Origin of the sequence: Janibacter indicus, assembly GCF_900176385.1 — a bacterium.
GTDB classification, from domain to species: domain Bacteria; phylum Actinomycetota; class Actinomycetes; order Actinomycetales; family Dermatophilaceae; genus Janibacter; species Janibacter indicus.
In genome coordinates this window covers 1-110,327 of sequence record NZ_FWXN01000002.1, presented here as the reverse complement: position 1 = coordinate 110,327, position 110,327 = coordinate 1, and the positions used below count along the sequence as shown (strand labels likewise).

The window sequence follows — 110,327 nt, the reverse complement described above, 5'->3', positions numbered from 1 at the left end:
TTGTGCCACTGACCGGCTGGCACCATGATGATGTCGTCGTCGCCGACCTCGCGGTCGAAGCTCAGGTCGTCCTCGGCCGGCCCCATCTGGGCGCGGCCACGACCCTCCTCGACCCGGATGAACTGGTCGTGGTCCTCGTGGACCTCCAGCCCGATGTCGTCGCCGGGCGCGATGGCCATGACGGTCAGCTGCAGGTTGGTACCGGTCCACAGCGTGGAGCGGTAGTTGGAGTTCTGCAGCGTGGCCGACTCGATGTCGACGGCGTAGGGGGCGGGACCGTGGTCGGAGAGGTCGATCTGCTCGCTCATGCGCACTCCTGGTGTGGTCGAGGGGGGTTGAAGACGACGGTAGCGACCGGTCAGGCCGAGACGCCCACCGAGTCGGGCACGTCGATCTGGTCGCCGGCCTCGAGCGGACCGTCGGCAGCCTTGGTGGCGGCGATCGCGGCGTCCTCGTCGGGCGCGCTCGTGCGGATCAGGTGGTCGAAGGCGCTCAGGGACGCGGTCGACCCGGCACCCAGGGCCGTGACGATCTGCTTGTAGGGCTCGACCGTGCAGTCGCCGGCGGCGAAGACGCCCGGCAGGTTGGTCCGGCCGACACCGTCGATGACGATCTCGCCGCGCTCGGAGAGCTCGACCGCGTCACCGAGCCACTCGGTGTTGGGCAGCAGGCCGATCTGGACGAAGACACCCTCCAGGGCGAGGGTCTCGCCCTCGCCGCCGTCACGGGGCTCGACGACGATGCCGGTGACCTTGCCGCCGTCGCCGACGACCTCGGTCGTCTTGGTGCCGAGGCGGATGTCGACATTGGGCAGCGAGCGCAGCTTGCGCTGGAGCACCTCGTCGGCGCGCATCTCGTCCATGAACTCGACGAGGGTGACGTGCCCGACGATGCCCGCCAGGTCGATCGCGGCCTCGACGCCGGAGTTGCCGCCGCCGATGACGGCGATGCGCTTGCCCTTGAAGAGCGGGCCGTCGCAGTGCGGGCAGAAGGTGACGCCCTTGTTGCGGTAGTCCTCCTCGCCGGGGACGCCCATGGTGCGCCAGCGGGCGCCCGTCGCGAGGACGACGGTCTTGCCCTTGAGCGCGGCGCCGCCCACGAGGTCGACGACCGTCAGCCCGTCGTCGCCGGCGGAGAGGCCGGCGGCGGCCTGGCTGCGGATCATGTCGACGTCGTACTCGCCGACGTGGCGCTCGAGGTCGGCCGCGAGCTTCGGGCCCTCGGTGTGCGGGACGGAGACGAGGTTCTCGATCGCCATGGTGTCGAGCACCTGACCGCCGAAGCGCTCGGCGACGAGACCGGTGCGGATGCCCTTGCGCGCGGCGTAGATCGCAGCGGAGGCACCGGCGGGTCCGCCACCGACGACGAGGACGTCGTAGGGCTCGCGCGCGGAGAGCTCCTCGGCCGCCTTGGCGGCGGAGTCACCACCGGAGAGCTCGTCGACCTTGCCGACGATCTCGGCCAGCTCCATGCGGCCGGAGCCGAAGGACTCGCCGTTGCGGAAGACGGTGGGCACCGCGAGCACGCCACGCTGCTCGGCCTCGGTCGGGAAGACCGCGCCGTCGATGGCGGTGTGCGTGATGCCGGGGTTGAGCACGCTCATGAGGTTGAGCGCCTGAACGACGTCGGGGCAGTTCTGGCAGCTGAGCGAGAAGAAGGTCTCGAAGTGGTGCTGCCCGGTGAGGCCCTTGACCTGCTCGATGAGGTCCTGCGACGCCTTGCTGGGGTGGCCGCCGACCTGCAGCAGGGCCAGGACGAGGGAGGTGAACTCGTGGCCCATCGGGATGCCGGCGAAGCGCACCGACACCTGCGGGTCGGAGGTCCGGGTGATCGCAAAGGAGGGCACCCGCTCGTCGAGCTCTGCACCCTCGACGACGCGTCGGGTGATCTGCTCGCTCATGCCCTCGATCTCGACGAGCAGCTCGTCGAGCTCACGGGACTTGGGGCCCTCGTCGAGGCTCGCGACGAGCTCGATCGGCTCGCGGAGGTTGTCGAGGTAGGCCTTGAGCTGGGTGGCGAGGTTCGGATCGAGGGCCATGGTGCGAGCGACTCCTGCAGGACGAAGGGGGATGACAGTTGCGGGGTGTGGGTGGGGGCGGCGGGTCGCGCCGCCCCCACCAGAGATGCACCGTGCGTGACGGCGATCAGATCGAGCGGAGAGGCTCGATCAGATCTTGCCGACGAGGTCCAGGCTCGGGGCGAGGGTCTCGGCGCCCTCTTCCCACTTGGCCGGGCAGACCTCACCGGGGTTGTTGCGGACGTACTGGGCGGCCTTGACCTTGCGGACGAGCTCCTTGGCGTTGCGGCCGATGCCCTCGGCCGTGATCTCGAGGAACTGGATGACGCCGTCGGGGTCGACGAGGAAGGTGCCACGGTTGGCCAGGCCCTCGTCCTCGCGCAGGATGTCGAAGTTGCGCGAGATGGTGGCGGTCGGGTCGCCGAGCATCGGGTAGGTGACCTTGCCGACCGCGTCGGAGGTCTCGTGCCACGCCTTGTGGGTGAAGTGCGTGTCGGTCGAGACCGAGAAGACCTCGACGCCCAGGCCCTTGAGCTCCGCGTCGTACTCGGCCGCGAGGTCCTCGAGCTCCGTCGGGCAGACGAAGGTGAAGTCAGCCGGGTAGAAGAAGAAGATCGCCCACTTGCCGGCGATGTCCGCCTCGGAGAAGTCCTTGAACTCACCGTCGATGTAGCCGGTGGCCTGGAAGGGCTTGATCTGGGTGTTGATGAGGGACATGCGTTGGTCTCCTGTGCATCTCTCGGGGTCAGGTCGCTCCATCCGGCGCGGACTTGACCGCCCCGTTGATTGGAACTACTCCAGATTAGCCAAGGCCCCCCCTTCGATGCAACCCGGGGCGGTGACATCGACGTGAACCCTGCGTGTGAAGGGCGCGAACTCACCCGGCAAGAGGCCACTCGGGCTACTACCCGGTCGAGGGCGCGAGCAAGAACGCCGTCGGCTCCGAGATCTGCAAGGCCGGCAACACGACCGGCTGGACCTGCGGGACGATCAAGGCCTACAACCGCACCGTCAACTACGGCGGCACGGTCGTCTCCGGTCTCGCCGAGGCGAGCGTCTGCACGGAGGGCGGCGACTCCGGGGGCGCGTACATCGGTGTCGGCAACCTCGCCCAGGGCATGACCTCCGGCGGTCCGGTCGGTGTCGAGTGCGGTTGGAACCGCGGCTACGCGGCCGGCTCGTACAGCTTCTACCAGCCGGCCGTCGACGCGGCGAACTACTACGGCGTCACGATCGACACCGCCAACTGACCCCTGGCCAGCATCACCGGATGGGCGGGGCCTCACGGCCTCGCCCATCCGATGGTGGAGGCGGGAGGCCGCCCGCGGCCGAACCCACCCGCTGGTGGAGGCGCGAGGCCGCCCGCGGCCGAACCCACCCGCTGGTGGAGGCGCGAGGCCGCCCGCGGCCGAACCCACCCGCTGGTGGAGGCGCGAGGCCGCCCGCGGCCGAACCCACCCGCTGGTGGAGGCGCGAGGCCGCCCGCGGCCGAACCCACCCGCTGGTGGAGGCGCGAGGCCGCCCGCGGCCGAGCCTCGACACCACGGAACTTTCCGCCGACGCACCACGTCACAGGTGCATGAAGCCGCTCGCCCTCGCCGCCGCGCTCCTGCTGACCTCCGCCTGCGGGCTCGTCGGCGGGGGCGACGAGCCGCAGCTCGACCCGGCCACGGTCGTGGTGGAGGTCAGCTGGATCCCGCCCTCGACCCCCGACCGCTACCAGGACACCCGCTCGCTCCGGCTCTCCCAGGACGAGGTCGTCGAGGAGGTCAAGGGAGACGAGACGACACGGCCGATGGACGCCGACCAGTGGGAGGATTTCGTCGCCGAGCTGCCCGCCCGCCTCGACGAGATCGAGGGTCAGGACAGCCCGTGCGTCGGAGCGGGCGGCACCAACCTCACCGTGACCGGCGCCGGCAGCGCCGACCGAGAGATCGTCACGACCGTCTGCGGCGGCGAGCCGCACCCCTCCGCCGCGAAGATCGACTCGCTCGTCGAGGGCTTCTGAACCCGCATTGCCCTACGGCAATGCGACGTCGAACCAGCATTGCCGTAGGGCAATGCGGGTTCAGGTCAGGCGGAGTGGGTCAGTCGACCGCCGACGAAGGTCGCCAGCACCTGCGTCTCCCGCAGGTGAGCTGCCTGGGCTGCGGTACCGGGCAGGCCTGCGGGGCAGGGGTCCTCGACGAGGAGGGCGACGTCGCCTGGGCCCCCGAGCGCGAGCTCGGTGACCCCATCGGTCGAGGCGAGCAGCGCCTCGCGCGGCGTGATCGCCTGCTCCGGCGCCCAGGGCTCGCGCTCGTCGGCACTGCGGTGGACCGCCGCCGCCATGGCCAGCCACGGGTCGAGCGGGGAGACGGGAGCGTCCGACCCCAGGCGAAGGGGGATCCCCGCCGTCGTCATCGAGCGCAGGGCGAAGCACCGGTCGAGCCGGTCGGGCCACAGGGCCTCGGTCGAGTCGCGGTCGTCGAGCAGGTGCGCCGGCTGGACGCTCGCGATGAGCCCGAGGTCGGCGAAGCGACCCAGCGCCTCCATCCGCACCAGCTGTGCGTGCTCGATCGTGCCGCGTGCGCCGCTCTCGGTGTAGGCGTCGAGGGCGTCGAGCAGCGCCTGGTCGCCGATCGCGTGGACCGCGCCGTCGAGGCCGTGCGCGTGGGCGCGCCGCAGCAGCCCGGTGAGCTCCTCGGGACCGACAGTGCTCTTGCCGTGCGGGTCGCCGAGGTCGTCGTCGGTGACGAAGGGCTCGCAGCACCAGGCGGTGCGGGTGTTGAGCGAGCCGTCGGTGATGACCTTGAGCGGGCCCATCGTCACCAGGCCGGTCCCGTCGAGCACGTCGCCGGTCCGCACACCCGCGGCGATGGTCTCCTCGAGCCCCTCGGGGTAGGTCGCCGGACGCACCCGTAGCAGGTCGAGGCCGTCGGCGGTGCGCTGAGGCCACTCGAGGCGCCCCGCCTCGAATTCCATGTCGGCGATGCCGACGACCCCCTTCGCCGCGGCGGCACGCATCGCCGAGTCGAGGCTGGCGCGGACGACGGCCGGGTCCTCCGGCAGGTCGGCCAGGCGCTGGTAGATGGGGAACCACTCGTCCTCGTCGAGGTGTCCCTCGTGGACGGGCAGACCGAGGGCTCGGAAGGCCGAGCTGCTCAGCCACCCGGCGTGGCAGTCCCCGCTGATGAGGATGACCGGCCGGTCGCCGGCGACGGCGTCGAGCTCGGCGGTGCTCGGCAGGCGGTCCCAGCCGGCCACGCGCCAGCCGAAGCCCTGCACGACGGTCCCGGGCGCTGGTCGCTCCGCAGCGAGGTGGCGCGCGACCCGGGCCGTGACCTCCTCGGGGCTCGCGGTGTCCGCGACGTCGACCCGGCGGGACATCGCCGCCCACTGGCCGAAGTGCACGTGTGCGTCCCACAGCCCCGGGAGCGCGAGCGCTCCGCCGGCGTCATGGACCTCGGCCCCCGCGGTGGTGAGGTGCTCGCCGATCTCGGCGATCCTCCCTTCGCGCAGCCGGATGTCCACGGGTGCGGCGCCGGGTCGCAGGCGGGTGCCACGGATCAGCGCGTGCGGGACGAAGGGGGCCATGCTCGGCACGATACGACGGATACGGTGGCGCCATGCACCTGCTCGTCGTCGCCGCGATCCGGGCCGAGGCCGCCCACGTCCCCGAAGACCTCGAGGTCCTCGTCACCGGGGTCGGCAAGACCCTCGCGGCCGTGCAGGTCACCCGCGCGATCTGCGAGCACCCGCGCCGCGACGAGCTCGTCGTCGTCAACATCGGCACGGCCGGCGCCCTGCGCCCCGACGTCGCCGGACTGCACGAGATCGGGACCGTGCTCAACCACGACCTGTCGGCCGAGGCGATCCGGCAGCTCGGCCTCGACCCTCGCGAGCGGATCGAGCTGGACGCCGGCCGACCAACGGCGCTGGCGAGCGGCGACCTCTTCGTCACCAACCCGGCCGTGCGCGACGAGCTCGCCGCACGCGCCGACCTCGTCGACATGGAGGGCTACGCCATCGCTCTCGCGTGCACCGAGCTCGGCGTGCCCGTCCACCTGGTCAAGGTCGTGAGCGACAACGCCGACGAGACCGCGCACGACTGGTCCGCGGCCGTCGACGGTTGCGCCCGCGAGCTGGGCGCGTGGCTGGCGGACTTCGTCCGGCTCGATCGCGTGCGCTGAGCGTGCGACGGCCTGATGGGAATGGTTCTCACCCCGGCGGGGTTGAGGACGACATGACCACGACGACGCGCGAGCTGTACGGCTTCGAGCGCTACGAGCGCGCGAAGCACGCCTTCGACGATGCCCGCTACACCGATGCGGCGAGCGACCTCGAGGACTTCTTCACGGACCTCGCGGCCGCCCGCGCGGAGGGCGACGCCGACCCCGTCGGGCACGGCACCGCCGAGATCCACCTGCTGCTGGCGCGCTGCTACTTCCACTCCGCGCAGCTCGGGCGGGCCGAGGCCGCGGCCCGCGAGGTCATCGCCGAGGCTCCCGACGACGCCTACGCGCACCTGCTCCTCGGCCGCACCCTGCAGCGGGCCGGCCGGGCCGACGAGGCGCGCGGCCCCCTTCGCCTGGCGGAGCTGCTCGGAGGCTACGGCATCGCTGCCGGCCCGGCGGCCAAGGTCGCCGACGAGGGTTTCTGACCGGCCCGACGACTCCCGCCGCTGCTCAGCAAGAGAAACCTCCCCTTCGCAAGAGTTTGAAACCCTTGCGAAGGGGAGGTTTCTCGGGTGACCCGGAAATCCCGGGGCGGGTGAGGCGTCGTCAGGCGCTCGGGTGCGTCATGTCGGCCGGGACGACCCAGGCGTCGAAGTCCTCGCCGGAGATGTCACCGGAGGCGACGGCGGCCTCGCGCAGGCTCGTGCCCTCCTTGTGCGCCTTCTTGGCGATCGCCGCGGCCTTGTCGTAACCGATGTGGCGGTTGAGCGCGGTGACGAGCATGAGGTTGCGCGAGAGGTTCTCGTCGATCTTCTCGCGGACCGGCTCGATGCCGACGGCGCAGTTGGTGTCGAAGGAGACACAGGCGTCGGAGATCAGGCGGATCGACTCGATGACCGCGTGCGCCATGACCGGCTTGTAGACGTTCAGCTGGAAGTTGCCCTGGCTGCCGGCGAAACCGACCGTCGCGTCGTTGCCGAAGACCCGGGTGGCGACCATCGTCATCGCCTCGGCCTGGGTGGGGTTGACCTTGCCCGGCATGATCGACGAGCCCGGCTCGTTTTCCGGGATCGCCAGCTCGCCGATGCCGTTGCGCGGGCCGGAGGCGTACCAGCGCACGTCGTTGGCGATCTTCATCAGGGCGCCGGCGAGGGTCCGAAGGGAGCCGCTCACCTCGACGAGCGCGTCGTGCGCCGAGAGGCTGGCGAAGAGGTTGGGGGCCTGGACGAAGTCGTAGCCGGCCTCGTCGCTGATCTTGGCCGCGCAGAGCTTGCCGAAGTCGGGGTGGGCGTTGAGGCCCGTGCCGACCGCGGTGCCACCGATGGCCAGCTCGCGGGCGCGCTCGTCGGCGTGCTTGACCGCGTCCAGGGCGAAGTCGATCTGGGCGACCCAGCCGTCGATGACCTGGCCGAGGGTCACCGGGGTGGCGTCCTGCAGGTGAGTGCGGCCGACCATGACGATGTCGGCGAACTCCTTGGCCTTGGCGGCCAGGGTCTCGCGCAGCTGCGTGACGGACGGGTAGAGACGCTCGTTGAGGTCGAGGACGATCGCGATGTGCATCGCCGTGGGGAAGGTGTCGTTGCTCGACTGGCCGCGGTTGACGTGGTCGTTGGGGTGGACCGGGGTCTTGGAGCCCATCTCGCCGCCGGCGATCTCGATGCCGCGGTTGGAGATGACCTCGTTGGAGTTCATGTTGGACTGCGTGCCCGAGCCGGTCTGGAAGACGACGAGCGGGAAGTGCTCGTCGAGGTCGCCCGCGATGACCTCGTCGGCCGCCTGCGCCACGAGGTCGGCGACGTCCTGCGGCAGCTCGCCGAGCTCGGCGTTGGCCAGGGCGGCGGACTTCTTGAGGATGCCGAGGGCGCGGATCATCGAGCGGCCCCAGACGAAGGTGTCGCGACCGATGTCGAAGTTGCCGAGCGAGCGCTGCGTCTGCGCGCCCCAGTACTTGTCCGCGGCCACCTCGATGGTGCCCATGCTGTCCTTCTCCGCACGCGTCTGAGTCATGGGGACAACGCTACTCGGCGGCGGACGACGGCCCGTGCAATACCCCGGAAACATCCGCGCAGCAGGCTGGAAATCCTTGCGGCGCACCATCTCTCGCATGCAGCGCCACACCCGCACCGTCCGCCGCCTGACCGCCCCCGAGCTCACCCGCCCCGCGCAGGGTCCGCGCATCGTCGCCTACCGGTGCGGTGTGCACGAGACCTTCCGGATCCTGTGGCCGGAGGTGGACGCACCCCTGGTCCACCCGTGCCCCGAGTGCGCGGGATCCTCCCTTCGCCTCATCGGGATCCGCCCCGACGCCGCCTGACGAAGGGGGTCAGGTCACCGGCCGCAGCATCCGGTTGCCGGTGCCGCGCGCCTCGAGGCCGGCGAGCGCTGCATCGAGGTCGGGCGCGACGACGACGTCGTCGAGGCTCGCCTGCGACATGAAGCCGGCCTGCGAGATGCCGCGAAGGGAGTCGAGCAGCGGGGTCCAGAAGCCGTCGGCGTCGAGGAAGCCGACCGGCTTGTCGAGCAGGCCGATCTGCCGCCAGGTCCACACCTCGAAGACCTCCTCGAGCGTGCCCATGCCGCCGGGCAGCGCGAGGAAGGCGCTCGTCAGGTCCGCCATGAGCGCCTTGCGCTCGTGCATCGTCTCGACGACGTGGACCTCGGTGAGGTCCTCGCGACCCCACTCCCGCTCGATCATGAAGGAGGGGATGACGCCGACGACCTCGCCCCCTTCGTCGAGCGCGCCCTGGGCCACGGCGCCCATGAGGCCACCGCCGCCCGCGCCGTAGACCACGCCGATGCCGCGCCCCGCGAGGTCGGACCCGACCGCGTGCGCCAGCTCGACCCACCTGGGGTCGTTGCCGGGGGTGGAGCCGCAGAAGCAGGTCAGTCGCTCGATCACCCGTCGACCCTATGCGCGTCCGGACGGCAGGGGCCCACCCGCGACGAGGCGTCGCAGCGCCATCCGCGCGATCGGCGCGTAGGCGAGCGCGAGCGGTTGCGGCGCCGCGATCTCGACCCACGCGCTGCTCCCCCTTCGCCCCGGGTCGACGCCGTGCCGCATCCGGACCCGGACCGGGTCCACCCCGGGCATCCAGGCCCAGCGCAGGGCCTCGTCGTCGACGACCTCCACGACGAAGGGGACACGGAGCCCGAGTGGGCCGCGCACGACGCCGGCGCCACCGGCGACGACCCGACCCGGCGGGTGGTCGACCCCCCGGATCTGCGGCGCCCAGGCGGACCACAGCGAGGGCGTCGTGTACCGGCGCCAGACCTCGTCGACGGGCGCTGACCCGTCCGCGCTGACGCGAAGGGGACCGCCCCTCCCGCTCATCGTCCGCCGCCCGTGCGAGTGCCCATGCGCCGACCCTACGGCCGACCACGGCGACCTTAGACTGGTCTGGTGGCCCCGGATCCCCGTACCCTCGCCGCGCGGACGCTCGGCACCGCGCAGCGGCGCTTGGCGACGGCCCTGCGCAGTCGCGTCGCGGGCCCCGACGCGCACGAGGCCGCGACGCGCATCTGGGAGACCCCGGGGCCGCGCTGGTTCGTGCGCGAGGACCCGATCTGGCGGGTCCACGAGGACGCGTCCATGTTCACCGGCGGGGTCGCCGCCCTGCTCCTGCAGTCGCTGCACCCCTCGGCGATGGCGGGGGTCGCCGGGCACAGCGGCTTCCGCGGCGACCCGTGGGGCCGACTGCAGCGCACGAGCCACTACATCGCGACGACCACCTACGGCACGATCGAGCACGCCGAGGAGGCCGTCGACGTGGTGCGGGCGGTGCACGCGCGGGTGCGCGGCACGAGCGACCTGGGCGTATCGTACGCCGCGGACGACCCGCACCTGCTGCGCTGGGTGCACGTGGCCGAGGTGTGGTGCTTCCTGCGCGCCCACCAGCTCTTCGGCCAGCGGCCGCTGACGCCCGACGAGGCCGACACCTACGTCGCCCAGACCGCGGTCCCGGCGCAGCGCCTCGGCGCGCGTGACCTGCCGATGACGGTCGCGCAGCTCGAGGCCGCCCTCGCGGAGCACCGCGCCGAGCTCGTCGTGACCGAGGCGGCCAGGGACGCGGCGACCTTCCTGCTGCGCGAGCCCCCGCTCCCCGCCGCCGCACGACCCGGCTACGCCCTCATCGCGGCCGGCGCGCTCTCCGTCCTGCCGCCCTGGGCGGGCGAGATGCTCGACCTGCCGGCCACGAGCGGCGTCGGACGCGTCCTCGCCCGCGCGGTCGGCCACACCTCCACCCGGCTCGTCCGGTGGGGCATGGCCGGGAGCTGACCGGGGCTCACCCCCGCAGCGTGACCACGGCCAGCAGGCGGGTGAGCCGCTGCGCCATCTGCTCCGCGGTGTGGTCCTCGTGCTCCTGCCACCAGGCGACCGCGGCCTCGACGATCGACTCCCAGATGTGGTCGAGCAGGTCGTGGTCGAGCGGGTCGGCGAGCCCGGCCGCCTCGAGGACGTCGCGGGTGCCGACGGTCCCCATCGAGTGCAGCTGTGCGCGGTAGCCCTGTGCCAGCTCGGCAGCCGCCGACCCCTCGGGCAGGGTCTCGTCCTTGACGAGCGCCCACGCATAGCGGTGCTCGGCCATCGCCGAGAAGATCGCGGTGAAGGTGTCGAGGGCGCGCTCACCGGGATCGGTCGCCGTCTGGGCCTGGGCGATCGTGGCGACGAGGCGCGGTCCGACCTCCTCGAGGCAGGCCTGCGCGAGGTCGGCCTTGGACCCGAAGACGTTGTGCACCATGGCCTTCGAGACACCGGCGCGCGCGGCGACGTCGGCCATCGAGGCGCGGGCATAGCCCTGGCTTCCCAGCTCCTCGACGGCCTCGTGCACGAGCTGCTGCCTGCGCTCGGCGCGGGCCACGCCCTTCGTCCCGATGCCACTCACGGGTGCCTCCTCTGTGACGGGCCACATCTTGTCAGGCACGACAACTGACTCTATGGTCAGTTGAGCTCGTCCCCGGCAAAGGAGCCCCCATGGCACGCCCTGACCTGACCGTCCTCGCGATCCCTGCCTTCGTGGGCGCCATGGGTGCGGAGTACTGGTGGATGCACCACAAGCGCCCGGCCGCACCCGACGAGGACCGGCCAGGGGACTACGAGCTCAACGACACCATCGCCAGCCTCAGCATGGGGATCGGCAGTCTCATCGCCCCCTTCGTCACGGGACCGCTCGTGCGTCGTCTGGCGCCCGGGACCACGCGGGCGGGCACCGCGCTCATGGCCGTCGGCGCCGCGGCGGCCGTCGTGACGACCGTCGGCGACGTGCTGCGCCAGCGCCGCGCCCACGGGGGCGAGCTGCCCGAGGCCGGAACCCTCCCCTCGGACGCCCCGCAGCCGACGACCGTCCGCTCGCGCGTCGACGCCCTCGGCCTGCTCACCTCGGGCTCCGCCGTCGCCGCCGTCGGCTCGACCGCGGTCGCCGCGGCCTCGGTGTGGGCGCTGCAGACCTCCGCGACGCGGCTCGCCGCGATCAGTCCCTTCCGCCAGCGCACGGGGGCCGTCCCCTACCTGCTCGCCATCGCCGGCTGGGACTTCATCTACTACTGGAACCACCGCACGGCCCACGAGTCGCGCTGGATGTGGGCTGTGCACGTCGTCCACCACAGCAGCGAGCGCTACAACCTCTCGACGGCGCTGAGGCAGCCGGTCGCCGACGGCTTCACCCTGTCGGCGCCCTATGGGGTGCTCGCGCTCCTCGGGATCCCGCCGCGCTACATCGAGGACGCACGGGCGCTCAACCTCATCTACCAGTTCTGGATCCACACCGAGGCGGTCCGCTCGATCGGGTGGCTCGAGAAGGTGCTCAACACCCCCAGCCACCACCGCGCCCACCACGGCAGCCAGCGGCAGTACCTCGACATCAACCACGGCTCGATCCTCATCCTCTGGGACAAGCTCTTCGGCACCTTCGAGCCGGAGGACGAGCGGGTGCGCTACGGCCTGACCCGCAACATCGACACCTTCAACCCCGCCGTCATCGCCACCCACGAGTGGCGCGACATCGCCAAGGACATCGCGACGGCGCCGACCTGGTCGGACCGCTTCGGCTTCCTCCTGCACGGTCCCGGGTGGGCCTACGAGCGAAGGGAGCAGCTCGCCCCGCCGTCGGGTGCCCCGGTCGCCGCCGAGCACGTCTCGGAGCCGGTCGCGGGCTGAGTCCGGCGGGCCGGGCCTCGAGGCTCGGCGCTCGCACCTCCACCGACGGTCAGTAGTACACGGCGAGCGGGCCGCGGGGTCCGTCGACCACCTGCACCTCGGTCTCGAAGACCCTGGTGAGCACCTCGTCGGTCATGATCTGCTCCGGCGGGCCGAACTCGACGACCCGCCCGTCCTTGACCGCGCAGATCCGGTCGGCGTAGTGGCCGGCGAAGTTGATGTCGTGGAGCACGACGATGATCGTGCGGCCGAGCTCGGTGGCTGCCCGGCGCAGGTGCCGCATCATGTGCACCGAGTGCTGCATGTCGAGGTTGTTGAGCGGCTCGTCGAGCAGCAGGTAGTCCGTGTCCTGGGCGAGCACCATGGCGACGTAGGCCCGCTGGCGCTGCCCACCGGACAGCTGGTCGAGGTAGCGCCCCTCGAGCGCGGTGAGGTCGAGGAAGTCGATCGACCGGGAGATGACCTCCTCGTCCTCGACGGTCAGCCGACCCTGCGAGTACGGGAAGCGCCCGAAGCCGACGAGCTGGCGGACGGTGAGCCGGGTGATGAAGTGGTTTTCCTGCCGCAGGATCGAGACGATCTTCGCCAGGTCCTTCGACTTCGTGCTGGCGACGTCGTAGCCCGCGATCTCGATGGCACCCTCGTCGATGTCGAGGAGCCGTCCGATCATCGTCAGCAGCGTCGACTTGCCGGCCCCGTTGGGCCCGACGAGTGCCGTGACACCGCCGGCCGGGATCTCGAGGTCGACCGGCCCGATCGTCACCTCGTCGCCGTAGCTCTTACCGACGTCGGTCAGGGTGATCACAGGCGCCCCTTCTTGAGGATGACGAGGAGGAAGACCGAGCCGCCCACGAGCTCGATGATGATCGACACCACGCCCTGTGCGTAGAAGACGTGCTTCATCACGACGTAGGCGCCGCAGAGCACGACGAAGCCGGTGAGCACCGCGACCGGGAAGACCCGCCGGTGGTCGTGGGTGTCGGCGAACTGGTAGGCGAGCGTCGCGACGAGGAACCCGAGGAAGGTCATCGGCCCGACGAGCGCGGTCGAGACGGCCATGAGCACCGAGACGAGGAAGAGCGTCGCCATGAGCTCGCGCCGGTGGTCGAGGCCGAGGTTGGTCGCCGCGTCGCGGCCGAGGGCGACGACGTTGAGACGCCGAGAGCGCCACCACAGCAGCCCGGCCGCAGCCAGGCACAGCGGGATCGCGATGGGGAAGTACATCGGGTCGGCGTTGGTCATGGAGCCGAACATCCGTGCGGTGAGCACGTCGAACTCGCTCGGCGTGAGCATCCGCCGCATGAAGGAGGAGACCGACGCGAGCCCACCGCCGATGACGATGCCGATGAGCAGCATGATCTGCACGTTGGCGTAGCGCCCCGACAGCAGCCACCCGTAGAGCGCCAGCGAGAGCCCGACCATGAGCGCGATCTGCAGGACGAACTGCGGCAGCCCGGTGAGCATGCCGAGCCCGGACACGCCGAGGAAGTACACGGCCGCGGTCTGCACGGCGACGTAGAGCGACTCGAAGCCCATGATCGACGGCGTGATGATCCGGTTGTTGGTCACCGTCTGGAAGCTCACCGTCGCCATCGCCTGGCAGACCGCGACGACCGCCATCGCGACGAGCGAGCTGCCCCGCATCTGCGCGACGAGCCAGAACCCTTCGCTGCCGACCGGCATCGGGTTGTCCACCGCGAGGTGGGCGAAGCCCAGGCCGACGGTCAGCACGAGCAGGCCGACGAGCACGACCCGGTAGCGCCGGCGGGAGCGGGCGGTGGGAAGGGGGCCGGACTCGCGTGCTCCGCCGGTCGCCACGGGGGCGGTGACCGGCGGGGTGGTGCGCGGCTGCGCGGGTGCCTCAGCCACGACGACGCTGCCGCAGGAGGAGGGCGATGAAGACGACTGCGCCGACGACGCCGAGGATGAGCGAGACGGGCACCTCGAAGGGGGCGATGATCGTGCGCCCGACGAGGTCGCAGACGGTGACGATGGCGATGCCGAGCAGGCAGACCCACGGCAGGTTGCTGCGCAGGTCGTCGCCGCGCCACATCGAGATGATGTTGGGGACGACGAGCCCGAGGAAGGGCAGGTTGCCGACGACGACCGTGACGACCCCGGTCGCGACGGCGACGAGGACTGTGCCGATGAGGACGACCTGGTTGTAGTTGAGCCCGACATTCGTCGAGATCTCCTCGCCGAGGCCGGCGACGGTGAAGCGGTCCGCGACGACGAAGATCGCGATCGCGACGAGGGCGACGATCCACAGCACCTCGTACTGGCCGCGCAGGACCGAGGTGAAGCTGCCGGCGAACCAGATCCCGAGGTTCTGCAGCATGTCGGTCTGCAGCGCGATGAAGGTCGAGACGGACCCGACGACGGCGCCGAGCATGATCCCCACGATCGGGACGATGAGCGAGGACCGGAGGGTCACCCTTCGCAGGAAGAGGAAGAAGACCATCGTGCCGATGAAGGCCGCGATGATCGCCCCGATCATCCGCTCGAGGAGGCTGGCCCCGGGGAAGAGGATCATCACGGCGAGCAGGCCCAGGCCCGCCCACTCGGTCGTGCCGGTCGTCGTCGGCTCGACGAAGCGGTTCTGCGTCAGCAGCTGCATGACCAGGCCCGACATCGCCATCGCGGCGCCGGCGAGGACGAGGGCGACGGTCCGCGGGATGCGGGTGATGGCGAACATCTCGCCGCCCCGGTCGCCGTCGAAGATGTCGTACACCCCGGTGAGCAGCGACACGACGAGGAGCCCGCCCACGGCGAGGATGCCGAGGACGAGCTTCGCGTCGAGGAGGCGCCCCTTGGAGGCGACGCGTTCAGCCGTGGTCGTGCTCAGCTCTGCTCCTCCAGCGCATCAGCGAAGGCCGAGAAGATCTCGGTGTAGGTCTGGATGCCCTCGTTGGTGTAGGTGTCCGCAGGGGCGAAGACGACCTGCCCCTCCTTGACCGCGGTGACGTCCTGGAGCGCCTCGGAGTCCTCGATGAGCTGCTTGGCGGGCGTGTAGCCCTCCTCGTCGGCGGCGACGGCCGCGTCCCGGTCGAGGACGAGGATCCAGTCGGGGTCGGCCTTGGCGATCGCCTCGACGGACACCTCGTCACCCTGGTGGTCGTCGCTCGCGCCCTCGACCTCGAGGGCCGGCTCGAGATCGAAGAGGTCGAAGACCGGGCCGAAGGTCTGGCCGACGGTCGGCGCGATGTAGCCGAGCTCTCCGCCGGAGGTGTTGATCGCCATGACCGTGTCGCCGGGCTCGTAGGCCTGCTTCACGCGGGCGACCTGCGCGTCGAGGTCCTCGCCGAGGGTCTTGGCCTCGTCCTGCTTGCCGAAGACCTCGCCGAGCACCTCGGTCTGCCGCTTGAGCTCGGTGTCGAGCGGCTCGCCCTCGCGCGGGTCGAGGTTGAGGAAGGCTGCGTCCGGGGCGAGCTCCTTGAGCTTGTCCTCGTGCTGGGTGAAGCGCTGGCCGTTGATGACGAGGTCGGGCTTCGCGGCGACGATGGCCTCGAGGTCGGGCTCGCGGTGGGTGCCGAGGTCGACGAGATCCTTGTCCTTGGTGTAGGAGATCGTCTCGGGCATCAGGCTCACCGCGGCGGCGGAGAGCTCGACGTCCCAGTCGGCGAGGGTCTCGAAGGTCCGGTTGTCGGTCGCGACGACGGAGCTCGGCTCCTGCGGCACCTGCTGGGTGCCGTTGTTGTCCTCGACCGCGACGGTCGGGCCTGACGCGGAGTCGGAGTCGGACGATCCGCCGCAGGCGGACAGGGCGAGGGCGAGACCGCTGGCGAGAGCCAGCGAACGGGTGCGGCTGAGCACGATGAGGTCCTTTGCGAAGGGAGGGACCGCGCCGGGTGGGCACCTCGCCGCGGGTTGCCTAAGGATAGCCTCACCAACCTTGGTCACCGCAAGCGGGTCCCGTCCTGCGGAACGGCGGGCCGGCCCCCTTTGCCCTCGCCGGACGGCGGAGCCGGTGCGGCCGACCCGGGAATCAGTCGATCGACTGGCCGAGCACGCCGAGCAGCCGGTCGAGCAGAGCCTTGTCCCCCTCCATCTCGACCGGGTGGGCCGGCCCGCGGTGCCACAGCCACAGGTCGAGAGCCGCGGCGTCGGCGGTGATCGTCACGTCGGCCTCGGCATGCCCGTGGACGGAGCGGTCGAGCACCTGCAGCTCGGTCTGGTCGATCTCGTCACCGGTGCGCGGGTTGCGGCCAGTCACCCGGCCGAGGCCGACAAGGACGCGGTGGCCGGTGTCGGCCGCGTGGACGAGGACCCGCGACCCATCGTGCTCCCAGCCGGCCCAGCCGGGGAGGTTGCCGTACATCCACTCGAGGCACTCGAGCACGCCGTCGCTCGCGAGCTGCGGGTCGAGCGGTGTGACCGCCCCGACGGTCAGCTCGGCGTCGACGCGGTGGATCAGCGCCTCGTGCGCCTGACGCCGGACGGTGAAGCCGACCGTGTGCAGCGCCGGGTCACCGATCCACGACCACGCGGCGTCGGCCGGGTCGGCATTGCGCAGGCCGAGCATGAGCTGCTCGTGGGCGTGGTCGAGGTGCCGGATCAGACCGGCCCGGTCGGCGGGCCGCTCCGGCTCCTCGTAGACCTCCGGCACCTCGGGCCGGCGGGCGATGACCCAGGCCCAGAAGTCCTGCACCTCTCCCCCGACATGCCACAGCAGGTCGTCGGCGCTCCAGTCGGGGCAGGTCGGCACCCGCAGCCCCGGGTCGGCGTCGGCGAGGCACTCGCGGAAGCGGCGGGTCTCGCGCTCGATCGCGGCGAGGTAGGTGTCCACGGGGAGCCATGCGGCCGGCGGGTGAGGGGTCATGGGTGGAGACTTCCCCCCTTCGCCCGCCTCGGCAACCGAGTTGTCGGTGCGCCGGTGCACGATGTCCTCGTGACGACCACCGTCTTCTTCCACGCCCATCCCGACGACGAGGCCAGCGGGACCTCCGGGTCGATGGCCCTCACCTCCCGCGCCGGCGGCCGGGTGGTCGTCGTCTACGCGACCGGCGGCGAGCACGGGACCGTCCCCGACGACCTGGGCGAAGGGAGGACCCTCGCCGACCACCGTCGGCAGGAGGCCGAGGCCTCGGCCGCCGTCACGGGTACCGCCCGCGTCGCCTGGCTCGGCTACGTCGACTCCGGCATGACCGGCTGGGAGCACAACGCCTGGGACGGGTCCTTCCACGGTGCCGAGCTCGACGAGGCCGCCGGCCGCCTGGCCGCGATCCTCGACGAGGAGGACGCGGACGTCCTCGTCGGCTACGACTGGCACGGCGGCTACGGCCACCCCGACCACGTCAAGGTGCACCACGTCGCCCACCGCGCGGCCGAGCTGGCGGCCCGCCGTCCCCGCGTGCTCGAGAACACGATAAACCGCGACCGGATGCGCGAGCAGATCGAGGCGGCCAAGGCGGTGGGCATCGACCCAGGCTTCTCCCCCGACGACCCGATGGACGACGGCAACCCGATGGGCCTGCCGCAGAGCGAGATCCACCACGCCGTCGATGTCACCGAGGTCATCGACGTCAAGCGCGCGGCCCTCGCCTGCCACGCCTCGCAGGGTGACGTGCAGGAGATGCTGCAGATGCCGCGCGAGATCTTCGCCGCGGCCTTCGGCGTCGAGTACTACGCCGAGCCGGGCCGCCCCGAGGGGATGGTCAGCGCGCTCCCCTTCGTCTGAGCGGGCACCATGGAGAGACCGGGAGGTGTTGTCGTGATGACTGGTCGTGGACTCGTCGGTCCGCCACGCGCGGGCCGGGCGCTGGCCGGCGCCGCCCTCCTCCTCACACTGGGGGCCTGCGCGCAGGACCCGACCGACCCCGCATCGTCCACCCCGACCTCGAACCCGACCACGGAGACCTCGATGACGAGCACGACGCCCCCTTCGGACCGGCAGGATGCGGCGGCCGCAGACCTGGCGAAGCGTCTGGCCATCGACCCGGCCGACGTCGAGCTGGTGTCACAGGACGTGGTGACCTGGCGCGACAGCAGCCTCGGCTGCCCGGAGCCAGGGCGGGTCTACGGCCAGACCCTCGTCGAGGGACACCGGATGGTGCTGCGAGCGCAGGCCCGCGAGTACACGTACCACTCGGGTGGGAGCACGGCGCCCTTACTCTGCGAGGACCCGCAGGAGCCCGCCACCTCCTAGCCCCGGGGGGAAGGGGGATCCGCCGGCGGTTCCCGAGGAGCGAACGGAGGGTAGGCGAGCCTCACCTGCATGGCCTAGCGTGCCGCCATGGGCAAGAAGGTCAAGATCGGGAAGATCAAGGTCAAGGAGAAGTGCTGCGTCAGCGAGAAGCGCTGCAGCTCCTGCCCGATCCGCCTGCTCAAGGAGGGTCGCCTGCCCGACGGCTATGCGGTCCACAAGCGCCGGCTCGTCACCGCCAAGGCCAAGGACAAGCTGCGCAAGGCCGCCTGAGCGGCACGCAGACGGACACGAAGGGTCGGCTGTCCTTGCTGGCGGCGGCCCCGACGGGCCGCCTATTTTTCGGGCATGACCGCCTCGCCCTTCGCCGCCCAGCTCACCACCCAGATCGGTGAGGAGTTCGCCGCCCACCAGCAGTACCTGGCCGTCGCGGCCCACTACGAGTCGCTGACCCTGCCCCAGCTCGCGGGATTCTTCTACCGGCAGGCGGCCGAGGAGAGCGGCCACGCGAAGATGATGATCCAGTACCTGCTCGACACCGACCAGCCGGTGCACCTGCCGGCGATCGCCGCACCGGTCAGCGCCTTCGAGGGGATCGTCCCGCCGGTCGAGCTGGCCGTCGAGCAGGAGAAGCGGGTCACCGAGCAGATCCACGCGCTGACGCGCACTGCCCGCGAGGACAACGACTTCGCGGCCGAGCAGTTCATGCAGTGGTTCATCAAGGAGCAGGTCGAGGAGGTCGCCACGATGCAGGACCTGCTCGCCGTGGTCCGCCGCAGCGAGGACGACCTCAACGCCATCGAGGCCTACGTCGAGCGCGACCTCGCCGCGACCGGCCCCGACGCGGCCGCTCCCAAGCAGGCCGGCGCCTGATCCCCCTTCGCCCCGGTCAGGGCTGACGCGGGCGCACCCGCACCCGCCCGTCGACCACCTCGAAGACCACGGCGGCGAGCGACGACACGACGAGGTCGGCGTCGCAGAGCTCCTCGGCGGTGCTCGTCGTCGTCACCGCGAGCACCGCGCAGCCCGCGGCCCGCGCCGCGACGATCCCGCTCGGGGCGTCCTCGCAGACCAGGCAGTCCGTCGGGTCGACGCCGAGCCGCTGGGCGGCGAGGAGGAAGGGGTCGGGGTGGGGCTTGCCCCGCTCGACGTCGTCGAAGGTCACGACCTGCGCGATGCCGATGCCCGCTGCCGCCAGCCGGACCCGGGCCAGCTCACGCGTGGCCGAGGTGACGACCGCGGCGGGTGCGTCGCCGATCGCCGCGATGGCGTCGAGCACGCCGGGCAGGGCGACGACGTCCTCGACGTCGTCGACCTCGAGCTGCTCGATCCGCGCGAAGGCCTGCTGCGGGTCCAGGTGCGGCGCGACCGACGCGATGATCGCCGGTGCCGGCATCCCGTGGTGGCCGACGAGCGTCCGCGGGTCGATGTCGTGCTCCTGCGCCCAAGTCACCCACGAGCGGGTGACCGAACCCGTCGAGTCGACGAGGGTGCCGTCGTTGTCGAAGAGGACGGCGGCGAAGGTGCGATCGGCCAGGCTCATGCCCCGACCATAGGGCGCGTCACCCCCGTCCCCGCTCCGCCTCCGGACGAAGGGAGACGCCCGCGGTGGCCAGTCCCGGGCGACGTATCCTCGGGGCTCGTGACTGATCTCCCCGACCCGCCCGGCACCGAAGGCGTCGACCCCGATGACCTGGCGACCACCCTGCGGGTCCTCGGGATGCTCCATGAGCTGCCGGCCGGCCACGAGGACATCGCGACGGTCAAGCGGGCCGCGGGCACGATGTACAACCGGGTCAAGAAGGCCCGCCGCCGCGAGGCCCGGCAGGCCGAGCGCGGGCCCAAGGTGGCACACGACCAGGCGATCCTCGACCAGACCGCGACCGGGTCGCCGATGCGCATCGACGACGAGACGAAGGGGATCCCCCTCGCCGCGTCGAGCGAGAGCCGGTTCGTCGGCGAGCTGCCGATCCCCCGCGGCTGCTACATCTGCCACGCCGACTACACGCTCGTCGACGCCTTTTACCACTGGCTGTGCCCGGACTGCGCGGCGATGAGCCACGCGCGGCGCGACCAGGGCACCGACCTGCGCGGGCGCCGGGCGCTGCTCACCGGCGGCCGGGCCAAGATCGGCATGTACATCGCGCTGCGGCTGCTGCGCGACGGCGCCGACCTGACGATCACCACGCGCTTCCCCCGTGACGCCGCGCGGCGCTTCGCCGAGCTCGCCGACTCGCCCGAGTGGATCGACCGGCTGACGATCGTCGGCATCGACCTGCGCGACCCGACCCAGGTCGTCGCGCTCACCGACGAGGTGGCGGCCGCCGGGCCGCTCGACATCCTCGTCAACAACGCCTGCCAGACGGTGCGGCGCTCCCCGGGCGCCTACAGCCAGCTCGTCGACGGCGAGTCGCGGCCCCTCGAGATCGACGGGCCGACGCCGACGATGATCTCCTTCGACCGGGTGAGCGAGGCGCACCCCGCGGCGCTGGTCAGCTCGCTCGGCGAGCACCCGGTGCCGCACGCGGACGCCGCGGCCGTGCGGTCGGCCGCCGACCTCACCCGCCTCGCCCTCACCGCCGGCAGCGCCAGCCTCGAGGCACACCTTGCCGGCACGGCCGTCGACGCCGGAGGGCTGCTGCCCGACGTCGTGACGACCAACTCGTGGAAGCAGACCGTCGACGAGGTCGACCCGCTCGAGCTGCTCGAGGTGCAGATGTGCAACTCGGTCGCGCCCTTCCTCCTCGTATCGCGGCTGCGGCCGGTCATGCGGGCCGCGGTCGAGCGACACCGCGAGGTCGTCGGGGACCGCGCCCGCGCCTACGTCGTCAACGTCTCGGCGATGGAGGGCCAGTTCTCGCGCCGCTACAAGGGCGCCGGCCACCCGCACACCAACATGGCCAAGGCCGCGCTCAACATGCTCACCCGCACCTCGTCGGGCGAGATGTTCGACACCGACCGGATCCTCATGACGGCCGTCGACACCGGCTGGATCACCGACGAGCGCCCGCACCACGAAAAGCTCGACATCGCCGCCCAGGGCTGGCACGCCCCGCTCGACCTCGTCGACGGCGCCGCCCGCGTCTACGACCCGATCGTGCGCGGCGAGCGCGGCGAGGACCTCTACGGCGTCTTCCTGAAGAACTTCGAGCCCTACGCCTGGTGAGCCCACGCTCGTCGAGGTGCGACGAGCGCAGCGAGGAGCCTCGAGACGCTGGCGAAGGAGAAGAGGTTTCGAGGCTCGCTGGCGCTCGCACCTCGACCAGCGGGGGCAGCTGGCAGCGGAGCGGACGGCGAGGAGGGTTGGCGTGGCGTCAAGCCGAAGTCGCGAACGACAAGGCGACCACACGACGACGAAGGACTTCGGCAGCGCGCCAACCCTCCTCGCCGGGAGCGGCCCTTCGGCGGGCGCAGGCGTCTCCCCTTCGTCCGGAGGCGGGGTCTCGAGGCTCGTCGCAGAGCTCCTCACACCTCGACCAACGTGTGGGGAGTCCCGGGTCTCGAGGCTCGTCGCAGAACTCCTCACACCTCGACCAACGTGTGGGGAGCCCCGGGTCTCGGGGCTCGTCGCAGAGCTCCTCACACCTCGACCAACGTGTGGGGAGCCCCGGGTCTCGAGGCGCCCACGTGGAACGTGGGACCCAGACCACCGGGGACAGGCCGAGGGGGGGATACGGTGATCCAGAGCACGTCTTCTCGCGGAGGGAGTGGCAGCGATGGCACCGAAGGACTCGACCTTCCTCGGCTGGCCGGTGCTGCGGCAGCTGGCCTCTGGAGACTTCCTGGGGCGCGGCAACGCCGTCACCTCGCGCCGCACCCGTGAGACCGAGCCGCGCACCTCGAGCGCCGACCGCGTCGTGCAGAGTGTCTGCCCGTACTGCGCCGTCGGCTGCGGCCAGCGGGTCTTCGTCAAGGACGAGCAGGTCGTCCAGATCGAGGGTGACCCGGACTCGCCGGTGAGCCGAGGGCGCCTGTGCCCCAAGGGCGCTGCGAGCGAGCAGCTGGTCAACTCCCCGACCCGGCAGACGCACGTGCTCTACCGCGCGCCGGGGGCCACGGACTTCGAGCGGATCGAGCTCGACCGGGCCATCGACATGGTCGCCGACCGCTTCCTCGCCTCGCGCCGCGCGAAGTGGCAGGACCACGACGAGCACGGCCGCCCCCTTCGTCGCACGATGGGCATCGCCTCGCTCGGGGGAGCCACCCTCGACAACGAGGAGAACTATCTGATCAAGAAGCTCTTCACGGCGGCCGGCGCGATCCAGATCGAGAACCAGGCGCGTATTTGACACTCCGCCACGGTTCCCAGTCTGGGAGCCTCCTTCGGGCGCGGCGGCGCCACCCAGTCCCTGCAGGACATGGCCAACGCGGACTGCATCATCATCCAGGGCTCCAACATGGCCGAGTGCCACCCCGTGGGCTTCCAGTGGGTCTCCGAGGCCAAGGCGCGGGGTGCGCGGATCATCCACATCGACCCGCGCTTCACCCGCACCTCCGCGATCGCTGACACGCACGTCGCGATCCGGGCGGGCAGCGACGTCGTGCTGCTCGGGGCGCTCATCAAGCACGTCATCGACAACGACCTCTTCTTCCGTGACTACGTCGTCGCGTACACCAACGCGGCGACGCTGGTCAGCGAGGACTTCGTCGACACCGAGGACCTGGACGGCGTCTTCTCCGGCTACGACGAGCAGTCCGGCACCTACGACATGAGCTCGTGGGCCTATGCCGAGCGCGAGGACGGCGAAGGGGGTGCCTCGGGTGACGACGAGGTCGGCGGCCCGAGCGGTGGTCACGAGCACGGAGCGCACAAGAGCGCCCGCGCCGGGGGCGACCAGCACGGCGCTGCCGGTCCGGCCCTCGAGCACGCCCGGGTGATTCGCGACGAATCCCTGCAGCACCCGCGCTCGGTCTTCCAGGTGCTCAAGCGGCACTACGCGCGCTACACGCCCGAGATGGTCGAGGAGGTGTGCGGCATCCCGCAGTGGCAGTTCCGGGAGATCGCCGACGCACTGACCAGCAACTCCGGCCGCGAGCGCACGACCTGCTTCGCGTATGCCTTGGGGTGGACCCAGCACAGCCTCGGCGCGCAGTTCATCCGCACCGCCGCGATCCTCCAGCTGCTCATGGGCAATGTCGGCCGACCGGGCAGCGGCATCATGGCGCTGCGCGGGCACGCGAGCATCCAGGGCTCGACCGACATCCCGACCCTCTTCAACCTCCTGCCCGGCTACCTGCCGATGCCGGTGGCCGGCACGCACGACACCCTCGAGCAGTACCTCGAGACGATCTCCTCGCCGCTGCAGAAGGGCTTCTGGACCGAGGCTCCGGCCTACACCGCAAGCCTGCTCAAGGCGTGGTTCGGCGAGGCGGCGACCCAGGACAACGACTTCTGCTTCGACTACCTGCCGCGTCTGACGGGTGCCCACGGCACCTACCAGACGGTGATGTCGATGCTCGAGGACGAGGTCGAGGGCTACTTCGTCCTCGGGCAGAATCCCGCGGTCGGCTCCGCCCACGGCAAGATGCAGCGCTTGGCGATGACGCACCTCAAGTGGGTCGTCGTCCGCGACTTCCAGCTCATCGAGTCGGCGACCTTCTGGAAGGACTCCCCCGAGATCGCCAGCGGCGAGCTGCGGACCGAGGACATCGACACCGAGGTCTTCTTCTTCCCCGCGGCCAACCACGTCGAGAAGTCGGGCACCTTCACCCAGACCCAGCGGATGCTCCAGTGGCGCCACCAGGCCGTGCAGCCCCCGAACGACGCCCAGAGCGAGCTCGAGTTCTTCCACGAGCTCGGCGTGCGCATCCGCGAGCGCCTCGCCGACTCGACCGACGAGCGTGACCGCCCGCTGCTCGACCTCACGTGGGACTACCCCAAGGACGAGCACGGCGAGACCGACGCCGAGGCGGTCCTGCGCGAGATCAACGGCTACCACGTCTCCGGCGAGCGGGCCGGGCAGCTGCTCGACAAGTTCGCCGACATGAAGGCCGACGGCTCGACCTCGGGCGGCTGCTGGATCTACACCGGCGTCTACGCCGGCGGGGTCAACAGGTCGGCCAACCGCGTGCCCGGTCAGGAGCAGGACGAGACCGCCGCCGAGTGGGGCTGGGCCTGGCCGATGAACCGGCGCATCCTCTACAACCGCGCCTCCGCCGACCCGCAGGGCCGGCCGTGGAGCGAGCGCAAGAAGTACGTCTGGTGGGACGAGGAGGCGAAGAAGTGGACGGGCAAGGACGTCCCCGACTTCCCCGTGGACCGCGACCCCTCCTTCCGACCCGACCCTGACGTCGGCGGGCCGGCAGCCATCGCCGGCGACGACCCCTTCATCATGCAGGCCGACGGCAAGGGCTGGCTCTTCGCGCCCAAGGGCATGGTGGACGGTCCGCTCCCTTCGCACTACGAGGCGCAGGAGTCGCCCGTCGCCAACCCGGTCTACGGGCAGCAGCGCAACCCGGCCCGACTGGTCTACCCGCGCAAGGACAACCTGTGGAGCCCGTCCGGCGACGAGCCGGGGTCGGACGTCTACCCCTTCGTCTTCACGACCTACCGGCTCACCGAGCACCACACGGCCGGCGGCATGAGCCGGTGGCTGCCCTACCTGTCGGAGCTGCAGCCCGAGATGTTCTGCGAGGTCTCCCCCGAGCTCGCCGAGCAGCAGGGCCTGGTCAACGGCGAGTGGGCGACGCTCATCTCGGCCCGCAGCGCCATCGAGGCGCGCGTGCTCGTCACCGAGCGGATGACCCCGCTGACGATCAAGGGCCGCACGATCCACCAGATCGGCCTGCCCTACCACTGGGGCGTCGGCCGCGATGCCGTCGTCGAGGGCGACGGGGCCAACGACCTGCTCGGCGTGGCGCTCGACCCCAACGTCCAGATCCAGGAGTCCAAGGTCGGCTCCTGCGACATCCGCCCCGGTCGCCGGCCGCGGGGCGAGGAGCTGCTGCGCCTCGTTGCGGAGTACCAGTCCCGCTCGGGCACCACCGTCGAGACGGGCAACACCCACCGCGACCAACCCCACGACGAAGGGAGACCGTGATGGGCTACCTCGCCCGCCAGCTCTCCGGGGCCACCGACCCCGCCCGCGACGCCGGGTGGCGGGAGGCGCCCGAGCGCAAGGGATTCTTCACCGACACCTCGATCTGCATCGGCTGCAAGGCCTGCGAGGTCGCGTGCAAGGAGTGGAACGGCATCCCCCTCGACGGCCTCGCCATCACCGGCAACAGCTACGACAACACCGGTGACCTCGGCGCGAGCACGTGGCGGCACGTCGCCTTCGTCGAGCAGAGCCGCGAGCGCATCGAGGCCGCCCGCGAGTCCGGGCAGCGGCTCGTCGACCTGGGCATGCCGGCCGTCGGTGAGCCGACCTCCCCGGTGGTTGAGGAGCGAGCGCCAGCGAGCCTCGAAACCACGGCCCCTCCCCCCGCCGGCTACGGCACCCTCCCCGCGCCGATCGAGGGGCACGGCCCGGCGCTGACCGACATGCTCGCGACCCTTCGAGAGGGCGCTGGCGCGCCTCCTCAGGGACCGGGAGGGGTCGAGGGTGGTGGCGGCCCGGGGTCTCGAGGCTCGGGCCCGGGAGGCCCTCGCACCTCGACCAACGGGGGAATGGTCGGGGCGATGCCGGACTTCCGCTGGTTGATGTCCTCCGACGTGTGCAAGCACTGCACCCACGCCGGCTGCCTCGATGTCTGCCCGACGGGTGCGCTCTTCCGTAGCGAGCACGGCACGGTCGTCGTTCAGGCCGACATCTGCAACGGCTGCGGCTACTGCGTCGGCGCCTGCCCCTTCGGCGTCATCGAGCGACGCACCGACGCGAGCGTCTCGGTCCGGGCCGACGACCACGTGCCCAATGTCGGCGTGGCGCAGAAGTGCACGCTCTGCTACGACCGCCTCTCCCACGACCAGACCCCCGCGTGCGCGCAGACCTGCCCGACGACGTCGATCAAGTTCGGCACCCACGACGACATGGTCGCCACCGCCCGGGACCGAGTCGCCCAGCTGCACGAGCAGGGCTTCACCGAGGCGCGCCTCTACGGGGCCAACGAGCACGACGGGGTCGGCGGCACCGGCTCGGTCTTCCTCCTGCTCGACGAGCCCGAGGTCTACGGCCTGCCGCCGGACCCCGAGGCCCCGACCAAGCGGCTGCCCGAGATGTTCCGCGCGGCGGGTGTCGCGGGGCTCGGCCTGCTCGGGGCGGTGGCGATCTCCTTCGTCGGGAGCCGGACGTGACGACCTCTCCCTTCGACAGCTACCGACCCCCCGAGGAGGGTGGCCGCAGACGCCGCCGTGACCGCGCGTCCCTTCGAGGCGCCCACGCGGAACGTGGGACCCACTCCGTCGCACCTCAGGGACCGAGGAGGGCCGGCACCGCCCGCAGCTGGCTCACCCGCGAGGGCGGCGGCCGACGCGAGGCGCCCGCGGTGCCGGACGCGGAGTTCAGCAGCTACTACGGCCAGCCCATCGTCAAGCCGGTGCCGTGGGACCACAAGATCTCGGCCTATCTCTTCGTCGGCGGCATCGCCGGAGTCTCGGGCATCGTCCAGGCGGGCGCGGCGGCCACGGGCAACTCCGTGCTGCAACGCAACTCGCGCCTGACGGCGATGGCCGCCGTAGGCCTCAGCGGCATCGCACTCGTCGCCGACCTCGGCCGGCCCGAGCGATTCCTCAACATGATGCGCACGGTCAAACTCACCTCGCCGATGTCGGTCGGCACGTGGATCCTGTCCGCCTACGCGGGCTTCGCCGGGATCACCACGGGGGCCGAGGTGCTGCGCCTGCTGCCCGCCCGAGGTCCGGTCACCGCACTCATCCGCGTCACCGACGCCGTCGGCACGCCCTCGACCATCGGCCAGGCGGCCTTCGGCGCGCCGCTCGCGGCCTACACGGCGGTGCTGCTCGCCGACACCGCGCACCCGGTGTGGCATGAGAGCCGGCGGGATCTCCCCTTCGTCTTCGTCGGCTCGGCCGCGCTGGCCGCCGGCGGCGTGCAGATGGTGCTCACGCCCACGGCCCTCGCCGGACCGGTGCGACGACTGGCGCTGCTCGGTGTCGGCGCCGAGCTGCTCGCGATGCACCGCCTCGAGGAGCACCTCACCGGCCTGGGCATCGACGAGCCGGTGCGCACGGGCACTGCAGGCGGCCGCCTGCGCCTGGCCCGCGCCCTCGCCATCGGTGGCGGTCTCGGCACCCTGCTCGCCGGACGCAGCCGGATCGTCGCGGTCGCCTCGGGCGCCGCCCTCGCCGCCGCCTCGGCACTGACCCGCATGGGCATCGTCGAGGCGGGCATCGAGTCCGCCAAGGACCCGCGCTACACCGTCCGGGTGCAGCGCGACCGCCTCGAGCGTCGGCGCGGGGACGGCGTCGTCGACGACAGCATCGTCACCGTCAGGTAGCACCCCGTCACCATCCGATGGCACCCGACCAGTGGGAGGTTCCATGAGCACGGCACCCGAGCAGGCCCCGACGTCCGCCGGCGGCAACCGCTGGCTCATCCTCGCGGGCGGTGTCCTCGTCCAGCTGGCGATCGGCGCCGTCTACGCGTGGAGCACCTTCAGCAAGGCGATCCAGGCCGACCCGTCGGCGCTCGAGCTGACCAAGGTGCAGGCGACGATCCCCTTCGAGGTCGCCATCGGCATGATCTTCGTCGGGACCTTCCTCGGTGGACGGATCCAGGACAAGCAGGGGCCACGCCTCGTCGCGCTCGTCGGCGTGACGATCTACTCGATCGGCATCATCCTCGCGAGCTTCGCCCGTGATGCCTCCGACCTGTGGCTGCTCATCCTCGGCTACGGCGTGCTCGGCGGCTTCGGCCTCGGTCTGGCCTACATCGTGCCGATCGCCATGCTGCAGAAGTGGTTCCCTGACAAGCGCGGTCTGATCACCGGCATCGCGGTGGGCGGCTTCGGCTTCGGTGCGGTCATCACCTCGCCGCTCGCGCAGCGGATGATCGACTCGAGCGAGGACTTCCAGCAGTACCCGACGAAGGTCTTCCTCTACCTCGGCATCGCCTACCTCGTCATGGGCCTCATCGGCGCCTCGGTCTTCAAGAACCCCCCGGCCAGCTACACCGTCGGCGGTGCCCCGGCTGCTGCGAAGGGGGATACCCCCGCCAAGAACGTCGCCGGCAAAGACTTCACCCAGCAGGAGGCCATGCGCACGCCCCAGTGGTACCTGCTGACGCTCATCCTGACGATCTCGGTGACCGCGGGCATCTCGCTCATCTCGGTGGCCGCGGGCACCGCGACCGACGTCGCCGGCATGAGTGCCGCGGCGGCCGCGACCCTCGTCGGCGTCATGGGCCTCTTCAACGGCGGCGGCCGCATCCTGTGGGCGGCGGTCTCGGACAAGATCGGGCGCATGCCGGCCTTCCTCGGCATCCTCGGCCTGCAGGGACTGGCCCTGCTCGCGATCCCGCACGCGGGCTCGGCAGTCGTCTTCTACGTCCTGTGCGCCATCGTCTACACCTGCTACGGCGGCGCCTTCGGCACCCTGCCCTCGACGGCCGGCGACTTCTTCGGCGTGAAGAACTCCGGCGCGATCTACGGCCTGATGCTCATCGGCTGGTCCATCGGTGGCATCGTCGGCCCGCTGCTCATCTCTTGGCTCATCGGCGAGGACCAGCAGTACACGATGGCCTTCACCGTCGTCGGCGTCATCGCCCTCGTCGGCGCGGTCATCCCCTTCATCACCAAGAAGCCGCAGCACGCCTGAGGCAACCGCCCCCCTTCGCATTTCCTTGAGGTCGTCGGACCCCGGGTCGTATTTCCTGAAGGAAATGCGAAAGGGGGCGCATTGCCGTTGGGCAATGCGGGCGTGAGGGCGCATTGCCGTTGGGCAATGCGGAAGGGGGGCTACTCGCGGACGTCGGCGGGCCCGGTGTGCAGGGGCAGGCCGGCGGCGGCCCAGGCCTCGACCCCACCGATGACGTCGGTCGCGTCCACCCCGAGCGAGCGAAGGGAGACCGCCGCCAGCGACGAGCTGTAGCCCTGTCGGCACAGCACGACGACCCGGGTCCCGGGCAGCGCCTCGGGGATGCGGTGCGGGCAGGTCGGGTCGAGGCGCCACTCGAGCACGGTCCGGTCGACGACGAGCGCCCCGGGCAGCTCGCCCTGCCGGGCCCGCTGCGCGGCGGTGCGGGTGTCGACGAGGAGGGCTCCCCCCTTCGCCGCGTCGTGGGCCTGCTGCGGGGTGAACCGAGTCAGGCTGGCCCGAGCCGCCTCGAGGACCCGGTCGACCTCGCTCACGAGACCTGCACGAGCACGCCGTCACCGAGGGAGCCGGCCGCGACGGTCTCGCCGACGACGGGCGCGCCGGGGACCTCGCCGACCACGAGCAGACCGCCGGAGGTCTGCGCGTCGGCGAGCAGGATCAGCTCCTCCTCGGCGATGCCGTCGGCCGCGAGGTGCGGACGCACCCAGTCAAGGTTGCGACGAGAGCCGCCAGGGACGTGACCGGCGGCGAGGGCCTCGCGGGCGCCAGCGACATAGGGCACGGCCGCCGCGTCGACGCGGGCGGCGACGCCCGAGGCGCGAGTCATCTTGTAGAGGTGGCCGAGCAGGCCGAAGCCGGTGACATCGGTCGCCGCGCGGATGCCCGCCGCGACGGCCGCCCGGGAGGAGTCGCGGTTGAGGGTGACCATCGAGGCGATCGCCTCTTCGCTCCGCTCGCCGGTCGCCTTGTGCCGGTTGTTGAGCACCCCGACGCCGAGGGGCTTGGTCAGGCTAATCGGCAGTCCAGCTTCCGCCGCGTCGTTGCGCATGATCCGGTCGGGGTCGGCGGTGCCGGTGACCGCCATGCCGTAGATCGGCTCGGGGGCGTCGATGCTGTGCCCGCCGAGCACGGGGAAGCCGGCCTCGGTCGCGAGGTCGAGCCCACCGCGCAGGACCTCGCGCAGCAGGTCTGTCGGCAGCAGCTCGCGCGGCCACGCGACGAGGTTGATTGCCATGACCGGGTCGCCACCCATGGCATAGACGTCCGAGACCGCATTCGCCGCGGCGATCCGCCCCCAGTCGTAGGGGTCGTCGACGACGGGGGTGAAGAAGTCGGTCGTGGAGAGGACAGCCTGGCCTCCCGTGAGTCGCACGGCGGCCGCGTCGTCACCGTCGTCGAGCCCGACGAGGACGTCCGACCCCGGCGGTGCGGTGGCGTGCAGACCGGCGACGATCTGCTCGAGCTCGCCGGCCGGGATCTTGCAGGCGCAGCCTCCGCCGCGCGCGTACTGGGTCAGACGGATCGGCTCCATGACGACACCGTAGGGCCCACGGCCGGTGTCGGGCCCGGCGAGGTCCTAGGGTGGCCCGTGGAGGCGTCTGGGTTCCTGGTGGTCCCCCCGGTCTTCAACACCGGTGAGGCCGAGCATCTCGGTCTGGCGGGTTCGATTCCCGTCCGCCTCCGCCAGATCTTCACGACCACCACCACGCCCGACGAAGGGAGCAGCGCCGTGAGCGAGGACCCCCGCCGGTCGATCCCGCGCACCGACACGCTGCTGGCGGATCCCCCCTTCGTCGCGGCGACGGAGCGTCTCGGTCGGCCGGTGGTGCGCTCGGCGATCGTCGCGGCCCAGCAGCGGGCGAGGGCCGGCGAGATCCCGCCGGAGGACGTGGCCGGCGCGGCGCTGGCATCGCTCCCGGCCCGGGCCTCCTCACTGACGCCGGTGCTCAACGCGACGGGCGTCGTGGTGCACACCAATGTCGGGCGAGCGCCCCTCTCCCCCAGCGCGATCGAGGCCGTCGTCGATGCGGCCGGCTATGTCGACGTCGAGATGGACCTGACGACCGGGGCGCGCAGCCGACGGGGTGCCGGCGCGCTGGCCGCACTGCTCGAGGCCGTGCCCGACGCGGCTGGTGCGCTGGCGGTCAACAACGGCGCAGCCGCCCTCGTGCTCGCGACGACCGCCTTGGCCGCCGGCCGCGAGGTCGTCGTCTCGCGCGGCGAGATGGTCGAGATCGGCGACGGATTCCGCCTGCCCGACCTCATCGCCTCGACCGGAGCCCGCCTGCGCGAGGTCGGCACGACCAACCGCACGCACCTGCGCGACTACGCCGACGCCATCGGCCCCGAGACCGGGTGCGTGCTCAAGGTGCACCCGAGCAACTTCCGGGTCGACGGCTTCACCACGGCCGTCGGGCTGGAGGAGCTGCGCGGGCTGACCCGGCCCGACGGCTCGCGCGTGCCGGTCGTCGCCGACATCGGCTCCGGGCTGCTGACGCCCGACCCGTTGCTGCCCGACGAGCCCGACGCGACGACCTGGCTGCGCGCCGGCGCGACGATCGTGACCGCCAGCGGCGACAAGCTGCTCGGCGGACCCCAGGCCGGCCTCGTCCTCGGTGATGCCGAGGTCGTCGAGCGGCTGCGGCGCCACCCGCTCGCCCGGGCGCTGCGGGTCGACAAGCTCACCCTCGCCGCGCTCGAGGCGACCGTGCGCGGCCCGGTCCCGCCGGTCGCCATGTCGCTCCACGCCACCGCTGACGAGCTGCGGCCACGGGTCGACGTCCTCGCGACCGCACTGGGCCGGGAGGTGGTCGCCGTCGACGGTCGCGTCGGTGGCGGCGGCGCCCCCGGGGTTCCGCTGCCCGGCTGGGCGGTCGAGGTGCCCGTCGAGGCGGTCGAGCGGCTGCGTCGACCCACCGCTGGCGTGCCCGTCGTGCTGGCTCGTGTCGAGGGCGGCTGCGGCTTGGTCGACCTGCGCTGCATCCCGGCCGACCGTGACTCCGACGTGGAGCGGGCGCTGCGAGCAGCCTTGGACGACAACGCCGCCCACCGCGGGACCGGGGCGGAGCCCCCTTCGCCATGAGGCGGGTGCTGGCGACCGCAGGCCACGTCGACCACGGCAAGTCCACGCTCGTCCGGGCGCTGACGGGGCGCGACCCGGACCGCCTGTCGGAGGAGCGGGACCGGGGGCTGACCATCGAGCTCGGCTACGCGTGGACGCGCCTGCCGGGTGGGGTCGAGATCGCCTTTGTCGACGTGCCGGGGCACCAGAGGTTCGTCGGGACGATGCTGTCGGGGCTGGGACCGGCGCCGGCTGTGGTCTTCGTCGTCGCGGCGGATCAGGGCTGGCAGGCGCAGAGCAGCGAACACCTCGCGGCCGTGCAGGCGCTGGGCATCACCGACGGGCTGCTCGTCATCACCCGCTGTGACCTCGCCGACGACGACCGCATCGCGACCGTGCAGGCCGACGCCGGACGGCGGCTTGCTGCGGCTGGGCTCGACGTGCCGGCGGTCGAGGTCTCCGCGACGAAGGGCGCCGGTCTCGACGACCTGCGCACCGCCCTCGCCGACCTCGCCGCTCGGCTGCCCGAGCCGGATGTCGTTGCGGCAGTGCGGCTCTGGTGCGACCGCGCCTTTTCGGTGCCGGGTGCGGGCACCGTCGTCACGGGCACGCTCGGCACCGGCACTGTCCGCACCGGCGACCGACTGCTGCTGCTCGACCGCGGCACCACCCGCGAGGTGACGGTCCGCGGCCTGCACAGCCAGGACGCAGCGCGTGAGTCCGTCGGCCCGGTCTCGCGGACCGCGGTCAACCTGCGCCGCGTCGACGACGTGAGCCGCTCGGCCGTGCTGCTCACCACCGATGCCTGGGAACTCGCCCCGACCGTCGACGTGCGGCTCACCGAGGTGGGTGGCTCGCACGCGACCGGTTCGCACGACCTCAAGGAAATGCGGACTCCCGAGCAGGCGACGCTGCACGTGGGGTCGGTCGACGTGCCGGTGCACGTGCGACCGCTCGGTGACGACTTCGCCCGGCTGTCGGCGGGCGTCGACCTGCCGTGGCGGGTCGGCGACCGGGCGATCCTGCGCGACCCGGGCAGTCGTCGACTGTGGGCCGTTCGGGTCCTTGACGTCGACCCCCTGCGGCTCACCCGCCGCGGCGCCGCCTCTCGTCGGGCCAAGGCCCTGTCAGCCGGCGACCTCGCGGCGACGCGCCTGCGGTCGCGGTCGGCGGAGCGCCTCGACACCTTCGAGCGACTGGGGCTTCTGGTGCCGAGCACCGCTGTGCGGCAGGGCGACTGGCGCATCGACCCCGCAGCCATGGAGGCGTGGCGAGGCCGGTTGGTCGAAGCCGTCCGCGCCCACCATTCCGCCGATCGCCTGAGCGCCGGGATGCCCGTGGCCGAGGCCGCACGGGCCCTCGCCCTGCCGGACCACCTGCCCGCGGACCTGGGCCCCGACCTCGTCCGCGGCCTCGTCGCAGGCTCCGACCTGACGATCACCGACGGCCGGGTCCTGGACCCGAAAGCCTCCGGCCTCGGTCCCGCCGAGGCGGGGGTCGCGGCTCTCGAGGAGAGGCTGCGGGAGGCTCCCTTCATCGCGCCGGAGAGGGGTGACCTCGACGACCTCGGGCTGGGCCCCGCGGAGCTCGCCGCTGCCGCGCGCCTCGGGCGGCTGCTGCGACTGCCCGACGACGTCGTCCTGCTGCCGAGCGGACCGGCACGGGCGATGCGACTGCTCTCGGGGCTGGAGCAGCCCTTCACCCTGAGCGCTGCGCGTCAGGCGCTGGGCACGACTCGCCGGGTCGCCGTGCCGCTGCTCGAGCACCTCGACTCACGTGGCTGGACCCGCCGGGTCGACGGGAGCCTGCGGGAGGTCGTGCGCTAGGCGGTGGCCCCCGGGCGGAGCAGGCGAAGACCGGCCGACTCCCCCGCGGCGCACAGCTCTCGGTCGTACGCGGCCAGCACTTCCGACTGCATCCGCAGGGCCGTGGCAAGGTGGATCGCGTCGGCGCTGCGCAGCCCCCATCCGCTCGTCGCTGCTCGGTCGAGGTCCTCACGGGTGACGTCGGCCAGGGTGATCATCTCCAGCACGGCGTTGACCGCGGTGACGTCCCACACCGATCGGCGCTGGGCTGCGCAGTGCAGCTCGGTGAAGAGCAGCCTGGAGGAGAGCAGGACGTCGGCGGGATCCAGTGCGGTGAGCGCGGCCGCCAGGGGTTCCGGCTCCGCCTCGGCCGCCAGCAGCTTGAAGGCCGCGGACGTGTCGAGGTAGACGATCATCGATCGCCTCGGAGGTCCTCGAGCACCTCGGCCGTGTCCACGCCTTCGACTCGGTGGATGCTCGAGAAGTCCCGTGCCGCACGCGCCGGCTGCACCTGCCCCGACGCGACCGCCTCCTCGAATGCAGAACCCCCCAGGGGCACCATTCGCGCAACCGGCTCGCCTCGGTTGGTCACGGTCAGGCTCTCACCCGCCGCCACCCGACGCAGCACCTCGGCGCTGTCGTTGCGGAGCTCCCGATGCGAGATGGTTGCCATGTAGCAAGCGTAGCAACCGGCGTCAGGCGGCGGTAGTCGGCCTCGCTCCCGGGGCCGGCGACTGTCGGCCCAGACCTGATAGCTGATGACGGTGCACGAGGCGCGGGCCGCGAGCAGGTGCTCGATGGGGTTGGCGCCCTTGTCTGCGCCGCCGAGGCTCTGCGGCTCGTCGATGGTGAACTCGTGCTGGCGGGCGGTGATCGCAACCTCGGTGCCGGTGACGAGGCGGCCCCGCACGCTCGAGGTGAGGACGGTCGAAGCGGCTGCGGGGGCGGACATGGGTGCTCCTGTGTGGGTCACGGGGGCGACGACGCCCCTCGCTTGGCCCGGTCGGCCGACCGCGCCCACATGGGCCAATTCATAATGACCAGTTATGTATCGGTGGGTGGGATCGGGCGCCCGAGGTCGACGGTGAAGAGCGGCAGGAAGAGCTGGGCCAACGGCCCGATGGCCACGGCGTAGAGCACCGTGCCGACGCCGACGGTGCCACCCAGCAGCCAGCCGACGGCGACCACAGCGACCTCGATCCCGGTGCGCACGAGCCGGATCGAGCCACCGGTGATGCGGGCCAGCCCGGTCATCAGACCGTCGCGCGGGCCGGGGCCGAACTGTGAGCCGATGTACATGCCGGTCGCGACACCGTTGAGGACCACGCCGCCGAGGAGCAGGACGATGCGCCAGATCATCCCGGCCGGCTCGTCGAGGACCGACAGCACGAGGTCGGCGGACGGGCCGATGAGCAGGGCATTGCCGATCGTGCCCAGACCGGGCTTCTGCCGCAGGGGGATCCAGCCGAGCAGCACGAGCAGCGAGACGCCGATGACGATCGTGCCGAAGCTCAGTGGGATGTGGTGCGAGACGCCGACGTGCAGCACGTCCCACGGGATCTGACCGAGGGTCGCGCGCAGGACCATCGCCATGGATGCGCCGTAGAGGAAGAGCCCGGCGAGCAGGAGCGGCAGGCGGACTCCGAGGCGGCCGGCGCGCAGTTGCTCGATCGGGCCGATGTCAGCGAGGGCCCGGCCGCGCGGGGCGCGCGTCGGGACGGGGTCGTGGGTCACGAGGTCACCCTGCACCGGCGAGGCCGAGGGTGTCGACCTGTCGCTGGAGCAGGGCGCGGAAGAACGGATCGGCCGGCTCAGCACTGCCGACGAGATGGCCACCGAGCTCGAGCGTGACGGCGCCGATGAGGGCGGCGAGCTCGGCGAGGACGGCGCCTCCCCCTTCGCGCGTCACGCCCTCGGCGACCTCCGTGAGGACCTCCATCTGCCGGGCCACCCGCGGGGCTGCGAAGGGGGCGACCTCCACCCCTCCCGCCACCGCAAGGAAGGGGCGGGCCACCGCGGCCGCGGCCGGCACTGTCTCGGGAGGGGCGACGTACCCGGGCACCGGGGTGCCGTAGATCAGCTGGAACTCGTGCGGACGCTCGACGGCCCACCCACGCATGGCCTCCCCGAGGGCGATCCACCGGCGGCCAGGACGGCGGGCCCGCACCGACTCGAGCGCGGCGGCCAGGCTCTCGTAGCTCTCGAGGATCATCGCCGTGAGCAGCGCCTCGCGGGTCGGGAAGTAGCGGTAGACGGCCGAGCTGACCATGCCGACCTCACGGGCCACGGCACGCATCGACAGGCCTCCCCCACCGTGGGCCGCGATCTCCTCGCGCGCCGCCCGCAGGATCGCCGCCGTCGTGCGCGCCCTGGACTCTTCCCTCGCACCCGCCATGGCGACATCCTGCCATGACCGAGAGCACCGCTCTTGTTTTACCCCGGCGAGAGGGTCTACCGTCATCGACAACCGAGAGCACCGCTCTCACTTTAGGGAAGGGCCCACGATGCGCGACCACACGACACGGCACCTGGTGATGCCGACCATCTCGTCCGGCCTGCTCATGGCGGGCTACCTGCTGCTCCGGCCCTACGGCGACGCCGCGTCGTCGACCTCACCGGAGGCCGCGGCGGCCTTCGCCAGCCCGTGGTGGGTCGTCGCTCACCTCGCGGGAGCCCTCGCCCTCGTCCAGCTGGCCCGCGTCGGCCTGCGGATCGACGACCTGCGCGGGACCCCGACGACGATGCTCGCCCGCTGGAGCGGGCTCGCCGGGGTCGCACTCGTCCTGCCCTACTTCGGGGCCGAGACCTTCGGCCTGCACGCGATCGGGCGGGCCGGCCTCGACGACCCGGCCGTGCTCCAGCTCGTCGACGAGGTGCGGGGGCACCCCGCGGCCCTGACGACCTTCGGCCTCGGGCTGCTGCTCCTCGCGGTGAGCGGGGTCTGCACGGCCCTGGCCTGGCAGCGGGCTGTCCGGTCAGGCCGCTGGACGGCGCCCGCGTGGGCAGCCTGGCCGCTCGGCGTCGGCGCCGCCCTCGTGCTGCCGCAGTTCTACCTGCCGCCGACGGGGCGGGTGGGATTCGGGGTGGCCTTCGCCGTCGCGGCGGTGGTGCTGGCCGTCTCGGCCCTTCGAGACGGCCGCGGACGGCCTCCTCAGGGACCGGGCGTGCGTCAGTCTCCCTCGGTCTTGCGTCCGCGGGAGACGACCTTGCGGTCCGGCGTGAAGACGACCTCAGGGTCCTTGCCCTCATAGTCGAACTGGTTGAGGAAGAAGCGGATCGCATTGATCCGGCCGCGCTTCTTGTCGTTGGACTTGATGACCGTCCACGGCGCGTGCCGGGTGTCCGTGCGGCGGAACATCTCCTCCTTGGCCTCGGTGTAGGCCTCCCACTTGTCGAGGCTCTCGAGGTCCATCGGGGAGAGCTTCCACCGGCGCACCGGGTCGATCTGGCGGATGGCGAAGCGGGTGCGCTGCTCCTGCTGGGTCACCGAGAACCACAGCTTGGTGACGTGCACCCCGGCGTCGGCGAGCATCCGCTCGATCTTCGGCGCCTGGTCCATGAAGCCCTCGTACTGCTCGTCGCTGCAGAAGCCCATGACCCGCTCGACGCCGGCCCGGTTGTACCAGGAGCGGTCGAAGAGGACGATCTCGCCGCTCGTCGGCAGGTGCTGGATGTAGCGCTGGAAGTACCACTGCCCGAGCTCTCGTTCCGAGGGCTTGGTCAGGGCGACGACGCGGGCGCCTCGCGGGTTGAGGTGCTCGGTGAAGCGCTTGATCGTCCCGCCCTTGCCCGCGGCGTCGCGGCCCTCGAAGAGCACGACGAACTTGCGCCCCGTGTCCTGCGCCCAGTACTGGAACTTCAGCAACTCGATCTGCAGCAGGTACTTCTGGACGTCGTACTCCTCGCGCTCCATGAGTTCGTCGTACGGGTAGTTCTCCCGCCAGGTCTCGACGGCCTTGCCGTCGGGGGCGATGAGCATCGGGTCGTCGCCCTGGTCATCACGCACGGTGTAGCCCTCGACCATGAGCCGGTCGATGTACTCGCGGAGGTTCTGCTGCATGCGTGATGGATACCAAGGTCAGGTTGACGGGAGGTGGACGTCAGGCGAAGGGAGGAGCGTGCGCGGCTGCTTCAATGGCGGCATGGAGCAGCGCCGCACGTACTGGGACGACACCCACCTCTACGAGGTCGACACCGAGGTCATCGCGGTGTGTGACGAGCCGACTCCCGGCATCGCCGTGCGCGAGGGCATCGTCCACCCGAAGGGGGGGCGACCTGCCCGCCGTCGGCGAGAGCGTGCACGTCGCGATCGACCCGGAGGTGCGCCGCCGGCACGCGGCGCTCCACTCCGCGGGACACCTGCTCGACGCGTGCGTCGTGCCGTTGGGTTTCGTCAACGTCGGCCTGAGCCACGCGCCGGGCCAGGCCTTCCTCCTCTACGACGTCGACGGAGGCACCCTGCCCGACGGCGAGGAGGCGAAGGCCGCGCTCGTCGAGACGGTCCTCGACCGGGCTCGTGAGCACGTCGCGGCCGCCCTCCCCTTCGGCGCCGAGGTCGACGCCGAAGGAGTGCGCCGGGTGACGATCGAGGGCCTGCAGACCGACCCGTGTGGTGGGACGCACGTGCGCACGACGGCCGACCTCACCGGCCTCCAGATCACCCGCGTGCGCACCAAGAAGGGGCAGCTCAAGCTGAGCTACACGGCCGAGCACGCGTGAGCGTCTGCGATGGTGGGGGCATGAGGTGGCCCTGCGACAACACCTTCGTCCGTGATCTCGGCTGGCTCGGGGCGCGGGTCGACCCGGTCCCCGTGCGCGCCCCCGAGCTGCTGGCGCTCGACGACGACCTCGCCGTCGAGCTCGGCCTCGACCCGGACGCCCTGCGCTCCCCGGACGGCGTCGCGGTCCTCGCGGGCAATGCCGTCGCCGAGGGATCGGAGCCGATCGCCCAGGCCTACGCCGGCCACCAGTTCGGTCACCTCTCCCCGATGCTCGGCGACGGTCGGGCCCACCTGCTCGGGGAGGTCGTCGACACCCGCGGCCGACGCCGCGACATCGCGCTCAAGGGGTCCGGGCGCACCCCCTTCTCCCGGGGCGGTGACGGCCGCGCGGTCATGGGGCCCGTGCTGCGCGAGGTCCTCGTCTCCGAGTTCATGCACGCGGTCGGCGTGCCGACGACGCGGGCCCTGGCTGCCGTCGCGACCGGCGAGCCGGTGCTGCGCGAGCGGCCCCTGCCGGGCGCCGTCCTCACCCGGGTCGCCGCCTCGCACCTGCGCATCGGCACCCTCGTCCTCGTCGCCACGCAGGGCAGCCTCGAGCAGCTCGCCGCCGTCGTCGAGCACGCCCGCGCCCGGCACCACCCCGACATCCCGAAGAACGACCCGATGGCTCTGCTCACCGCGGTCGTCGAGCGACAGGCCGAGCTCATCGCGCAGTGGATGTCCCTCGGCTTCATCCACGGGGTGATGAACACCGACAACATGACCCTCTCCGGCGAGACGATCGACTACGGCCCGTGCGCCTTCCTCGACGCCTACGACCCGGAGACCTTCTTCAGCAGCGTCGACACCGGCGGCCGCTACCGCTACTCCGCGCAGCCGACGATGGCGCTGTGGGGCCTCGCGCGGCTGGCCGAGTGCCTCATCCCGCTCGCCGACGGCGAGGCCGACGACCTCGTGACGCAGGCGCAGGAGCGACTCGAGGCTTTCACCCCGGCCTACGAGCAGCACGTGCTCGACAACTTCCGCATCAAGCTCGGCCTCGTCCGCGACGTCGCCGGGGACAACGCGCTCGTCGAGGACCTGCTGCAGATCGCCGCGGACGAGTCGCTGGACTTCACCGGCCTCTTCCGCGACCTCGCCCGGGTGCTGCGCGACGAGCCGACGCCGACCCTGGACCGCGTCCGGGACGTGGCGCGGTGGCAGGCCTGGCGGGACCGGTGGCTGACCCGCCTGGAGGGCGAAGGGAGGGACCCTGCGGTCATCGCCGGGCTCATGGACGAGGTCAACCCGATCCACATCCCCCGCAACCACCTCGTCGAGGAGGCCCTCGCCGCGGCGCACGCGGGCAACCTCGCTCCCTTCGAGCAGCTGCTCGAGGTGCTGCGCTCCCCCTTCGTCGAGACGCCGGGGCGGGAGCGCTACGCCGAGCCGGCCGACCCGGACTTCACGCGCGGCTACGTGACCTACTGCGGGACCTAGCCGGTCGAGCCGTCGGCCCACGCGTCGAGGGCGCCCCGCACCGCGTCCTCGCTCATCGCGATGGGGGTGCCGATGATCCACTGGTGACCGAAGGGGTCCCGGAAGCGGCCCTGCCGGGACCCGTACGGCTGGTCGTCCACCGCGAAGACCACCTCGGCGCCGTGGTCGACCGCTCGGGCGACGACGGCGTCCGGGTCGTCGCAGACGATGTCGAGGATGTGCCCGCCACCACCGGCCGGCGGGCCGGGGTCGACGTCGTCGGCGTCCTTGACGTGCAGCTCCCCACCGCCGGGGAGCAGGAGTCGCGCGAAGACGACGGCGTCACCCATGGAGTGGCGGACGTCCAGCTCCGCGCCGAGGGCGTCGCGGTAGAAGTCGATCGCCCGGTCGGCGCCACCGGGACCGTCGCCGATGACGAGCTTGGGGGACAGTCGCATCTGGTCCATGGCAGTCAGTCTCGTGGCTCATCGCTCACGTGGACTTGGACATTTCGGCGCTCCTCAGCCAACCACGCGGTGGGACTGCACCCGATGAGCTCGCGCCAGTCCCGGACGAGGTGACTGTGATCGGCATATCCACACTCCGCCGCGGTGTCGGCGATGGTCGCATCGAGCCCGGCGACGATGCGCGCCCGGGACCGCTCGAACCGCGCCAGACGCAGGACCTGACCGGGACCGACGCCGAGCTCACGGTGGAACAGGGTGCGCAGCTGACGCTCGCTGAGCAGGACCTCTCGGGCGAGCGCGGTCACGCGCATCCGTCCCCCGGAGGCGTGCGCACGGCGCCACGCGTGGGCGACCTCGGGGCGAGGGTCCCGGCCCCTGTCGGTACAGCGACTGCGCACCCACTGCCGCAAGACCTGCGCCTGCTGGGCGTCGTCGACCTCGGCCAGCTCCTCGCGCAGGTCCTCCGCCGACCGGCCGAGGAGCACATCGAGCCCGACCGTCGTGTGGCCGTCCGTGCCGGGAGCCAGAGCGGCTGCCGGGCAGCCCAAGAGTCGCCGCGCTGCCAGCGGGGAGAGGGACAGATGAACCCCGCTGGATCGGCCCTCCTCCCACGTCCACGCGGCGTGGTGCTGAAGTCCTCCGACGAGGCTCGTCAGACGCTGGCGAACATCCGGTGCCGTCGCGGTACCGCCGCCGATCGACACTGGTCCAGCGGTCGCGATGACCACTGTGAGCGAGGTGCTGGGCACACCGCGATGCCAACGTCCGCGCGGGAGCTCGCCGTCGTACGCGACCGCGGACGTGATGCCGTCCGCGGTCATCTCCGGCCACCGCAGGGGTGTCATCGTCGGCCCGGGCATGATCCCAGTCTGGCGTTGTGCGCTGGGGTGGGCCACCCGTTCGCCCGTCGGCGGGAGCCGTCGCTGGCAGGCTGACCCCATGAGCAAGCGAGCGAAGGGGGCCGGGGCCACCCCGGCGACGCGGGCGCTGACGGCCGCGGGCATCGGGTTCACCGAGCGCCCGTACGAGCACGACCCGCGGGCGGATTCCTACGGGCTCGAGGCGGCGGAGGCACTCGGCGTCGAGCCAGAGCGGGTCTTCAAGACCCTCCTCGCCCAGACCGACCTGCCGCGGGACCACGGCCTCGTCGTCGGGATCGTGCCCGTGACCGGGCAGCTCGACCTCAAGGCACTCGCGGCCGCGGTCGGCGCGAAGATGGCGACCATGGCCGACGCCGCGCTCGCCGAGCGCACCACCGGGTACGTCGTCGGCGGGATCAGCCCGATCGGGCAGAAGCGCTCCCTTCGCACGGTCGTGGACGACTCTGCCCTCGAGCACGGGAGCATCCTCGTCAGCGGGGGGCGCCGTGGTCTGGACCTGGAGCTCGCACCGGCCGACCTGATCGCGGCGACCGAGGCGACCACCGCGCCCATCGTTCGCGCTTGAGGCGGGCGTGTCGCGCGGCAGGTCGCGTCCGCGGCAACGAGTTCATGGGCATTGCGGCCCAACCGAGCGGTGAACTGCCGCGCGACACACCCCCTTCGTCACCACCCCACGGCAACGACCCCGCGAGACACACGCGGCTGCTCGATCTCGTCGCATACCGCCAGGGCGAAGTCCTCCATCGCGATCCGGGAGGTGCCATCAGCAGCCACGACGAGGTCCGCCTCGCAGCGGCTCCCCACGTGTTGGCGGTACGTGCCGCGGGCACCGCCGGGTCGGAAGTCCGCCGCCGGAGCGAGGTAGGTCCATTCCGGCTCGGGGTCGGCCGTTCCGAGCAGGTCGAGTTGTTGCGCGCTGGCCTCTGCGATCCGGCGGAACTCCGCCGGAACCCACCGAGGGTCGTCCATGGCTCGCCGCCTCGTCCCCGGCACCCGCAGTGGGGCGGCGCCCCCGATGACGACCAGACGCGCATCAGCACGGGCCGCTGCCTCGGCGAGCGAGATCGTCATTTCCACGACGGCACCCTCGCCACCCGGTGCCGGTCGGGTGGCGCCGACGATGACGTCGACGCCCTGCGCGGCCGCCACGACGGCCGCGGTGTCGGTGACGTCGAGACGAACGATCCGAGCCGGTCCAACCCCGGGTCTGGGTGAGCGGGCTGCGGCAACCACGTCATGTCCGCGCCGCACCGCCTCAGCAACGACACACGACCCTGCCGCACCCGACCCACCGATGACCAGGACCCTCATGCCGCGACCACCCGCGGGGGACGCGCAGCACGGGGCCGCCACTGAGCCGCGACCACCGCCACGAGTGCGAGGGCGAAGCCCACGGCCTGCACCGGGGTGAGGCCTTCACCCAGCACCGCCCAGCCGAGTGCGGCGGCGACGAGCGGCGAGAGGATCGGCAGGAACGAGGCCACGCCCGCTGGCATCCGCCCGATCCCGCGGAACCACAGTACGTAGGCCAGCAGACCGCCGACCAGGGCCAGCCAGCCGTAGCCGAGGAGCGCCATGGCGTCGAGCGGCGGGGGTGCCCCTTCGACCCCGAGCGTGAGCGGCAGCATCACCAGCCCCCCGCCCGTCAGCTGCCACCCGGTGAAGGCGACGGCCCCGACCGGCGGCGCCCACCGCTTGGAAAGCACGGTGCCCAGCGCCATCGACGCCGCACTCCCGGCACCCGCTGCGACGCCCACCGGGTCGAGTCCTCGCTCGGGACCGAGCACCATGGCGGTCACGCCGAGGACCGCGAGCAGACCCCAGACGATCCGCCGCGCCGTGACCCGCTCACCGAGCAGGGCCAGGGCGAGGAGGGCGACGATGAGGGGACCGGCCGCCCCGAAGATGCCAGCCACCCCGCCAGGGAGGGTGTAGGCCGCGAGGAAGAGCAGCGGGAAGAAGGCACCGATGTTCAGCGTGCCGAGCACGACCGACCGCCACCACCACGCCCCGGTCGGCAGCGTCCGCCCGAGCGCGAGCGCGATGAGGCCGGCAGGGAGGGCTCGTAGCTCTCCCGACCACAGGGGGTGGCCCGACGGCAGCAGTTCGGTGGTCACGAGGTAGGTCGTCCCCCACGTGACGGGCGCGATGGCCGTCACGTGGGGTCTGTTAATGTTTCGACATCTAATTGTTTCATGCGTTAAGAGAATCATGGCCTAAGGTTGGCGTCAAACACTTAGACGTCGAAGGAAGTGTCCTATGGCCGACCGCGTCAGCGACTACTTGGCTCAGTGGGCCGCCGTGCGGCCCGATCTGGATGTCTCGTCCATGGGCGTCGTCGGGCGCATCTCTCGGGCTGGGGAGATCCTCGGCCGCGCCGTGTCCGAAAACTTCCGGGAGCACGGGATCCAGTCGGGCGAGTTCGACACCCTCGCGACCCTGCGCCGGTCAGGAGCCCCCCACACACTGACCCCTGGCCAGCTTGCGCGCAGTGCCATGGTCAGCGGCGCCGCGATGACCAACCGTCTGCAGCGCCTCGAGGACCGGGGCCTGCTGGAGCGCGCCACGGACCCGGACAATCGGCGGAGTGTGCGGGTGCGCCTCACCGAGGCCGGCCTCGAGGTCGTCGACGCGGCCGTGGCCACTCACGTCGCCACCCAGCAACAAGCCCTCGATCAGGCACTCACCCCCCGTGAGCAGGCGCAGCTCGCCGACCTGCTCGAGCGCTTCCTCGAGGGGTCAGGCGACAATTCCGCAGACCCGGGCTGACACGCCCCGTTCGTCAGAGGCGCAGGGCGCCGACCTGGCTGACGCACCCGACCGGCAGGTCACCGCCGTAGACGTGCGGGAAGAGCTCGTCGCCACCGGCCACCGCCGGCTCGTAGCGGACGTCGAGGCCGTACTCGTCGAGGGCCCGCTCGTCGATCGTCAGGGCGAGGAGCGGCTCGGCGACGTCGGCGTAGAAGCGGGCGAGCACCCCGTCGAGCTGCTCCGGCGACCCGCTGCAGTGCATGAAGCCCTCCTGCGCGATCGTCCGGCCGATCGTCGAGACCGGATAGCTGCCCGTGGCCTGCGCTGCCTGCCAGTCGGACTCGAGGGCGATGTGCTGGAGGGTCATGGGGTCCATCGTGCCGTGCTCTCCCCTTCGAGACGGCCGTGGACAGCCTCCCCAGGGAGCGAAGACGACGCGTGAGAGATCACAGACGATGCTCTTGCCAGCCCGGTTCAGCTCAACTAGGTTGTGCGTGTTGCTCCCCGCCGCCCTCCACGGGTTGGCGGGGATTTTTTTCTCAGACGAGGGGGTCATCGATGCTGCCCGAGCCGCCCAAGCTGCGCGCTGCCGTGGTGATCGACTATCAAAACGTCCACCTGACCGCGAGAGACATATTCGAGCCTGGCCAACCGCCACAGGTCGCGTTGATCGACCCCAGCCTGTTTGCTCGGGCCGCCGTACAAGAGCGCAACAAGCGGCAGCGCAAGGGGCACCCGCACGCAACAGTCGTCAAGGTTTTCGTCGCCCGTGGACTGCCTCACACCGATCACGAGCGCGAACAGAACGCCAGGTGCACTGCCCAAGCTGAACAGTGGCGGAGCCAGGGAGCCGAGGTCTACCTCCGCGACCTGAAGTACGACTACGAACGCGATGCAAGCGGCAGGCCGATCAAGGACATCAACGGCAAGACGACACCTAAGGGTCGCGGTCGAGAGAAGGGTATCGACGTTGCTTGCGCAGTCAGGGCGGTCCGACTCGCTGTACAACCGACCATCGACGTGGTGCTCCTCGCGTCACGAGACACGGACCTCGTACCGGTGCTCGACGAGATCTACGACATGCGCGGCATCGACCCCACAGCGGTTGCAGCGATCGAGACGCTGACCTGGGATGACCGGGCAGCTGCTCTTCGACTTGGCAGCCTTCGCCCCAGTGGGAACCGAAGGATCTGGAACACCAACCTCGACCGACGCATCTTCGAAGCCTCAAGGGACCGCAGAGCCTACTGACGGCCGACCGCCGCACCGCGCGTCGGTAGTTGAGCAGGCAGGGGCCCGCCCACGCTGCGCGCGGGACCCAGCACCTCGACCAGCGGGAGTCGCTAGCGTCGAGGGGTGACCATGACCCCGCGGGAGGACCAGAACCGCCGCCTGCTGCGAGCACGGGACGCCATGGACCGCGACTACGCGAGCGAGCTGGACATCCCTTCGCTCGCGGGGGTTGCGCTGATGTCGCCGGCGCACTTCTCCCGGCAGTTCGCGGCGACCTTCGGCGAGACGCCGCACCGCTACCTGCAGCGGCGGCGGATCGAGCGGGCGATGACCCTGCTGCGCGACCACGACCGGAGCGTCACCGAGGTGGCGCTGGCCGTCGGCTACGACAGCCTCGGAACCTTCAGCCGGACCTTCCGTCGGGTCACTGGGCGCACGCCGAGCGACTTCCGCGACGAGGCACCGATCGCCGCGCCGGGGTGCGTGGTGACGCGGTGGACGAGACCGAGCAGTTTCGGAGAAGCGCCCCAGCCGCCGCGTCCCTAGGTTGGAGCCATGTTCACAGGGATCAGCCACCACTCCGTCTACGTCCTCGACCAGGACCAGGCGCTCGACTTCTACTGCGGCAAGCTTGGCCTCGAGGTGAGTGCCGACGTCGACCTGGGCTTCATGCGCTGGCTCACCATCGCGCTGCCCGCCCAGCCCGACCGGCAGATCATGCTGGAGGTGCCGGGCGCCCCCTTCGTCGACGAGGAGACCGCGGCGCAGCTGCTGGACCTGCTCACCAAGGGCGCGCTCGGAGCCGCCGCCATCCTCACGACCGACGACTGCCGGGCCACCTACGAGGACCTGCGGGCGAAGGGGGTGGAGTTCACCGAGGAGCCGACCGAGCGCCCCTACGGCATCGACTGCGCGCTGCGGGACCCCTTTGGCAACCCCGTGCGGATCACCCAGCCCGCCCAGGGCCCGGTGACCGCCGAGGACTTCGCCGAGCACGGGGAGAGCGCGACCGACCTGCGGGCCTGATCCGCCACTCAGCAAGAGAAACTGCCGCTTCGCAAGGGTTTGAAACCCTTGCGAAGCGGCGGTTTCTCGGGTGACCCGGAAATCGGGAGGCTGGTGGGGCGTCAGGCCATCCGCACGCCGATGTACTTCGTCTCGAGGAACTCGTCGATGCCGGTGAAGCCGCCCTCGCGGCCGACGCCGGACTCCTTGATCCCACCGAAGGGGGCGGCCGGGTTGGAGACGACGCCCTGGTTCAGTCCGACCATGCCGGCCTCGAGCGCCTCGCTCACCCGCAGCCCGCGGTCGAGGCCCTGCGTGAAGACATAGGAGATCAGGCCGAAGGGGGTGTCGTTGGCCAGTGCGATCGCCTCCTCCTCGGTGTCGAACTCGGTGATCGCCGCGACCGGGCCGAAGATCTCGGCGCTGCCCATCTCGGCCTCCGCCGGCACGCCGGTGAGCACGGTCGCCGGGTAGAAGTAGCCGTCACGGTCCGCGGGGGCGCCGCCGAGCTGCGCGGTCGCCCCGCGGTCGAGCGCATCGCGGACGAGCTCGTCGACCTTGTCGACCGCCTTCTGGTTGACGAGCGGGCCGACGACGACGCCGTCCTCGACACCGCGGCCCATCGGCAGCGCGCCCATCCGCTCCCCCAGGCGACGGGCGAACTCCTCAGCGACCGGACGCTGCACGAGGATCCGGTTGGCCGCGGTGCAGGCCTGGCCGATGTTGCGCATCTTCGCCGCCATGGCCCCCTCGACGGCGACGTCGAGGTCGGCGTCGTCGAAGACGAGGAAGGGGGCATTGCCGCCGAGCTCCATCGACGTGCGCATGACGGTCTTCGCGGCGAGCTCGAGCAGGTGCTTGCCGACCGGCGTCGACCCGGTGAAGGAGATCTTGCGCGAGCGCGGGTCAAGGATCATCGGGCGCATGACGTCGTCGCTCTTGCTCGTCGTCACGACGTTGACCACGCCCGCGGGCAGGCCCGCCTGCACGAGGATGTCGGCGAGCGCGAGGGTCGACAGCGGGGTCTCGGCCGCCGGCTTGATGACCGACGTGCACCCGGCGGCGATGGCCGGCCCGATCTTGCGGGTGCCCATCGCCATGGGGAAGTTCCACGGGGTGATGAGGATGCACGGGCCGACCGGCTGCTTGGCGACGAGGAAGCGCGAGCCGCCCGCCGGCGCGGTCATGAAGCCGCCGTCGATGCGCACGGCCTCCTCCGCGAACCAGCGGAAGAACTCGGCGGCGTAGGCCACCTCCCCCTTCGCCTCGGCCAGGGGCTTGCCCATCTCGAGGGTCATGATCAGGGCGAGCCGGTCGACGTCGGCGAGCATGAGCTCACGGGCGCGGGTGAGGATCTCGCTGCGCTCGCGGGGCGGCACCTGCGCCCACTCCGCCTGCGCCGCGACGGCGGCGTCAAGGGCCGCGGCGGCCTCGTCGGGGTCGGCGTCGGCGACCTCGACGAGGTGCTCGCCGGTCGACGGGTCGTCGACCGGCATCGTCGCGCGGGTCGTGCGCCACTCGCCCCCGATGAAGAGGCCGGTGGGCACCGAGGCGATGGCCTCGCGCTCCTGCTCGCGGGTGACCTCTGGCGTGTCCGTAATCGTCATGGAAGGCTCCTTCGTCAGCGTCCTTGCCGTCTCCCCAACCGTAGACGTATTGTCAACAATCAGACGAACAACCCGACCTCGGAGGTCCCGATGACAGCGCTGTCCCCCCTGCTGAAGCAGGCCACCCCCGTGACGATCGACCACGCCCTCGGCTCGGAGATCTTCGACGTCGACGGCAACCGCCACCTCGACTTCACCGCCGGCATCGGCGTCGTGAGCACCGGGCACTGCCACCCCAAGGTCGTCGCCGCCGCGCAGGAGCAGGTCGGCAAGCTCATCCACGGCCAGTACACGACGGTCATGCACCAGCCGCTGCTCGCCCTCGTCGACAAACTGCAGGGGGTCCTCCCTTCGCACCTGGACAGCCTCTTCTTCGCCAACTCCGGCAGCGAGGCGCTCGAGGCCTCCCTCCGCCTCTCCCGCCAGGCGACCGGCCGGCCCAATGTCATCGTCTTCCACGGCGGCTTCCACGGCCGCACCGTCGCGACGGCGACGATGACGACCTCCGGCACCCGCTTCTCGGCCGGCTTCTCCCCGCTCATGGGCGGGGTGCACGTCGCCCCCTTCCCCACCGCCTACCGCTACGGCTGGAGCGAGGAGGAGGCCACCGCCTTCGCCCTCAAGGAGCTCGACTACATCCTCGCGACGCTCACCTCACCGCAGGAGACCGCCGCCTTCATCGTCGAGCCGGTCCTCGGCGAAGGGGGCTACATCCCCGGCAACACCGCCTTCTTCCAGGGGCTGCGCGAGCGGGCCGACAGGCACGGGATCCTCCTCGTCATGGACGAGGTCCAGACCGGCTTCGGCCGCACCGGCAAGATGTTCGGTCACGAGCACTTCGACGTGCAGCCCGACATCATCACCCTGGCGAAGGGGATCGCCTCCGGCTTCCCGATCTCCGGCATCGCGGCGAGCGAGGAGCTGATGAGCAAGGCGTGGCCGGGCTCGCAGGGTGGCACCTACGGCGGCAATGCCGTCGCGTGCGCCGCGGCCGTCGCCACCCTCGAGGTCATCGAGGAGGAGGGCTTGGTCGCCAACTCCGCCGAGCGCGGCACCCAGCTGCTCGAGGGTGCGAAGGCCGCCGCCGTCGACGGGATCGGCGACGTGCGCGGACTCGGCCTGCTCGTCGGCAGCGAGTTCACCGCCGCCGACGGCACGCCCGACACCGCCCGCGCCCAGGCGGCCCAGCAGCTGGCCGCCAAGAAGGGCCTGCTGCTGCTCACCTGCGGCGCCCACATGAACGTCGTGCGGATGATCCCGCCGCTCGTCGTCACCGCCGAGCAGGTCGACGAGGCCCTGGAGATCTGGGGCAAGGTCCTGGCGGAGGTCTGAGCCATGGCCCGGTACATCACGATCGCCCTCGAGTCGCGCGGCGTGGTGTGCCGGGCGCGGCTGCTCGACGACGAGGCGCCCCTGACCTGCGCCGCGGTGTGGGATGCGCTGCCCGCGGGCGGTGACGCCTTCCACGCGAAGTACGCGCGCAACGAGGTCTACACACTGCTGCCACGGATCGCGGCCGCCCCGCACCGCGAGAATCCCACGGTCACCCCGATCCCCGGCGACGTTTGCCTCTTCGACTTCGAGCCCTGGGAGATCGGCAACCCGGCCTACGGCTACGAGCCCGGGTCCGAGGCGCACGCGGCCCAGGGGGCAACCGACCTGGCGATCTTCTACGGCCGCAACAACCTGCTCATCAACGGCGACGTCGGCTGGGTACCCGGGTCGGTCTTCGCGACGATCGAGGAAGGCCTGGCCGAGATGGCAGCGGCCTGCACCGACCTGTGGCGGCGAGGCTTCGAGGGCGAACGGCTGGTCTTCGCCCGGGCCTGAGGGCGTCGCGCCCAGACCTCACGAATATCGGGTCACCCGAGAAACCCGTCCTTGACAAGAGTTTCAAACCCTTGCGAAGGGGAGGTTTCTCGGGTGACCCGAGAAACGGGTGACGACCGCAGCCGCCGTGGGCCGGGCCGGGTCAGCCGGCGAGGACCGACTCGACCCAGCGCGCGGCGGCGAGGACGAGGTCGTCGGAGTGCCGCGGACCGATGATCTGCAGGCCGACCGGCAGGCCGGCCGAGGTCGTGCCGCACGGGATGCTGATCGCCGGCTGCTGGGTCATGTTGAAGGGGTAGGTGAAGGGCGTCCACTGGGCCCAGTGCGTCATGCCGCTGCCCGGGGGGACGTCGTGGCCGGCCTCGAAGGCGGGGATCGGCATCGTCGGCGTGATGAGCAGGTTGTGCTGCTCGTGGAAGGCACCCATCGTGATGCCGAGCCGTGCGGCGACGGCACGCGCCTCGAAGACGTCGACGCCGCTCACCGACTCGCCCAGGTCCCAGGCCCGGCCGAGCTCGGGGTCGATCGTGTCGCGGGCGCCCGGCATCGTCCGCAGCAGCGTCGCCGCACTGGCGCCCCACAGCAGCTCGAAGGCGTCGAAGGGGTCGTCGAAGCCCGGGTCGGTCGCGGTGACGTGCAACCCGGCGGCGTCGACCTTGGCCACCGCGGCGTCGACGGTCGCGGCGACCTCCGGGTCGACGTCGACCCACCCGAGGTCTCGCGAGTAGGCGACGTGCAGCCCGGTGAGGTCGCGGGCGAGCTCACCGCGGAAGGTCGCGCGCGGCGGTGCGAGCGCCGTCGGGTCGCGGTGGTCGGGCAGCGAGATGATGTCCATGAGCAGCGCCGCGTCCTCGACGGTGCGCGTCATCGGGCCCGCGTGGGCGAGCGGCCCGAAGGGGCTGGCGGGGAACATCGGCACCCGCCCGTGGGTCGGCTTGAAGCCGACGATCCCGCAGAAGGAGGCGGGGATGCGGATGCTGCCCCCGGCGTCGGTCCCGACGGCGACGGGGCCCATCCCGGCGGCGACGATCGCGGCGGCACCACCGGAGGACCCCCCTGCGGTCATCCGGGTGTCGAGGGGGTTGCGGGTCACGCCGGTGAGGGGCGAGTCGGTGACGCCCTTCCAGGCGATCTCGGGGGTGGTGTTCTTGCCGACGAAGACCATGCCGTCCTCGCGCAGCCGCGCGGTGACGGGGGCGTCGACGTCCCAGGTCTGGTCGGGGTCGATCGACTTCGAGCCGCGAAGGGTGGGCCACCCCTTGGTGAGGAAGATGTCCTTCATCGAGGTGGGGACCCCGTCGAGCAGCCCCTGGGGGGCGCCGGCCTGCCACCGGGCCTCCGACGCGCGGGCCTGCGCCAGGGCGCTCTCCCGGTCGACGAGGCACATCGCGTTGATCTCGCCGTCGACCTCGTCGATCCGGGCCAGGACCGCCTCGGTCGCCTCGACGGGCGAGAGCTCCTTGGCGCCGTAGGCGGCGACGAGCTCGACGGCGGTCATCTCGGTGGGGGTCATCGGGCGCTCCCGTCGGTCGGTACGTAGCCCAGCGAGGTGTCGACGACGTCGCGCAGCGGCTCCTCGTCGACCCAGCGGGCGAAGTTGTCGGTGAAGACGCGCACGAGCGCGTCACGCCACCCGACGAAGTCGCCCGAGTTGTGCGGGGTGATGCGCACGTCGGGCAGGTCCCACAGGGGGTGGTCGTCGGGCAGCGGCTCGGTGTCGAGGACGTCGAGGGCGGCCCCGGCGATGGCCCCCTCGCGCAGGGCGGTGACGAGGTCGTCGGTGACGACCGACTCGCCGCGGCCGACGTTGATCAGGCGGGCGTGGTCGGCCATCGCGCGGAAGGCGGCGCCGTCGAGCATGCCGCGGGTGGCCTCGGTGAGCGGGGCGATGCACACGACCCAGTCGGCGCCCGCGAGGGCCTCGTGCAGGTCCTCCTGGGCCGTGACCGTGCCGAAGTCGGGGTCGTCGGTGCGCGCCCGCCGCCCGGAGCCGGAGACCCGGATGCCGGCGGCACGCAGGAGCCGGGCGATGGCCCGGCCGATCTGGCCGGTGCCGATGACGAGGGCGCTCGTGCCGGCGACGCGCTCGGACTCGCGGTGCACCCAGCGGCGCGCCTGCTGTAGCTCCCACGAGCGGGGCAGGTCCTTGGCGAAGCTCAGCACCTGCCCGAGCACGTACTCGGCGATCGCCTCGTCGAAGACGCCGCGCGAGTTGGTGAGCACGACGTCACTCGCGCGCAGCTCGGGCGAGAGGATCGCGTCGACACCGGTCGAGGCGACATGGATCCACTCGAGCGCGTCGGCGGCGGGCCAGGCGTCGGGGATCGCGCTGGAGAAGAAGTCGTAGGCGAAGAGGACGTCGGCCCCGGCGATCGCCTCGGGCAGCTCGGCGGCGGTGGCGTAGCGCACCTCGCGCGCCCGCTCCACGACCGGCGCCATCGAGCTCTCACTGGGCATCTCGCCGTCGTGGAGCACGACGACGACGGGCTGGCGAGACATGTTGACAACGTATGAGCGGGTTCTTAGATTGTCAACAATCTGGCAATCCCGGTGCGAAGGGAGGTCCGCACGTGGTCCTGACCGGCGCGGAGCTCGACGGGTCGCTGGCCCAGCGCGGCATCGGGGTCATCGCCCCCTTCGACCTCGCCCTCGAGCGAGAGCTGTGGCGGTGGGCACCGTTGGAGGTCAGCTTCCACCTCGCGCGCACCCCCTTCGAGCCGGTGCCCGTGAGCCTGGAGATGGCGCAGCGGGTCTCGTCGGTGAGCGCCCTGCAGGACGCCACCCGTGACGTGCTCGGGGTCGAGCCCGAGGTCGTCGCCTACCTGTGCAGCTCGGGCAGCTTCATCCACGGTCGTGAGGGCGAGACCGCGCTCGTCGACGCGATCCGCGAGGCCGGCGCCCCCGAGGCGCTGACCTCCTCCGGAGCTCTCGCGGAGGCGGTGACCACCCTTGGGCTGCAACGCATCTCGGTCATCACGCCCTACGACCAGCCGCTGACCGACCGGCTCGTCGACTTCCTCGGCGAGCTCGACGTCGAGGTCGTCACCCAGCAGCACCTGGGTCTCGCCGGCGGCATCTGGCGGGTCAACTACCGCACCGTCGCGGCGCTCGTCGAGGCTGCCGACGACCCGGCGGCCGAGGCGATCTTCGTCTCGTGCACCAACCTGCCGACCTACGACATCATCGACCCACTCGAGCGCGAGCTCGGCAAGCCGGTGCTCACCGCCAACCAGCTGACGGTGTGGGCCTGCCTGGCGCGGATGGGCCTACCGATGATGGGGCCCGGCAGGTGGCTGAGGGAGGTCTTCGGCTCATGAGCACACCCGCCACGACCACACCGACGACGGCCGGCATCATCTACCCCGACCACGCGGCCGAGGACGAGTACCCCTGGGCCGCAGACCTGCTCGGCGTGCGCCTGCCCGTCGTCCACGTCTACGGCACCGACCTGCACGCCGTCCCCGAGCTGCTCGACCTCGGGCGCCCGGACCGCCTGGCCGAGGGCGCCGCGCGGCTCGCTGAGCACCGCCCGCAGTCGGTCCTGTGGGCGTGCACGTCAGGCAGCTTCGTCTACGGGCCGGAGGGAGCGCGCGACCAGATCGACCAGCTCGCCTCTGCCGCAGGGGTGCCCGCGTCGAGCACGAGCGCCGCCTTTGTCGACGCCCTCGCCCACCTCGGCCTGACCCGGGTCGCCGTGGCGGCGAGCTATCCCGACGACGTGGCCCGCCTCTTCGTCGACTACCTCGCGGCCGCCGGCGTCGAGGTCGTCGCGATGGGCAGCGCCGGCATCGACACCGCCGCCGAGGTCGGCCACCTCACCCCCGAGCAGGTCGTCGAGCTGGCGCTCGCCCGCGACCACCCCGCTGCCGAGACGCTCCTCGTCCCCGACACCGCCATGCGTACCCTCGCGGTGGTCCCCGAGCTCGAGGCCCGCCTCGGCAAGCCGGTCCTCACCGCCAACCAGGTGACGATCTGGCAGGCGCTGCGGCTCGCGGGGACGACGCCGACGACGCCGGACCTCGGCGCCCTCTTCGCCCGACGCCTCCCCCCACGAAGGCAGGACCATGCCCGTCAGTGAGCTCAGCCCCAACCCGCGCCGGTCGACGGTCGAGTACATCGCCGACGAGCTGCGCGACGCGATCATGGCCGGGCGTCTCGAGCCGGGCGAGCAGCTCGGCGAGGCGGACCTGGCGCGGCGATTCGAGGTCTCGCGGGGCCCGCTGCGCGAGGCGATGCAGCGACTGGTCTCCGAGGGACTGCTCCACGCGATCACCAACCGTGGCGTCTTCGTCACCGAGCTGACGCTCGAGGACGTGCTCGACGTCTACCGCACCCGCTCGGTCATCGAGCGCGGCGCGCTCGAGGTCGTCCTCGACGGAGCGCGGCGGGAGGAGACGGCTGACGAGCTCGACGACGTCCTGCGCCGGATGCGTCGTGCCGCGGCGAAGGGGGACGGTCCCGCCGTCTCCGACGCGGACCAGCACTTCCACGAGGTGCTCGTCGAGGCCTCGGGCAGCCCCCGCCTCATCCGCGCGATGCGCACCCTGCTCGTCGAGACCCGCATGTGCCTGGGCGAGCTGCGCACGACCTACGGCGACCTGGAGACCCAGGTCCACGAGCACGAGGAGCTGCGCGGGGCGATCCTCGAGGCCACCCCTGCGAAGGCCAAGGCTGCCCTCCAGGCCCACCTCGACGATGCCGTCAGCCGGCTCGTCGACAAGCGCGAGGCCGCACGACCTTGAAGAAGTGCGGCCGCCCGCCTGACCCCCTTCGCCTCCTGACTCTGCATTGCCCTACGGCAATGCGCGGCTCGGGATGCCGGACTCTGCATTGCCGTAGGGCAATGCAGAGTCGCGGCCGGGCCAGGACACCTCAGGGGATGACGATCTGCGCCCCCTCGAGCGCGTGCAGGTTGCTCGACGCGAGGGCAAACCCGCTCTGCCGCATGGGGATCCGGTCGCAGGTCCACCGCTCGGCGAGCACGGCGACCTTGGCCCGCATCTCCGCCGAGAGCCGGTCGAAGGAATCCTGCGGGTCACAGCCGACCTGCCCCTGCAGCAGCCACCACGCCCACGCGGCGGCACCGGCGTTGGCGATGAAGTCGGGCACGACGACGACACCACGCGCGACGAGCGCGTCCTCGGCGCCCCACGTCGTGGCGGCATTGGCCGCCTCGACGACGACCCCCGCCGCCACCTGGTCCACGTTGTCCTCGCGGATCGCGTAGGAGACCGCCGCCGGGACGAAGATGTCGGCAGTGATGCCGACGATCGCCTCGCGCGGCAGCTGCTGCACGTGGGCCGGCACCCGGGTCCGGTCGATCTCGCCGTACTCGTCGCGCAGGTCGAGCAGCGCGGGGACGTCGAGGCCCGCCGGGTCGCAGAGCGTGCCGCGGGCGTCGGCGACCGCCGTCACCCGCGCGCCGGCCTCGTGGAGGTACCACGCCGCGCCGCCACCCATGGTGCCGACGCCCTGGATCGCGATCGTCGTCTCCGGGATCGCCCAGCCGAAGCCCTCGGCCGCACCCAGGCAGGCCTCGGCGACGCCGTAGCCGCCGATGACGTCACCGAGCGGGTACCCGTCGTCGGTCATGACCTCGAGGCCGGCCTGCACGCGCGCGAGGGTCTCCTCGGGCTGCGGCGAGCGCGAGATGGCCGCGTGGAAGGACTGCGAGAGGCCCACCTCGGCGAAGACGTCGTCGATGAGCTGCTGGGTCACCCCGAGGTCCTCGGCGGTGACCCACCGGCCGTCGAGCCACGGACGCATCTCGGTGAAGAAGCGCGTGAGGACGCCGAAGGCCCGCGGGTCCTTCGGGTCGAAGTCCACTCCCCCCTTCGCCCCGCCGACGGGCAGGCCGAAGGCCGCCGTCTTGGTGGCCATGCCCCGGGCCAGGTCCCCGACCTCGCTGATCGTGCAGCCGGGCCGCATGCGGGTGCCGCCGGTGGCGATGCCCCCGACGAGGGTGTGGACGACGAGGTAGCCGTGGGCACCGGTGACCGGGTCGACCCAGGTGATCTGGTGGGCGGGCTCGCGGTCGACGAAGTCGTGGGCCGGGTTGGTGGTGTGGGTCGCCGTCATGGTGATGACCGCCAATCTGAAAAGGGGGTGCAGTAGGGCCAGCGTCAGCGAGTGACCCGCTTCACGTCCAGTTACAGAAGGTGCGCTGGATCGTGCACCCCCACTGCACGGTCGCCGCCTCGCCCACGACCGGCGGCGCGCGGCCTACTGTGGGCGGATGGAGTTGTCCCTGCGACGCCTGCAGATGCTGCGCGAGCTCCACCGGCGCGGCACGGTGACCGCTGCCGCCCAGGCCCTGCACTACAGCCCGTCGGGCGTCTCCCAGCAGCTCGCCCAGCTCGAGCGCGAGGTCGGCGTCAAGCTCATCGAGCGCCACGGCCGCCGCGTCCAGCTCACCGAGCTCGGCCTGCTCCTGTCCGACCACGCCGAGGAGATCCTCGGCTCGGTCGAGCGCGCCACCGCCGCGATCGAGCAGGCCCAGGCGGGCATCACCGCGCGCCTGAGCGTCGGCGTGTGGGCCTCGGTCGCCTCCGGCCTGCTGCCTCGCGCGCTGTCGGCGCTGCACCTCGACCACCCCGGCATCGAGGTGCGCACGAGCGAGCTCGCGCCCGAGGAGACGGCCGACGCCGTCCGTGACGGGCTGCTCGACATGTCCTTCGTCATCGACTACTCGAGCCACACGATCGACCCCGACCCGGCCCTCCAGCGCTCGGTCGTCGCCGTCGAGCGGCTGCACGCCGCCGTGCCCGAGGGCTCGGTCGTCGGCGAGACCGTGGGTCTGCACGACCTCGCGGACTTCCCGTGGATCCTCGCCGGGCCCCGGTCGCACTTCGGCCGGGCGGTGCGCGTGTGGTGCCACGAGCGCGGCTTCGAGCCGCGCATCGCACACACGGTCGAGGAGCAGTTCACCGCTTTGGCGATGATCGCCGGCGGCCTCGGCGTCACCCTCGTCTCCGACCTCGGCCTGACGTTGCTGCCGCCGGGGGTCGATGTCGTCCCCCTCGACGAGCCGGTGCTGCGGACCGTCTCGATCGCGCACCGGGCGACGACGTCACCGCGCCCTTCCATCGACCTCTTCGTCGAGGCGGTGCGCACGGCGGCCGCGGAGCAGGGGCTGGCGGCGGGACCGCCAGCTCCCCCCTTCGCCCCCGGGGGCTAGTCCCGACCGCGGGCGAGGAGCAGGGCCAGGCCGGCGCCGACCTGCCACACGACCACGGCGTAGACGGCCGTCCGCTCGGCCGTGCCGAAGCCGACCGCGTTGGTGAGGGCGAGCACCCAGCCGAGCCCGCACACCACCGTGCACACCACGGTCCAGACGGCCAGCGCGCGATGGCGCCACAGCGCGCCGGTGAGTGCCGCGAGGAGCACGAACCCGCCGCCGATGGCCAGGAGGGCGCCGGCCCCGTGCACGGTCTCGCCGGCGGGCGAGAGGCCGACGAGGACCAGCCCGAGCGCGTAGACCGCGACGAGCGGGAGCACGAGCCACCGCCATCGCGGGACGAAGGGGGCCAGCGCCCACCCCGCGAGCAGGGCCCGCAGGCCGGAGCCGATGAAGGTCACGTTCATCGCCGCGTGCCGAGTCGAGACCGCCCCGTCGGGCATCTCGAAGGGCACGCCGAGCGCGCTGATCGCGTCGACGGTCAGGTCGTAGGGCCGTCCCTGCCAGCCCGCGAGAGCCCACGCCTCGCCGGCGAAGTACAGAGCCGCCAGCAGGAGCAGCAGCCCCCCGAGTCGGCGACGGGTCACGCGGAGGACGAAGGGGGGTCTGCAGGGTCGTCGGGCTCGGGCCGCTGGTCGGCGACGAGGTCGACGCCGGCCGCGAGGCCGGAGCGCACCTTGCCCAGCAGGTCGGTGGCCTTGCCGCCGGTCACCCGGTCGATCTCGCCCTCGGCGTGGCCGAGCCACTCGTGCGCCTGCTCGCGGTGGGCGTCGGCGAAGCCGCCCGCGGCGCTCACCGCGTCCTGGGCGAGCTTGGCCGCCGCCGCGCCCGCTTGGGCGAGGTGCTTGTCGAGCTCGAGGTCCTCGATGGCCCGGCGGGCATCGCGCTTGCCCTCGGTCACGGGACTCACGCCCCCTTCGTCGTCAGGTGCTCGTCGAGCCAGCCGATGATGCGCTCGGTGACCTCGTCACGGACGGTGTCGTTGAGCAGCTCGTGCCGGCCCTCGGGATAGATCTCGAGGGTCACGTCGCGGACGCCGGCATCGCGGTACCACCCAGCGACCTTGCGCACGGCCTCACCACCGACGGGGTCCTGGGAGCCGGAGAGGAAGAAGACCGGCAGGTCGACGGGGGTGCGGCCGGCGAGCGCCGGCAGGGAGTTGACCCCGCCCAGCAGGTCGGCGAAGAAGCCGGCGGTGAAGACCTCGCCGCAGCGTTCGTCGTCGATGTAGCGCTGGACCTCGTCGGGGTCGCGGGAGAGCCAGTCGAAGTCGGTCCGCGCGGGCGTGAAGGCCTTGTTGAAGGACCCGAAGGTCAGGGAGTTCATCAGGCGGGAGGTCGCCCGGCGGCCGCGGACCCGGGACTCGGCCCTGGCGACGAGCTCGCCGACGCGGCCGAGCAGCCCCTGGTCGCCGCCGGTGCCGCTGAAGACGGCGCCGGCGAGGTCGTGGCCGTAGCGGGTGACGTAGTCACGGCCGAGCAGCGAGCCCATCGAGTGACCGAAGAAGAAGAGGGGCAGGCCGGGGTGGGCCTCACGGGCGGCCTGCGCGACGGTGTGCATGTCGTCGACGGCCGTGTCCCAGCCGTGGTCGTCGGCGTAGTAGCCGCGGTCCTCCTGCTCGGTCGAGGTCTCGCCGTGGCCGCGATGGTCGTGCATCCACGCTGCGTAGCCGGCGTCGGTGAGCGCCTGCGCGAAGCGCTCGTAGCGCCCGGAGTGCTCGGCCATCCCGTGGGCCATCTGGACGACGCCCTTGGCCTCGCCGTCGGGCTGCCAGGTGCGCACGAAGAGTGGCAACCCGTCCTGCGGGGAGGTGATGGTCGTCGTCTCTGAACGCATGCAGTCAGACTAGTGGCGAGCACCCTCAGTAGACCTTCAGTTGACGGTGCAATAATCCCGGCAATTCCGCCCCCGCCTACCCCGAGGGACCCATGAGCAGCAAGAAGTCGATGTCCGCCCGCGAGGTCAAGCTCGCCGAGGCACGCAAGAAGGCCCAGTCCGCCGAGCGTCGCCGCTCCCTCCTCCTGGCAGGTGCCGCAGCCGTGGTGATCGCACTCATCGCTGGCACCGTGGGCTATGCCATCGTCAGCGAGCGCGACGACCGCCGGGCCGCGGGAGACCTGTCGGGGGTCAAGACCTTCGACTACACGGGCGGCAACCACGTCGAGGGCAAGATCGACTACAAGGAGTCGCCGCCCGTGGGCGGCGAGCACAACGGCGTGTGGCTCAACTGCGGCACCTACGACACGCCGGTGCCCGACGAGCACGCCGTCCACTCCCTCGAGCACGGCGCCGTGTGGATCGGCTACGACCCCGACCTGCCTGAGGCCGACGTCAAGAAGCTGGACGACGCGCTGCCCGACACCTACACGATCCTCTCGCCCTACGAGGGCAAGATGCCCGGCAAGATCGTCCTGTCGGCCTGGAGCAACCAGCTGAGCGTCGACTCGGCTGACGACCCGCGGATCAAGGGCTTCATCAAGGAGTACCGGCAGGGCAAGCAGACCCCCGAGCCCGGGGCGGCCTGCACCGGTGGTGTGACCCCCGAGACGAGCCTGGTCAAGTGACCCCCCGGGTCGTCCTCGCCGCGGTCGTCGCGCTCGCGATCGGTCTCGTCGCCGGCCTGGCGCTCAGCCGCGTCGGCGGGGACGACCTCCCTGGTGACGACAGCGTCGCCGCCGGCTTCGCCCGCGACATGCAGACGCACCACGACCAGGCCGTCGAGATGTCCTGGATCATCTACGACCGCACCGACGACTCGTTGGTGCGCTCCCTCGCCTACGACATCGCGCGCACCCAGGAGTCGCAGTCGGGGCAGATGGCCGGTTGGCTGCAGGTCTGGGGGCTCTCGCCCACCGGACCCGGCAAGCAGATGGACTGGATGCGTGGCCTGGGCCACGAGCACGGCGCAACGATGACCCTCGGCGATGACGGCCTGATGCCCGGCATGGCGACCCAGGCCGAGATGACCAAGCTGAAGGGGATGCGCGGCAAGGCGGCCGACATCTACTACCTCCAGATGATGATCCGCCACCACAAGGCGGGTGTGCCGATGGCCGAGGCCGCGCGTGACAACTCTCAGAATGACGCCGTCGAGACCCTCGCCCAGTCGATCATCAACAGCCAGACCACCGAGGTCGAGACGATGACCCAGATGCTCAAGGAGCGCGGCGCCAAGCCCCTGGCCGACTGATCCCGTGGGTCGAGGTGGGCCGAGCGCCAGCGAGGCCCCTCGAGACCACTCCTAGATCACGACCACCTCGGCCGTGTGACCGCCGGCTGCCAGCTTGCGGTCGCACGTGTAGAGCGGCGCGTCGAGCCCCTCGGCCAGGGCCAGGTAGGCCGCGTCGTAGCTCGTGTACTGGTGCCGCAGCGACCAGACCCTCCGGGCGAAGGGAGCCACGTCCCGTCTTGTGATGTCGAGGTCGAGATAGGCCCCGAGTGCCTCCTCGGCGCGTGCCGCCGGGAGCTTGGCCCCGAGCGTCAGGCCCCGCAGGACGGACAGCACCTCGACGTCCAGGTGCTGCGGCGCCTCGACCACGCCGGCAAGGGCGTCGAGGAGTCGCGGGTCCGGCGCACGCCCCACGAGCGCCTCGACCATCGCCGAGGCATCGACGACGATCACCGGCGGCTCTCGTGCAGCGTCGAGACGATCTCCTCGGAGGCCGGGGCCAATGTCCGGTCCACCTGCCGCAGTCGCTCGACGACCTCGGCATTGGTGGGGCGTTCCGCAAGCCGAAGCAGCGCACCGGCGACGTAAGCGGACAGGGACTGCCCGTCGGCCGCCGCACGCTGCTTGAGCGTCTCGGCCACGTCGTCGGGGACGTCACGGATGTACAGGGTGGGCATGACCTCATGCTAGCGGTCTGCAAGCACAGGGTCCATGGGCCACGATGGTGCGCATGGACTTCGGGATCGAGACGATCAGAGCGGCCGCCGAGCGACTCGAGGGCCGGGTGCGCCGCACTCCCCTGCTCTCCTCCCCGATGCTCGACGAGCTCTGCGGCGCAACGGTGCTCGTCAAGGCCGAGGCCCTGCAGCTCACCGGCTCCTTCAAGATCCGCGGCGCACTCAACACGCTGCTGTCGCTGACCGACGCCGAGCGGGCGGCCGGCGTCCTCGCCTTTTCCACCGGCAACCACGGCCAGGCCGTCGCGGCCTCGGCACGGATGACGGGCTCGACGGCGACGATCGTCATGCCGCAGGACGCGCCGCAGATCAAGGTCGACGGCTGCCGCTGGTGGGGCGCCGAGGTCGTCTTCTACGACCCCGCGACGCAGGACCGGGAGGTCGTCGGACGCGAGCTCGTCGAGCAGCGCGGCCTGACCCTCGTGCACCCCTACGACGACCCTCGGGTGATGTCCGGTCAGGGCACCGTGGGTCTCGAGATCGTCGACCAGCTGCGCGAAGGGGGCCACTCCCCCGACGCGGTCATCGTCCCGTGCAGCGGTGGCGGGCTCTCGTCCGGCGTCATCACGGCGGTGCGGGAGACGCATCCGGGGGCAGCCCCCTTCGTCGTGGAGCGTGATGGTTACCCCAAGATGGCGCGGTCGCTCGCCTCCGGGCGAGTCGAGAAGGTGCCGGCCGTGCCGGTCTTCCTCGACGCCATCGGCTCGCCGACGGTCGGCGAGCACACCCTCGCCGCGCTCTCCCAGCACGGCGTGACCGGCCTCGAGGTCACCGACGACCAGGCGCGGATCGCGATGCGTGAGGCGGTCCGCACCCTCAAGCTCGTCGTCGAGCCCGGTGGCTCCGCGGCGCTGGCCGCGCTCATCGCCCAGCGGGAGCGCTTCGCCGGGCAGACCGTCGTCGTCGTGGCGAGCGGCGGCAATGTCGACGCCTCGGTGCTCGCCGAGGTGCTCGCTCAGTCCTGAGGCACGGTCGCGACCTGCCCCGCCCGCTCGAGACTCTCCGCGACGAAGCCGCTCGCCTTGAGCTCGGCGACGATCTCGTCGAGCCCGGCCACGAGCCGCTCAGGCCGCTCCCGCGGGACGGCGACGGCCTGACGGATCGCCTAGATGTACTCAGCCGTCAGGTTGTTGACAGTCGGCTGGTCGGGGGAAGGCCGCCGAGTGCGGTGTGGCGGCGTTCAGTGTTGTAGTGCTCGAGCCAGGGCGCAAGGGCGTCTGCTCGTTGCTGGTTGCTGGTGAAGACCTGCCGGTAGGCCCACTCGGTTTGCAGGGTGCGGTTGAAGCGTTCGACCTTGCCGTTCTGCCAGGGGCAGTGGGGCTTGATGAACTTGTGCTTGGCGCCCAGCTGTTCGAGGACCTTGCGCACGTCGTGGGAGTTTTTGTAGGAGAAGTGGTTGTCGGTCATCACTCGCTCGATCGAGGTGATGCCGTGGTCGGCGAAGTAGGCCGCAGCGCGGCGGATGAACCCGGCGCAGGAGGTGCCCTTCTCGTCGGGCAGGATCTCGCTGTAGGCCAGCCGTGAGTGGTCATCGACCATGGAGTGCACGTAGTCGTAGCCGATCCGGGCCTTCTTCTTCGCCGAGGTCGATCCCATCGCTCGACCGTGAGCCTTCCACCCGCCGCCGTCGGGGATCTTGCCGACCTTCTTGACGTCGACGTGGACCAGCTCGCCGGGACGGTCGCGTTCGTAGCGCACCGCGGTGGTCTTCGACGCGCGGATCACTTCGCCGGTCAGCGGGTCGCACTCGCGCAGGTAGGGCACGCCGTGGCGGCGCAGGACCCGAGAGACGGTGCGCGCGGGCACACCCAGCTCGGGACCGATCCAGTCCTGACCGCGACGCTGCTCGCGGCGGATGGCCACGATGCGTTCCTCGACCTCGACCGGGGTCTGTCGCGGGCTGTGGTGCGGACGGCTGGAACGATCGACCAGCGCCTCCTTGCCGTGCTCGCGGAAGCGGTTGATCCACCGGTGCGCGCACTGACGCGAGATGCCCTGGGCCTTGGCCGCGTGCGCCACCGCCCACCCTTCATCGATGACCCGCTCGACGAGCAGTTCACGACCGAGCTGGTTCAGGCGGGCATTACCGTGGGACATGAGGACCTCCGGTCGGTAGGCGACTTAGACATCACCCACCGCACCCGGGGGTCCTCCCTGACGTCAACCCCGACACGAAGTGTCACCAACCTCCCGGCTGAGTACACCTAGAAGGCGGGCTCGAGCACCGTCAGCCCGTGCTCCTGCGCATAGGCCGTGATCGGCTGGCGCACACCGGAGAGGACGTCGGCTCCCCCTTCGTAGGCCTGCTCGACCTCGTCACCACGCACGATCGTCGCGTGCTCGATGGTGCGGGTCAGGTAGAGGTCGTAGGCGGACCCGCGGCGAGTGGCGATGGTCGTGCCGGCGTCCGCAGGTGCGCGTCGCGCTGTCGGCCCGCCCGGATACGGTCTGACCGTGGCTCTCCATCTCCACCGCGCGCAGCGCACCGACACCCTCGCCGACGAGCTCGGCGAGCTGCTGGCGAGCCCGCTGCCCGACCCCTTCGCGCAGGAGGTCGTCGTCGTGCCCGAGCAGGGCATCGAGCGGTGGTTGGCCCAGCGGCTGTCCCACCGTCTCGGCCGGGGCGAAGGGGGTCAGGACGGGGTCTGCGCCGGTGTCACCTTCCTGCGGCCGCGCTCTCTGGTCACGATGCTCACCGGCCGCGACGAGGACGACCCGTGGCTGCCGCAGCATCTCGTCTGGCCGCTGCTCGAGGTCATCGACGCCTCCCTCGGGCAGCCGTGGTGCGAGGCGCTCAGCCGGCACCTCGGGCACGGCACCGACGACCCCGACGGCACCCGCGCCGGCCGCCGCTACTCGGTCGCGCTGCGACTGGCCCGGCTCTTCCACCGCTACGGGCAGAGCCGGCCGACGATGCTCACCGACTGGCGCGAGGGGCGCGACACCGACGGCACCGGGTCACCGCTCGACCCGGACCTCACCTGGCAGGCGGAGCTGTGGCGGCGACTCGCGTCCCGAGTCGACGCGCCCCCGCCCGACGTGCGGCACGCCGAGACGGTCGAGCGGCTGCGGGGAGACGGTGACGGGCTCGAGCTGCCGGAGCGGCTCTCGCTCTTCGGCCACACCCGGCTCGCCGTCACCGAGGTCGAGCTGCTGCGCGCCCTCGGCCGCAGCCGCGACGTGCACCTGTGGCTGCCCCAGCCCTCGCCCGACCTGTGGGAACGGCTGGCTCCCTTCGCCGAGGAGGGGCTCGTCGCCCGCGAGAGCGATGCCACGAGCGACCTCGTGCGGCACCCCCTGCTCGCCTCGCTCGGGCGGGACTCGCGCGAGCTGGTGCGGGTGCTGGGCCACTCGGTGGTCGAGGAGCGAGGCCGTCCACGGCCGAGCCTCGAGACCGGTGGCTTCGAGGCTCCTTCGTCGCACCTCAGCCAACGTGGGGGTGGGAAGGCGAGGTCGGTGCTCGAGTGGCTGCAGGCCGACCTGGGCGACGACCACGTGCCCGACGAGGCCGAGCGGGCGGCGCGGCAGGTGACCGACGACGACCGTTCGATCCAGGTGCACGCCTGCCACGGGCCGGCCCGGCAGGTCGAGGTGCTGCGGGAGGTGCTCGTCGGCCTCCTCGAGGACGACCCGACGCTCGAGCCGCGCGACGTGCTCGTCATGTGCCCGGACGTCGAGACCTACGCCCCGCTCATCGGGGCCGCCTTCGGCCTGGGCGACCACGGCACCGACGCCGACGGCGTCGACACCCACCCCGCCCACCGGCTGCGGGTCCGTCTGGCCGACCGGTCGCTGCGGGCGACCAACCCCCTGCTCGCCGTCGCCGACCGGGTCGTCGGCCTCGCCGGCGGTCGACTCACCGCGAGCGAGGTGCTCGACCTCGCTGCCACCGAGCCGGTGCGGCGGCGCTTCGGACTCGACGACGACGATCTGGCGACGATGACCCGGTGGGTCAGCGACTCCGGCATCCGGTGGGGCTACGACCAGGCGGGGCGGGCCCCCTTCGCCCTCGACGTGGAGCCCCAGGGCACCTGGCGGTTTGGTCTCGACCGGCTCCTCGTCGGCGTCGCCGTCTCCGCCGACGGGCCGCTGCAGGTCGGCGACGTCATGCCGCTCGACGACGTCGGCAGCGGCTCGGTCGACCTCGTCGGCCGGGTGAGCGAGCTGCTCGCGCGCATCGGTGACGGGCTCGACGCGCTCGAGCACGCCGGGACCGCCACCGAGTGGATGGACGCCCTCGCCGAGGCCGTGCTCTCGCTGACCGATGTGCCGACCCGCGAGCGCTGGCAGGTCGGCGACCTCCAGCGCACCCTCGGCTCCGCCGCACGGCACGCCAGCGACGAGGTGCCGCTGCGGCTGGCCGACGTGCGCGTCCTCCTCGCCGACCAGCTGGCGGGGCGGCCGAGCCGGGCGAGCTTCCGCACCGGGGGCCTGACGGTGTGCACGATGACGCCGATGCGCTCCGTGCCGCACCGCGTCGTGTGCCTGCTCGGCATGGACGACGACTCCTTCCCCCGCCAGCAGGCGATCGACGGTGACGACGTGCTCGCCCGGCGCCCGATCACCGGGGAGCGAGACGCGCGCAGCGAGGACCGCCAGCTGCTGCTCGACGCCGTGCTCGCGGCCCGCGAGCGCCTCGTCATCGCCTACACCGGCGCCGACGAGCACAGCGGCGAGCCCTGCCCGCCCGCCGTCCCGCTCGGCGAGCTCGTCGACGCCGCCCGTGAGACGACGAGCGCCCCGGTCGAGGTCGTCGAGCACCCGCTGCAGCCCTTCGACCCGCGCAACCTCACGCCCGGCGGTCCGGGGGGCGGGCGTCCGCTGAGCTTCGACCGGTCGGCGCTGCTCGCTGCCCGGGCGGCCTCCGGGCAGCGGACCCCGCCCGGCCGGCTCGTCACCGCACCGCTGCCGGCGCGGGTCATCACCGATGTCGGCCTCGCGGACCTGATCGCCTTCTACGACAACCCGGCTCGCGGGTTCCTGCGCGACCGCCTCCAGGTCGGCGTCTCGCACGAGGTCGACGAGGTGAGCGACCGGCTGCCCATCGACCTCGACGGCCTCGACAAGTGGGCCATCGGCGACCGCGCGCTGAGGGCCCGCATCGCCGGGCGCGACCCGCGCGCGATCTACCGGGCCGAGCAGCTGCGCGGCTCGCTGCCCCCCGCCGCGCTCGGCGACGTCACCCTCGAGGAGATCGGCCGGGCCGTCGAGCAGCTCATGGGCCAGCTCGCGCTGGGGCCGCCCGAGGACCCACGCTCGGTCGACATCGAGGTCACCCTGCCCGGTGACCGGCGGCTCACCGGCACCGTCGACGGCGTGCGCGGGCTGCACCTGGTCGACATCACCTACTCACGCCTGGGGGCCAAGCAGCTCATGGCGGCCTGGATTCGGCTGCTCGCCCTCACCGCTGCGGGCGCCGACGACGAGGGCTGGCAGGCCTCCACGCTTGGCAAGGGATCCAGGGGCAAGGTCGCCCGCACGACCTACGGAGCGCTTCCCCGCGCTGCCGCGCGCTCGCACCTGGCGACCCTGCTCGAGGTCCACGCCCTCGGGCAGACGGTGCCGCTTCCGCTGCCGGTCAAGACGGCCCACGCACACGCCCAGGCGATCAGTCGCAACCCCTCGCGCACCCGGGTCGCCCAGCAGCAGGCCGTCGGCGAGTGGGAGCCGACGATCCTCAAGAGCGGCGACGTCATCCCCGGCGAGCGCGACGACGCATGGTGGCGCCTCGTCCACGGGAGCGAGGCTCCCTTCGACGTGCTGACGCAGCCCCTCGCCGGCCCCGGCAGCGACCTGGCCACACTGGCCACGCGGGTGTGGGGTCCGGCGCTCGACAACGTGGGGAGCACGGCATGACCGCCACGACTACGGGCGCGCTGACCCCCTTCGACATCACGGGCGAGCTGCCCACGGGCACGGTGCTGCTCGAGGCGAGCGCCGGCACGGGCAAGACGTGGACCATCGGCGCCCTCGTCGCCCGGCACATCGCCGAGGGCGTCGTGCGGCTCGAGGACATGCTCGTCATCACCTTCGGCCGCGCCGCCTCCCGGGAGATGCGCGAGCGGGTCCGCGAGCACCTGCGGCACGTCCACCGGCACGTGGCCGACCCCGACCTGGCCACCGACGACGAGGTCATCGCCCTGCTGCGTCAGGGCACACCCGAGGAGGTGGCCGAGCGGGCGCGGCGGCTGCGCGACGCACTGACCCACTTCGACGCGGCGACGATCGCGACGACGCACCAGTTCTGCCAGCTCGTGCTGCGGGGGCTGGGCGTCGCCGGCGACACCGACCAGCACGCCCGACTCGTCGAGGACCTGTCGGACCTGCGCGACGAGGTCGTCGACGACCTCTACGTCCGCGGTTTCGCCACCGGGGGCCCGCCGGCCTTCACCCGCAAGCGCGCCGGCGAGATCGCCCGGGCCGTCACCGAAAATCCGCATGCCGAGCTCGACCCCAGCTCCCTCGAGGGGCGCTCCGCCGACGCCCGCAGCCTGGGCTTCGCCCGACTGGTGCGCCAGGAGCTCGACCGCCGCAAGCGGCGGCTCGGGGTGCTCGGCTACGACGACCTGCTCTCCCACCTCGCCGCCGCCCTCGAGGACGAGGACTCTCCCGCACGCGAGCGGATGCGCCAGCGCTGGCGGGTGGTGCTCGTCGACGAGTTCCAGGACACCGACCCGGTGCAGTGGCAGATCCTCGACCGGGCCTTCAGCGGGCACAGCACCCTCGTGCTCATCGGTGACCCCAAGCAGGCGATCTACGGGTTCCGCGGCGGCGACGTCGACACCTATCTCACCGCCGCCGACTCGGCGACGACCCGGCACACCCTCGGGGTCAACCACCGCTCCGACGGGCCGCTCGTGCGCAGTCTGGGTGCGCTCCTCGGCGGGGCGCAGCTCGGCGACGAGCAGATCGTCGTCCACCCGGTGCGCGCCGCCCGCGAGGGCTCGCGCCTGGGGGTCGCCGACGGCATCGCGCCCGACGGGCTGCTGGCCCCCGTGCGGCTGCGAGCCGTGCCGAGCGCCCGGGTCGAGCAGCCCGGCCAGACCATCTCGATCGGGTCGGTGCGCCCGCTCGTCGCCCGCGACTGCGCCGCGGAGATCACCCGGCTGCTCGCGGGGCGCACGACCTTCGACGGGCGCCCGCTGCGGGCCGGAGACGTGGCCGTCCTCGCCCACACCCGCAAGCAGCTCGACGAGGTGCGTACGGCCCTGACCGCCGTCGGGCTGCGCTCGGTCATCGTCTCCAGCGACAGCATCTACGACTCCCCCGCCGCCGCCCACTGGCTCACCCTGCTCGAGGCGATGGAGCTGACCCACCGCGCCGAGCGGGTGCGCGCGGCGGCGCTGACCCCCTTCGTCGGGGCGAGCGCCGGCGATCTCGACGCGCGCGGCGACGACCTCACCGAGGAGATCGCCCACCGCCTGCGTACCTGGGCCGCCCTGCTCGGCCGTCGAGGGGTCGCCGCCGTCCTCGCCTCAGCGACCGCCGACGGGCTCGACGCCCGGGTGCTCGCCCGCACCGACGGCGAGCGCCTGCTCACCGACCTGCGCCACATCGGCGAGACCCTCCACCAGCGGGTCGTCACCGAGGGCGAGGGTCTGGCCTCGCTCACCGCCTGGCTGCGCGAGCGCATGGCTGCCGCCCGCAAGGAGGAGCGCGCCCGCCGCCTCGACAGCGACGCCGACGCCGTCCACCTGGCGACGATCCACGCGAGCAAGGGCCTGCAGTACCCCGTCGTCATGCTCCCCTTCGTCTGCGACCGATGGTTGCCCCGGCCCGACGTCCTGCACTTCCACCGGGCCGACCGCACCCGCGCGCTCGACATCGGCATCACGAGCGACGAGGGGCGTCAGGAGCGACTCGACCGGGCCGCAGCCGAGGAGAGCGGCGAGTCGCTGCGACTGCTCTACGTGGCGCTGACCCGCGCCCAGAGCCAGGTCGTCACGTGGTGGTTTCCCTCCGCGCGCAACACCGGGCCCTCGCCGCTGCACCGCATCCTCCTCGGCCGCACCCAGGGTCAGGGCGAGGTGCCGCGCACCCACCCCGTGCCCGGCGACGACACCCTGCAGGACCGCCTCGCCGACTGGGAGCGCCGGGGCGCGCTGCGGGTCGAGTACGTCGACGAACCCACGGCGGTGACGATGGCGGCGCCGGCGCCCGTGACCGACCTGTCGGTGCGCGACTTCACCCGCACCGTCGACGACGCTTGGCGACGCACCTCCTACACCGCGCTCACCCGGCCGCTCGACGACGTGGCCCGGCCCACCACCGAGGACCTCGTGGCCAGCGAGCCGGAGGTCACCGACCGCCAGGACGACGAGGGCGGTGTCCGTGGCCTCGATGCAGCGGCCTCGACGGCGGGCGTCGAGCCCGTCGACGACGCCGGGGCCGCGACTGCGGGAGGTGACCGGCACCTCCCTTCGCCCATGGCGGAGCTGCCGGTGGGAGCCGGCTTCGGCTCACTCGTGCACGCGGTGCTCGAGGAGGCCGATGCGCAGGCGGGCGACCTGCGGGCCGAGCTGCGCGCGAACATCGAGGAGCAGGTCGTCGCCTGGCCCGTGCCCGACCTCGACCGCGATGCCCTCGCCGACGCGCTCGTCCAGGTCATCGACACCCCGCTCGGGCCGCTCGCGCCGGGGGTGACGCTGCGTGATGTCGGCGCCCGTGACCGGTTGTGCGAGATGGACTTCGAGCTGCCGCTCGGCGGAGGCGACGCGGCGCCCGGGCCGAGCGACGACGAGGCCGTCCTCGGCGACCTGGCGGCGCTCATGCGGGCGCACCTGCCGGCGGACGACCCGGTCCTGCCCTTCGCCGACGTCCTCGACGACCCGGTCCTCGGCGACCAGGCGCTGCGCGGCTACCTCACTGGCTCGGTCGACATCGTGCTGCGCATCGGCGACCGGCACCTCGTCGTCGACTACAAGACCAACTGGCTCGGGCCGGTCGACACCCCGCTGACGACCGCGCACTACGACCCGGCGGCGCTGCGCGAGGCGATGACGCACTCCTCCTACCCGCTGCAGGCGATCCTCTACGGGGTCGTGCTGCACCGCTTCCTGCGGTGGCGCCAGCCCGGATACGACCCGGCGGTGCACCTCGGTGGCGTGCTCTACCTCTATTTGCGGGGCATGGCCGGAGCCGACACACCGCTCGTCGACGGGCACCCGACCGGCGTCTTCTCCTGGGCACCACCCGTCGCGCTCATCGAGGGCGTGTCGAACCTGCTCGACGGGCGCCGACCGACCGAGGGGGACCGATGACCGAGATCCTCGACCGCTACGACCGCCGGGTGGTTCGCTCGGCGACGGGCGAGCTGGCCCGGCTCAACGCGACCGGCGTCCTCGAGGCCGCCGACGTCCATGTGGCGACCCGCGTCAGCGAGCTCGTCGGCGAGACCGACGACCTCGTGCAGGTGACCCTGGCCCTCGTCGTGCGGGCGGCCCGCGAGGGCTCGACCAGCCTCGACCCGGAGCACGCGCGCGAGCTGCTCGCCGAGGCCGCCGAGGAGCCCAGCACCCCAGTCGAGGGAGCAGCGACCGACGATCCGGTCGGAGACACCTCCACCGAGCAGTCGGGCGCGGTCGGAGACACCTCCACCCAGCAGTCGGGCGCGGTCGAGCTGCCGCCGACACCCGAGTGGCTCGACCGAGTCCGTGGCAGCGCGCTGGCCGAGGCGGGCGTGCTGCTCGTCGAGCACGACCTGGTCTACCTCGATCGCTACCACCGCGAGGAGGTGCAGGTGGCCGAGGACCTGCGCCGGCGGTCGACCACCGAGGCACCACCCGTCGACGAGCCGGTCCTCGAGGCCGGGCTCGAGCGGGTCTTCCCGGGCGACGGCTGGGGCGAGCAGCGGGCCGCGGTGCGTTCCGCCGCCGGGCGCCTGACGACGGTGCTCGCCGGCGGTCCCGGCACCGGCAAGACCTCGACCGTTGCCGGCCTGCTCACCCTGCTGCTCGAGCAGGCCGAGTCCCGGGGCCGGCGGCCGCGCATCGCTCTGGCCGCCCCCACCGGCAAGGCCGCGGCCCGGCTGCGCGAGTCCGTCCTGGGCTCTCTGGGTCACATGCCCGAGCTCGACCGCCAACGCCTGGGCACCGACATCGAGGCGGTGACCGTGCACCGACTGCTCGGCTGGCGCCCCGACAGCGGCAACCGCTTCAGGCGCGACCGCGGCAATCCCCTGCCCCACGACGTCGTCGTCGTCGACGAGGCCTCGATGCTCTCGCTCACCCTCACCGCCCGGCTGCTCGAGGCCCTGCGGCCGACTGCCCGGCTGCTGCTCGTCGGCGACCCCGACCAGCTCGCCTCCGTCGAGGCCGGGGCCGTGCTCGCCGACCTCGTGGCCGGCTACGGGGAGGACGGGCCGGTGGCCCGGCTGCAGACATCGCACCGCTTCGGGCAGGAGATCGGGGCCCTCGCCGAGGCGGTGCGCGTCGGCGACGCCGACCGGGTCGTCGAGCTGCTGGCCGCGGCCCGCCCCGGCGGCCCGGTCGAGCACGTCGTGGTCCACGAGGTGCTCGAGGCCGACGAGACCCTCCGTCCGCGGCTGCTCGGCCACGCCGAGCGGCTGCGCGACCTCGCCCTCGCCGGCGAGCACACCGCCGCCCTGCGCGAGCTCGGCGAGCACCGACTGTTGTGCGCGCACCGTGACGGACCCTGGGGTGTCGCCCCGTGGAACGACCGCGTCGAGCGGTGGCTCGCCGAGGCGAGCGAGCACCCCGGCCGGCAGGTCGTCGGCCGACCGCTCCTGGTGACGACCAACGACCGCGGCCTGGGCCTCTACAACGGCGACACGGGCGTCCTGGCGCTGCGCGCAGACCACCGCGTCGTCGGGGTCTTCGGGGAGCCGGGCGCACCGATCGTCCACGCCGCCTCAACCCTCGGCGACGTCGACACGGCGCACGCACTGACGATCCACAAGAGCCAGGGCAGCCAGGCACGCTCGGTCACCGTGCTGCTCCCCGACCCGGACTCACGCCTGCTCACCCGCGAGCTGCTCTACACCGCGATCACCCGCGCGCAGGAGTCGGTGACCCTGGTCGGCTCGGTCGAGGCCGTCCGGGCCGCGGTCACCCGGCGCACCCAGCGCGCGACCGGTCTGCGCCACCGGGTCTGAGCCCCCCTTCGTCCCAGCTGGGCAAGAGAAACTGCCCCTTCGCAGGAGTGAGAAACTCTTGCGAAGGGGCAGTTTCTCGGGTGACCCGGGAATCGTGCGGCGAGTGGGACCAGCGCACCCGCCGACGGCTACTCCGCGTGGAGCACCCGCAGCTCCTCCAGCACGACCGGCATGTCCCGGGCGAAGCCCCGGTCGTGGCTCGCGTGCCGGGTGAAGAAGTCCTCGTGCACACGCCGCCAGTACTCCAGCGTCAGGTCGCCCTCGCCCTCGGCGCGGGCGTGCGCGGCGTCGACCTCGTCGAAGGGGACCACCCGCACCCTCGTCGTCACGACGAGGGCCCGTGGGGTACCCGAGCCGTCGACGACGATCCCGAGCGTGCCCTCGGAGGGGACCTCCTCCCCTTCGCTCTCGTAGTCCCACAGGGCGCTGGCGGTCGCCGTCTTGTCGCCCGCGAGGACGAGCCCGAGCAGCTCGTCGGCCTGCTCGGGCGTGGCCCCGAAGCCCCAGGCCGGCGGGCGCAGCACCGCGAGCGGGTTGACCCCGGTGTAGCTGCTGACCTGCGCGAGGTCGGCGTGCTGCTGCGCCCGCTGCCAGAAGGCTTCGATGTCGTCCATCACGACATCGTGTCAGGGATCAGAGGCGACGGCACTGGTCCTCCTTGTTGCCCTTGACGATGTTGCGGGCGCCCTTGGGGGCCGGGCTGTTGCTCTTGCACTGGAGGTTGCCGTCGACGCGGTTGGAGTAGATGTTCTTGTAGCCGGAGCGGTTGCTGAAGACCTGGATGTCGCCGTCGACGATGTTGCGGTTGAGGGTCAGACCGCGACCCTGCTCGAGCTGGATGTTGCCGTTGACGCGCGAGTCCTCGACCTTGACCCACAGGTGGCCCTGGGACTGGATGTTGCCGTCGACGTTGATGCGCGCGGCAGTGAACTTCGCGCCGGACTGGACCTTGATGTTGCCCTTGACGCGGGTGCCGTACATCCGGCAGGTCGCGCCGCGGGGGACAGTGACGTCGTCGACGGTCACGGCACGCAGCGTGCCGCGGCAGGTGCGCTCGTCGGCCGACGCACTCGGTGCGACGACGGCGGTGGCGGTGAGCAGGAGGCCGGCAGCGGCCGCGGAGGAGAGGAAGCGCTTCATGGTGGCGTGCCTTTCGGGCGTCACGGGCCGGCCCCGGCGGCGCGACCTCGTGCCACCGAAGGTAGGCACCGTCGATGAGGCACCCATGAGGCAACGGTGAGGATCCCCTCATCATCCGTTCACCCTCTGGTCGCCGTGCGGCGGGCAGGGGGACCGTGGGCGTCGGCGTGGGCTGGCGTGGCTACGCCGTTGCTCCGTGCCTTGGGTCCGGTCGTCGTGACCCGTGCTGCGGAGCAGCGGCGTACACCGGAGGCCGAGCAGCCGCTACCTGCTCACCCGGGGCGTGCCGGGCCACCACTTCGTCGGGGCACACACCATTGCCCTGCCCGTCGGCTGACGGCGCCGGGACGCAGGACACCCCCTTCGCCCCGGGGAGGAAATCCGGGGCGAAGGGGGTATCCCTTCCCAGGGTGGTTCCCGAGCAGGGGGGGAGGCTCAGGAACCGTAGACCGAGCGGATCCCCTCGCGATCCGCCGCGGTCATGCTCAGGTCGTCGGACGATCCGTTGCACTGCGGGTAGTGCATGATCGACGACGAGTCTAGGGCGTCAGCGGACGCCAGTTGTTGTCCTCGAAGCAGGTGCCGGCCTCGGGCCGGGTGTGCTCGTGACGGAAGCCGAGCGCGTGACCGAGCTCGTGCGCGAGGACGTTCTCCGCGCTCCAGCCGGAGGAGAAGATCTGGTCGGTGTTGACCAGGACGTTGCGGGTGGACTTCGCGGTGCTCGGGAAGAAGGCACGGGCGACGTAGTTGGCGCCGCTCACCGGCTCCACGGAGAAGAGGACGTTGGAGTTGCGCGTGGTGCAGCTGGCGTCCTGGCTGGAGTCGTAGGTGAAGTCGACACCCGAGCTCGCGGCCTCCCACTGGTTGCCACCGGCCTGCATGGCACTGACGATCGCCGCCTTGTCGGACCCGAAGCTGTCGCTGACGCAGTAGGTGAGTTTCTGGGCCTGGCTGGCGCTCCAGATGTCGTCCTTGCCGTAGACCGTGTTGACGATGAGCTGGCTCTCGTACTGCGGGTTGACGAGCTCCTGGTAGAACTCGCGCAGCTGCTTCTCCCCCGCCAGCGGGATGTCACCGTTGACGATGTACTGCCGGTCCGTCGGGTCCTGGTAGGTCTGCGCCTTGTACTCCCGGTAGGTCGGCTCGTCGCTCCCGTCGGCGTAGCCGAGGCTCGCCGCTCCCATGGACAGCGTGGCGGCGAGGCCCAGGACGGTGGCAGCGCGCGTGGTGGTGCGCTTCATGTGGCGTTCCCTTCAGCAACCCGGCGGCACGGTCGTGTCGCCTTCGTGAGTGGACGCTATGCGCGGCCGTCACCATGACTCCATCCTCGTGCCGTCACGGTTCGGGCAGTCGCCGTCAGGACTTCATCAGGAGGGTCGAAGGGGGGTCAGCTCCCGTTGTCGTCCAGCCCGGCGAGGATCTCGAGGGTCCGGATCCGTTGCGGCAGAAGGGGAGCCGGGTTGGTGACCATGAGCTCGTCGGCGTCGGACAGCGCGGCGAAGTCGGCCAGACCCTGTGCCACCTCGGCCGCGTCCCCGGCGACGGTGTGGGTGAGCATGTGCCGGGCCTGCGCGCCGACGTGGGTGTCGAGCAGCGCCGTCACCATCTCCTCGTCGAGGCCACCCGAGCCGACCCTGCCGGCGAGCATCCGCACGCGGGCCCGCAGCACTCGGTCGCGGGCCTCGGCGGCCTCGGCCGAGTCGTCGGCGGCGATGACGTTGAGCGCGGCGATGACGTGCGGCTGCTGCAGCTGCTCGCTCGGGGTGAAGCGCTCGCGGTAGACGCGCACCGCCTGCTCGAGGGCATCGGGCGCGAAGTGGCTGGCGAAGGCGTAAGGCAGGCCGTAGGCCGCGGCGAGCTGGGCGCCGAAGAGGGAGGAGCCGAGGATGTAGAGCGGCACGCGGGTCCCACGGCCCGGGTAGGCGTGGATGCCCTCGACCGTCGACTCGTCGGCGAGGTAGCCCTGCAGCTCGCGCACGTCCTGGGGGAAGGCCTCGGCGGCACGTGGGTCGGTGCGCAGCGCGCGCAGCGTGGCGCCGTCGGTGCCGGGCGCGCGCCCGAGACCGAGGTCGATGCGGCCCGGGTGGAGCTCGGCGAGGGTGCCGAACTGCTCGGCGATGACGAGCGGCGAGTGGTTGGGCAGCATGACGCCGCCGGAGCCGACGCGGATCCGTCGGGTCTGCGAGGCGACGTGGGCGATGAGCACCGAGGTCGCTGCGGAGGCGATGCTCGACATGTTGTGGTGCTCGGCGAACCACAGTCGCTCGAAGGCACCCAGGTCGTCGGCCCGCTGCGCGAGGGTGACGGTGTCGGCGAGCGCCTCGCTGATCGGCTGGTCGCGGCCCACGGTGGCCAGGTCGAGGAGGGAGAGCTTCGGGATCACACCCGTGGGCAACCGCCTGCACCAGGCACATATTCCCCGGCACGTCGTCCCCAGACCCACCCCGACGAAGGGGGTCGTCCCCAGGTCGTCGCGTGGTCCGGGCGCCCCTCGCCGAGCGCCTACGCTCGGTGCTCATGGAGATCGGGGCGGCGCGCGAGATGGCACGGGGGCTCATGGACGAGCACGGCCTGCAGGGGTGGCAGCTGATCTTCGACCGGGCCAAGCGGCGTGCCGGGGTGTGCCGACCGGGGCAACGGACCATCGGGCTGAGCCGGCCCCTCACCGAGCTGCACGACGTCGCGCAGGTCCGCGACACCGTGCTCCACGAGATCGCCCACGCCCTCGCCGGGCCGGGCGTCGGGCACGGCCCGGCGTGGCGCGCGATCGCGGCGTCGATCGGCGCGGTCCCCGAGCGCTGCCTGCCGACCGAGGCCGGGACCATCCCCGGCGACTGGGTCGGCACCTGCCCTGCCGGGCACACCATCGACCGCCACCGGCGCCCGACCCGCGTCTCCTCGTGCCGTCAGTGCAGCCGCGGCTTCGACCCCGAGGCGATCTTCACGTGGACCCACCACGGGGTGCCCGCGGTCATGCCCCCTTCGTACCAACGCGACCTGGCGACGACGCAGCTGTCGGCCCGCCGCGAGGGCGCCGGGGAGCTCGTCGCCATCGGCGACCGGGTGCGCGTGCTCACCCCGGGGCGCTACGAGGGCTTCGTCGGGGTCGTCGTCAAGCGGGGCCGCACCCGCTTCCACGTGCGCGGCCGAGGGACGCTGCTCACCGTGCCCTTCGACCACGTCGAGGCCGCCTGACGGGGTCGACAGGCCCCCGAGTGCGGGAGATCCGGGCAACTCGTGGTTGGCTGGAGGGGTGAACGTGCGCGAGATCCTGCCCCCCGGCCTCGACCTGCCCGCTGACGGCACGGTGACGATGTTCTCCACGACGTGGTGCGGCTACTGCCGTCGCCTGAAGTCCCAGCTGGACCGTGAGGGCATCGCCTACACCGAGGTCAACATCGAGACCACGCCCGGCACGGCCGAGCTCGTCGAGACGATCAACGGCGGCAACCAGACGGTGCCGACGCTGCTCTTCCCCGACGGGTCGTCCGCGACCAACCCCTCGCTGGCCGACGTCAAGAAGCAGCTCGCCTGACATGGCGCGCATGTCGTCCGCGACCCGGACCGCCGTCGGCACGAGCATCGCCGGTGGGGCGCTCTCCGCGCTGTCGGGGGCGCCGCACCAGCTGAGTCACCTCTTCCGCGGACGCTTCCCGACGGTCGCCGTCACCGGCATGACGGGCGTCGGCAAGACCCGCCTCGCCGACCGCCTGGCCCGCCGCACCTCCGCCGAGAGCACCGTCGAGGTGGGCTCGGCGACGATGGAGCGCCGCACCCGGCGGATGGCCAAGGGCCGCGGCTTCCGCTTCCGCGTCGTCCCCGGCGACAACGCCGCGACCCGGCTGGGCGCGCTCGACGAGGTCTTCCACGACGACCCGGTCGACGGGGTGCTCCACGTCGTCGCCTGGGGGCACGCCACGGCGCGCCGCACCGCCGGGACCTCCGGCGAGGCCGTCGCGACCCGCGAGGAGCTGCTCGCCGCGGAGCTCGAGGACTGGACCATCACCGCACACCGCATCGCCTCGATGGCGCTGCGCCGTGACAAGCCGGTGTGGCTGGTCATCGTCGTCACCAAGGCCGACCTCTTCCCCGACGAGGTCGACGAGGCGGTGCGCTACTACTCCCCCGGCAGCGGCTCCCCCTTCGCCGCCAATCTCGACGAGCTGCGCTCCCTCGCCGGAGGCGCCCGCCTCTCCGTCGACGTGCTGCCGATGTGCACCGAGCCCGGCGAGGCCACCGGCAAGGCGGCCCGCAAGGACGCCGGCAAGCGCTGCAGCGCGATGCTCACCGCCCTCGAGTCGCGCATGGGGCAGCTCTCCGGGCACGCCTGACCGCCCGCCCCCGCTGGCCGGTCAGAAGGTGTGGCGCAGCGGATAACCACTGACGCCCGGGGCGTCCGTCCTGGTCGCCAGCACGTGGGTCAGCTCGATGTCGTGGCGCTCGAAGCCGATCCGTGAGCCCACGAGGTAGAGGCCCCACAGGCGGGCCGTGCCCTCACCGACCTCGGCGACGCACTCGTCCCAGTGCTCGACGAGGTTGTCCACCCAGCCGGCGAGCGTGCGGGCGTAGTGGACCCGGAAGTTCTCCGCGTGCTGCAGCTCCAGCCCCGCGTCCTGCATCCGCGCGATGACCGTGCCCGCACCGGTGAGCTCCCCGTCGGGGAAGACATAGCGGTCGATGAAGGCGCCGGTGCGGGTCGAGCGGTTGTGGTCGCGCGTGATGCAGTGGTTGAGCAGGCGTCCGTGCGGCCGCAGCTTGTCGCGCATCGCCGCGAAGTAGGCCGGGTAGTTGGCCACGCCGATGTGCTCGGTGAGGCCGATCGAGCTGATCGCGTCGAAGTCGCTCTCGGGCACGTCGCGGTAGTCCATGAAGCGCACCTCGGCCAGCTCGCCCAGGCCCTCGCGGTCGATGGCGAGCTTGGCCCAGTCGGCCTGCTCCCGGGAGAGCGTCACGCCGAGCGCCTTGACGCCGTGGTGCTTCGCGGCGTGGCGGACCATGCCACCCCAGCCGCAGCCGACGTCGAGCAGCCGCTGCCCGGGCTGGAGGTCGAGCTTGCGGGCGATGAGCTCGTACTTGTGCTCCTGCGCCTGCTCGAGGGTGGCGTCCGCCGTCGGGTAGACCGCGCACGTGTAGGTCATCGATGGCCCGAGGACCAGCTCGTAGAAGCGGTTGGACACGTCGTAGTGGTGGTGGATGACCTCCGCGTCGCGAGAGCGGCTGTGCCGCAGGCCCTCGACGACCCGGCGCCAGCGCGGTAGGTGCTCCTGCGGCGGGGGCGGCGGGGGGTTGAGGTGCTCCCAGCCGAGCCCGCGCACGAGCTCGAGGGCTTCTGCCGGGCCGGGGACCCGCCACCGGTCGGTGCTGCTCATCAGGTCGAGGAGCGGGTAGAGGTTGCCCGGGTGGAAGCCGGTGCCCGTGAGGTCACCGGCGACCCAGGCCCGCGCCATGCCGAGGTCTCCAGGGGCGGTGAGCAGGTAGCGCAGGCCGCGCTCGGTCCGCAGCTCGAGACCGATCGGCGCATCGGTCGGCCCCGCGGCGCTGCCGTCGTAGGCCGTGACCCGTACCGGCAGGTCGGCGGGGAGGATGCCGGCGAGGGCGTCGGCGATCTTGATCGTGCTCACGGGGTGCGGACCACCTTGTCGTAGAGGTCGGTCAGTCGGCCGGCCGGGTCGTAGCGCCGCCGGACGGCGGCGAGTTGGGCGCCGCCGTAGAGGCGGTCGAAGTCCTCGCGCGTGTAGAAGGCCTCGGAGTAGAGCGACTTGTGCCCGCCGAGGGCGGTCACCTCGGCCTCGATCGCGCGGTTGCGCGGCCCCTCGGGCGCCTCCGGACCGACGTGGACCGTGCCCCAGAAGCCGACGTTGACGTAGGTGCGCCCGGGCTCGAGCGGGTAGCCGGGCCAGGTGCGTGCCCGACCGTCGACCTCCCGCAGACGAAGGGGGCACAGCCACACCGGCCGCATGCCGATCCGCGCGTCGAACCACTCGAGGAAGTCGGCCAGCCGGTCCGTGGGCACCTCGATGTCCTGGATGACCCGCTCCCGGCGTGGTCGCCCGGCGCGTGCGTCGAGCCGGTCGACGATGCCGTGCCGTCGGTCGAGCGCCACGAGCCGGTGGTAGACGTCGGAGCGACGCCAGCCCCTGGGCCACAGCCGTCGCACGAGGGGGTGCTGCACCCCGAAGGCCCCGGAGCACCAGAACCAGTCGGTGTCCCAGCGCCACAGGTAGTCGTGCATCGTCAGCAGGTCGCTCGTGCGCTCGCGCACCGAGCGGTAGTAGATCTGCTGGCCGGTGTAGTCGCTCGTCTCCCCCGGCTCGTCGGTCCACCGCGCGAGGGTCAGGTAGATCTCGTCCGGGGCGAAGGCCACCCCGTCGAGGGCGTCGACCCGCTCCCCGTCGTGCTCGCCGGCAGCGACGATCTCCTCGATCGCGGCGGCGGCCGCGTGCGCGTCGTCGAAGCCCAGGTGCCGCAGTGCGACCCGCGACGGCACCGCCTCGAGCTCGATGTGCAGTCGGGTGGCGTAGCCGAGCGAGCCGTAGGAGTTGGGGAAGGCGTGGAAGAGGTCGGCGTGCTCGCCCTCCGGCCGGGCGGTGACGATCTCGCCCGACCCGGTGAGGACGTCGAGCTCGAGGACCGACTCGTGCGGCAGGCCGTTGCGGAAGCTCGTCGCCTCGATGCCCAGACCGGTCACCGCCCCGCCGAGGGTGATCGTGCGCAGCTGCGGGACGACGAGCGGGATCAGCCCGTGCGGCAGCGTGGCCGCGACGAGGTCCTCGTAGGTGCACATGCCCTGGACCTGGGCGGTCTGCGTCGTCGGGTCGACCTCGATGACCCCCGCGAGCCCCGTGACGTCGAGGCCCGGCACCTCGGTCTGCGCCCGGGGGCGGAAGAGGTTGGACGTGCGCTTGGCGAGCCGGACCGTGGCCCCGTGCGGGATCGCCGCGTGCGAGCGGACCAGTCGCTCGACCGCAGCCTCGTGTGCCTGCCAGCCAATTACCTGCATCGAGCACACAATCTACTCCTCGGGCCGGAGGTCAGGACAGCGGGTTTCGTCCCGCGTCGGTGCTGCCCTCGAGGGCGGCGCCGCCGAGGTCCTGCGTGGCGAATCGGGCGACGACCTCGAGGCACTCGCTCGGCGCCTCCCACAGGTCGTTGTGGGTGCGGCCCGGCACGACGACCCGCTGCGACGACGAGATCCCTCGTGCCAGCTGCTCGCTCATCCCGGGCGGCACGAGGTCGTCGCGCTCGCCGTGGACGAGCAGGGTCGGTACGTCGATCCGCTCGACCAGCGCGTCGGTCTCCCAGCGATCGGGGACCAGCTGCCGCGGGAAGACCCGCACGACCCGCTGCACCATCGCGGTCATCGAGGTGAAGGGCGAGACGAGGACGAGACGCCCGCTCCCCTTCGAGGACCCTCCGTCGTGGAGGAGGCCCTCCGCGGCCAGGTGCGCCGCCACCGACGAGCCGAGCGACTCACCCACGAGCACCGTCCGCTCTGCGCGAAGGGAGAGGTGCGCCAGCCCGTCGCGTGCAGCCGCGAGGATCGCCTCCTGGTGCGGACGTCCCGCCGCCGGGCCGTATCCGGGGTACTCCACGGCCGCGAAGCCGAGGCCGTGCCGGGCGAAGAGCCCGGCGAGCGGGCTGATCGAGGCCAGGTCGGAGCCGTTGCCGTGCAGGTAGACGATCGTGCGACCGCCCGCCGGGGCCGGCGCGTGGACGAGGTGGGCGCCGCCGGGTGTCGTCTCGACGGGCAGGCCGCCCTCGGGGTCCCAGGCCGGGACCGGGTAGATCAGGCGGCGCGGCATCACCGGTCCGCCAGCTGCGGCAGCTCGCGCCCGTCGCCCGGGTCGGGCTGCGGGAGGACGTCGTCGGCGTCGACGAGATAGACCTCGTGACCGTCGAGTCGCAGACGGCGCGCGGTCTCGAGGATCATCCGGCGGCCGACGTCGGTCACCGAGTGCACACCGGTGAGGTCGAGCGCGATGCCCTGCTCCTGCGGCGGGTGCTCGGAGAGCCGGCGCACGACGTGCTCGGCCCCGCTGAAGCCGATCGTGCCGACGAGGTAGTAGACCCGCACCTGCTCGCCGCGGTGCTCGATGACCCGGCTGGACTGGATGACCGACCGGGCGGGCGGCTCGACCTTCATGAGGTGCATGCCCATGTCGCGGGAGAGCCGCTCGAAGGTCTCGACGCCACGCACGCTGTTGCCATGGGCGTCGAGCGGCGGGGCGAACGTCGCCAGACCCGCCTGCCCGGGCATCGCCCCGATGATGCCGCCCCCGACCCCGCTCTTGGCCGGGATGCCGACGGAGGAGACCCAGTCGCCGGCGGAGTCGTACATGCCGCAGGTGAGCATGACCGACATGACGTGGCGGACCTGGGCGCCGGTGAAGACCTGCTTGCCGGTCACCGGCTGCACGCCGCCGTTGGCAAGGGTCGCCGCCATGAGCGCGAGATCGCGCGCGGTGACGAGCACGGCGCACTGGCGTGAGTAGGCGCTCACGACCTCCTCCGCCGAGTCGGTGAGGATGCCGTGGCTACGCAGCATGTGGGCGATGGCCAGGTTGCGGTCGGCGGTGGCGACCTCCGAGCGCCACACGTCCTCGTCGACGGACAGCTCACGACCGGCGAGGTCGGACAGGAGCCGGATGATCCGCTCGACCCGCTCGTGGGGCGCGGTGTCGGGCTCGCCGACGAGGGTGTGGGCGGTGATCGCCCCGGCGTTGATCATCGGGTTGCGCGGGCGGCCACTGGCGTCGAGGGAGAGCTCGTCGAAGGGTTCGCCGCTCGGCTCGACGTCGATCCTCTCCAGGACCTGCTCCAGACCGTGGTCGCGCACGGCCAGCCCGTAGACGAAGGCCTTGGAGATCGACTGGATCGTGAACTCGTGCTCGGCGTCACCGACGGCATAGACCTCGCCGTCGATCGTCGCGAGCGCGATGCCGAAGCGGTCGGGGTCGACCTTCGCCAGCTCGGGGATGTAGGAGGCGGGCTCGCCCCCCTTCGTCGCGGAGCAGGCCTCGGCGACCTCGGTCAGGTAGTCGGGCACGGGAGAGCGCATGTCCCGATCCTGTCAGGCGAGGACGAAGGGGGGCGAGCGTGCGTCACGCCAGCGGCACGCACACCTCGGTGACGAGGTCCTCCGGGGCGGCCTGCGAGGGGTCGACGAGATAGCGGTTGAAGCCGAGGACGGCGATGTCGTCGTCGATGCCGGAGCGCGGGGCGAGGGTCAGCCCCTCGGACCGGACCAGCTCGTCGATGCGGGCATGGGCCTCGCTGATCTGCGTGTACGGCCCCTCGACGCGAGCGAGGACGACCTCCTGCTCAGGCAGCTCGTGCACCTCGAGGGGCGCCTGCGCGGTGGTGCCGGGAGGCACGGGCAACCAGATCGACAGGGTCGGGTCGGCCTCGCGGTACTCGGGGTCGTGCTCGAAGACGCCGCACGGACCGATGGGTGTCAGACCCTGGCGCCCGAGCTCGGGCATGAGCCGCTCCCACAGCCTGCCCTCCTGGTCGTAGGCGGGGACGGTGCCGCGCAGCGCGACGACGGTGCGGGCGGGGACGGTCGTACGGGTGACGGTGATGGTGGACATGGCAGTGCCTTCCTGGTCGAGGAGCTGGTCGATGACTGCCAGCCGCTCCTTGGCCGCGCGCAGCTCGTCGCCGAGGGACTCCCGCTGCAGGGCGAGTGCCTGCCGGTAGCTCTCGGTGCCGTGGGCGGCGAGGAGGACCGAGATGGCGGACACCGTGAAGCCCACGTCGCGGAGCCGCCGCACGTGGGCGGCGTCGGCGAGCTGCTCGGGCGCGTAGCGGCGGTAGCCGGAGGCCGCGACCACGTCGGCGGGCACGAGGATCCCGTGCTCGCCGTAGTGGCGCAGCATCCGCACGCTGAGACGCGACCGGGAGGAGAACTCGCCGATCGACATGAGGTCCGGGGTGTCGGTCATGGGCCCACCCTGTCGCCTCACACGGTGTGAGGGTCAAGGACGCAGTGGAACCGGGACAGGCTCCGACCCGTCCCATCCCCGACAGCGACGACAGGAGCGACCATGACCCGGCGGCACCGCACCCTCACGACGGCCCTCGCCCTCGCGCTGCCCTTGGGCGGGTGCGGGGTGCTCGACCGGGACCAGGAGCCCGTCCCGCTGACGATCACGGCGAGCGACTGGAACGGCTGGGACCCCGACCACCAGTCGACCGACGAGACGACCGATGTCGAGGCGATCGAGGGCCGGACCGTCCGCGTCGACGACGACCTCGAGATCACCTTCACCGACGTCGATGACGACGAGGTGGAGATCCGCACGAGCGACGCGATGTCGCCGGTCAAGGAGGGCGGCGGCATCGACCTGACGACGGACGAGATGGAGTTCACCGTCGAGCGGGGAAGCGCGCTCGAGCTCGCCACGCCGACGATGGACGTGGGCACGACCTACGAGCTGGTGCTCACCGACTGACGGTCACCAGATCGACTCGACCCATTCCGGGTGGTCGATGAAGGGATTGCGGTTGCCCTGCCAGTTGTCGAAGATCCGCTCGTTGCGCCGCTGCTCGAAGGCGTCCGGCGGGTCCTGCTGGCTCCACTGCTTGAGGACCGACAGCCGCCCCATGTACGGGTTGGACCCGTTGTTCACCTGGTCGTTGACCTCGAGGTCCACCCGGTCGCCGGCCTCGTAGCGCACGGCCATGTAGAAGATCATCCGGGCGACGTCACCCTTGACCTCGTCACGCGGCTCCCACGAGTCGCTGTCGGTGTAGTTGCCGGGCGCCTCGTCGTTCTCGCTGCCGCCGTTGTCGAAGTCGAGGTTGCCGCGGTCGCTGTTGACCGTGACGTCGGTGGGGCGCAGGTGGTGCAGGTCGGTGCCCGGGCCGTTGGAGGTGCCGAAGTCGCCGTGGCTCTTGGCCCACACGTGCTCGCGGTTCCAGTTGTCGACGTCGCCGCCGTTGTTGGACTTCGGCGAGCTCGTGCCCTGGTAGAGCAGGACGACGTTGGCGGTGTTCTGCGGGTCCTCGTCGACGTCCTTGATGCCGTCCCAGACCTGGTCGTAGGACAGGGCGGTGTTGTTGCTGATGATGTCGTGCAACTTCGACTTCAGCGCCGAGCCGGTCAGGCCCGCGGTCCCGTCGTAGTAGCTGCCGGGATCGGTGGGCTCGCCCGGCTCACCGGGCTCCTCCGGCTCCTCGGGGGTGGACCCGTCGGCGAGGGCGATGGCGCTCGTGCCGGTCATCCCGGGGTGGGAGAAGTAGCTCTCGAGCGCTCCCGTGACGTCCACCTGCTGGCCGACGAGGTCGGGGTTGGAGGCCAGCCCCCACTGCGAGCGCAGGGCCGACGGTACCTGGACGTAGAGGATCTTCGAGGTGTCGCTCTCCCCCTTCGTCGCCGCGATCGCGATGGCGTAGTCGTTGGGGAAGCCGCTCGTCACGACCCGGTCGGTCGCGGTCGGCTGGCCGACGACGTAGCCGCGGACGGTCTGGGTGGACCCGTCCTGACGCCGAGCGCATCGGTGACCGAGAGCGCCGCGGCGGACTGGACCGCGGCGGCGGTCGTCTGGGTGACGGCCTGCGAAGGGAGGATCGGGACGGCGACGAGGGCGACGGCGGCGGTGGTGCCGGCGAGTCGACGGAGCATGCGGGACACGAGCGGACCTCACGGGGTGGGCGAAGGGGGTCGCGCCCATGTTCGCGACCCCCTTCGGTCCGCGGGTGAACGATAGGTCAGCGCGAGGTCGCAATTCACCCTGCGCTTGCCCTCGACACCCGCTTCGACGCCAACCAGGCGGTCGGCGACGTGGTCCGCGACGTGGCCCCCGGGCGTGCACAAGAGGTCGTCCTGATGCATCTCGTGACGTTCGTCGGCCGCGAGAAGCCCCCACGACGACCTCTTGTGCTCGGGGGTGTGACTCAGATCGTCGCGGCGTCGATGACGAAGCGGTAGCGCACGTCGGAGGCGACGACGCGGTCCCAGGCCTCGTTGACCTTGTCCGCCGGGATGACCTCGATCTTGGCGCCGATGCCCTTGTCGGCGCAGAAGTCGAGCATCTCCTGGGTGCCGGGGATCCCGCCGATGTTGGAGCCGGCGAGCGCCTTGCTGCCTCCGATGAGCGAGAAGACCGGGACCTCGAAGGGCTCGGCCGGGGCGCCGACGTTGACCAGGGTGCCCTCGGGGGCGAGCAGCGACAGGTACCGCTTGATCGGCAGGTCGGCGCTCACGGTGTTGAGGATGAGGTCGAACTTCCCGCGCAGGTCGGTGAAGGTCTCGTCGTCGCTCGTCGCCCGGTAGTCGGTGGCGCCGAGCGCGAGGCCGTCCTCCTGCTTCTTCAGCGACTGCGAGAGCACGGTGACCTCGGCGCCGAGGGCGACGGCCAGCTGGACGCCCATGTGCCCGAGCCCGCCGAGACCGACGACCGCGACCTTGGAGCCCTCGCGCACACCCCAGCGGCGCAGCGGCGTCCACGTCGTGATGCCGGCACACAGCAGGGGGGCGGCGACGTCGAGCTCAAGGCCGTCGGGGATCTTCAGCGCGAAGTCGGCGTCGACGACGACGTGCGTCGAGTAGCCGCCCTGCGTGATCGTGCCGTCGCGATCGGTCGCGTTGTACGTGCCGATCGCGTCGGGGCAGTACTGCTCGTTGCCCGCCCGGCAGGCATCGCACTCCCCGCAGGAGTTCACGAGGCAGCCGACGCCCACGCGGTCACCGACGGCGTGCTTGGTCACCTCGGAGCCGACCTCGGCGACGGTGCCGGCGATCTCGTGGCCGACGACGAGGGGGTACGGCACGTCGCCCCACTCGCCGCGGGCGGTGTGGATGTCGCTGTGGCAGATGCCGGCGTAGGCGATCTCGATGAGGACGTCGTTGGGGCCGACGTCTCGACGCTCGATGGTCGTCGCGGTCAGGGGTTCGGTGGCGGACGGGGCCGCCCAGGCCTTCACGGTGCGCACGGGGCGCTCCTCTCGAGTGGACGAAGGGGGAACCCCCTCAGTCAACTCCTGCTCCCCGCGAGGACCAAACGCGGCCTGCGCCCGGTGGCGCGTCCCCTCGGGCGCTGACGGCTCGAGGCGCGCCGCCCCCTTCGCCACTGGGCGTGGATATCGACGATGGACGGGGTCATTGCCGCGTCCATCGTCGATCACTGCGTCAGGATGTCGAGACGGGACGACAAAGGGCCTTCACTCCGCCCACCATCCGCCTCTCACCCCACCTCTCTGGTCGAGGTGAGGTCACCTCTGGCGCTCAGGCGTCGACGGTCTGCTGCTCCCAGGCCGCGTACCCGCCGACGAGGTCGGTGACGTCCGTGTGGCCGACCGAGCGCAGCAGGCTCGCCGCGACGGACGAGCGCCACCCGCCGGCGCAGTGCACGAGCAGCGGACGGTCTGTCGGCAGCTCGTCGTGGCGGCGGGCGAGCTCGGCCAGGGGGATGTGGACGGCGCCGGGGATGACCTGCCCGTCGGCGCGCTCGCCGGCATTGCGCACGTCGACGACGACGGTCTGCTCGGGCAGCGCCGCGAGGTCGGCGACCTCGGTGCGCTCGCTCGTCGCCATGAGGGGGGCGAGCGGACCGTCGAGCGTGAGCGGCGCGGCGACGTGGCCGACGACCGCGTCGTGGCCGATCCGCCCCATCCGCAGCGCCGCCTCGGCCGCCCGGCCCTCGGGCGCGACGAGGAGGACCTCGACGGCGTGGTCGACGACGGTGCCGACCGTCTCGGCGAAGCGGCCGTCGAGGCCGACGTTGACCGAGCCCGCGAGGTGCCCGCGGGCGAAGTCCTCGGGCGAGCGGGCGTCGACGACGGTGACGCCGCCGGCGATCGCGGCGGCCACCTCAGCCGGCGCGAAGGGGACGACCGACTGCCCGGGCTCGAGCAGGTCGCGCTGGCGCAGGTTCAGCGTGGCATCGACCTGGAAGTACGCGGGCGCGGAAGGTTGGCCGGTCGTCACCATCTCGATGAAGTCCTCGACCGACATCTCCGCGGCAAAGGGATTGCTCGCGCGCTGCGCCGCGATCGTCGACTCGAGGTCGTCGGAGAGCCCACGGCCGCAGGAGGACCCGGCACCGTGCGCCGGCATCACCTTGGTCTCGTCGGGCAGCGGCAGCAACACGTCGTGGAGGGTGTGGTGCATCGCCGTGGCGAGGTCCTCGGCGGTGGAGCCGTCGGAGACGACGAGGTCGGGCCGGCCGACGCCGCCGATGAAGAGCGAGTCACCGGTGAGCACCGCGTGCGGGATGCCGCCCTCGTGGACGAGGACGCTGATCGACTCCCACGTGTGACCGGGGGTCTCGAGGATCTCGAGGGTGACCTCGTCACCGAGCTCGATGCGGTCGCGCCCGGCGAGGGTGCGCACCTCGAACTCGGCGCGCTCGGCAGCGGTGGGGCCGTAGCCGATCCACGCGCCGGTTGCGGCGGCGAGCTCTAGGTGACCGGCGACGAAGTCGGCGTGCACGTGCGTGTTGATGACCCCGACGATCGTCAGGTCCTGCTCGCGGGCGTCCGCGAGGTACTCGCTGACGTCGCGGCGCGGGTCGACGACGACGGCGCGGCGGCTCCCTTCGTCGGCGATGAGGTAGGAGCCGTGCGAGAGGCAGCCGAGGTAGTACTGGGTGAGGATCATGTCTCGCTCCTGTCAGTTTCGGCCGCCGCGCAGCTGCGCGAAGACGGCCTCGGGGGTGGGCTCGTGGCGGCGGTTGTGGGGCATGCGCGAGAGGAGCGCGCCCATCGCGCAGGTGTTGGTCAGGGCGGCTCCGGTGAGGCCGGCGCCGATGCCCGCGGAGAGCCACTTGGCCTGCGGGACGACGGTGCTCGCAAGGATGCCGGTGAGGACGATCGAGCCGGCGACGAGGCGGACCTGGCGCTCGAGGTCCCAGCCCCCTTCGCCCGCGACGACGTCTCCACCGGCGCTCTCCCACGCGGTGATGCCGCCGTCGAGGACGTGCAGGTGGTCCGTCCCGGTGTCGGCCAGGGCGCTCTCGGCCCGGGAGGCTCGCGCGCCCGAGCGGCACACGAGGACGACGTCGTCGTCGAGGTGCTCGGCCAGCTCGCGGCGGTGCTCCTCGAGGAGCGGCAGCGGCACGTTGTAGGAGCCGGGGATGTGCGACGCGGCGAACTCCGCCGGCGTGCGCACGTCGACGAGACGCGGGCCAGCCGGCTCGGCGAGCCAGTCCCGCAGGTCGGTCGCGGTGAGGGTCATGGGGCGGGTGGTGACGGTGGTCATGGGTTCCTTTGATCGGGGATGGACGAAGGGGAGGTCAGTCGGGTTGGTCGGGGGCAGGTTGCGTCAGGCGAGCAGCCCGGGGAGGGCCTGCGCGGCGGTGAGGGCCGCGACGCCCAGGACGAGGACCGCGAAGGCCTTGGAGAGGCGCTGCGCGGGGATGCGGTCGGCGACGCGGCTGCCGAGGAGGCTGGCGACGACCGCCGCCGCGGCGAAGCCGAGGATCAGCGGCCAGTCGAGCTCGCCGGCGCCGTGCTGGAAGCGGGCGACGAGGGAGGTCGCGCTGTTGACGGCGATGACGAGCAGGGAGGTGCCCACGGCGACCGGCATCGGGAAGCCGAGGACCATGACGAGCGCCGGCACGACCACGAAGCCGCCGCCGACACCGAGGAAGCCGGTGAGGAGTCCGACGAGGCTCGCAGCCACGACGAGCTTGAGCAGCCGCGGGCAGGCGCAGGTCACGGGGTTGAGGGTGAGGATCGGCTCGTGCGGCCGGAGGTCGGGCTCCGGGCGCGTGCCGCGACGGAGCATGAGCACCGCCACGACCGTCATGAGGACCGCGAAGGCGGTCATGAGGACGTCGGGCTCGACCGCACGCGAGGCCGCGGACCCGGCGACCGCGCCGAGGACCCCGAGGAGGCCGAAGGTCAGCCCCTGCCCGAGGCGCACCCGGCCGGCCCGGTGGTGGGCCGGCAGGGAGAGCACCGAGGTGATGCCGACGATGATCAACGAGCTCGTCGTCGCCGCGACCGGCCCCTGGCCGAGCAGGTGGACGAGCACGGGCACGGCGAGGATCGAGCCGCCTCCGCCGAGGGCGCCCAGGGCGAGGCCGACGGCCAGCCCGAGCGGGATCACGGCAAGGAGTGCGGCGGTGTGCATGGCTCGAGGTTAATACCCCTGGGGGTATACATGCAAGGCGCGGACACTCCGGGCCCGATGGCGCGCGTCGGGCACCTCCGTCGACCTCGCCGGGCCGGACGGCAACACCCTCCTCATGCTGGCGGCCTACCACGGGCACGCCGCCCTCGTGCGGGCCCTCGCGGAGCGGGGTGCCGACGTCAACCGGCTCAACGACCGCGGTCAGGCGCCCGTGGCCGGTGCCGTCTTCAAGGGCGAGGCCGACGTGGTCGACGCCCTCCTCGAGCACGGCGCCGACCTCGATGCCGGCCACCCGACCGCTCGGGAGACGGCCGCGATGTTCGAGCGGACCGATCTGCTGCCGCCGAGCCGACCAGCGGACCCGTAGGGTCTCCACCATGTTCTCCGACACGACACGACGCGTCCTCGCGATCATCCTCGCCGTGGCCATGGTCGGAAGCCTCGCCACCGGCCTGCTCGTCACGGCCTTCGCCTGAGCGCCGCTCACGGGCGCACTGACGGGGCAGGGCACGTGGATCGCGACCTCCGCGCCTGGCTCACGGTGCTGGGCGTCGCCGCGATCTCTGGGGGCGCGTCGCGCTGCTCGTCGTCCCCGCCGGCGCCCTCCTGGTGCTGCGCACCCCTTCCCGCGAACCGCGCTCCGGCCATAACATGAGGTGATCGACGAAGGAGCCCGCGATGCCCGACGATCGCCGCCCCGACGGGCTGAGCAGGTCCTCGATCCACGTGTGGGAGGACTCCCCTTCGTCGCCCGCGGGCATCGCCCCCGAGCCGGTGACCCGATCGCTCGACCCCGAGCTCACCGCCCGGCTCGACCCCGAGTCCGCAGCCCGCGCATACCTCGAGGGGCACCAGGACGACGCGCTGACCAGCCTCGGTGCCCTGACCCAGCGACTCTCCCGGACGTCGGGGTTCCTCGACGCCCGGGCGGCATCGGTGGCGAGCGCCCGTTCGCTGCTGCGCACACGCCCCGCCGCCGAGCGGGAGACCAAGGTCGCGGCGGTCGCCGCGGCCTTCGACGCGGTCGGCATCGCCTGACCGTGGACACCGGAGAAGGGACGGCACAGATGGAGTCGACGGACACCGTGGAGACGCTCGAGGCGCACACCTGCTGGTCGCTGATGCGGTCGGTCCCGATCGGGCGGCTCGCCGTGATCGTGGACGGTCACCCGGAGATCTTCCCGATCAACGTCGTGGTCGACCGGGGGAGCGTCGTCTTCCGGACCGGGGAGGGCACGAAGGCCCAGGCGGCGATGAGCGACGCCCCGGTGGCCATCGAGGCGGACGGCTTCGACCCCGAGACGGGGCGCGCGTGGAGCGTCGTGGTCAAGGGGCGCGCCCACACGATCACCGACGTGGAGGCGGTGATCGACAGCGCCGACCTCCCGCTCGAGCCGTGGCAGGCCGGCCGCAAGGACCGCTTCATCCGGGTGCGCGCCGACGAGGTCACCGGCCGGCGCTTCCCGGTCGCGGACGCCTCCGTCTGGCGCACGCCGGCCTCGGGCGGGACGCGTGCGGCGATGGAGTAGCCGCGCGAAGGGGAGGCCAGCGGGCCTCCCCTTCGCGCCCGGGTCGGCTGGGCCCGGGTCAGCCGCGGCCGAAGAGGCGACCGAGCATCGACGGCACCGACTGTTCGGCCTGTCCGGACTGACCGGACTGACCGGACTGACCGGACTGACCGGACGCGCTCGACGAGCGCTGCTGGTCGTGACCGGCGCACCGGTCGGCGCGCGGGACGCCGGCCATCACCTGGTCGACATGCTGGCCGCAGCCGGCCCAGGTGGTCTTGCCGCAGACGCGGCACTTCGCTTGACGGCACATGGAGGGTCTCCTCGGGTCTCGGGTGATCAGTCGGTGATGGGCAGGCCGGCGGCGCCGGCGTTGTCGAAGGCGTCGTCGACGAGGACGACGCGGTGACCTCGGGCGGAGAGGAGCGACGCGGCGATCGAGGCCCGGTAGCCGCTGCCGCAGTGGACCCACAGCTCGCGCTGGGGGATCTCGTCGAACCGGTCGAGCAGCTCGCCGATGGGCACGTTCTGCGCGCCCTCGACATGACCGTCCGCGTACTCCCCGGCGAGGCGCACGTCGAGGACGTGCACGGGCCGGTGGTGGCGCACCTGGGACAGGTCGGCGAAGGCCGCGGTCTCCAACGTCTCCAGCGGCCGGTCGGTCCAGTCCTGTGGTGCACCCGTGGCGGCACCGGCGATCCGGTCCAGACCGATCCGGGCCATCTCCCGCTGGGCCTCGGCGACCTGCTCGGAGGTCTCACCGAGCAGCGTGACCCGCGCCTCCCAGGGGATGAGCCACCCGAGGTAGGTGGAGAACTGCCCGTCCAGCCCGAAGCTCAGCGTCCCGGCCACGTGTCCGGCCGCGAAGGCCGTGCGGGTGCGCAGGTCCACGACCCACTCCCCGGCGTCGATGCGCTGGGCGAGGGTGTCCTTGTCGGCCCGCTCGGGGGCGCTCAGGTCGGCTGCGTCGGGCCCCGCGGCGTTGGCCGGGCTCATGTGGACGTAGTAGGCCGGGTAGGCGTCCAGGCCCGCGAGGGTGTCGGCCACCCACTGCTCCTCGGTCTGGGTGAGCGCCGGGTTGCGCCGCTTCTCCTCGGCGATCGTCGACTCCGTCGCTCCGCCGGTGGACCCGGCCGAGCAGAAGGAGCCGAAGCCATGGGTCGGCAGCACCTCGGCGGACTCGGACAGCTCGTCGACGAGACGGTGGATCGAGGCGAACTGGTGGCGCACGAGATTGCCGGTGTGGTCCCGGCCGAGCAGGTCCGGGCGACCAGCGGCCCCGAAGAGCAACGACCCGCCGGTGAAGACGGCCGAGTCGGTGGCGCCGGAGTCGGTGACGCTCTCCATCGCGTAGGAGAGGTGGGTGAAGGTGTGACCAGGGGTCGCGATGGCCCGCACCCGCATCACCGGGGAGACCTCCACGACGTCGCCGTCGCGAATCGGCTCGCGGCCGAAGGAGACCTCGTCCTCGGCGTTGACGTGGTAGCGGGCACCGAGGCGGCGTGCCAGCGCCAGCCCCCCGGTTACGTAGTCGTTGTGAATGTGCGTCTCGAAGACGTCGGTGATCCGCACGCCGGCCTCGTCGGCAGCCGCGAGGACGCGGTCGATGTCTCGCTGGGGGTCGACGACGAAGGCGACGTCGCCGTCATGGGCGAGGTAGGAACGGTCGCCCAGGCTCGGGGTCTCGATGGTGATGATCGTGGGCTCCACGGGTGACAAATTAATACCCCTAGGGGTATGCTGTCAACAGTGGCCCGCCCGGCCACGGACCGAAGGGAGATGACATGCAGTACGGCATCAGCACCACTGTGGACGCACCGTTCGACGAGGCGCTCACCGTCACCCGCGAGGCGCTGGCCGAGCAGGGCTTCGGCGTCCTCACCGAGATCGACCTCGCCGGCACGCTCAAGGCGAAGGTCGACGCCGACCTCGCCCCCTACGTCATCCTCGGTGCCTGCCGCCCCCAGCTGGCGCAGCAGGCGGTGGCTCACGAGCCCTCGATCGGGCTCCTGCTGCCGTGCAATGTCGTCGTGCGCGCCGACGGCGACGCCCGCACCGTCGTCGAGGCCCTCGGCCCCGACATGATGGTCGGGGTGACGGACACTGAGCAGCTGCAGGACGTCGCAGCCGACGCCCGCACCCGCCTCGACACCGCTCTGGCCTCGCTGCCGAGCAGGGTCTCCTGACCCACCGACCCCGAAGGAGAGAGACATGGTCACCCTCGACATGGAGGACATGGGCCCGGTCGTCAACCGACTGCGCCGCGCCCAGGGTCAGATCGGCGGCGTCATCCGCCTCATCGAGGAGGGGCGCGACTGCAAGGAGGTCGTGACCCAGCTCGCCGCAGCGAGCCGCGCCCTCGACCGCGCGGGCTTCGCCATCGTCTCCTCGGGCCTGCGAGAGTGCCTCTCCTCGCCCGACGGGGTCAACGAGGACGACCGCGCCGCGATGGAAAAGCTCTTCCTCACCCTCGCCTGACGCCCGGCGGCGGGGGCGGTTGCCCGGGCGGAGGCCCACCCGTGCCGGGTTGGTGCGGGGAGGACTGTGCCGCAGCGGGGCCCGCCGCCTGCCACGGGACCAGCCCGCGGCGCAGACCCTCGGCGATGCGCTCGATCGACCGCCCGCTCTGCTGCCAGTCGCCGGCCTCGGTCTCCCACGCGAACTCCCAGCCGTCCCGCACTTCGACGCGCCAGTGCCGGCCGAAGAGCATCCGGCCGAGCAGGGCGAAGGGGAGGACGAGCAGCAGGACCAGCATCTCGAGCGCCACGACGACCGACAGGACGACGACGGGGATGAGCAGGATCAGCAGGAAGACGCCGATGATCGCGCTGATCGGGTCGTCGCCGAGGCCGTGGCCGGAGGGGACGTCGCCCCAGTCACCCACGTGTGCCTTGCGCCGCCACGGCATCCACCGCCGCGACACCCGCCACGTTCGCCCGCTGGGGTCGACGACCTTCATGACTGTTCCTCCTCGCGCTCGACGAGCCAGCGCAGCAGCGGCGCCACGTCATCGGGCAGCGGTTGCGCCGGGTCCGTCCAGCGCACCTCCTCGATCTCTGCGGCCGGCATCACCCGCGGCCGGGACTCGCGCACCAGGTGCGGATGGCGGAAGACGCTCGCGATGAGCGGGCGGCCGGCTTCGTTGGCCGCCGCCGTGCGGTGGACCGCGAGCAGCTCGAGGTCCTCGGGCGCCAGGACCAGCCCGAGCTCCTCCTCGACCTCGCGCAGCGCGCACTGTGCCGGGCTCTCGCCCGCCTCGGGCTTGCCGCCCGGGTGCATGAAGGCGGTGGTGCCGCGCTTGCGCACCGTGAGCACGTGCCCGTCGGCGTCGCGCAGGTCGACGGCACTGACGACGATCGCGTCGCCGTGGTCGCGGGGCCGCTCGCTCGCCAGGACGGCGTAGACGAGGCTGTCGGTCCACTCCCCCTTGCTGAAGAGGTCCTGGAGGTGGGTCGCCTCGAGCCGCATCCCGAGCCGCTCGCACAGGGCTGCCGAGGCGGAGTTGCGTGCGTCGAGCTCGGCGACGACGCGGTGCGTGCCGTAGTGGTCGAAGGCGTGGTCGATGAGCGCACGAGCCGCCTCCGTCGCGAAGCCGCGCCCCGCCACGTCGGGACGGAAGACCCAGCCGACCTCTCCCTTCGCCCCCGTCCCGTCCGTGGCCCACAGGGCGACGTCGCCGACGACCGCACCCTCGTGCTCGACGACGAGGGCGAGCGCCTGCCGCGGGGTGTCCAGGCCGGCGCGGCCGACCCGCTCGGCGACGCGGGCGACGGCGACCTCGCGGGTCCACGGCGGCTCGAGCAGGTGGCGCGCGACCTCGGGGTCGGCGTAGTAGGCCAGGGTCGCGTCGACGTCGGCGTCGCGCCACGGCCGCAGCACGAGACGCTCGGTGCGGATCGGCAGGAGCGGGGCGGAGGTCACGGCAGCACGCTAGCGCCGGCGCACGAAGGGGGGCGCTCCCCCCTTCGTCCCGCCTCGCCGGTGCACACCCGGCTCTCAGGGGACCGGCCTACGCTGGCCGGGTGACCAGCGCCGCCCAGCCCCCTGGCCTACCCGAGCTCTCCGACGACGCCGTGCGTCGGTTCGCGCAGATCCGGGAGGACTTCACCCGGATGATGCTCGGCTACCGCTTCGGCATGGAGCAGGTGGCGACGCGGCTGGAGATCCTGCGCGAGGAGTTCGCCGAGCTGCACCTCGACAACCCGATCGAGCACATCTCCACCCGGGTCAAGAGCCCCGAGTCGATCCTCGAGAAGGCCGCACGGCAGGGCGTGGAGCTGGAGATCCCGGCGCTGCGCGAGCACATCACCGACATCGCCGGCGTGCGGGTCATCTGCTCCTTCGTCGCCGACGTCTACCGCCTCATGACCGCCCTCACCGAGCAGGCGGACATCTCCGTGCGCTTGGTCAAGGACTACATCGCCAACCCCAAACCCAACGGCTACCGGTCGCTGCACGTCATCCTCGAGATCCCCGTCTTCCTCTCGTCGGGGCCCGTCCAGGTGCCGGTGGAGGTGCAGTTCCGCACCGTGGCCATGGACTTCTGGGCGAGCACCGAGCACAAGATCTTCTACAAGTACGAGGGTGACGTGCCCGCCCACCTGCGCCAGCGGATCACCGACGCGGCGGCCACGGCCGCGCGCATGGACGAGGAGATGGCGCAGCTGCACCGGGCGGTGCACGGCACCGACTGAGGCGGGCCGGCGCCTGCCGCGAGCGCCCGGCGCCACAGACACGCCGGGACCGATAAAAGATCTCCACAGGGCCGTGACCAAACCGTGTCCCGATGCCCTATTCTTCTTTTCGACCCCACACTGCGGGGTCACCACCAGGTCGCCGAGTCCTGCCAGCCGGGTGGTCCCTGAACACCACGGCAGGAGCGGGGGACCCATTTTTTCGGCCCCAGTGCCTCGGGGTGAAGTCCACGCGGTCGCATGACCGCTGGGCGGGATGCTCATCTCCATCCCAACCCGACAGCTAACTCCGCAGGCGGAGGAGATCCCATGTCGATGTTCTACGCCGGGCGCCACCGCGCCCCGAGCACCAAGACCCCCCACCGCGCCGGCGCCAGCATGGTCGCCGTCGCCGCCGTGAGCCTGGGCACCGCCGCGGCCACCGCCCCCGGCGCCAGCGCTGCCCCCTCTGCGGTCAGCGCTCCCGCGGCTGCCTCCGTCTCGTCGGCCACCTCGGCGACGACCTTCTCCGGCCTGGTCAAGCGGGGCCACCGCGGAAGCCTGGTCAAGCAGGTCCAGCGCAAAGTCGGCGTGAGCGCCGACGGCATCTTCGGCCCCATGACCCAGTCCGCGGTCAAGCGCTACCAGAAGCGCAACGGCCTCGTCGCCGACGGCATCGTCGGCCCCCGCACCGGCACCAAGATGGGCCTGCGCTCGACCTCCACCGTGTCCTCGCGCACCACGACCCGGTCCTCGGTCTCCACCTCCTCGGTCCTGTCGACGGCGGCCAGCCTCGTCGGCACGCCCTACGTCTACGGCGGCACCTCGCGGTCCGGTTGGGACTGCTCGGGCTTCACCCAGTACGTCTTCGCCCGCCACGGCAAGAGCCTGCCGCGCACGGCCGAGCAGCAGCGTCGCGCCACCACCCGCGTCTACTCCCCGCAGCCCGGCGACCTCGTCTTCTTCGGCGCGCCGGCCTGGCACATGGGCATCTACGCCGGCAACGGCATGATGTACGACGCCGGCAACGCGCGCGTCGACACGACCAAGCGCAAGATCTGGACGAGCAACGTGACCTACGGCCGCGTCCGCTGACCCCAGCACCCCACGACGAAGGGGGCTCCGACCATCACGGTCGGGGCCCCCTTCGTCATTGCTGCCCCTGCGTCATTGGTGCACAACGGGTTTCGCCACCCGCGTTACCATTTCGTGACTATATGACCTATGGTCGAACGCGGTCCCGGCCACTGCCGGGACGCCGTCGAGGACGCCGAGTCCTACCACCTCGACGGGGTACCCCAGCAGCACCGGTAGGAGCGGAGGACCCAACCTCTGGCCACACGGCCTCGGGGTGAAGTCCTACGGCGGGGCATCGCCCGGTCTAAGGGCGGGATGGTCTCCATCCCAACCCGACAGCTAACTCCGCAGGCGAGAGGAGACAGCATGACCATGTTCTACACCGCACGTCACGCCGCCCCCCGCGCCCACCGCTCTGCGGCACAGCGCACGGGCGCCGGCGTCCTCGCCGCCACGGCTCTCGGCCTGGGGGCATCGACGATGACCGCCACGAGCGCGGCAGCCCAGGGCGGCCCCGAGGCTCCGGCCCCGGCCACCTCGCAGACCGCCTCGACCGGCGGCGCGCAGAGCGCCGGCAACTCCGTCGCTCCCAGCGGCTCGACCTCCTTCTCCGACCACGTGCGCGTCGGCGACACCGGCAGCGTCGTCAAGCAGATCCAGGACAAGGTCGGCGTCAGTGCCGACGGCGTCTTCGGGTCCCTGACCGAGCAGGCCGTGAAGAGCTGGCAGGCCAAGAACGGTCTGTCGGCCGACGGCATCGTCGGCCCCGAGACCGGCTCCGCCCTGGGCCTGACCGGCGGCGGCTCCAGCTCGACCGGTGGTGCCCAGTCCGCGGACGGTGGCACCGCCGAGACCGCCCAGGCCTCGGCCAGCGCCCCGGCCTCCGACTCGTCGATCGTCAACACCGCGCGCAGCCTCACCGGCACGCCCTACGTCTACGGCGGCACGACCACCGCGGGCTTCGACTGCTCCGGCTTCGTGCAGTACGTCTACGACAAGGCGGGTAAGGACATCCCGCGCACGACGCAGCAGCAGCAGGCTGCAGCCACCCCGGTCTCCAACCCACAGCCCGGTGACATCGTCTTCTTCGGCAACCCCGCGTACCACAACGGGATCTACGCCGGCGACGGCAAGATCATCGACGCGGGCAACTCCGAGTCGCCGGTGCAGGAGCGCGACATCTGGACCGATGACGTGACCTACGGCCGCTTCTGAGCGACCCCGCGCAGGCCGCTCCCGAGCGGCTCGCACGACAAGGCCCCGACCGCTACGGTCGGGGCCTTGTCGTGCTCGGGTGCCGAAGGCGCGTGAGACACTGGCCCTTTCTACACGTGTAGTCGTCCCAGGAGGTCATCCGTGCCCGCCACCCACGCCACCGGCGAAGCCCTCGAGCTCACCGACCGCGACCTGCTCCCCCTTCGTCCCTGGCGTCGGGCGCAGGAGGACCCGCAGCATCCCTCCTTCAGCCACGTCGTCGACGGCGACTGGCAGACCATCACCGCCGGAGAGCACCTCGAGAGCCTCGTTGCGACGGTCCGGGGACTCATCGCAACCGGCGTCACCGCCGGTGACCGTGTGGTGCTCATGGCCGACACCCGCTATGAGTGGCTGCTGCTCGACGAGGCGATCTGGAACGCCGGGGCCGGCACCGTCCCCGTCTACCCGTCGTCGTCGCGCAGCCAGCTCGAGTGGATCGTCCGCGACTCCGGCGCGCGGGTCCTGCTCGTCGAGACGCCGGCGATGGCACAGTTGGCCACCGGTCTCGACGTCGAAGTCCTCGTCATCGACGACGGCGCCCTCGCCACCCTCGCCGAGCGCAGTCAGACCGTGGCCGAGGATGAAGTGCACGCGCGCCGGGACGCAGTGACCTTCGACGGCCTCGCCGGGATCGTCTACACCTCCGGCACCACCGGTCGGCCGAAGGGGGTCGTCCTCACCCACCGGCACCTCGCCGCCGAGGTCGCCGGCTGCCTGGCACACCCGATCGGCGAGGTCGGGGCGCCCGGCCGCCGCATCCTGATGTTCCTGCCGATGGCGCACGTGCTCGCCCGCTCCGTCGCCTACATCGCCGCGCAGTCCGGCGCCACGGTCGGCTTCTGGTCCGACTTCTCGACGATCGTCGAGAAGTTCGGCTCCTTCCGTCCGCACATGGTCGTCGGCGTACCCCGGGTCTTCGAAAAGGTGCACGCCGGCATTCGCGCCAAGGCGGCCGGGCGCCGCGTCTCCGCCGCCGTCTTCGCGAAGGGGGAGCAGGTCGCCATCGACTGGAGCCGGGCTGTGGGCGACGACCCGCGCCCGGGCAGCCCCGGGCTGCGGCTGCGTGTGCTGCACGCGGTCTTCGACCGGCAGCTCTACGCCAAGGTCCGCGCGGCCCTCGGCGGGGAGACGATGTACGAGATCAGCGGCGGCGGGGCGCTCGGCGAGCGCCTCGGCCACTTCTTCCGCGGCGTCGGCGTGCCGATCCACGAGGGCTACGGCCTGACCGAGACCTGCGCGGCGATCACCGTCAACGGGCCCGGCCAGCAGCGTGTCGGCACCGTCGGGCGCCCCCTGCCGGGCAACGAGGTGCGCATCAGCGAGGACGGGGCGATCGAGGTCCGCGGGGCCGTGGTCACCGACGGCTACTGGAACAACGAGGAGGCGACCCGATCCTCGATCGTCGACGGTTGGTTCGCCACCGGAGATCTCGGCTCGCTCGACGACGAGGGTTACCTGACGATCACCGGCCGGGCCAAGGAGATCATCGTGACCGCCGGCGGCAAGAACGTCGTCCCCGGCCCGCTCGAGGACGTGCTGCGGTCCCACCCGCTCGTGTCCCAGGCAATGGTCGTCGGCGAGGGGCGGCCCTTCGTCGCAGCGCTCATCACGCTCGACCCGGAGGCGGAGCGCCCCGCCGACCCGCAGGCCGAGCTCCAGGGCGTCGTTGACGAAGCCAACGAGCTGGTCTCCAAGGCCGAGGGCATCAAGAAGTTCGTCGTCCTCGACGACGACTTCACCGAGGAGTCCGGCGAGATGACGGCGACGCAGAAGCTCAAGCGCCACGTCATCGAGACGCAGCGCGCCGAGGCGATCGAGGGGCTCTACGCGAAGCGCTGAGTCGGGGCCCGAGGGGCAACCCGGGTCCCGGACGGGGACGGTCGGGTCCGCTCACCCGCTCGCCGGCACCGCTGTGAGCACGACGTTGTCGCGGTAGTGCTGCTCCCCGTCGATCGTCATCACCGGGCCGCCGCAGGTGACGAGGGCGAGCTGGCGGGGGCCGTCCACCCGGAAGATCGAGCGGGGCAGCGACACCTTGGAGTAGCTCTGCAGGCTCGTCGTGACGAAGGTCGACCGACGACCCGCGCCGTCGGTGACGTGGACCAGCGCTCCCGGACGGGCCTCACTGAGCCGGGCGAGAGCGCCCGGCGTCCCCGACAGGTCGACGTGACCCGCGAGCAGGGTCGTCCCCTCGCCGGCGCCGAGGGGGGCGGACCACACGTCGCGGCCGACCCGCCACGGCTCGCGCGGGATGTCGAGGGACCCACTGCTGAACTTCACGCCGTCGAGGCTCGCGTAGATCCCGAGCGAGGGCACGTAGAGACGATCGGGACCCATGCGGTCAGGCGACATGACGAGCTCCCGGCTCGTGCTCGACGGGGAGCCGGCCGGGGTGCCCGAGGACGGCGCCGGGTCGTCGGGGATCGCGGCGACGGTCGCCGTGCGGGTCGAGTCCGGGGTCGGCGAGGCCACCGCGAAGGTCTGGCTGGGGACCGGCGCCGCGACCGGCTCCTCGCCGCCCGCGAACGACCACCAGGTCAGTGCCGCGCCCCCGGCGACGAGGACGAGGGCGACGAGCAGCAGCGCGAGTCGTCTCAGGGTGCCGCGCCCGATCAGCTGGCGCGACGAGCGCGCACGGCGACGCCGATACCGCTCAGGACCAGCAGCCCGCCGCCGAGGAGGCCCAGGGTGTTGGGTCCGGCGACGTCGGGGACACCGGCGTTGATCGTGCGGGCCTGGGAGCGGTCCGCGGCGTCGGAACCGTCGGTGCCGAAGTAGGTCTCGCAGGCGATGCCGTCGTTGTCGGCGTCGAGGCGGTGGCGGTCGATGGCCGGGCCACCGTGGGTGGTGAAGAAGGTCTGCGCCTCGGCCTGCGAGGAGAAGTCACCGCAGTCCTTGTCGGCAACCGCGGCCGAGGTCGTCGAGACGGTGACCGATGACCGAGCCGGCGCGGCGGGGGTGGCCTTGGGTGCAGCGGCGGGAGCAGCCTGGGGCGCGGCCGGAGCGGCAGCAGGCGCCGCCTTGGGGGCGGCCGGAGCGGCGGCAGGCGCCGCCTTGGGGGCGGCCGCGGCAGCAGCCGCCGGGGCCTGGGCCGCCTGCGGAGCCGCGGCCTGCGGTGCTCCCGCCGCGGCGGGAGCAGCTGCCGGCGCGGCGGCCTGGGCAGCCGGAGCAGTGGCAGGCGCTGCAGCAACTGGAGCCTGCTCACCGGCGGACGCGTCCGGCGCGGCGGCATCGGCCGGTGCACCGCACGAGGCGTCGAGGAGGGAGTTGACCGGGGTCGCACCATCGGTCCACGCGGCCCGGGCCCAGTCGCGGCCCTCCACGGTCGCGGACGGGTCGGGCTCACCCGCGGTCAGCGCGACGGCCATGACGGATGCGTCGCCGCCTGCCGTCACCTCGGACGCTGGCGCGATGACGGCCGTGACGTCGGCGTCGCCGTCGGCCGCCGAGAGCCCGCGGGCGGTGAGCGCCTCGCGCACCGAGCTGACGAGCGCGGCGTCGACGCCCTCGGCACTGGTGACGGCGAAGGTCGTGCCGGCGTCACACAGGTCGCGCGGCACGGCGGCCGCCGCGGGCGTGGCGAGGGTCAGCGCGAAGCCGCCCGACATGACGAGTCCGGCGATGGTGGTCCTGACAACGGTGGTGCGCACGTCTGCTCTCCCCATGACGAAACGGCGAGGGCGCTCCCCCACGGGCGCGCTCGTGGGCAAGATATACCCGCCGGGGGTCACCCGGGAAGCCCCCTTCGTCGGGCCCTGGCTGACGGTGCCTGCTGGCAGGGTGGGGGCATGGGCGAAGCTGACCACGGGCACCGAGACCACCGACACGATCACCGGCACGACCGGGACGCGCGGCACTTCGACGACACGGCCGCGACCTGGGACGACGACCCGGACAAGGTGCGCCAGTCGGGTGAGGTGGCGGCGGCGATCGCGGGGCGGGTCCCCCTTCGTCCGCGGCTGCGGCTGCTCGACTACGGGGCCGGCACCGCCCTGGTGACCACCGCGCTGCTGCCGCACCTGCCGGAGGTCGAGGTGACCGTCGCCGACAGCTCCTCGGGGATGCGGCAGGTCCTCGCGGACAAGGTCGCGACCGGCACGCTGCCCTCGCCGACGCGCGTGTGGGACCTCGACCTCGAGACCCAGCCGGAGCCCACCGAGCGCTTCGACCTCGTGATCACCTCCAACGTCCTGCACCACGTCGGGGACCTCGACCGGGTCCTCGCCGGTTTCGCCGAGCTGCTCGACGCCGGCGGGTGGGTGGCCGTCGCCGACCTCGACCGCGAGGACGGCAGCTTCCACGACCACGACTTCGGCGGGCACCACGGCTTCGACCGCGCCGAGGTCGCGAGCCGGCTCGCGGCGGCGGGCTTCGTCGACGTGACCGTCGCCGATGCCGGCCACGTGCACAAGCAGGACCGCGACTACCCGGTCTTCCTCGCCGTCGGCCGCCGGGCGTGATGCGCACCGTCGGCGACGCCGAGCGCCGCGCCCGCCTCGCGACGCGACAGGCACTGCACCCCGACCACCACGCACCCGACGTCGTCGGCGCGGCCCGCTCGGTGGTCTGCCTGCACGCGACCGAGGCCGCGACCGTGCACCTGGCCGTCGGCGCCCGCACCACCGGGGTGACCCCCTTCGACGTCGACGCGGCGCTCTACGACGACCGCAGCATCGTCAAGCAGCTGGCGATGCGCCGCACGCTCTTCGCCTTCCCCCGCGACCTGCTGCCCGCCGCGCTCGCCGTCGCCCGCGGCCGGATCGCGTCCGAGCAGCACCGGCTCGTCTCGCGCGACGCCGCCCGCCACGGCATCGCCGACGACGGCGAGGCCTGGCTCGCGACCGCGGGCGCGGCGGTCGAGCGGCGGTTGGCCGGTGGCGAGGCGCTCACGGCCGCCACGCTGCGCGCCCAGCTGCCCGAGCTCACCGGCGCCATCACGGTCAACGAGGGCAAGCGCTACGGCGGCACCTTCAACCTCGCACCCCGCGTGCTCACCTGGCTCGGCGCCGAAGGGCGGATCACCCGCGGGCCCAATGCCGGCCACTGGCGCCTGTCGAAGCCCGCGTGGACCCTCATGGCCGCGTGGCTCGGGGAGGAGCCCAGCGTCCCGGACCTCGCTGCCGGCTACGCCGAGCTGGTCCGGCGGTGGCTGGAGCAGTACGGCCCGGGCACGCTCGACGACGTCCAGTGGTGGCTCGGCGCGACGAAGGGAGCGACCCGCACCGCCCTCGAGGACGTCGGCGCGGTCGAGGTCGACCTCGAGGGCGGCCGCACCGGGTGGCTCCTGCCGGACGACCTCGACCCGGTCGACGAGGTCGGGCCGTGGGCCGCGCTGCTGCCGACCCTCGACCCGACGACGATGGGGTGGAAGCGCCGCGACTGGTACCTCGACCCCGCCCACCGCGACCTGCTCTTCGACAGCAACGGCAACGGCGGCACGACCGCGTGGTGGCAGGGGCGGATCGTCGGCGCCTGGGTCCAGGACGACGACGGGGTCGTCTCGGTCGTCGAGTGCCCGGGCACCGACCTCCCCGGCGAAGGGAGGTCCGCCCTCGCCGCCGAGGCGGCACGGCTCACCGCCTGGCTCGACGGGGTGCGGATCACCAACGTCTACTCGTCCCGCCTCATGAAGGGCGAGCCCCTGCCCTGATCGGCTCCCGACCCGCCACAGGAGGGCCACAGGGAGCCCACAGCACCGCCACGGCGCGAGCCGCGAGTGTTGCTCGTGCAGCGACCACCACGTCAGGAGCCGACCATGACCCGCCAGCAGCGCACCCGCCCCACCTACGAGGGCCGCGCCCTCCCCCGCCCTGACGACGAGCTCGTCGACCAGGGCGCCGGATTTGACGTCGCGACCCTGCTCACGCGCCGTCGGGCGCTCGACGTCCTCGGGCTCGGGCTCGGCTCGGCGGCGCTCGCCGCGTGCGGTGCCGACGGATCGGGCTCGTCGACGAGCAGCGCCACCTCGGGGTCCGCGACGAGCAGCGCCACCTCGGGGTCCGCGACGAGCAGCGCCGGCTCGTCGACGGAGATCCCCGAGGAGACCAACGGCCCCTACCCCGCCGACGGCACCGTCGACGACGTCAACGTCCTCTCCGAGTCGGGCATCGTCCGGCAGGACATCACGACGAGCCTCGACGGCGGTGAGCGCGTCGACGGCGTCCCGCTGACGATGGACTTCACCGTCACGGACATGGCGCAGGGGGCTCCCTTCGCCGGGGCGGCCGTCTACATCTGGCACTGCGACGCGCAGGGCCGCTACTCGATGTACACCCAGGGCGTCGAGGACCAGACCTGGCTGCGCGGGGTGCAGGTCGCCGACGACGACGGCCGGGTGAGCTTCACGACCATCGTGCCGGGCTGCTACTCCGGTCGGTGGCCGCACATCCACCTCGAGGTCTACCCCGACGTCGACTCCGCGACCGACGTCGACAACGTCATCGCGACCTCGCAGGTCGCCTTCCCGCAGGACATGCTCACCCAGGTCTACGCCCGCGACGAGTACGACGGGTCGACCCGCAACCTCGAGGGCGTCGGTTCGGTCGAGGACGACGGGATCTTCGCCGACAGCCTCGACCAGCAGCTGGCCACGATCACCGGGGGCGTCTCGAAGGGGTACACCGCCAGCCTGGCGGTCCACGTCGACACGACGACCGAGCCCAGCGCGGGTGGCGGCATGGGCGGTGGCGGCCAGCCGCCCTCGGGTGGCCAGGGCGGTCAGCCGCCGTCGGGCGGCCAGCCGCCCTCGCAGGACTGACGCCGGGCAGACTGGGCGCATGAGCGATGTCGACGACGCCTACGCCCAAGCCACCGGGGCCGACCAGCCGCAGGACGAGGCGGTCGCGCTCGCCCACCGCCTGCTCGACCTCGCGCGGGCCGGCGACGTGGACGGCCTCGCGCCCTACCTCGATGCCGGCGCCCCGGTCGACCTGGCCGACGAGGCGGGCAACACCCTGCTCATGCTCGCCGCCTACCACGGGCAGGCGAGCCTGGTGGGCGAGCTCGCCCGTCGCGGCGCCGACGTCGACGCCCTCAACGCGCGCGGTCAGTCACCCCTGGCCGGCGCGGTCTTCAAGGGCGAGGTCGAGGTCGTGACCGCACTGCTCGAGCGCGGCGCCGACCTCGACGCCGGAGCGCCCTCGGCGCGGGCGACGGCCCTGGCCTTCGGCCGGACCGACCTGCTCCCCGGCCGCTGAGACGACACCGGCACCGTATGCGTGCCGCCCCGTGGGATGTCTAGGGCTGCTCGGGCACGAGGGCGACGAGCCCGCCGGTCACGCCCACGAGCATCGAGCCGTCCGGGCCGACGTACGTCGCGGCGTAGTGGTTGTTGACCATCGAGCCGGTGCCCGCGAGGCGACGCCACATGATCTCGCCAGTCGTCGCGTCGACCGCGGTGAAGTACCAGGCGTCGATGCCGGCGGCCGACTCCTCCTTGGTGTACGTCGCGATGACGCCGGAGGAGGTCCCCTTGGAGACCGTCGACGGGATGCGGATCTCGTCGTTGGCCCACACGACCTCGCAGCCGTCGTCGGTGACGTCGATGCGGGTCAGACCCGGCTGGGTCGACCGGCCGAAGGTCGCGTCGAAGAGGTTGTACCCGTAGTTGCTCTCGACGAAGAGGGACCGGCCGATGGCGATGAGCGAGTTGTCACCGGCGCTGCGGTCCGGCGCGAAGACCGGCACGCGGCAGACCTCCTTGTCCCCCGCCCCGGCGGAGGTGTCGTAGACGACGACGTGCATGCGCGGGTCGGCGTTGTCGGTGATGGCCACGTGCCGCTCGCCGGCCATGAGCGTGGGAGTCGTGCCCGAGGCCCGGCTCGTCTGCCCCGGCTTGCGCCGCGACCCCGCGTCGTAGGTCTGCTCCCAGACGACGCGCGGTGTGCCGGTCTCCCCGCTCAGGGCGACGAGCTCGCGGGAGGTGACGACCCAGGCCCGGCCGTCGGCGCCGACGGCGAAGGAGTTTTCGATGTCCGCCGCCTCGAACCGGGTCCACCCGGCGCGCCCGGTCTCGGGGTCGAGGAGACCGACCGAGCCGAGCTGCCCGACGACCCAGATCCGCCCGTCGGTGCCGGGCACGGCGGAGTTGATGCCCTCGCCGTCGGCGAGACCGTCGCTGATGTCGAACTCGTCCACGGGCGCGATCTGCGGGTCGCCCGCGTCGTCGGCGACCCGCCACCGGGTGATCCGACCGTCGGAGGTCGGCAGGACGACGCGCTGGTCGGCGTCGAGGACGGCGTAGCCGCCTCCCGCGAAGTTCGTCGCGAAGTCGGCCCGGAAGGGCCGGTCGGCCACGTGCTCGCGGGCGAGCACGTCGAGGGTGTCGGGGTCGAGCACGTTGAGCGTCACGCGGGTGGCGTTGACGCAGACCGCGACGAGGCGCTCGTGCTCGTCGCGCAGGACCGAGGCGCACACCCCGCCGAGGTGACGTCGGATGACCTTGGCCTGCCGCGGGTCGAGGACGTCGCGGTCGGTGTAGGCGTCGGTCATCGCGGCGTCGCCGTGGATGTTGCTGTCGGGGTTGGGCGCGAGCTGCGGTGACTGCTCGGCCGGCTCACCCTCGAGCTCGCCCTGCGGGGTGACCCGGTCGACGTCGAGGTCGGTGCTCAGGGCACTCGACAGCGGCCCGACGGGGATCGTGCGGCTGCTCGCCCCGAGCGCGGCGAGCGCGAGGACCCAGACGGTGAGCAGGGCGACGGTGACCCGACCGGCGCGGGAGCGGCCGAGGTCGCGGGTGCTCTCGGCGCGCGAACGCCAGAGCACGAGGAGGGTCGCCGCGGCGACGACCGCGAGCGGGATGCCGTGGACGATCGGGGCCGCGGTGGTCATGCCGCGCTGGCCGGGCGCGAGGGCCACGACGAGGGCGACGACCGAGAGCACGGCGGCGGCCCGCCGCGAGCCGGGGGTGCGCCGGTGCAGGGCGACGGCCACCGCGACCATGGCGACGGGCAGCAGCGCCACGACGAAGGGGAGGCCCGACGCGATCGTCATCGGCAGGTCTGCACGCCGCCCCTGGGCCCCGACGGCCCGCGGCGAGGTGAGCAGGTTGTCGATCGTCGCGATCGGCGAGGCCACGAGCAGTGCCTGCAGGCCGATCAGGGCTTGGAGGAGTCGGGTCCGGGAGCGCATGCGCCCCATTGTAGCGTGAACCCGGGCGGCTCAGGCGGTCCCGGACCGGTCCGTGAGCAACCACCCAGCGGTGATCGACAGCCAGGCGTCGTCGCCGTCGCGCAGCCGACGCAGCACGTCGTCGACCTCGGGCAGATCGAGGGCGGCGAGGGCCTCGACGGCGGGCAGCACGACCTCCTTGTCGTCCGTCGCCACGACGTGGAAGAGCTCCGGGGCGGCCGGGCGGGCCGCGGGGTCGCCGATGCCCAGGAGCGCCTCGGCGGCGTGCCGGCGCACGGAGCTGTCGGGGTCGGACAGGCGACCGGCGAGGCCCTCGACCGCGGCCTCTCCGGCCTGCTCGAGGGCGCGGGTCAGCTCGCGGCGACGGAACTCCTCCTCCACCCCCAGGGCGTCGACGAGTGCGGCGACGGCGCCCGGGGTGCCGATGCGGCCCAGCGCCCACCACGCCTTGGCCGCGACCGCGTCGTCCTCGTCGTCGGCCAGGGGGAGGATCTCGGCGACCGACTCGGGCCGGCGGATCTTGCTCAGGGCGTGGAGCACCTGGACCCGGCCGGTCCCCTCGGCGAGGGAGTCGTCGCGCAGGGCCTCGACGAGCAGCGGGTAGGTGGAGGTGTGCCGGGTGACGACGGCCCAGGTCAGGGTCTCGCGGACGTAGAAGTCCGGCTCGGTGACGAGCAGTCGCACGAGGTCGGCGGCCACCGTCTCGTCGGCGTGGGTGCCGAGCCACAGCGCGGCGCGCTGCCGCACCGAGGGGTCGTCGTACCGCGCCGCCTGCAGGGCCTTGTCGAAGGAAGTACCGCTCACGTCGCTCGACGCTACCGGCCCCCTTCGCATTGCCCTACGGCAATGCAGCCTCAGGACCACCACCGGCCGACCATTCTTCGCACTTCCTCAAGGAAAGGCGCAGGGGGTCAGCCGTGGGTGGCGCCGGAGATGTCGGTGCCGCGCGGGGTGAGCACGAAGACCACGGCAGCCACGACGAGCATCAGCGTCCCGCCGGCGATGCCGGCGACCTGCAGCGAGTCGACGAAGGCGGCACTGGCGTCGGTGGCCAGGGCCGGCAGGCCGAGCTCGTCGGCCGTCGCCACCGCCGCACCGAGCGAGTCCTCGGCGGCCCGAGCCGCCTGCGGACCCGCCTGCTCCAGGGCGGCCGAGGACTGCAGGTGGGTGCGGTAGACGAGCGCGGAGACGCTGCCGAGGACCGCGACGCCGAGGGTGCCGCCGAGCTCGTAGGAGGTCTCCTCGAGGGCGCCGGCGTTGCCGGCCTTGTCCTCGGGCGAGCCCATCATGACCATCGCCGAGGCGATGGCGAGCGACCCGGTGCCGGCACCGACGAGCAGCATGGCCGTGAGCACGAGCGGGTAGGTCAGCCCGTCGGGTCCGAGCCCGACAGCGAGCAGACCGACCCCCGCCAGCGCCAGGCCCGAGGCGAGCACGGCCCGTGCCCCGACGACCCGCGCCAGCGGCGGCGCGGCGAGCGAGGCGACGGCTCCGGCGAGCGCGACGGGGATGAGCTTGATCCCGGACTCGATCGGGCTCGCGCCCTCGACGAGCTGCAGCCACTGCGTGAGCAGGAGCAGCGCCGCGAGCATGGCGAAGGTCGTGCCGAGCGCCGCGATGATCCCGGCGCTGAAGGGGCGGCTGCGGAAGAGGCCGACGTCCAGCAAGGGCGCATCGCTGCGCAGGCAGCGCCGCACGAAGATCGTCAGCGCACCGAGGCCGACCACGAGCGCCAGCAGTGCCGGTGGGTGGAGGAGGCTGGCCTCCTTGCCGAAGGACTTCACCGACCAGACGAAGGCGACCATGCCGACGAGCGCGAGCACCGCGGCCGTGACATCCCACCGGCCGGCGCCCTCGACCCGCGACTCCGGCAGCACGATCGCGCCCGCGATGATCGCGGCGATCATCAGCGGCACGTTGACGAGGAAGGCCGCGTGCCAGGAGAAGTGCTCGAGGAGGAAGCCGCCGACGAGCGGGCCCACGGCCGCCCCGAGCCCGGAGACGGCGGCCCAGATGCTCAGGGCCGTCGCCCGCTGGGCGGCGTCGGTGAAGATCACCCGGATGAGCGAGAGCGTGTTGGGCATGATCATCGCGCCGCCGATGCCGAGCAGGGCGCGCAGGACGATGACCGCCTCGGCCGTGTCGGCGACGAGGACGAGCAGCGAGCTGACGAGGAAGATCGCATAGCCGAGCAGCAGCATGCGCCGCCGGCCCCATCGGTCGGCGACCGCCGCCCACGGGACGAGGAGCCCTGCGAGGACGAGGGAGTAGACGTCGACGATCCACAGCTGCTGGTTGGCCGTGGGTCGCAGCTCGGCCGCCATGTCCGGCAGCGCGATGTTGAGGATCGTCATGTCCATCGTGATGACGAGCAGGCTCGCGCTGAGGACGGCGACGGCGGCCCAGGCGCGGCGCGTCGACACCGGGGCGGTCGTGGAGGTGAGGGTGGAGGTCATCGGGGGTCACTCCCTTCGATCGTGGTGGGGTCGGTCGTGGCGCGGGCGGCGGGCTGCGCCGGGGCGGCCATGAGCCGGCGGAAGACCGCGGCCATCGCCTCGGCGGACACCGGTTCGTCGTGCAGCCCGGCGTGCAGCGTGGCGCCGTCGAGGTAGAGGCCGATCGCCTCGGCGACGGGCGGGTCGAGGTGACGGGCGAGGATCTCGACGAGCCGGTCGGTCCAGCGCAGCGCGAGCTCACGCAGTCTCGGGTCGTCGCCGAGCCCGGAGTGGACGAGCTCGAGGTCGGCGCGCACCGCCCGTTCGTCGCTGAGGAAGGCGTGCATCTCCTGCGCCAGTCGCTCGGGGGCGTCGTCGAGCGGCAGCAGCTGCGCCTCGACCTCGGCCAGGCCCGCGTCGATGAGGTCGGAGAGCGACTGCAGGGCCAGTTCGCGCAGCTCGTCGAGGGAGGAGAAGTACTGCGTCGTCGAGCCGAGCGAGACCCCGGCGCGGGCCGCGACGGCGCGATGGGTGAGCGAGGAGGCGCCGCCCTCGACGATCAGCTCTGCGGCCGCATCGATGATCGCGCGGCGCCGCCCCTCGGGGTCGCGCCGCCCGGGTGCCGGCCGGTCCTGCGTGGAGCCCACGGCCCCTCCTTCGTTGTTGTACATCCGTACATGTACATGTGTACAGGATCGAAGGGGGAAAGGCCAAGTCGCCCGCGCGGAGCCCTAGCTGTACTGACCCGCCAGGTTGGGTACGCGGTGTGCGGGTGAGGCGCCTTTGAGTGCGGTGTGGCCGCGGTCGTGATTGTAGGTGTGGAGGAAGTCG

114 protein-coding genes, 1 tRNA gene, 2 pseudogenes and 2 riboswitches (1 of these 119 running past the window's edge) are annotated in these 110,327 nt (G+C 72.2%); of the genes and pseudogenes, 56 read left to right on the top strand and 61 right to left on the bottom strand.

Features of this window, described 5'->3' with window-relative positions; genetic code table 11:
* The 3 genes from B9B60_RS02360 to ahpC all read right to left on the bottom strand — a co-directional run.
* Positions 1-308: the 5' portion of a cupin domain-containing protein gene (locus B9B60_RS02360; protein WP_072625824.1), read on the bottom strand. 121 nt of this gene lie to the left of the window's left edge; only the first 308 of its 429 coding nucleotides appear in the window; its start codon is at positions 306-308; its stop codon lies beyond the left edge, outside the window.
* A 50-nt stretch (positions 309-358) separates the two neighbouring features.
* Complete coding sequence (ahpF, locus tag B9B60_RS02355) at positions 359-2,038, bottom strand: alkyl hydroperoxide reductase subunit F (RefSeq protein ID WP_084449694.1); 1,680 nt, start codon at positions 2,036-2,038, stop codon at positions 359-361.
* Between the two features lie 129 nt (positions 2,039-2,167).
* Positions 2,168-2,734 (bottom strand): alkyl hydroperoxide reductase subunit C, encoded by a 567-nt coding sequence (gene ahpC / locus B9B60_RS02350; protein WP_084449693.1) that lies wholly within the window; start codon positions 2,732-2,734, stop codon positions 2,168-2,170.
* 203 nt (positions 2,735-2,937) lie between these two features.
* Here ahpC and B9B60_RS17750 point away from each other — a divergent pair.
* Both B9B60_RS17750 and B9B60_RS02340 read left to right on the top strand, forming a co-directional pair.
* A pseudogene (locus B9B60_RS17750) lies at positions 2,938-3,267 on the top strand (S1 family peptidase); the annotation flags it as partial.
* Positions 3,268-3,596: 329 nt separating this feature from the next.
* Positions 3,597-4,025 carry a hypothetical protein gene (locus B9B60_RS02340; RefSeq protein ID WP_084449692.1) on the top strand — a complete coding sequence of 143 codons (429 nt, stop codon included), beginning with the start codon at positions 3,597-3,599 and terminating at the stop codon, positions 4,023-4,025.
* Between the two features lie 65 nt (positions 4,026-4,090).
* On the opposite strand, the gene B9B60_RS02335 is transcribed toward B9B60_RS02340, so the two are convergent.
* Positions 4,091-5,593 carry an amidohydrolase gene (locus B9B60_RS02335; RefSeq protein ID WP_084449890.1) on the bottom strand — a complete coding sequence of 501 codons (1,503 nt, stop codon included), beginning with the start codon at positions 5,591-5,593 and terminating at the stop codon, positions 4,091-4,093.
* A gap of 32 nt (positions 5,594-5,625) precedes the next feature.
* Here B9B60_RS02335 and B9B60_RS02330 point away from each other — a divergent pair, with 32 nt between their 5' ends.
* Both B9B60_RS02330 and B9B60_RS02325 read left to right on the top strand, forming a co-directional pair.
* Complete coding sequence (locus B9B60_RS02330; protein ID WP_084449691.1) at positions 5,626-6,189, top strand: nucleosidase; 564 nt, start codon at positions 5,626-5,628, stop codon at positions 6,187-6,189.
* A 53-nt stretch (positions 6,190-6,242) separates the two neighbouring features.
* Entirely contained in the window at positions 6,243-6,659 is a 417-nt protein-coding gene (locus B9B60_RS02325; protein ID WP_084449690.1) for a tetratricopeptide repeat protein, read from the top strand.
* Between the two features lie 121 nt (positions 6,660-6,780).
* Here the strand turns inward: B9B60_RS02325 and fumC are convergent, their stop codons facing one another.
* The gene (gene fumC / locus B9B60_RS02320; protein WP_084449689.1) at positions 6,781-8,181 is read right to left on the bottom strand and encodes a class II fumarate hydratase; all 1,401 of its coding nucleotides are present in this window, start codon (positions 8,179-8,181) and stop codon (positions 6,781-6,783) included.
* A gap of 97 nt (positions 8,182-8,278) precedes the next feature.
* On the opposite strand from fumC, the gene B9B60_RS02315 reads away from it, so the two are divergent.
* Entirely contained in the window at positions 8,279-8,488 is a 210-nt protein-coding gene (locus B9B60_RS02315) for a hypothetical protein (RefSeq protein WP_084449688.1), read from the top strand.
* Between the two features lie 9 nt (positions 8,489-8,497).
* Here B9B60_RS02315 and B9B60_RS02310 read toward each other — a convergent pair whose 3' ends face one another.
* Together B9B60_RS02310 and B9B60_RS02305 are read right to left on the bottom strand one after the other, a co-directional pair.
* A complete protein-coding gene (locus tag B9B60_RS02310; protein WP_200811127.1) occupies positions 8,498-9,073 on the bottom strand; it encodes an LOG family protein in 576 nt (191 codons plus the stop codon).
* 9 nt (positions 9,074-9,082) lie between these two features.
* Positions 9,083-9,505, bottom strand: coding sequence for an SRPBCC family protein (locus B9B60_RS02305; protein WP_084449687.1), 423 nt, complete (start codon positions 9,503-9,505; stop codon positions 9,083-9,085).
* A gap of 69 nt (positions 9,506-9,574) precedes the next feature.
* Here B9B60_RS02305 and B9B60_RS02300 point away from each other — a divergent pair, with 69 nt between their 5' ends.
* A complete protein-coding gene (locus B9B60_RS02300) occupies positions 9,575-10,450 on the top strand; it encodes an oxygenase MpaB family protein (RefSeq protein ID WP_084449686.1) in 876 nt (291 codons plus the stop codon).
* A 7-nt stretch (positions 10,451-10,457) separates the two neighbouring features.
* On the opposite strand, the gene B9B60_RS02295 is transcribed toward B9B60_RS02300, so the two are convergent.
* Positions 10,458-11,057, bottom strand: coding sequence for a TetR/AcrR family transcriptional regulator (locus tag B9B60_RS02295; RefSeq protein WP_200811125.1), 600 nt, complete (start codon positions 11,055-11,057; stop codon positions 10,458-10,460).
* An 89-nt stretch (positions 11,058-11,146) separates the two neighbouring features.
* Between B9B60_RS02295 and B9B60_RS02290 the strand changes: the two genes are divergently transcribed.
* The gene (locus B9B60_RS02290; protein WP_084449685.1) at positions 11,147-12,328 is read left to right on the top strand and encodes a sterol desaturase family protein; all 1,182 of its coding nucleotides are present in this window, start codon (positions 11,147-11,149) and stop codon (positions 12,326-12,328) included.
* Between the two features lie 49 nt (positions 12,329-12,377).
* On the opposite strand, the gene B9B60_RS02285 is transcribed toward B9B60_RS02290, so the two are convergent.
* The 5 genes from B9B60_RS02285 to B9B60_RS02265 all read right to left on the bottom strand — a co-directional run bounded on the left by B9B60_RS02285 (position 12,378) and on the right by B9B60_RS02265 (position 17,147).
* Complete coding sequence (locus B9B60_RS02285) at positions 12,378-13,133, bottom strand: iron ABC transporter ATP-binding protein (protein WP_084449684.1); 756 nt, start codon at positions 13,131-13,133, stop codon at positions 12,378-12,380.
* Entirely contained in the window at positions 13,130-14,197 is a 1,068-nt protein-coding gene (locus B9B60_RS02280; protein ID WP_200811123.1) for an iron chelate uptake ABC transporter family permease subunit, read from the bottom strand. Before B9B60_RS02280 ends, B9B60_RS02285 begins: the two co-directional genes overlap by 4 nt.
* Complete coding sequence (locus B9B60_RS02275; protein WP_084449683.1) at positions 14,190-15,173, bottom strand: ABC transporter permease; 984 nt, start codon at positions 15,171-15,173, stop codon at positions 14,190-14,192. Before B9B60_RS02275 ends, B9B60_RS02280 begins: the two co-directional genes overlap by 8 nt.
* Positions 15,170-16,141 carry a siderophore ABC transporter substrate-binding protein gene (locus B9B60_RS02270; protein WP_084449682.1) on the bottom strand — a complete coding sequence of 324 codons (972 nt, stop codon included), beginning with the start codon at positions 16,139-16,141 and terminating at the stop codon, positions 15,170-15,172. The genes B9B60_RS02275 and B9B60_RS02270 overlap by 4 nt, the downstream gene beginning before the upstream one ends.
* 172 nt (positions 16,142-16,313) lie before the next feature.
* A complete protein-coding gene (locus B9B60_RS02265; RefSeq protein ID WP_159451133.1) occupies positions 16,314-17,147 on the bottom strand; it encodes a maleylpyruvate isomerase N-terminal domain-containing protein in 834 nt (277 codons plus the stop codon).
* A gap of 69 nt (positions 17,148-17,216) precedes the next feature.
* On the opposite strand from B9B60_RS02265, the gene B9B60_RS02260 reads away from it, so the two are divergent.
* The 4 genes from B9B60_RS02260 (at position 17,217) to B9B60_RS02245 (ending at position 19,343) form a co-directional block, all read left to right on the top strand.
* Entirely contained in the window at positions 17,217-18,005 is a 789-nt protein-coding gene (locus B9B60_RS02260; RefSeq protein ID WP_084449680.1) for a PIG-L deacetylase family protein, read from the top strand.
* 36 nt (positions 18,006-18,041) lie between these two features.
* Complete coding sequence (locus B9B60_RS02255) at positions 18,042-18,473, top strand: hypothetical protein (protein WP_143445398.1); 432 nt, start codon at positions 18,042-18,044, stop codon at positions 18,471-18,473.
* A gap of 87 nt (positions 18,474-18,560) precedes the next feature.
* Positions 18,561-18,743, top strand: a complete 183-nt coding sequence (locus tag B9B60_RS02250) for a hypothetical protein (RefSeq protein WP_084449678.1) — start codon at positions 18,561-18,563, stop codon at positions 18,741-18,743.
* Positions 18,744-18,818: 75 nt separating this feature from the next.
* On the top strand, positions 18,819-19,343 hold the full coding sequence (locus B9B60_RS02245; protein WP_084449677.1) for a ferritin: 525 nt from the start codon (positions 18,819-18,821) through the stop codon (positions 19,341-19,343).
* Positions 19,344-19,359: 16 nt separating this feature from the next.
* On the opposite strand, the gene B9B60_RS02240 is transcribed toward B9B60_RS02245, so the two are convergent.
* Positions 19,360-20,013: an HAD-IA family hydrolase gene (locus tag B9B60_RS02240; RefSeq protein ID WP_084449676.1), complete on the bottom strand. Its 654-nt coding sequence runs from the start codon at positions 20,011-20,013 to the stop codon at positions 19,360-19,362.
* A 99-nt stretch (positions 20,014-20,112) separates the two neighbouring features.
* Between B9B60_RS02240 and B9B60_RS02235 the strand changes: the two genes are divergently transcribed.
* From B9B60_RS02235 to B9B60_RS02215, 5 genes are all read left to right on the top strand, one after another.
* Positions 20,113-21,636, top strand: coding sequence for an SDR family NAD(P)-dependent oxidoreductase (locus B9B60_RS02235; protein ID WP_084449675.1), 1,524 nt, complete (start codon positions 20,113-20,115; stop codon positions 21,634-21,636).
* A gap of 550 nt (positions 21,637-22,186) precedes the next feature.
* Positions 22,187-25,510, top strand: a complete 3,324-nt coding sequence (gene fdh, locus B9B60_RS02230; protein WP_084449674.1) for a formate dehydrogenase — start codon at positions 22,187-22,189, stop codon at positions 25,508-25,510.
* Positions 25,510-26,703: a 4Fe-4S dicluster domain-containing protein gene (locus tag B9B60_RS02225; protein WP_084449673.1), complete on the top strand. Its 1,194-nt coding sequence runs from the start codon at positions 25,510-25,512 to the stop codon at positions 26,701-26,703. The genes fdh and B9B60_RS02225 overlap by 1 nt, the downstream gene beginning before the upstream one ends.
* Positions 26,700-27,866: an NrfD/PsrC family molybdoenzyme membrane anchor subunit gene (gene nrfD / locus B9B60_RS02220; protein ID WP_084449672.1), complete on the top strand. Its 1,167-nt coding sequence runs from the start codon at positions 26,700-26,702 to the stop codon at positions 27,864-27,866. Before B9B60_RS02225 ends, nrfD begins: the two co-directional genes overlap by 4 nt.
* 43 nt (positions 27,867-27,909) lie before the next feature.
* Positions 27,910-29,184 (top strand): L-lactate MFS transporter, encoded by a 1,275-nt coding sequence (locus B9B60_RS02215; RefSeq protein WP_084449671.1) that lies wholly within the window; start codon positions 27,910-27,912, stop codon positions 29,182-29,184.
* 140 nt (positions 29,185-29,324) lie between these two features.
* Here B9B60_RS02215 and B9B60_RS02210 read toward each other — a convergent pair whose 3' ends face one another.
* Positions 29,325-29,717 carry a rhodanese-like domain-containing protein gene (locus B9B60_RS02210; protein ID WP_084449670.1) on the bottom strand — a complete coding sequence of 131 codons (393 nt, stop codon included), beginning with the start codon at positions 29,715-29,717 and terminating at the stop codon, positions 29,325-29,327.
* Entirely contained in the window at positions 29,714-30,715 is a 1,002-nt protein-coding gene (gene selD, locus B9B60_RS02205; RefSeq protein WP_084449669.1) for a selenide, water dikinase SelD, read from the bottom strand. The genes B9B60_RS02210 and selD overlap by 4 nt, the downstream gene beginning before the upstream one ends.
* 59 nt (positions 30,716-30,774) lie before the next feature.
* On the opposite strand from selD, the gene B9B60_RS02200 reads away from it, so the two are divergent.
* From B9B60_RS02200 to B9B60_RS02190, 3 genes are all read left to right on the top strand, one after another.
* Positions 30,775-30,870 (top strand) — tRNA-Sec (locus B9B60_RS02200).
* 43 nt (positions 30,871-30,913) lie between these two features.
* Positions 30,914-32,266 (top strand): L-seryl-tRNA(Sec) selenium transferase, encoded by a 1,353-nt coding sequence (gene selA / locus B9B60_RS02195; RefSeq protein ID WP_084449668.1) that lies wholly within the window; start codon positions 30,914-30,916, stop codon positions 32,264-32,266.
* Positions 32,263-34,071, top strand: coding sequence for a SelB domain-containing protein (locus B9B60_RS02190; protein ID WP_200811121.1), 1,809 nt, complete (start codon positions 32,263-32,265; stop codon positions 34,069-34,071). Before selA ends, B9B60_RS02190 begins: the two co-directional genes overlap by 4 nt.
* Here the strand turns inward: B9B60_RS02190 and B9B60_RS02185 are convergent.
* The 4 genes from B9B60_RS02185 to B9B60_RS02165 all read right to left on the bottom strand — a co-directional run bounded on the left by B9B60_RS02185 (position 34,068) and on the right by B9B60_RS02165 (position 36,445).
* Positions 34,068-34,466 (bottom strand): type II toxin-antitoxin system VapC family toxin, encoded by a 399-nt coding sequence (locus B9B60_RS02185; protein ID WP_084449666.1) that lies wholly within the window; start codon positions 34,464-34,466, stop codon positions 34,068-34,070. The genes B9B60_RS02190 and B9B60_RS02185 overlap by 4 nt on opposite strands.
* Positions 34,463-35,002: a type II toxin-antitoxin system prevent-host-death family antitoxin gene (locus B9B60_RS17745; protein ID WP_327078567.1), complete on the bottom strand. Its 540-nt coding sequence runs from the start codon at positions 35,000-35,002 to the stop codon at positions 34,463-34,465. The genes B9B60_RS02185 and B9B60_RS17745 overlap by 4 nt, the downstream gene beginning before the upstream one ends.
* Positions 35,003-35,094: 92 nt before the next feature.
* Entirely contained in the window at positions 35,095-35,784 is a 690-nt protein-coding gene (gene yczE / locus B9B60_RS02170; RefSeq protein WP_234993700.1) for a membrane protein YczE, read from the bottom strand.
* A 4-nt stretch (positions 35,785-35,788) separates the two neighbouring features.
* Positions 35,789-36,445, bottom strand: a complete 657-nt coding sequence (locus tag B9B60_RS02165; RefSeq protein WP_084449664.1) for a TetR/AcrR family transcriptional regulator — start codon at positions 36,443-36,445, stop codon at positions 35,789-35,791.
* A gap of 139 nt (positions 36,446-36,584) precedes the next feature.
* Between B9B60_RS02165 and B9B60_RS02160 the strand changes: the two genes are divergently transcribed.
* Positions 36,585-37,301 (top strand): hypothetical protein, encoded by a 717-nt coding sequence (locus B9B60_RS02160; protein WP_159451132.1) that lies wholly within the window; start codon positions 36,585-36,587, stop codon positions 37,299-37,301.
* Here the strand turns inward: B9B60_RS02160 and ppk2 are convergent.
* Positions 37,220-38,110, bottom strand: coding sequence for a polyphosphate kinase 2 (ppk2, locus tag B9B60_RS02155; protein ID WP_084449662.1), 891 nt, complete (start codon positions 38,108-38,110; stop codon positions 37,220-37,222). The two genes, B9B60_RS02160 and ppk2, sit on opposite strands and share 82 nt — an antisense overlap.
* Positions 38,111-38,262: 152 nt before the next feature.
* On the opposite strand from ppk2, the gene B9B60_RS02150 reads away from it, so the two are divergent.
* Positions 38,263-38,769, top strand: coding sequence for an alanyl-tRNA editing protein (locus B9B60_RS02150; RefSeq protein WP_143445397.1), 507 nt, complete (start codon positions 38,263-38,265; stop codon positions 38,767-38,769).
* 20 nt (positions 38,770-38,789) lie between these two features.
* Entirely contained in the window at positions 38,790-40,250 is a 1,461-nt protein-coding gene (locus B9B60_RS02145) for a protein adenylyltransferase SelO (RefSeq protein WP_084449660.1), read from the top strand.
* On the opposite strand, the gene B9B60_RS02140 is transcribed toward B9B60_RS02145, so the two are convergent.
* Positions 40,247-40,696: a VOC family protein gene (locus tag B9B60_RS02140; RefSeq protein WP_200811120.1), complete on the bottom strand. Its 450-nt coding sequence runs from the start codon at positions 40,694-40,696 to the stop codon at positions 40,247-40,249. The genes B9B60_RS02145 and B9B60_RS02140 overlap by 4 nt on opposite strands.
* Positions 40,697-40,701: 5 nt before the next feature.
* A complete protein-coding gene (locus tag B9B60_RS02135) occupies positions 40,702-41,556 on the bottom strand; it encodes an AraC family transcriptional regulator (protein WP_159451131.1) in 855 nt (284 codons plus the stop codon).
* Positions 41,557-41,635: 79 nt separating this feature from the next.
* On the opposite strand from B9B60_RS02135, the gene ybaK reads away from it, so the two are divergent.
* Positions 41,636-42,142, top strand: a complete 507-nt coding sequence (gene ybaK / locus B9B60_RS02130; protein ID WP_084449658.1) for a Cys-tRNA(Pro) deacylase — start codon at positions 41,636-41,638, stop codon at positions 42,140-42,142.
* A 98-nt stretch (positions 42,143-42,240) separates the two neighbouring features.
* On the opposite strand, the gene B9B60_RS02125 is transcribed toward ybaK, so the two are convergent.
* Both B9B60_RS02125 and B9B60_RS02120 read right to left on the bottom strand, forming a co-directional pair.
* On the bottom strand, positions 42,241-42,888 hold the full coding sequence (locus B9B60_RS02125) for an NAD(P)-dependent oxidoreductase (protein ID WP_084449885.1): 648 nt from the start codon (positions 42,886-42,888) through the stop codon (positions 42,241-42,243).
* Positions 42,885-43,736 carry an EamA family transporter gene (locus tag B9B60_RS02120; protein ID WP_234993699.1) on the bottom strand — a complete coding sequence of 284 codons (852 nt, stop codon included), beginning with the start codon at positions 43,734-43,736 and terminating at the stop codon, positions 42,885-42,887. Before B9B60_RS02120 ends, B9B60_RS02125 begins: the two co-directional genes overlap by 4 nt.
* A gap of 100 nt (positions 43,737-43,836) precedes the next feature.
* Here B9B60_RS02120 and B9B60_RS02115 point away from each other — a divergent pair, with 100 nt between their 5' ends.
* Entirely contained in the window at positions 43,837-44,346 is a 510-nt protein-coding gene (locus B9B60_RS02115; protein ID WP_084449656.1) for a MarR family winged helix-turn-helix transcriptional regulator, read from the top strand.
* A gap of 13 nt (positions 44,347-44,359) precedes the next feature.
* Here B9B60_RS02115 and B9B60_RS02110 read toward each other — a convergent pair whose 3' ends face one another.
* Positions 44,360-44,695 carry a DUF952 domain-containing protein gene (locus B9B60_RS02110; RefSeq protein WP_084449655.1) on the bottom strand — a complete coding sequence of 112 codons (336 nt, stop codon included), beginning with the start codon at positions 44,693-44,695 and terminating at the stop codon, positions 44,360-44,362.
* A 191-nt stretch (positions 44,696-44,886) separates the two neighbouring features.
* Here B9B60_RS02110 and B9B60_RS02105 point away from each other — a divergent pair, with 191 nt between their 5' ends.
* From B9B60_RS02105 to B9B60_RS02095, 3 genes are all read left to right on the top strand, one after another.
* Complete coding sequence (locus tag B9B60_RS02105) at positions 44,887-45,579, top strand: NYN domain-containing protein (protein ID WP_084449654.1); 693 nt, start codon at positions 44,887-44,889, stop codon at positions 45,577-45,579.
* Between the two features lie 111 nt (positions 45,580-45,690).
* A complete protein-coding gene (locus B9B60_RS02100; RefSeq protein WP_084449653.1) occupies positions 45,691-46,107 on the top strand; it encodes a helix-turn-helix transcriptional regulator in 417 nt (138 codons plus the stop codon).
* A 9-nt stretch (positions 46,108-46,116) separates the two neighbouring features.
* Positions 46,117-46,587, top strand: a complete 471-nt coding sequence (locus tag B9B60_RS02095) for a VOC family protein (RefSeq protein WP_084449652.1) — start codon at positions 46,117-46,119, stop codon at positions 46,585-46,587.
* A gap of 101 nt (positions 46,588-46,688) precedes the next feature.
* Here B9B60_RS02095 and B9B60_RS02090 read toward each other — a convergent pair whose 3' ends face one another.
* Positions 46,689-48,173, bottom strand: a complete 1,485-nt coding sequence (locus B9B60_RS02090; RefSeq protein ID WP_084449651.1) for an NAD-dependent succinate-semialdehyde dehydrogenase — start codon at positions 48,171-48,173, stop codon at positions 46,689-46,691.
* 90 nt (positions 48,174-48,263) lie between these two features.
* On the opposite strand from B9B60_RS02090, the gene B9B60_RS02085 reads away from it, so the two are divergent.
* Positions 48,264-49,505 (top strand): aspartate aminotransferase family protein, encoded by a 1,242-nt coding sequence (locus B9B60_RS02085; RefSeq protein WP_084449650.1) that lies wholly within the window; start codon positions 48,264-48,266, stop codon positions 49,503-49,505.
* A 3-nt stretch (positions 49,506-49,508) separates the two neighbouring features.
* Positions 49,509-50,003: a DUF3830 family protein gene (locus tag B9B60_RS02080; protein WP_084449649.1), complete on the top strand. Its 495-nt coding sequence runs from the start codon at positions 49,509-49,511 to the stop codon at positions 50,001-50,003.
* 142 nt (positions 50,004-50,145) lie between these two features.
* Here B9B60_RS02080 and B9B60_RS02075 read toward each other — a convergent pair whose 3' ends face one another.
* A complete protein-coding gene (locus B9B60_RS02075; protein WP_084449648.1) occupies positions 50,146-51,516 on the bottom strand; it encodes an amidase in 1,371 nt (456 codons plus the stop codon).
* The gene (locus B9B60_RS02070; protein WP_084449647.1) at positions 51,513-52,502 is read right to left on the bottom strand and encodes a D-2-hydroxyacid dehydrogenase; all 990 of its coding nucleotides are present in this window, start codon (positions 52,500-52,502) and stop codon (positions 51,513-51,515) included. Before B9B60_RS02070 ends, B9B60_RS02075 begins: the two co-directional genes overlap by 4 nt.
* A gap of 71 nt (positions 52,503-52,573) precedes the next feature.
* Between B9B60_RS02070 and B9B60_RS02065 the strand changes: the two genes are divergently transcribed.
* From B9B60_RS02065 to B9B60_RS02055, 3 genes are read left to right on the top strand one after another with little or no spacing between them, the layout of a single operon-like run.
* A complete protein-coding gene (locus B9B60_RS02065; protein ID WP_084449646.1) occupies positions 52,574-53,320 on the top strand; it encodes a maleate cis-trans isomerase family protein in 747 nt (248 codons plus the stop codon).
* Positions 53,317-54,081: a maleate cis-trans isomerase family protein gene (locus tag B9B60_RS02060; protein ID WP_084449645.1), complete on the top strand. Its 765-nt coding sequence runs from the start codon at positions 53,317-53,319 to the stop codon at positions 54,079-54,081. Before B9B60_RS02065 ends, B9B60_RS02060 begins: the two co-directional genes overlap by 4 nt.
* On the top strand, positions 54,068-54,745 hold the full coding sequence (locus B9B60_RS02055; protein WP_084449644.1) for a GntR family transcriptional regulator: 678 nt from the start codon (positions 54,068-54,070) through the stop codon (positions 54,743-54,745). The genes B9B60_RS02060 and B9B60_RS02055 overlap by 14 nt, the downstream gene beginning before the upstream one ends.
* Before the next feature lie 130 nt (positions 54,746-54,875).
* Here the strand turns inward: B9B60_RS02055 and B9B60_RS02050 are convergent, their stop codons facing one another.
* On the bottom strand, positions 54,876-56,081 hold the full coding sequence (locus tag B9B60_RS02050) for a Glu/Leu/Phe/Val dehydrogenase dimerization domain-containing protein (RefSeq protein WP_084449643.1): 1,206 nt from the start codon (positions 56,079-56,081) through the stop codon (positions 54,876-54,878).
* A 157-nt stretch (positions 56,082-56,238) separates the two neighbouring features.
* Here B9B60_RS02050 and B9B60_RS02045 point away from each other — a divergent pair, with 157 nt between their 5' ends.
* The gene (locus B9B60_RS02045; protein WP_072625869.1) at positions 56,239-57,180 is read left to right on the top strand and encodes a LysR family transcriptional regulator; all 942 of its coding nucleotides are present in this window, start codon (positions 56,239-56,241) and stop codon (positions 57,178-57,180) included.
* On the opposite strand, the gene B9B60_RS02040 is transcribed toward B9B60_RS02045, so the two are convergent.
* The 3 genes from B9B60_RS02040 to B9B60_RS02035 are packed head-to-tail and all read right to left on the bottom strand — an operon-like array spanning position 57,177 to position 59,016.
* Positions 57,177-57,767, bottom strand: a complete 591-nt coding sequence (locus B9B60_RS02040; RefSeq protein WP_072625870.1) for a DUF998 domain-containing protein — start codon at positions 57,765-57,767, stop codon at positions 57,177-57,179. The genes B9B60_RS02045 and B9B60_RS02040 overlap by 4 nt on opposite strands.
* On the bottom strand, positions 57,764-58,090 hold the full coding sequence (locus B9B60_RS17420) for a hypothetical protein (RefSeq protein WP_159451129.1): 327 nt from the start codon (positions 58,088-58,090) through the stop codon (positions 57,764-57,766). The genes B9B60_RS02040 and B9B60_RS17420 overlap by 4 nt, the downstream gene beginning before the upstream one ends.
* Positions 58,087-59,016: an alpha/beta hydrolase gene (locus B9B60_RS02035; protein ID WP_072625872.1), complete on the bottom strand. Its 930-nt coding sequence runs from the start codon at positions 59,014-59,016 to the stop codon at positions 58,087-58,089. Before B9B60_RS02035 ends, B9B60_RS17420 begins: the two co-directional genes overlap by 4 nt.
* Before the next feature lie 92 nt (positions 59,017-59,108).
* Here B9B60_RS02035 and B9B60_RS02030 point away from each other — a divergent pair, with 92 nt between their 5' ends.
* The gene (locus B9B60_RS02030) at positions 59,109-59,744 is read left to right on the top strand and encodes a DUF3105 domain-containing protein (RefSeq protein ID WP_072625873.1); all 636 of its coding nucleotides are present in this window, start codon (positions 59,109-59,111) and stop codon (positions 59,742-59,744) included.
* Positions 59,741-60,370, top strand: a complete 630-nt coding sequence (locus B9B60_RS02025; protein WP_084449642.1) for a DUF305 domain-containing protein — start codon at positions 59,741-59,743, stop codon at positions 60,368-60,370. Before B9B60_RS02030 ends, B9B60_RS02025 begins: the two co-directional genes overlap by 4 nt.
* A 51-nt stretch (positions 60,371-60,421) precedes the next feature.
* Here the strand turns inward: B9B60_RS02025 and B9B60_RS02020 are convergent, their stop codons facing one another.
* Positions 60,422-60,802, bottom strand: coding sequence for a type II toxin-antitoxin system VapC family toxin (locus B9B60_RS02020; protein WP_072625875.1), 381 nt, complete (start codon positions 60,800-60,802; stop codon positions 60,422-60,424).
* Positions 60,799-61,026 carry a FitA-like ribbon-helix-helix domain-containing protein gene (locus B9B60_RS02015; RefSeq protein WP_084449641.1) on the bottom strand — a complete coding sequence of 76 codons (228 nt, stop codon included), beginning with the start codon at positions 61,024-61,026 and terminating at the stop codon, positions 60,799-60,801. The genes B9B60_RS02020 and B9B60_RS02015 overlap by 4 nt, the downstream gene beginning before the upstream one ends.
* Before the next feature lie 53 nt (positions 61,027-61,079).
* Between B9B60_RS02015 and B9B60_RS02010 the strand changes: the two genes are divergently transcribed.
* Complete coding sequence (locus B9B60_RS02010) at positions 61,080-62,051, top strand: threonine ammonia-lyase (RefSeq protein WP_084449640.1); 972 nt, start codon at positions 61,080-61,082, stop codon at positions 62,049-62,051.
* Between the two features lie 157 nt (positions 62,052-62,208).
* Here the strand turns inward: B9B60_RS02010 and B9B60_RS02005 are convergent, their stop codons facing one another.
* Both B9B60_RS02005 and B9B60_RS17655 read right to left on the bottom strand, forming a co-directional pair.
* Positions 62,209-63,183, bottom strand: a complete 975-nt coding sequence (locus B9B60_RS02005) for an IS481 family transposase (RefSeq protein ID WP_084449639.1) — start codon at positions 63,181-63,183, stop codon at positions 62,209-62,211.
* Positions 63,184-63,290: 107 nt separating this feature from the next.
* Positions 63,291-63,413, bottom strand: coding sequence for a hypothetical protein (locus B9B60_RS17655; RefSeq protein ID WP_268766690.1), 123 nt, complete (start codon positions 63,411-63,413; stop codon positions 63,291-63,293).
* A 127-nt stretch (positions 63,414-63,540) separates the two neighbouring features.
* On the opposite strand from B9B60_RS17655, the gene recC reads away from it, so the two are divergent.
* The 3 genes from recC to recD are packed head-to-tail and all read left to right on the top strand — an operon-like array spanning position 63,541 to position 72,199.
* Positions 63,541-66,942 (top strand): exodeoxyribonuclease V subunit gamma, encoded by a 3,402-nt coding sequence (recC, locus tag B9B60_RS01995; RefSeq protein ID WP_084449637.1) that lies wholly within the window; start codon positions 63,541-63,543, stop codon positions 66,940-66,942.
* A complete protein-coding gene (locus tag B9B60_RS01990; protein WP_084449636.1) occupies positions 66,939-70,346 on the top strand; it encodes a UvrD-helicase domain-containing protein in 3,408 nt (1,135 codons plus the stop codon). Before recC ends, B9B60_RS01990 begins: the two co-directional genes overlap by 4 nt.
* Positions 70,343-72,199 carry an exodeoxyribonuclease V subunit alpha gene (gene recD, locus B9B60_RS01985; protein WP_084449635.1) on the top strand — a complete coding sequence of 619 codons (1,857 nt, stop codon included), beginning with the start codon at positions 70,343-70,345 and terminating at the stop codon, positions 72,197-72,199. The genes B9B60_RS01990 and recD overlap by 4 nt, the downstream gene beginning before the upstream one ends.
* Positions 72,200-72,327: 128 nt before the next feature.
* Here recD and B9B60_RS01980 read toward each other — a convergent pair whose 3' ends face one another.
* The 4 genes from B9B60_RS01980 to B9B60_RS01965 form a co-directional block, all read right to left on the bottom strand.
* Positions 72,328-72,813 carry an ASCH domain-containing protein gene (locus tag B9B60_RS01980; RefSeq protein WP_084449634.1) on the bottom strand — a complete coding sequence of 162 codons (486 nt, stop codon included), beginning with the start codon at positions 72,811-72,813 and terminating at the stop codon, positions 72,328-72,330.
* A gap of 19 nt (positions 72,814-72,832) precedes the next feature.
* Positions 72,833-73,339 (bottom strand): bactofilin family protein, encoded by a 507-nt coding sequence (locus B9B60_RS01975; protein WP_084449633.1) that lies wholly within the window; start codon positions 73,337-73,339, stop codon positions 72,833-72,835.
* 539 nt (positions 73,340-73,878) lie between these two features.
* Positions 73,879-74,580 carry a M57 family metalloprotease gene (locus B9B60_RS01970; protein WP_234993698.1) on the bottom strand — a complete coding sequence of 234 codons (702 nt, stop codon included), beginning with the start codon at positions 74,578-74,580 and terminating at the stop codon, positions 73,879-73,881.
* 146 nt (positions 74,581-74,726) lie between these two features.
* On the bottom strand, positions 74,727-75,719 hold the full coding sequence (locus B9B60_RS01965; RefSeq protein WP_084449884.1) for an LLM class flavin-dependent oxidoreductase: 993 nt from the start codon (positions 75,717-75,719) through the stop codon (positions 74,727-74,729).
* Between the two features lie 95 nt (positions 75,720-75,814).
* Between B9B60_RS01965 and B9B60_RS01960 the strand changes: the two genes are divergently transcribed.
* The 3 genes from B9B60_RS01960 to B9B60_RS01950 all read left to right on the top strand — a co-directional run bounded on the left by B9B60_RS01960 (position 75,815) and on the right by B9B60_RS01950 (position 77,670).
* Positions 75,815-76,534: a SprT-like domain-containing protein gene (locus B9B60_RS01960; protein WP_234993697.1), complete on the top strand. Its 720-nt coding sequence runs from the start codon at positions 75,815-75,817 to the stop codon at positions 76,532-76,534.
* Positions 76,535-76,652: 118 nt separating this feature from the next.
* Positions 76,653-76,874 (top strand): mycoredoxin, encoded by a 222-nt coding sequence (locus B9B60_RS01955; RefSeq protein ID WP_072626379.1) that lies wholly within the window; start codon positions 76,653-76,655, stop codon positions 76,872-76,874.
* A gap of 1 nt (position 76,875) precedes the next feature.
* The gene (locus tag B9B60_RS01950) at positions 76,876-77,670 is read left to right on the top strand and encodes a GTPase domain-containing protein (protein ID WP_084449632.1); all 795 of its coding nucleotides are present in this window, start codon (positions 76,876-76,878) and stop codon (positions 77,668-77,670) included.
* Between the two features lie 21 nt (positions 77,671-77,691).
* Here the strand turns inward: B9B60_RS01950 and B9B60_RS01945 are convergent, their stop codons facing one another.
* Genes B9B60_RS01945 through B9B60_RS01925 form a run of 5 tightly spaced genes read right to left on the bottom strand, consistent with a single transcriptional unit; the run spans position 77,692 to position 83,283 of the window.
* Positions 77,692-78,960, bottom strand: a complete 1,269-nt coding sequence (locus tag B9B60_RS01945; protein WP_143445394.1) for an SAM-dependent methyltransferase — start codon at positions 78,958-78,960, stop codon at positions 77,692-77,694.
* A complete protein-coding gene (locus B9B60_RS01940; RefSeq protein ID WP_084449882.1) occupies positions 78,957-80,339 on the bottom strand; it encodes an FAD-binding oxidoreductase in 1,383 nt (460 codons plus the stop codon). The genes B9B60_RS01945 and B9B60_RS01940 overlap by 4 nt, the downstream gene beginning before the upstream one ends.
* Before the next feature lie 31 nt (positions 80,340-80,370).
* A complete protein-coding gene (locus tag B9B60_RS01935) occupies positions 80,371-81,141 on the bottom strand; it encodes an alpha/beta hydrolase (RefSeq protein WP_084449631.1) in 771 nt (256 codons plus the stop codon).
* Positions 81,141-82,397, bottom strand: coding sequence for a glutaminase (locus B9B60_RS01930; protein ID WP_084449630.1), 1,257 nt, complete (start codon positions 82,395-82,397; stop codon positions 81,141-81,143). Before B9B60_RS01930 ends, B9B60_RS01935 begins: the two co-directional genes overlap by 1 nt.
* Positions 82,398-82,440: 43 nt before the next feature.
* Positions 82,441-83,283, bottom strand: coding sequence for a MerR family transcriptional regulator (locus B9B60_RS01925; RefSeq protein WP_084449629.1), 843 nt, complete (start codon positions 83,281-83,283; stop codon positions 82,441-82,443).
* Between the two features lie 102 nt (positions 83,284-83,385).
* Between B9B60_RS01925 and B9B60_RS01920 the strand changes: the two genes are divergently transcribed.
* Entirely contained in the window at positions 83,386-83,793 is a 408-nt protein-coding gene (locus B9B60_RS01920; protein WP_084449628.1) for a hypothetical protein, read from the top strand.
* 3 nt (positions 83,794-83,796) lie between these two features.
* Here the strand turns inward: B9B60_RS01920 and B9B60_RS01915 are convergent, their stop codons facing one another.
* From B9B60_RS01915 to B9B60_RS01895, 5 genes are all read right to left on the bottom strand, one after another.
* Positions 83,797-85,014, bottom strand: coding sequence for an endonuclease (locus tag B9B60_RS01915; protein ID WP_234993696.1), 1,218 nt, complete (start codon positions 85,012-85,014; stop codon positions 83,797-83,799).
* A 223-nt stretch (positions 85,015-85,237) separates the two neighbouring features.
* A complete protein-coding gene (locus B9B60_RS01910; protein WP_084449627.1) occupies positions 85,238-86,275 on the bottom strand; it encodes an NAD(P)-dependent alcohol dehydrogenase in 1,038 nt (345 codons plus the stop codon).
* 292 nt (positions 86,276-86,567) lie between these two features.
* Positions 86,568-87,941, bottom strand: a complete 1,374-nt coding sequence (locus B9B60_RS01905) for an MBL fold metallo-hydrolase (protein ID WP_084449626.1) — start codon at positions 87,939-87,941, stop codon at positions 86,568-86,570.
* Positions 87,942-87,953: 12 nt separating this feature from the next.
* The gene (locus B9B60_RS01900; protein WP_084449625.1) at positions 87,954-88,541 is read right to left on the bottom strand and encodes a rhodanese-like domain-containing protein; all 588 of its coding nucleotides are present in this window, start codon (positions 88,539-88,541) and stop codon (positions 87,954-87,956) included.
* Between the two features lie 63 nt (positions 88,542-88,604).
* Entirely contained in the window at positions 88,605-89,417 is an 813-nt protein-coding gene (locus B9B60_RS01895; protein WP_084449624.1) for a sulfite exporter TauE/SafE family protein, read from the bottom strand.
* 70 nt (positions 89,418-89,487) lie between these two features.
* Here B9B60_RS01895 and B9B60_RS01890 point away from each other — a divergent pair.
* The 3 genes and pseudogenes from B9B60_RS01890 to B9B60_RS01880 all read left to right on the top strand — a co-directional run.
* Positions 89,488-89,784: pseudogene (locus tag B9B60_RS01890) on the top strand (ankyrin repeat domain-containing protein); the annotation flags it as partial.
* Between the two features lie 311 nt (positions 89,785-90,095).
* Positions 90,096-90,455: a hypothetical protein gene (locus B9B60_RS01885; protein ID WP_084449622.1), complete on the top strand. Its 360-nt coding sequence runs from the start codon at positions 90,096-90,098 to the stop codon at positions 90,453-90,455.
* 2 nt (positions 90,456-90,457) lie between these two features.
* Positions 90,458-90,946: a pyridoxamine 5'-phosphate oxidase family protein gene (locus B9B60_RS01880; protein ID WP_407656442.1), complete on the top strand. Its 489-nt coding sequence runs from the start codon at positions 90,458-90,460 to the stop codon at positions 90,944-90,946.
* Positions 90,947-91,004: 58 nt separating this feature from the next.
* Here B9B60_RS01880 and B9B60_RS01875 read toward each other — a convergent pair whose 3' ends face one another.
* Both B9B60_RS01875 and B9B60_RS01870 read right to left on the bottom strand, forming a co-directional pair.
* The gene (locus tag B9B60_RS01875; RefSeq protein WP_084449620.1) at positions 91,005-91,238 is read right to left on the bottom strand and encodes a hypothetical protein; all 234 of its coding nucleotides are present in this window, start codon (positions 91,236-91,238) and stop codon (positions 91,005-91,007) included.
* A gap of 26 nt (positions 91,239-91,264) precedes the next feature.
* Positions 91,265-92,635, bottom strand: a complete 1,371-nt coding sequence (locus tag B9B60_RS01870; RefSeq protein WP_234993695.1) for an MBL fold metallo-hydrolase — start codon at positions 92,633-92,635, stop codon at positions 91,265-91,267.
* Positions 92,636-92,709: 74 nt separating this feature from the next.
* Between B9B60_RS01870 and B9B60_RS01865 the strand changes: the two genes are divergently transcribed.
* Together B9B60_RS01865 and B9B60_RS01860 are read left to right on the top strand one after the other, a co-directional pair.
* On the top strand, positions 92,710-93,111 hold the full coding sequence (locus B9B60_RS01865) for a DUF302 domain-containing protein (RefSeq protein WP_084449618.1): 402 nt from the start codon (positions 92,710-92,712) through the stop codon (positions 93,109-93,111).
* Positions 93,112-93,136: 25 nt separating this feature from the next.
* The gene (locus B9B60_RS01860) at positions 93,137-93,403 is read left to right on the top strand and encodes a metal-sensitive transcriptional regulator (protein ID WP_084449617.1); all 267 of its coding nucleotides are present in this window, start codon (positions 93,137-93,139) and stop codon (positions 93,401-93,403) included.
* Here the strand turns inward: B9B60_RS01860 and B9B60_RS01855 are convergent.
* Together B9B60_RS01855 and B9B60_RS17740 are read right to left on the bottom strand one after the other, a co-directional pair.
* Positions 93,390-93,884, bottom strand: coding sequence for a hypothetical protein (locus B9B60_RS01855; protein WP_084449616.1), 495 nt, complete (start codon positions 93,882-93,884; stop codon positions 93,390-93,392). The genes B9B60_RS01860 and B9B60_RS01855 overlap by 14 nt on opposite strands.
* Entirely contained in the window at positions 93,881-94,846 is a 966-nt protein-coding gene (locus B9B60_RS17740) for a GNAT family N-acetyltransferase (protein WP_159451128.1), read from the bottom strand. Before B9B60_RS17740 ends, B9B60_RS01855 begins: the two co-directional genes overlap by 4 nt.
* Before the next feature lie 101 nt (positions 94,847-94,947).
* Between B9B60_RS17740 and B9B60_RS01845 the strand changes: the two genes are divergently transcribed.
* From B9B60_RS01845 to B9B60_RS01830, 4 genes are all read left to right on the top strand, one after another.
* On the top strand, positions 94,948-95,619 hold the full coding sequence (locus B9B60_RS01845; protein WP_200811117.1) for a GTP pyrophosphokinase: 672 nt from the start codon (positions 94,948-94,950) through the stop codon (positions 95,617-95,619).
* 130 nt (positions 95,620-95,749) lie between these two features.
* Positions 95,750-95,932: riboswitch (cyclic di-AMP (ydaO/yuaA leader) on the top strand.
* The gene (locus tag B9B60_RS17735) at positions 95,929-96,693 is read left to right on the top strand and encodes a C40 family peptidase (RefSeq protein WP_269466343.1); all 765 of its coding nucleotides are present in this window, start codon (positions 95,929-95,931) and stop codon (positions 96,691-96,693) included. Its footprint overlaps the riboswitch before it by 4 nt.
* Before the next feature lie 163 nt (positions 96,694-96,856).
* Positions 96,857-97,045, top strand: a riboswitch (cyclic di-AMP (ydaO/yuaA leader).
* A complete protein-coding gene (locus B9B60_RS01835; RefSeq protein ID WP_072625895.1) occupies positions 97,042-97,890 on the top strand; it encodes a C40 family peptidase in 849 nt (282 codons plus the stop codon). Its footprint overlaps the riboswitch before it by 4 nt.
* A gap of 141 nt (positions 97,891-98,031) precedes the next feature.
* Positions 98,032-99,771: an AMP-dependent synthetase/ligase gene (locus B9B60_RS01830; RefSeq protein WP_084449615.1), complete on the top strand. Its 1,740-nt coding sequence runs from the start codon at positions 98,032-98,034 to the stop codon at positions 99,769-99,771.
* A gap of 51 nt (positions 99,772-99,822) precedes the next feature.
* Here B9B60_RS01830 and B9B60_RS01825 read toward each other — a convergent pair whose 3' ends face one another.
* Both B9B60_RS01825 and B9B60_RS17650 read right to left on the bottom strand, forming a co-directional pair.
* On the bottom strand, positions 99,823-100,404 hold the full coding sequence (locus B9B60_RS01825) for a class F sortase (protein ID WP_084449614.1): 582 nt from the start codon (positions 100,402-100,404) through the stop codon (positions 99,823-99,825).
* A 140-nt stretch (positions 100,405-100,544) separates the two neighbouring features.
* Positions 100,545-101,582 (bottom strand): excalibur calcium-binding domain-containing protein, encoded by a 1,038-nt coding sequence (locus B9B60_RS17650; protein ID WP_084449613.1) that lies wholly within the window; start codon positions 101,580-101,582, stop codon positions 100,545-100,547.
* A gap of 138 nt (positions 101,583-101,720) precedes the next feature.
* Between B9B60_RS17650 and B9B60_RS01815 the strand changes: the two genes are divergently transcribed.
* From B9B60_RS01815 to B9B60_RS01800, 4 genes are all read left to right on the top strand, one after another.
* Positions 101,721-102,392, top strand: coding sequence for a class I SAM-dependent DNA methyltransferase (locus B9B60_RS01815; protein ID WP_084449612.1), 672 nt, complete (start codon positions 101,721-101,723; stop codon positions 102,390-102,392).
* A complete protein-coding gene (locus B9B60_RS01810; protein WP_084449879.1) occupies positions 102,392-103,582 on the top strand; it encodes a winged helix DNA-binding domain-containing protein in 1,191 nt (396 codons plus the stop codon). The genes B9B60_RS01815 and B9B60_RS01810 overlap by 1 nt, the downstream gene beginning before the upstream one ends.
* 105 nt (positions 103,583-103,687) lie before the next feature.
* The gene (locus tag B9B60_RS01805; protein WP_084449611.1) at positions 103,688-104,689 is read left to right on the top strand and encodes an intradiol ring-cleavage dioxygenase; all 1,002 of its coding nucleotides are present in this window, start codon (positions 103,688-103,690) and stop codon (positions 104,687-104,689) included.
* A gap of 19 nt (positions 104,690-104,708) precedes the next feature.
* Positions 104,709-105,128: an ankyrin repeat domain-containing protein gene (locus B9B60_RS01800; protein WP_084449610.1), complete on the top strand. Its 420-nt coding sequence runs from the start codon at positions 104,709-104,711 to the stop codon at positions 105,126-105,128.
* 40 nt (positions 105,129-105,168) lie between these two features.
* Here the strand turns inward: B9B60_RS01800 and B9B60_RS01795 are convergent, their stop codons facing one another.
* The 4 genes from B9B60_RS01795 to B9B60_RS01780 form a co-directional block, all read right to left on the bottom strand.
* Positions 105,169-107,061: an NHL repeat-containing protein gene (locus B9B60_RS01795; protein ID WP_143445393.1), complete on the bottom strand. Its 1,893-nt coding sequence runs from the start codon at positions 107,059-107,061 to the stop codon at positions 105,169-105,171.
* Positions 107,062-107,091: 30 nt separating this feature from the next.
* A complete protein-coding gene (locus B9B60_RS01790; RefSeq protein WP_084449608.1) occupies positions 107,092-107,865 on the bottom strand; it encodes a HEAT repeat domain-containing protein in 774 nt (257 codons plus the stop codon).
* A 107-nt stretch (positions 107,866-107,972) separates the two neighbouring features.
* Positions 107,973-109,517 (bottom strand): MFS transporter, encoded by a 1,545-nt coding sequence (locus B9B60_RS01785; protein WP_084449607.1) that lies wholly within the window; start codon positions 109,515-109,517, stop codon positions 107,973-107,975.
* Positions 109,514-110,143 (bottom strand): TetR/AcrR family transcriptional regulator, encoded by a 630-nt coding sequence (locus B9B60_RS01780; protein WP_084449606.1) that lies wholly within the window; start codon positions 110,141-110,143, stop codon positions 109,514-109,516. Before B9B60_RS01780 ends, B9B60_RS01785 begins: the two co-directional genes overlap by 4 nt.
* Positions 110,144-110,327 lie beyond the last annotated feature (184 nt).

Excerpts from the sequence above, each read along its gene's own strand:
- B9B60_RS02140 (WP_200811120.1), bottom strand. The coding sequence starts at position 40,696 with ATGGACCAGATGCGACTGTCCCCCAAGCTCGTCATCGGCGACGGTCCC.
- B9B60_RS01835 (WP_072625895.1), top strand. The coding sequence starts at position 97,042 with ATGACCATGTTCTACACCGCACGTCACGCCGCCCCCCGCGCCCACCGC.
- B9B60_RS02030 (WP_072625873.1), top strand. The coding sequence starts at position 59,109 with ATGAGCAGCAAGAAGTCGATGTCCGCCCGCGAGGTCAAGCTCGCCGAG.
- B9B60_RS02165 (WP_084449664.1), bottom strand. The coding sequence starts at position 36,445 with ATGGCGGGTGCGAGGGAAGAGTCCAGGGCGCGCACGACGGCGGCGATC.
- B9B60_RS02255 (WP_143445398.1), top strand. The coding sequence starts at position 18,042 with ATGACTGGTCGTGGACTCGTCGGTCCGCCACGCGCGGGCCGGGCGCTG.
- B9B60_RS02190 (WP_200811121.1), top strand. The coding sequence starts at position 32,263 with ATGAGGCGGGTGCTGGCGACCGCAGGCCACGTCGACCACGGCAAGTCC.
- B9B60_RS02325 (WP_084449690.1), top strand. The coding sequence starts at position 6,243 with ATGACCACGACGACGCGCGAGCTGTACGGCTTCGAGCGCTACGAGCGC.
- B9B60_RS01905 (WP_084449626.1), bottom strand. The coding sequence starts at position 87,941 with ATGATCCTCACCCAGTACTACCTCGGCTGCCTCTCGCACGGCTCCTAC.
- B9B60_RS02070 (WP_084449647.1), bottom strand. The coding sequence starts at position 52,502 with ATGTCTCGCCAGCCCGTCGTCGTCGTGCTCCACGACGGCGAGATGCCC.
- B9B60_RS02290 (WP_084449685.1), top strand. The coding sequence starts at position 11,147 with ATGGCACGCCCTGACCTGACCGTCCTCGCGATCCCTGCCTTCGTGGGC.
- B9B60_RS01855 (WP_084449616.1), bottom strand. The coding sequence starts at position 93,884 with ATGAAGGTCGTCGACCCCAGCGGGCGAACGTGGCGGGTGTCGCGGCGG.
- B9B60_RS02045 (WP_072625869.1), top strand. The coding sequence starts at position 56,239 with ATGGAGTTGTCCCTGCGACGCCTGCAGATGCTGCGCGAGCTCCACCGG.
- B9B60_RS02115 (WP_084449656.1), top strand. The coding sequence starts at position 43,837 with ATGGCCGACCGCGTCAGCGACTACTTGGCTCAGTGGGCCGCCGTGCGG.
- ppk2 (WP_084449662.1), bottom strand. The coding sequence starts at position 38,110 with ATGCAGCAGAACCTCCGCGAGTACATCGACCGGCTCATGGTCGAGGGC.
- recD (WP_084449635.1), top strand. The coding sequence starts at position 70,343 with ATGACCGAGATCCTCGACCGCTACGACCGCCGGGTGGTTCGCTCGGCG.
- B9B60_RS02250 (WP_084449678.1), top strand. The coding sequence starts at position 18,561 with ATGGGCAAGAAGGTCAAGATCGGGAAGATCAAGGTCAAGGAGAAGTGC.
- B9B60_RS17745 (WP_327078567.1), bottom strand. The coding sequence starts at position 35,002 with ATGTCCGCCCCCGCAGCCGCTTCGACCGTCCTCACCTCGAGCGTGCGG.
- B9B60_RS01950 (WP_084449632.1), top strand. The coding sequence starts at position 76,876 with ATGGCGCGCATGTCGTCCGCGACCCGGACCGCCGTCGGCACGAGCATC.
- B9B60_RS02035 (WP_072625872.1), bottom strand. The coding sequence starts at position 59,016 with ATGCGTTCAGAGACGACGACCATCACCTCCCCGCAGGACGGGTTGCCA.
- B9B60_RS01925 (WP_084449629.1), bottom strand. The coding sequence starts at position 83,283 with ATGACCGACACCCCGGACCTCATGTCGATCGGCGAGTTCTCCTCCCGG.
- ahpF (WP_084449694.1), bottom strand. The coding sequence starts at position 2,038 with ATGGCCCTCGATCCGAACCTCGCCACCCAGCTCAAGGCCTACCTCGAC.
- B9B60_RS02050 (WP_084449643.1), bottom strand. The coding sequence starts at position 56,081 with ATGACGGCGACCCACACCACCAACCCGGCCCACGACTTCGTCGACCGC.
- B9B60_RS01875 (WP_084449620.1), bottom strand. The coding sequence starts at position 91,238 with ATGTGCCGTCAAGCGAAGTGCCGCGTCTGCGGCAAGACCACCTGGGCC.
- B9B60_RS02240 (WP_084449676.1), bottom strand. The coding sequence starts at position 20,013 with ATGAGCCTGGCCGATCGCACCTTCGCCGCCGTCCTCTTCGACAACGAC.
- B9B60_RS02110 (WP_084449655.1), bottom strand. The coding sequence starts at position 44,695 with ATGACCCTCCAGCACATCGCCCTCGAGTCCGACTGGCAGGCAGCGCAG.
- B9B60_RS01785 (WP_084449607.1), bottom strand. The coding sequence starts at position 109,517 with ATGACCTCCACCCTCACCTCCACGACCGCCCCGGTGTCGACGCGCCGC.
- B9B60_RS02055 (WP_084449644.1), top strand. The coding sequence starts at position 54,068 with ATGCCCGTCAGTGAGCTCAGCCCCAACCCGCGCCGGTCGACGGTCGAG.
- B9B60_RS02160 (WP_159451132.1), top strand. The coding sequence starts at position 36,585 with ATGCCGACCATCTCGTCCGGCCTGCTCATGGCGGGCTACCTGCTGCTC.
- B9B60_RS02340 (WP_084449692.1), top strand. The coding sequence starts at position 3,597 with ATGAAGCCGCTCGCCCTCGCCGCCGCGCTCCTGCTGACCTCCGCCTGC.
- fumC (WP_084449689.1), bottom strand. The coding sequence starts at position 8,181 with ATGACTCAGACGCGTGCGGAGAAGGACAGCATGGGCACCATCGAGGTG.
- B9B60_RS01895 (WP_084449624.1), bottom strand. The coding sequence starts at position 89,417 with ATGCACACCGCCGCACTCCTTGCCGTGATCCCGCTCGGGCTGGCCGTC.
- B9B60_RS01915 (WP_234993696.1), bottom strand. The coding sequence starts at position 85,014 with ATGGGCGCGACCCCCTTCGCCCACCCCGTGAGGTCCGCTCGTGTCCCG.
- B9B60_RS01800 (WP_084449610.1), top strand. The coding sequence starts at position 104,709 with ATGAGCGATGTCGACGACGCCTACGCCCAAGCCACCGGGGCCGACCAG.
- B9B60_RS02215 (WP_084449671.1), top strand. The coding sequence starts at position 27,910 with ATGAGCACGGCACCCGAGCAGGCCCCGACGTCCGCCGGCGGCAACCGC.
- ahpC (WP_084449693.1), bottom strand. The coding sequence starts at position 2,734 with ATGTCCCTCATCAACACCCAGATCAAGCCCTTCCAGGCCACCGGCTAC.
- B9B60_RS02105 (WP_084449654.1), top strand. The coding sequence starts at position 44,887 with ATGCTGCCCGAGCCGCCCAAGCTGCGCGCTGCCGTGGTGATCGACTAT.
- B9B60_RS02330 (WP_084449691.1), top strand. The coding sequence starts at position 5,626 with ATGCACCTGCTCGTCGTCGCCGCGATCCGGGCCGAGGCCGCCCACGTC.
- B9B60_RS02090 (WP_084449651.1), bottom strand. The coding sequence starts at position 48,173 with ATGACGATTACGGACACGCCAGAGGTCACCCGCGAGCAGGAGCGCGAG.
- selD (WP_084449669.1), bottom strand. The coding sequence starts at position 30,715 with ATGGAGCCGATCCGTCTGACCCAGTACGCGCGCGGCGGAGGCTGCGCC.
- B9B60_RS01810 (WP_084449879.1), top strand. The coding sequence starts at position 102,392 with ATGCGCACCGTCGGCGACGCCGAGCGCCGCGCCCGCCTCGCGACGCGA.
- B9B60_RS01865 (WP_084449618.1), top strand. The coding sequence starts at position 92,710 with ATGCAGTACGGCATCAGCACCACTGTGGACGCACCGTTCGACGAGGCG.
- B9B60_RS01980 (WP_084449634.1), bottom strand. The coding sequence starts at position 72,813 with ATGGACGACATCGAAGCCTTCTGGCAGCGGGCGCAGCAGCACGCCGAC.
- B9B60_RS02145 (WP_084449660.1), top strand. The coding sequence starts at position 38,790 with ATGAGGTGGCCCTGCGACAACACCTTCGTCCGTGATCTCGGCTGGCTC.
- B9B60_RS02085 (WP_084449650.1), top strand. The coding sequence starts at position 48,264 with ATGACAGCGCTGTCCCCCCTGCTGAAGCAGGCCACCCCCGTGACGATC.
- ybaK (WP_084449658.1), top strand. The coding sequence starts at position 41,636 with ATGAGCAAGCGAGCGAAGGGGGCCGGGGCCACCCCGGCGACGCGGGCG.
- B9B60_RS01795 (WP_143445393.1), bottom strand. The coding sequence starts at position 107,061 with ATGCGCTCCCGGACCCGACTCCTCCAAGCCCTGATCGGCCTGCAGGCA.
- B9B60_RS02305 (WP_084449687.1), bottom strand. The coding sequence starts at position 9,505 with ATGAGCGGGAGGGGCGGTCCCCTTCGCGTCAGCGCGGACGGGTCAGCG.
- B9B60_RS02100 (WP_084449653.1), top strand. The coding sequence starts at position 45,691 with ATGACCCCGCGGGAGGACCAGAACCGCCGCCTGCTGCGAGCACGGGAC.
- B9B60_RS01860 (WP_084449617.1), top strand. The coding sequence starts at position 93,137 with ATGGTCACCCTCGACATGGAGGACATGGGCCCGGTCGTCAACCGACTG.
- B9B60_RS02075 (WP_084449648.1), bottom strand. The coding sequence starts at position 51,516 with ATGACCCCCACCGAGATGACCGCCGTCGAGCTCGTCGCCGCCTACGGC.
- B9B60_RS01930 (WP_084449630.1), bottom strand. The coding sequence starts at position 82,397 with ATGCGCTCTCCCGTGCCCGACTACCTGACCGAGGTCGCCGAGGCCTGC.
- B9B60_RS01900 (WP_084449625.1), bottom strand. The coding sequence starts at position 88,541 with ATGACCACCGTCACCACCCGCCCCATGACCCTCACCGCGACCGACCTG.
- B9B60_RS17735 (WP_269466343.1), top strand. The coding sequence starts at position 95,929 with ATGTCGATGTTCTACGCCGGGCGCCACCGCGCCCCGAGCACCAAGACC.
- B9B60_RS01920 (WP_084449628.1), top strand. The coding sequence starts at position 83,386 with ATGACCCGGCGGCACCGCACCCTCACGACGGCCCTCGCCCTCGCGCTG.
- B9B60_RS01935 (WP_084449631.1), bottom strand. The coding sequence starts at position 81,141 with ATGCCGCGCCGCCTGATCTACCCGGTCCCGGCCTGGGACCCCGAGGGC.
- B9B60_RS02315 (WP_084449688.1), top strand. The coding sequence starts at position 8,279 with ATGCAGCGCCACACCCGCACCGTCCGCCGCCTGACCGCCCCCGAGCTC.
- B9B60_RS01975 (WP_084449633.1), bottom strand. The coding sequence starts at position 73,339 with ATGAAGCGCTTCCTCTCCTCCGCGGCCGCTGCCGGCCTCCTGCTCACC.
- B9B60_RS02125 (WP_084449885.1), bottom strand. The coding sequence starts at position 42,888 with ATGAGGGTCCTGGTCATCGGTGGGTCGGGTGCGGCAGGGTCGTGTGTC.
- B9B60_RS02335 (WP_084449890.1), bottom strand. The coding sequence starts at position 5,593 with ATGGCCCCCTTCGTCCCGCACGCGCTGATCCGTGGCACCCGCCTGCGA.
- B9B60_RS01940 (WP_084449882.1), bottom strand. The coding sequence starts at position 80,339 with ATGCAGGTAATTGGCTGGCAGGCACACGAGGCTGCGGTCGAGCGACTG.
- B9B60_RS02015 (WP_084449641.1), bottom strand. The coding sequence starts at position 61,026 with ATGCCCACCCTGTACATCCGTGACGTCCCCGACGACGTGGCCGAGACG.
- B9B60_RS01815 (WP_084449612.1), top strand. The coding sequence starts at position 101,721 with ATGGGCGAAGCTGACCACGGGCACCGAGACCACCGACACGATCACCGG.
- B9B60_RS02185 (WP_084449666.1), bottom strand. The coding sequence starts at position 34,466 with ATGATCGTCTACCTCGACACGTCCGCGGCCTTCAAGCTGCTGGCGGCC.
- B9B60_RS02080 (WP_084449649.1), top strand. The coding sequence starts at position 49,509 with ATGGCCCGGTACATCACGATCGCCCTCGAGTCGCGCGGCGTGGTGTGC.
- B9B60_RS02010 (WP_084449640.1), top strand. The coding sequence starts at position 61,080 with ATGGACTTCGGGATCGAGACGATCAGAGCGGCCGCCGAGCGACTCGAG.
- B9B60_RS02135 (WP_159451131.1), bottom strand. The coding sequence starts at position 41,556 with ATGCCCGGGCCGACGATGACACCCCTGCGGTGGCCGGAGATGACCGCG.
- B9B60_RS02095 (WP_084449652.1), top strand. The coding sequence starts at position 46,117 with ATGTTCACAGGGATCAGCCACCACTCCGTCTACGTCCTCGACCAGGAC.
- B9B60_RS02005 (WP_084449639.1), bottom strand. The coding sequence starts at position 63,183 with ATGTCCCACGGTAATGCCCGCCTGAACCAGCTCGGTCGTGAACTGCTC.
- B9B60_RS01885 (WP_084449622.1), top strand. The coding sequence starts at position 90,096 with ATGCCCGACGATCGCCGCCCCGACGGGCTGAGCAGGTCCTCGATCCAC.
- B9B60_RS02060 (WP_084449645.1), top strand. The coding sequence starts at position 53,317 with ATGAGCACACCCGCCACGACCACACCGACGACGGCCGGCATCATCTAC.
- B9B60_RS02265 (WP_159451133.1), bottom strand. The coding sequence starts at position 17,147 with ATGACCCCTCACCCGCCGGCCGCATGGCTCCCCGTGGACACCTACCTC.
- B9B60_RS02225 (WP_084449673.1), top strand. The coding sequence starts at position 25,510 with ATGGGCTACCTCGCCCGCCAGCTCTCCGGGGCCACCGACCCCGCCCGC.
- B9B60_RS01955 (WP_072626379.1), top strand. The coding sequence starts at position 76,653 with ATGTTCTCCACGACGTGGTGCGGCTACTGCCGTCGCCTGAAGTCCCAG.
- B9B60_RS02245 (WP_084449677.1), top strand. The coding sequence starts at position 18,819 with ATGACCGCCTCGCCCTTCGCCGCCCAGCTCACCACCCAGATCGGTGAG.
- B9B60_RS01805 (WP_084449611.1), top strand. The coding sequence starts at position 103,688 with ATGACCCGCCAGCAGCGCACCCGCCCCACCTACGAGGGCCGCGCCCTC.
- B9B60_RS01970 (WP_234993698.1), bottom strand. The coding sequence starts at position 74,580 with ATGAAGCGCACCACCACGCGCGCTGCCACCGTCCTGGGCCTCGCCGCC.
- B9B60_RS01990 (WP_084449636.1), top strand. The coding sequence starts at position 66,939 with ATGACCGCCACGACTACGGGCGCGCTGACCCCCTTCGACATCACGGGC.